The following is a 112,922-nucleotide window of genomic DNA, read 5'->3' on the forward strand; positions in this document are numbered from 1 at the left end:
TACCATTTTTGAATTGTTTGAATGATATGGTAGTCTTTATATCATAGCTGTCTTTATCTTTTTCTTTTTTGATGATATAATGAAACTCTTTCTCGCCCTTTTTATTATAAATATCTCCTATTTCCTCGCCATTTTCTTGTACTTTTTTGTAAAAACGAAGATGGTTAGTATCATCTAATTGTTTTATTTCATTTATTTCCCCCTCTTTGTAGAATACATAGCTTTCATTTTTTTCCAAATTGTCATAGAGGTAGCCCTCATAAGGCGTTTCATTTCTGAAGGAGACGATTCCCTTTTGTGATTTGTTCTTATTGAAGTATGTAATCTTGCTTATACTTCCATGGATATCGTTGTCCACCTTTTGTTTGACATTTCCATTTTTGTAAAAAAAGGTACTTTCACTTAGAATACCCAATTTGTAATCCTCTTTTCCCTGAAGCACTCCACTTTCATCCAAGTTATAAGCTACTCCTTGGTAAGGATGTCCTTCTTTGATAAGAAGTTCTCCCATTTTCTTTTTTTTAGGGTTAAGGAAAGTAATGATAGTATCTTTCTGGCGGACTGTTCTTTCAGAGAATACTTTTGCGGAACGATAGAATTCCTTTTTGGTAGTAATATTACCCTTGTTATCCCACTGAGTAATCATTCTCACCTGAGCGGGGTTGAAATAGTATTCTACTTCAGTACCTTCGGCGGGCGAGTCATCATCCTTAGTCAGGCGAGAGCCGATGAGCTTACCACGCTCGTCATAATAATGAGAGAGTATGTTGCCATTGTCCTGAGTGAAGCGCTCTATACGAATCTTGGAGAGATCCTTATCAAAGAGAACGATCTTTTTTATTTCCCCATTTTCTTGAAAATAAACAATGTTGAAGTTATCCTTTTCTTCGGGATAATAATAAGACTGAGAGATTTCATTGTCCTTAGCATCCTTACTATAGAGGGTTGTTATACGACCTTTTTCATCGAACATTTTATACTTGAGTTCCCCCTTTTTCTCTTCTCCTTGGATTTCTATTTTCCCGTTTTCGAGATAAAAAGTGAATTTGCCCACAAGCTCTTCGATTCCTCTAAAGTCTTTATTTTTAGAAAAAGCATCCATTTGGAGCTTGCCATTGAGGTAAAAATCCTTGATGTGATAAATTCCCTGTTTTTCAGAGATGGTACGATAGAGAGATGCCTTGTCCTGAGAGACAGGGTTTCCACTATTGTCGATGTAGATTTTTTCTTGAGCCCAACCGAAGCAGGAGAGCAAGAACAGAAGTAAGAATAATCTATTCATGAGGCTATGATTAAGAGTTTTACAAGGGACAAAAATACAAAAAACTTCATTAGCGACAAAGAAAAAGCACTAAAAGAAAAATAAATTTTTCTACCCTATTGCCTGATATAGTTTTATTCACTAACTTTGCTCCTGTTAGAAAAAGCAGACAAACCTATAACATGGAATCATATTCAATTTCATTTGAAGAATTTGCAAAGATCGTTTTTGATCATAAAAAAGTAGAAATCTCCGCAGAGACAGAGAAAACGGTAAGAGAGAGCTATGAATTTCTAAAAAACTTTTCCAAAGATAAGATTATCTATGGAGTAAATACAGGATTTGGGCCAATGGCTCAGTATAGAATAGAAGAGGAAGATCAGTTAGCCCTACAATACAACATTATACGCAGTCATTCCTCTGGTATGGGAGCCTATTTTTCTCCGGAAGTTGTAAAGTCGGCAATACTCTGTAGGCTCAATACTCTCTCTTTAGGTCGCTCAGGGGTGCATCCTTCCCTGATATACCTGATGAAAGAACTCATCAACAGAGATATTACGCCCTTAATTTTTCAGCATGGGAGTGTAGGTGCTAGTGGCGATTTGGTACAATTAGCCCACTTGGCTTTAGTGCTTATAGGAGAAGGAGAAGTCTTCTACAAGGGAGAGCGACGCCCTACCCAAGAAGTCTTCAAGGAAGAAGGACTTGAGCCCCTAAGGATACACCTTAGAGAAGGCATCGCTCTGATGAACGGAACTTCAGTGATGACAGGTATTGCCTTGGTGAATATCCATTATGCTACACTTTTGCTGAATTGGTCTGTCAAGCTCTCCTGTGCCATCAATGAGCTGGTAAGGAGCTATGATGACCATTTCTCAGAGGAGCTTAATGCCGCCAAGAGACATGAAGGACAACAACTTATAGCACGCAAGATGCGTGACTACCTCACAGACAGCCAGCTGACAAGAAAGCGTGCTGACCACTTATACAAAGGTGAACATAAAGAAACCGTTTTCAAAGATAAGGTACAGGAATACTACTCCCTACGCTGTGTTCCCCAGATACTGGGGCCTATCTATGAGACCCTATCCCAAGCCAAAGAAGTAGCCACTCGAGAGCTCAATTCGGCTAATGATAATCCTATTATAGATATGGAAAGCCAACAAGTGTTCCATGGAGGTAACTTTCACGGCGATTATATTTCCTTGGAAATGGACAAGCTCAAATTGGCCATTACCCGCCTTAGTATGCTCAGTGAGCGACAACTGAACTACCTACTGAATCCAAAAATCAATGAGATACTTCCTGCTTTTGTCAATGCAGGCAAGTTAGGCTTCAACTTTGGCATGCAAGGAATCCAGTTCACTGCGACCTCCACAACGGCAGAGAACCAGACTCTATCAAGCTCCATGTATGTACACAGTATTCCTAACAACAATGACAATCAAGATATAGTAAGTATGGGTACCAATGCTGCCACCCTTACTCATAAAGTCATAGAAAACGCCCTTGAGGTGCTGGCTATAGAAGCTATTACTATCGCACAAGCCATAGATATACTGGGCTATCAGGACAAACTCTCCAGCACTACCCAAAAGTGGTATCAAGAGATACGACAGATTATTCCTTTCTTCAAAGAAGATATCACCCCCTATCCCTATTTGGCAAAAGTAAAGGCATTTCTAAAGAACAATTAGTAAAAACTATGAAACACTTATTCTTGGCACTTCTGACAGGCATATTGTTAGCCCTTGCCTGGCCAACCTATGGTATATCCCTATTAGTCTTTGTAGCTTGGGTTCCCCTATTGTGGGTAGAATACCAATTACGTAGTACCGGGAAGGCAAGCAAAGGTAAAGTATTTCTCTGCTCCTACCTTAGTTTTTTGGTATGGAACACCCTAACTACATGGTGGATATGGAACTCCACTGTAGTGGGTTCCCTCTTTGCTTTTTTGGTCAATAGCCTGTTGATGAGCTTAGTTTTTCTGGCTTATCATATAGTAGCCAAGAGAAATAGCACCAAGATAAGCATTATATTTTTTATAACTATATGGATTGCCTTTGAGAAATTCCATCATCATTGGGATTTCTCTTGGCCTTGGCTTTCCTTGGGGAATGTTTTTTCAGAGAATATTAGTTGGATACAATGGTACGAATATACAGGAATCTTTGGAGGGAGTCTGTGGGTGTTGGTAGTCAATGTGTTGTTATTCCATACCTTGCGTTTCTTTTTGCAGGAGAAGGATAAAAAATTGTTTTACAAGCGAATAGCAGGCATAGGATTGTTGCTACTCTTGCCTATAATCATTTCTTTGGGTATATATTCGCACTATACAGAGCAGGGGAAGCCTATAGAAGTCGTTGTCCTACAGCCCAATATAGACCCCTATGAGGAGAAATACAGTCTTACCAATGAAGAGACTATAACCCTATTGCAGGAATTAGCAGAGAAAAAAATTACTCTACAGACTCACTTTGTACTCACTCCAGAGACTGTAATTTCGCAAGGTGTATACCATTTGGACGATATCTCCCGAGGAAAAGAAGTGGCCAGTATGCACCCTTTATTGGAGAAATATCCCCAACTGAATTGGGTTATGGGAGCGGCGATCTATCAAGTACTTACCGATGAGAATAAGGTAGGGGCACAGAGCAACTATAACCCACAGCAAAACTATTGGTTCAATGATTACAATAGCGCCTTTTTGCTCAATACCTATGGTATTATGGGCTTTCATCATAAGTCGAAATTGGTCGTAGGAGTAGAAAATATGCCCTTGCAATCTGTGCTAAGACCTATTCTGGGCAATATTATGATTGATTTAGGGGGCACAGTAGCCGTGAAAACGACCCAAAAGATTCCCAGTGTATTAAGTAGTGTATCCCAAGAGAAAGTAGCACCTGTGATCTGTTATGAATCCATCTATGGAGCCTATGTGAACGAATATATAAAGCAAGGTGCCCAATTCTTAGGAGTACTCACCAATGACGCTTGGTGGGGAGATACCCAAGGACACAAGCAACTGCTAAGCTATACACGCCTAAGAGCCATAGAGACACGTAAGAGCATAGCCCGTAGTGCCAATACGGGGATATCTGCCTTTATCAATCAGCGAGGTGAAATCATCCAATCCTTAGGATATGGGAAAAAAGGAGCACTAAGGGGAACTGTACTTGCCAATGAGAACATAACTACATATGTTCGCTATGGAGATTATATAGCTCGCCTTAGTGCTTTTATAGGAATAGGAATTTTCCTGATGTCTTTTCTGAAGAAAAGGAGTGAAGTATAGTTTATAGGTATCTTACCCTACCACTGCCTTTGGTCTGGACATCTACTTTCTTAGGATTTCCCTTGATAGTAATATCTCCCGATCCTCGGATAATGGCAGAAAGTAGTTCTGTTACATAAAGTTCCACATCGCCAGAACCACTGATGGATGCTGTAGCTTGCTTGGTTATGAGTTCATCAGCTTGGAAGTCGCCACTGCCAGCAATGGTTACATCAAGAGTCCCAGTAGTGCCTTTGATATCCATATCACCACTACCCTTGATAGAGACAGACAAAGAATCCGCTTGTAGAGAAAGATCTATATCACCACTTCCTACAACCTTGCAAGTCAGGTTTTTAACATGTAATTGTTCGCGAGAACTAATATCTCCCGATCCTGAAACAGATATTTTGCTCAAGGACTCATCCACAGGGATATAAAGTTCTAACTTTCTTGTAAACTGGAAAGAAAAATCAGGAGATAGTTTTATGGTAAGTACTCCATTAGTTACCTCAGTAATCACATACGGTTCTATGTTCTGAGAAGCCTTAAGAGTTATATTCCCTACTTGTCCCTTTGTTAGGATAATATCTGCACTACATTCTAAGTTGATTTGGCTATAAGAGGGGAGGTTTCTTTCTTTGGAGATGATTGAGTTATCTCCCTTGATTACGGGAAAAGAGCGACTACAACCTATCCATAATAATAGGCAAGTGCATAAGATAACTATTCTTTTCATAATTAGATTTTTGGGTTTGGTTATTATTTTCTTTTTAGTTTTTGGTTTTCCTCTTGTAAGGTCTTAATTTGCTCCAAAAGGCGGTGGATGATCTGCATACTTGGCACATTGATCTCCAAGTCATAATGCCAGTTGACAAAGCGTTCTAAGGAAGCTAATTGGTCATAGTGTACATAAGTAACCCTATCAATTACTTCGGTTTTAATCAATCCATTATCGACTAAAGCATTGAAAAAAGAAGATTTGATTTTGTAAGTTCTAATTACTTTAGTTTTTGAAATTCTAAGCGGTTGTTCCATTTTCTTGTAGTTTTTTCATTTGTTCAAGTAATTGTTTTTGCTTGTCAGAGAGATTCTTAGGGAGTTCTACTGTGTAAGTGATAAAGAGATCTCCGAAAGCTCCTTCCTTATAGACAGGGAATCCTTTTCCTTTGAGGCGTACGGTAGTGCCTGGCTGAGTTTCAGGTTTTACCTTAAGCTTTACCTTCCCCGAAAGAGTATTGACCTGAACTTCTCCGCCGAGGATAGCCGTATACATATCAATAGTCACTTTAGTTTTCAAGTCATTACCGACCCTTTCGAAGATAGGATCTGGGTGTATATGAATGGTGATATACAAGTCTCCATTAGGTCCTCCATTGACTCCTTCAGTACCATATCCTTTGAGTTTTATCTGTTGATTATTTTGGACACCAGCAGGGAGTGTGATACGGATATTCTTACCATTGACTGAAAAAGTTACAGGATGTGTAGTGGCGGCTTCTGCGAGAGAGAGGGAGATTACAGTCTGGAGATCTTGTCCCTTGAACTTTCCATAAGCGGATCCATAATTACTTCTGGCAAATCCAGCTTCCTTGCCAAAAATTTCCTTAAAGAAATCCGAGAAATCATTTTCATTGGTATAAGTAGCCCCTTCGAATCCTCCAAAAGGATTTCCTCCTTGTCGTTGTGCATTTTCGAAGGCCTCACTATGTTGCCAATCCTTACCATACTTATCGTACTTAGCTCGGTTTTTGGAGTTGCCCAATACCTCATAAGCCTCATTAATTTCCTTAAAGCGCTGCTCTGCCGATTTGTCATTAGGATTCATATCCGGATGATACTTTCGTGCCAGCTGGCGGTAAGCCTTCTTAATTTCTTTAGAGGAAGCGGACTTATCCACCCCCAAAACTTTATAATAATCAATATAAGCCATTGGTATATAGAATATTAGAATTTATTTTTATAATGAGACAAATGTACTGCAAAATATTGGAATAACCTAATAATATTCAAAGAATTATTTGTTTTCTCCCAGTTTGAAATGCATAGAGATAAAACCGATCTGAGTCTGAGGAGCTTTGTCATCGGGATTAAATCTATAAGTAAGAGCCGACTTGCGAGCAGCCTCTAATAGGCAAGGCGCCTTGTTGGTAGTACCCTTTTCACCAGCTTTGGCGCGAATTACTTTTCCAGATCTATCGACTTCTATCTGTACTACGACGAATCCCGATTCATTGCAATCTTGGAATATTTTTTCTCCACTTATGTATCGGCGGCCATTGAGTCCCCATCCCTTACCATTGCCACCAGAGCCATCCCCGCCATAGAAACTATTAGAATAAGGGTCTCCCTTAGGGTCACCTTTGTAGCCATCAAGATTATCATCCCCCTGATTGCCATTTCCTTTTCCCTGAGCAGAGGTTTTGTTAGAAGCGTTGAGCACATTGGCCAGGGCATTGGTAGTGGAGGCTTCAGGTTTCTGTTCTTTTTTCTTTTTTTCAGGTTGAGGTTCTTTTTTAGGCTTTTTAGTTTCCTTTTTAGGAATAGCTACAGTTTCCTCGTCAGTATCTTGAGTGAGCACATTTTCAGCAGGTTGAGGAGTTGTTTCGGTAGGCTGTGGGGGAGTAGGAGAAGGATCAGGAGGAGATACAGCTTGCGAGGGCTGAGCAGGAGAGATTTCTCCACGGCCTACTTTATCTGTTCCAAAAGTAATAGCGATGCCTCCCTCCTGCTCAGGAGGGATGGAGGTGAGGCTCATCCTAAATACCAATAACAATAAGATAATCAAAGTCATGATTATCGAAGTAAGAACAAAAGATTTTTGCTTATGAACTGTATCTAACACCATAATAATAATTATTTAGGACGTACTGCCAGTATCAGTTTATACTGATTTTGGTTGGCAATATCCATTACCAAGACAGCATTCTCAATAGGAACACTCTCTTCCACCCGAAGGATAATAGTAGGATTTTCGACCCCTGAGAGCGCACTTTTCAGTTCACTTTCCATATCAGAGGTGTCTACAGGCTTGTTATTGACAAAGTATTGCAAATCCTTATTGATACTCACCGCCACATTCTGAATGCCAGAAGTTTTTCCGTGGGCTTTAGGCAACAACATATCCAAGACTTTAGGATTGTTGGACGCCGTAAGCATGAAGAAAATTAAGAGCAAGAAAACGATGTCCGTCATGGAGGACATACTGAATTCTGGCGTTACTTTATTGCTTGATTTGATACTCATTTTCTAAACAGGTTCGTTCAACATATCCAAGAAGTCTACTGTGGTAGCCTCAAGTTTTTGAGTGACATTATTGATTCTCATAACCAAGTGGTTATAAGCTAAGTAAGCGACAATGCCGACGATAAGTCCTGCGACAGTAGTTGTCATGGCGGTATAGATACCTCCAGCTAAGATACTCATATCCGCCTGTCCGCCACTGGTAGCCATAGCATGGAAAGACATGACCATCCCCACAACCGTTCCCAAGAAACCAATCATAGGACCTACCCCAGCCAGGGTAGCCAATAGAGATACATTCTTCTCTAACTTATATACCTCCAAAGATCCAGCATTCTCAATAGCTTTATGGATATCGTCAATAGGCTTTCCTATACGAGAAATTCCCTTGGCTACCAAGCGAGCTACAGGATTATTATATTGATAACAGAGATTCTTAGCTGCTTCTATTCTGCCAGAAGAAATATTATCACGGATAATATTCATGAAATTGCTGTCAATCTTCTTGGCGGCACCAATGGCAAAACTTCTCTCGAAATAAATGTAAAGACTCATGGCTAACATCAGAAACAAGATACCTATAATAATGGTATTGGCCAGACCACCATTGAAAATAAGGTCCATTATAGACAAACTCTCCTCTTGCACCTCAGCAGAAGGTTGTCCAGCATCTGCTAATGTATTTGCTTGTAATAATAACATATCTTTTTTTATTAGTTTTCGGTAGCAAAATTACATCTTTTCCTATAAAGAAAAATATTTTTAAATATTTTTATCATTTTACCTTTCAAAATGCAATAGTATTAACAGATTTAAACAAAAAAACGAAGAGAATTATTTTTAACTTTTTTTTATCATTGTTTTTTTTTGTTGGTTCAAAAAACCTTCGTATCTTTGCACTTGAAATAAAGAGGTATTATATACTACAATTTTTCATAAGTGTTGAAATAATAAAGTGAGTTATTAAAGATATAGCTTACTTATAGAAGATAATCTTATAATTGTTTAGTTTTTTCACGAAAGTCCGAGCTACGAAAGTACTCGGATTTTTTGTTTGCAAATGAGACTGCAAAGATAAGTAAAAAAAGTAGAAGGGAAAAACAAATTTCCTTATGTAAGGGGTAAAAAAATTCCTATTTTTTCGGTAGATTTAAGGTTGTTTCTCGGATAATAAAGCAATTATATTTGTAATATATTGATAATCAAAATATTATAAAGGTATAAATTTTTTCAATATAATTTTGGATATACCAAAAAAAAGTGTAATTTTGCAACCTGAAAAAAATAATGGCGAGGTAGCTCAGTTGGTTAGAGCGTTGGATTCATAACCCAAAGGTCACGGGTTCAAATCCCGTCTTCGCTACAAAATGTAAATCTTTGAAAGAGAGTGGTTTGTATCCTACAAACCCTCTCTTTTCATGGATAAAATACTCAAAATTTTACAGACCGAATACGCTACCGAATACACTTTCGAATACGATATGAGTAACAAAGGTCAGTTCACAAAGCCTAAGATATACGACGCTGGAGGGGATCTCTCCAAGCGCTGGTATATTTATTATTCCTATCGGCACCCACATACAGGAAAGCTCGTTCGGCAAAATCCCATTTACCTAAAAATCAATAGATCTTTCAAAACCCTTTCCCAGAGGCGTACAGTAATCAGGAGACTCCGTGATATACTGGAGCGCAAGCTCAGAGAGGGATTCAATCCTTATGAGGACAAATACACCGAGAACAAGCTCCTCTCCATTCATGAGGCTTTCGATTTGTCACTGACACATGCTCAGGCTACTATGAAAGAAAGCTCTTTCAAGAACCACCAATATCGTATTCGTACATTTGAGAAATGGCTCGAACAAAATAACTTCAAAGGGCGAGCTGTTACCGCTATTACCAAAAAAACAGCTACCAATTTCCTTAACGATATTCTCCTTAAGACAAGTCCTAAGAACAGGAATAATACCCGTGCTGCTCTCTCTATCCTGTTCAAGTACTTAGAGGATAACCAGCATGTCCCTAACAATTTCATTTCATCTATTCCAGTACTTAAGACCGATCCACACCGCAATAAAACCTATACCAAGGTACAAGAGGATACCCTCTTCGAATACATTGGCCAACATGATCCACAGCTACTGCTCTTCATCAAGTTTATTAGCTATAACTTTCTGCGCCCTATCGAGGTCTGCCGCCTACAAGTCAAAGATATATCCTTAGAAGAGAAACGCTTGACCTTCGAGGCAAAGAATAAAGCCAGAAAAACCAAAATCATTCCCGAAATACTCCTCTCCGAACTCCTATACCTCAAGGGTGCCAACCCCAACCATTTCCTTTTTGCCCCCGAGGGCTTAGGCCCTTGGGAAACCTCCGAAACGAACAAAAGAGATTACTGGAGCAAAAGATTCAAAAAAGTCAAAGAACATTTTTCACTGGGCGAGGACTACGGGCTCTATTCCTTCCGACATACTTCCATTACCAAACTATACCGCAAGCTCCGCGAGCAGTACCCACCCCTTGAGACCAAGAGCCGCCTAATGCTCATCACAGGACATGCTACTTTTGCAGCCCTTGAGAAGTACCTCCGTGACATCGACGCCGAGCTCCCAGAGGACTACTCCCAACTGATCAGTGGTTAGTCGTCAGTGGTCAGTCATTAGTCACTCGTCATTAATCATTGCTGGCATTAATCATTAATTATTGTATTCCTCGTAAAATTCCTCGATCTCTTCCAAGTGCTTCTGAGTAATGAAAGACAGCGACAGTATCCGAGAGAATACGAACCTGACCAGCGTTTTTTCTTCTTCATCAAAGAAGGAACTATCCTCTAACAGATCCGGAAACTGAAACAGCCTTTCCTGTATATCCTCCGATTGTGAAATCTTGTTGGCTACTTCGAAGAGCCATCCAGAGAGCTTTATCCCCAGTTGCTCATTCAGTGGGCGTGGTAATTTGTTATCCATTCTCATAGCGCAGCCCTCCTTTCTTTTTGGTTTTGGGAAATGTAATAAGATCCATAAGCGTGTATCACAGCAATCGGAAACGAGAGGTCAGAAGTAGTACCCGCAGAAGTGGATACATGCCACTGCCCATCACGATAGGCAAGCAGGAAGTTACACGCGGTATCCTTGAGCAAAAAGTGAAAACATTCCCGTGCGATGACATCCACCACCGCAGGATCGTCCACAGGTTCATAATCATCAGGGCTTTTTATGCAGCCCGAACTTTGAAGAAAAAGCCGATCCGTGCGACCAGCTGCCCACGATATAGTCAATGCTACATGGTGAGAGGTTAGAGGTTTGAACATAGTATAAAAAATAAAAAAGCGTGAGTAGGTGCTGTTCAAACCTTGCCGGATATATCCGCAAATTTTGCTATATATTACTATATAGCTACACCCTCACGCTGTGAGTATTCGAAAATCTTTATGTGATATGCGGACACGAAAAAGCCGCAAAGTTTGAACGCTGCAAAGGTACAACTTTTTTTGAAACCTCCAAATGTTTTTTGAAAAAATTTTTTTACCCTTTACTAAACAATAAAAAAGCCCTGCAAGAAATTGCAGGGCTACTTATAAAGTAAAAAAATCTTATTCCTTACCAATCCTCTTGTGTAGGTAAGGCCTTATCCATATATCTTTTTAAGCGCTCAATCAATGGTTCTATATCATTTTTTATAAATTCTCTTAGTTCATTAGTTACTTTTGTTTTATACTTTTCTCCACCAGCCGCTGATCCTGTAAAAGTAGATAAATATTTTTCATTTGTGATAAGTCCTAAATTATATCCCTTTCCTGTATGAACAAAATTTGTAAATTCATATTTATACTTTCCATCTTTACACATTATTTTGATATCATACATAATCCACCCCTGTCTTCCTGTTCCTCCTACAAAAATTTTACTACTATATCTCATTACACCTCTTCCAAGCAAAATATGATTGTCAGGATCATCTAAAAGAATCACTTCTCGTGGATCTTTATAGGTTTCTGTAAACCAAATTTTTGCATTTGCTTGTAATTGCTTTGCTGACAAAGAAGATTTTACATTAATAACCTCCGTAAATTGATAAGGACTTGGGTCTCCTTCTTGTGCTCTACTAAACCATGTAATTAGTAAGAGAAGAAACAAAATTTTTTTCATCTTGATTTATTTAAAAACACACAGCAAAGATACAAAAAAAAATCAAAAGGACAACTTTGGAAAAAATATTTTTTTTAACACCTTCCCCTATTTATAATATAAAAAAATTGTATATTTTTGCACTTACATTTTGTACCTGCAAAATGAGATACAAAAATAGATTCTTTTTGTTATTAAATTTGTACAATTGAAAAGAGTAAAAAGTATACAAACTATTCTGAAAAGATATGATACACAAGGAAGTAGACCTATTGAAATCATGGGTGATGACAATAAACAATGGGTATGTAAATATGGAGATATTCAAAAACTTTTCAATGAATTATTAGCTTACGAATTTGCTAAGTTGTGGGATATTTGTATCCCTGAAAGCGCTTTAATTGAGATAGACTATGACAAACATGTACAAAAATTTAGTGATAAAAGGGGCTTAGAACGAAGATTTTTTGAAAAAGAATGTTTTGGATCCCAGCTTTTAATAGATGCTCTTGACGTCAATTCCTCTATGTTAGGTAATAAAGAAGTCGTTCGAAAAATAGAAAATAAAGATGATTTACTAAAAATTTCTCTTTTTGACATCTGGCTCTCTAATGAAGATAGAAATTGTGGAAATTACAATCTTTTGCTAAAAACCATTGAAGGAGGAAGAGGATATACCCTTTTCTATATTATTGATAACACCGAAATTTTCAATTCCTCTATTGCTTACACCCAAGGACTTGCCAATATAACAGAAGAGGATACCCTTTTAAATTCTGAATTAGCTGTACTTCTATTCAAAAAAGACACCCAAATCGTTAAAAAAGTGGATTCTCTGTTGAGTCTTTTCCCTTCTTTAGTCGAAAGTTGTAAGAAAGAACTAAGCAATATATATATCAACAAATTCCTCCGAAATGGAATATCAATATAAGCCAATATGAAACAAAGATAAATGAACTCTTTTCTAAAAATTGGCTCAATATTTGCGATAAGAATTTCAGAACATATATACAAACACTTATAATTCCTAAGCAATGAATACTTTACTCTGCCCTATATACCTTTCCTCTAATACTTTATCTAAAGATAGATTTAGTATAGGACTCATCATGGTAGGTCGTGAGGAAGCTTATTTTAATTATTCAGAGGAAAAATTAAACAAAGTAAAACACTTATTTACTAATGATTCTTTCCTTGTGGTAAAACAATATTTAAAATCTATTTATAAAAATTTCTATCCTGAACAAGAAAAAACGCTTTTCCCAGAAAATGAATTTTTTAAAACTTGGGCTAACAAGCAATATTTGTCATATCTAAATAAATATACAAATAACTTAGTTTGCTTCGGGGAAACTACCAATGTAGATATTACTCTTAATGAGGATATTTTTAAAAAATTCTTTGAAATGTATGTCTTTCGTTATCCCTCACAAATAGACAAAGCAAAGGATATAGATATTTTAAAAAAACCTCAGTCCATCGCTTTCTATGAGAGAAATTCCGAAAAAGTAAATATTGATATTGAGATAACTAACAATGACATTGATGAACTCCTTATAAGTACAAAGGTGAATTTCTTAGGGAAAAATGATGCCCCTTTTGCTGGAAATATGCTCAACTTACAGAAAAGTATTCAAACACTGGGGAACAATATCAATAGCTTTATTTCTCTTACTAAGATATTGGATAGTGCCCAAAACAAAAGAGGGAAATATTTCCTTGTAGGAGAGGAACCCTCTAAAGAGCTCAAAGAAAATCACAAGCTCTGGCAAGAATTACGAAACACTAAACTTATAGATTATACAGAGCTTAGCGATATTGATAGAATTTCTGATTATATCACAGAATATGGAATAAATCCTTACTTTGCCGCCTAAAAAAGCCCCCATTTTTGGGGGCTTTTAGTTTTCTGCTCTCTTAATTCTCTCTTTACTTTTCAATCCTAAGAGCCTACAAACAAAGGGCTTCAATCCTAAAACCTCTCTTAAATCTCTCTTACGCTCTCTTATCCAACACCTAACACGTCAAGAACGTATCCTCCCAGTCGGCTGCATTGACCTCTAAGGGCGCCTTGGTCTTAAAATGCACCTCCACATCTACCCCGTACAAGTGTGCTTGTGGCTCCTCGATAGGGAAAATACGCGTCAAGTCTTTTTCAAAGGCACCATATAGGAAATGATCCCGCTGGTGACTGTCCCACCTGATACGCGCCAAGAGCTGCAAGGCGATACGCTCCGCTTGGTCTATCTTCTCCTGCTGCCCCTCAAAATCATCGTGTGGCGCATCGGCATACACGATACTAAAGACGAGCTTACGACGCCCCAAGGTGTTCAGCTCGCCCCCGTCCAAGCCCAATTCATAATCATAGATTGCCAAGAATGGAGAAGCGATCCCAGCAAAGCTACTTTGCTTTTCGATAATCTCACGGGAGAAATACCCCACGTGCTCCTGTATCATCACATGCTTATCGGCCAAGTGATGAAAATAATCTTTCAACTTCTTATACATACGTTTTTTTTTTATTTTTTCGTTTTTTTTCCAAAAACCCCGATTTTTTTTTCCTACATTTCCTACAAAACCTACAAAAAACATAAGTTGCTGAAAATCAAGATAAATATTTTTCCAAAGGGGTTTTTTAGCGTTAATTTCCCTTAAATTCTTGTAGGAAAACCGCATTTCATTTTCCTACACTTTCCTACAGAATCCTCATTTTCCTACAAATCCTACGCCTTTTCCTACGCTTTTTTTGGGTTAAATAATTGATATTTAGTTTATTAACCCTTTGTAGGAAATGTAGGAAAAAAAAACAGCACTTTTTAGCGCAAAAGTGTATTTTTCAAAAAAAAATGCACTTTTCCATTTTCTCTTTTCTCTGCTGGCATTAATCATTAGAAATAGAGTCCCGACTTCTTGGCCACAGGCTCCCTAAGTACGAGTGGCTCTCCTTGGTAGCAGGGGAACAATGCAGGGTGTGCCTTTATATATTGTAATAGTAGGTCCCTATATCTTTGCGCCCGTTCCAGGAATCCCTCTTTAAGGGCTTTTAGCTGGGTGTCGCTTAGCAGCATGGACTTCTGCCAAGGCAGCTGCTCCCATTGCAGCACGATTCCCGAAGTGGTATAGGTAAGCCCCTGCATAAAGACAGCATCGGCCAAGGTGTAGTAACCTACGATCTTCCTAAGCAGCCCCAGCGCCGTCTCATCCCCGCGTATATCCGAGAGCACACAGGGCGACAGCTGCGGGGCTATGTATAGCTCCCATATATCCCGCATCAGGGGCAACAGCCGCAAGAAGATCTCGTACGAATCCCCTATGGAATACAGCTCCGACAGCTCCCGCGGACTGCCAAAGAGCGAACCCGCCACCTCACGGGCAAAGGGCAACTCCGCCCCAAGGGTACTCGTGGCCAAGAGCGCCACAGCACTATTCAGAGCATGATCCCCTATGCGTACCGCGTTCAGCCCATAGTCTCGCACATCCCACCAGGGCGAACGCTCCATCTTATTATCTTGGTATGCATTGGCGCCCGTACTGGACAGGTGCATTTTGACAAAGGGAATACTATAGGCAATGGCATAGTTGGCCACAGCCTTTTTCACCCCCTCGTATATCTCCGCTTTGCGAGGCATAACAAAGGAATCATCGGTGAGCTTCTCCCAGATCACCTTACCTATTAGCGGACGCACCCGCTCACTCATGGCCGTAGCTATATACGGCTTTAAAATCTGTATATCCAAATACTTCGATACATGGATATACGCCTTAATCTCTTCAATTCGTTCAAACATATCCTTTTTTTTCTTACAAAAATAAAAGTCCTTCCCCGCTTGGGAAAGGACTTGTTTTTGTATCAATGCCTTTGTTATAACAGTAATAGAGAAGCTGCCCTCCAACATAAGTAAGAAAATAGGAATATTACCATAATTGTAAAAAACCAGTTTTTACTCTTCCCACTGACTATATGGATAAACCCTCCTGTAATAAGTATAAAACAAATAAATAATGGGAAATAAGATAGTATTTTTTTCCACCAGATTACACCTTCTTTTGCTATAATCCATGGGAAAAGTATATAGACAATAATCATAAAAAGCGTAAACCTTGCTAAAAAAAGTTCTTTTCTTTGTTTTGCTCTTATTTCTTTCTCTTTTTCTACCTTTTCTATATTCTTTTCCTCCTCTTGTTTTGTTTCTACATTCTTTTGATCCCCTTTATTAGTTTCTATATTCTTTTCATCCTCTACCTTTTCTATATTATTTTCCTCATTTTTATACTTATATCTAATATTTAGATCTACAATATTCTGAGAAGGAATAACAAATATATCACTAAGGATCTTCTTAAAATCTTTTTGTGTATGGCTATATTGTTCCGCTTTTTCCAAGTACAAGTATTCCAAATCTCCTGAGGTAGCATTTATTTGGTAATCTTTTAGTACTCCTTGTATCATTTTCTGCTTTCCATCCTCCTGCTGAGTAATCAAAGTTACATCTACCCAAGGAAAAAGCACTTTCTTTTTGCTCTTAGGAACCTCTCCTTGAAAAATATAATGCCATTGATTGGAATAGCGAAAAGCCTCTATTCTTATATCTATCTCAAACCATCGCACAAATTTGTATAGAATAAGACCAAGAAGTCCTGCTACAAGAATTGAAAATAGGATATAGCCTAATATAAAGAAAAGTAAGCTCCTGGCTTCCTCTATATCCATATTTGCAAAAGAAAAATCTCTGATTTTTTCTATGATATCCTTTTCTAACAACTTTATTTGAAGTATAGAAAGTATATAACTAATAAGTAGTAGTGTTATCACCTGTGAAATAATTCCCCAAAAGATACTAGTTACTATACGTTCACTCCATTCACCTTTTACAAATTGTTTAGTAAATTTTGACCAATAGTAAAACCTCCTAAATATAAGACCAGGAAATAATACTATGACTATAAGAAGAATTGAGCTTAAGGCGACTTCAGGTAACATAAGATTTTATATAAATACGGTCATACTCCCATCTGAAAATTGCAATTTTTTCTCTATGAGTTCTGCTGAGTTTTTTTCCTTTCTCTCTTGATCTGCTTCTTTCAATGCCTTAAAAAAGATTTCACTTTTTTTAGGATCTGAGAGTATTTCTCTCCCTTCTGGACTGATTAGAGAATCTTCATCTGTAAAAAGTATATCTATCATTCTTTTAAAAGAAACCCACAATAGTTTAGTTCTTTCTCTTATTAACTTGAAGAGCTCTTTTATATTAAAGATCTCTTTCATATTAAAGATCTCTTTCATATGAGTAGTCATTTTGATTAACGCTGCAAAGATACAACTTTTTTCAAAATGTGTAACATTTGTCGCACGATTTTATCATGTCAAAAAGAAGTACAAAAACATGTGCAAAAAAACGAAACAAAATCACGTATATTTTACCCCCCCTAATTTACGATTACTTGTTGCCCATTAGGATTCTTGTCCAAGGTCGTAAGGTTGATATTGGGGAAATTGCCGTATAGGCTATCGTCCCAGCCGTTCCAGTCCCTTATCCGCTCGAATATCTCCAAGGTACGCAAACGCTTGATCGGCATACGAGTGGAGAGGATCGTATAGGCCTCCCGCTTGTCCGAGCCGCTTCCGCTGAGGTTCTTCCCCCCTGGGATACCCGCCCCGAGCAAACAAGGATCTACCCCCATTGGGAAAAGTATCTCCGAGTTCCCCGCGCTGGCATCGGGCAGGAAGTTGCCGTCCTTGATCTTGTCATCTATGGGTACCACTTCTATACCGCGTATCAGGTTCCCAGAGCTATCTCGAAAGAAAGGCGATAGGAAGGAGCGCCCCGCTGCCTTGTTCCCACTCATGTGCTCATCTATCGCCTTGATTGTCTTCTGCCGCTCTTGCTCTTTCTGCACATCGCTCATCTCCTGCCATTCGTTGCGGCCAAACTTATGAGAGAAAAAGTCATCCGCCACATAGATAACAAATTTCAAGTTCAATTGGTTTTCAAACATGTACTTTTTGAAGGTAGGCACCGAGAGCACCACATCCACCCAGCCATTGGCAAAGGAGCTATGCCATTTAACCTTCGGGTAATTCTTCTCCGTGGTAAGGGTACGCATCACTGGCACGATGAATTTATCCACCTTCTTTTCCTTGCAATACGCCTTAAGACTCTCCACCGAATGCATATCTGAGTAAAAGGGCACTTCCTCCGTTAGCTCCTCGTCCAAGGTACCACCCCACGAGGTATTGATATACACCTTATCCACATAGCCTTTTTCAGGAGGTACGCCCAACCTGCAATGAGCTGCCTGCTGCCGTTTTATGGATACGATCTTTTCCCTATTGGGCGAAAGCAAATACTCCACAAAGGCAATCCCGTAGGTCTCAAAGTCTTCCACGATCTCGGACATGGTAATATCCCAGCGGCAAGCCTTAAAGAACTGGTTCAACTCAGGGAAAGAGTTACGTGTGCGTTCCTTAGTTACGATTCCTTCTTCTGTCTCCACGTCTTGGTATAAGCGGAATCCCAACCCATAATGAGCCGAGATCAGCACCTCCAGCCCGCCTATGGCCGCCCCTGTCTTATTGAGCTTTTCGGTCAGTTGCTGCGGGTAAAGGTTATCATCCCCCCACACCGAGTACTTATCCGTATCGGATAAGTCTTTTTTAGCCTTGGGCGCAGTAAGGCCATGCTTATTATCAAAGAGCACAGCCGCCCCACTCTTAGAGAGTATATATAAATCGTTATCTATTTTTTCCATCTCTCTTTTGTTAAAGAATCTATTATTTCTTTTTCATGCTCTGATAGTTCCCATTCAATAACATCCACAGCTGCTTTGAACTCTGCTGCTTTGATCTCTGCTGCTTTGATCTCTGCTGCTTTGATCTCTGCTGCTTTGATCTCTGCTGCTACTGTATCAGAGGTCAAAAATCCTGAACCAAATATGCCCTTTTTATATTTCTTTTGACTTTCCAATCCTCTACAATAAACCAAGTCTTTTCCCTTTATCCTTATACCTACACCTTTTTCTACAAGCCAAGCAATTCGGGATACGGTAACCACATTTTCAGGATATCTGTATTTAGGGATCGATACACGCTTTTTCTTTTGTATAGTCTCTATTCTTTTTTTCAAATCTGGTGCTCCTATAATCTTATAATCGCCCATCATATTAGTAACAAAGGAAGTTTTTACCCTTGCCCTATTTTCATAGGTTATATCTGCCGATGCAACTATTGCTGTATATTTTTGGTTCGTGCCAAAAAGGGTTAGGTGTGGTGCAAATAGGAAATATTTTACTCCTTTTTCATTGTAAAATCTTATAATTTGTGATATTATTGAAAAAGGAGGATTATCTACTACTACTGTTTGTTCTGTATATGTTACTCTTTCATAGTCTCCCCCTGGATAAAAAGGCCTTATTACTTCCAAACCTTCTATATCACATGTTTCTCTTACATAGTTTAGGACTTCTTCATATACATTTGCAGGAGTATAGCAATCATCCGTCGTTTTTTTAGGCTTAAATTTCTCCACAAATGCTTCATAATCTTTACTCATAATACTATTTTTTACGCTTCGTTTAAAAGTTTGGGTTGCAGTTGCATAATCCTTTGTTTTCCTTTCTCAAAATATTCTTGGTCTATTTCGGTAGCGATCCCTTTCATTCCCATATTGTGCACCGCTTCCATACAGCTCATACTCCCTGCAAAGAAATCCGCCACCACTACCTCCTCTCGTGGCTTATCCTTAGGAATCACCAGCGCCAAAAGCCTTTCCAAAAGCCGCACAGGCTTCTGTGTCGGGTGAATTCGTTTAAACCTTTCATAATACACTTTGATAATAGAGCTTTCTCGCATTCCTTCTTTGATTGCTTTCAGGCACATTGTAGGTATAGAGAATATACCAATTGAATTTTTAGAGATTGTACATCCACTGGTCTTGTCATTTCTTTTCTTACTTACATTGATATGTCCCGTTCTCAAGTATTCTTTCATGAAATCCAACTCCTTTGTATTATTCAATGCTGACTTAATTCGGTTAATATCACCCACCAAAGTATCTATATTATGCTGTTTTACTTCTAAGTAAGGGACTTTTACATCTGCATTAATACTCCCTTTTTCTTTTGTGTATATAGCAATTGTCTCATGGAAGCGTTGTATTGGTAAAGTCGGCGCAGTAGGAAACCCTTTATGCCAAATCACCTCCTCTTTAAATACAAAGCCCAATCCATCTAATATCGTATTCCATCTATAAAAGGAAGTACCCCTACCAAACATCACAATAAAGCCTTTTTTGGTAAGTAACCGCTTGCATTCTGCAAAAAACCTTTGCTCGTCAAAAGGGCGTTCCAGCTTTTGGTTCTTCAAGTACAAGTACGGAGGGTCTATGCACACCACATCAATACTTTCATCGGGTAGGGTTGCCATAATCTCCAAGTTATTGGCATTATACAATTGCAAGTTGTGTATCTCCATATTTTTTGTATTAATAAACTACTTCTTTCCCATTAAAAGCCACTATAAACAGGATAATAATTTTCTTTATTGTGCCGTCTGCAAGTTTAATATTTCGAGTCTTGTTGTCCCAGTGGTTAGGGTTTTTCTCAAAGTCTTTTTTTGCCTTGGGCTGTTGCATTAGGGTCGCATTATGGTATATCAGGAGCTTTCCACCAAACCCATTTTGCTTGTTATAGGTGCGTACTGCCAAGGAAAAGGGTATCGGCTTTTTCTCTGTGTCCAATTTCCGCATTTCTGCCAAAGCGTCCTTTAAAAAAATCTTTTCTACCATGCTGCAAAGGTCAAAAAACTATCAGGATAAATAAAGGACACATTCCCCAGCGGGAAAAAACAGGGTGCTTTATCATTATTTTTGCATTCACTGCTTTGTTTTTCAAAATGTTAAAAGTCTAAAAATCAATTTCATTTTCATAGTGTGCAAAAAAAGCCCCCTGCCGCCTTAATTGTTTTTACAATTTGAATTTTAAAAATCGGAGTGAAATATGAATGAGCCATCTGCTTCCGCTTTTTTTTTAAAAAACAACCTCTTTTTTAATTAAGAAAAATTTAACTTATTGCAAGAGTAAAAAAATATTATTTTTCATTGCGCATTAAAAAATAATACGTATCTTTGCAATGTCAAAAAGAAAGAAGTATAACAAATAAAATTCAAACAAAATGAGAACTATTACAATCAAAGACATATATAATGATGTAAGCTACATTAACCCAAGTGTATCTACCATTAGTTCAATAGGTGATTATATAGAAGAGAACAGCAGACAGGTAGCTCAATCAGTAAGAGATAGAATAACTAAGAGCTTACCTCAAGGTACATTAGCTCATAAGATCATCACTGAGAACTTAAAAGACTTCTTCTCTGATAAACAACTATGGGTAATCGCTTACGAATTGCAAAAGAATGAAGAGTATGTAAAGAACCTTTCTAATGAGATAGAGAGAAGAGAGCAGGCAGCAGAGCGCAAGGCTCAAGCAAGTAAGGCTAAGTTATCAGCCAATAAAGAGGGTAGCCAAGAAGTGCTTGACTTTGTAAAGTCAAACAAGAAGCTGTTAAAAGACTATTATGCTTTTGTAAAATCAAACAAAAAGTACTCAAAAGAGTTTTATTCTAAGAAATTTACTTTTGAAAGCGCAAAAGAATTTATTAATAAATAGTATAACAATTAAAATTCAAGAATAATGAAATTAGATTTTTACAAAACAAAACGCTACACTTACATTGTAGCTGATAATGTTACTTTTCAAAAAAAAGAGCAAGGTTATCCACAAGTTAATGAAGTGGCTTTTGAAACTGTAGAGGCGCAAAACTTTACATCCCACCCGACATTCAGCATTGAGATAGATGGTGAAGTTACTACACAGAGCATAATTGAAGCCTATACTAAATATTGTGAGTTTTGCAAGAATGCTCACCAAGAGAAAAAAAAGCAGAACGAGCAAGCTAAACAAAGCCTTGAAGCCGATTTTCGTGCGCTCGAAAACGAAATTAAAGAGGGCAAAGTTTTTGATGTAACTATAGAAAATATTAGAAGAATATTATTGTATCTCAATTCCATGAATTGGGGGGTATGGCAACTCCCTAAGATGACATGTGGGTATAGTGCTCATCAGTACGATTGTGATGGGCATCAAGCATCTACAATAACACTTGACGAACCTATTGATTATTGTGGAGAAAAAGTCACTAAGTTCAAAGTCGGAGGGGGTAGATTACATTTGACAAAATATAAATTTGTTTAACCTCAAGCAAAAAAATTATGAATGTAGACGATATTTTTAATCAAAAATATGAGGTAGCTGATATGGTTATACCTAAGTTCTTATTAGCATGTAACCCTATCGTACCTAATATTGACCTTACCTATATATATTCCCCTCATTATATGAGCCTGATAATGGTAATTGAGGAGAACAGCGAGATTGTAAGGCTCAATGATACCTACAGAGCCATGCCCCAGCGGTTATATGTGTATGATATGTTGGAGCAATTCAGGTTAGTTGTTGTCCAGAACAATGTAATAAGTATAGGCGGGATATATGGCCCTGTTATATCAGTAGAACAATTCATTGAAGAAGCGTGGCAGTGGTATAAGAATTATCTTGACTGGGAACTAAAACAAATGCAAGGATTATGACTACACAAGAAAAAGTATTATATATCATCGAATTATTAGAGTTATCAGATAGGCAGGTTTCCTCTGTCATTGGCAAAGCCATATCTACCGTGACCCATAAGAGAGCTCAGATAGGGCGCAATAAGTTCACAGACGAAGATCTGCAAAAGCTCAAGGATTATTACATTGATACGCTTAATAAGATTAAAGCAATTTAAAATCAAAAGCACACCTAATTAGGTGTGCTTTTCTCTTTTAAACAGAACTTATAATATACGAATCGTGGCGATCGTTGTCTATCAGATAAGCATACTTCCACCATACAAGGTAGTCGAAGCAGTCCGATAGGTGGGTCGCATGTTCCTGAGGAATGGAGGTAGAGCGCTCCGAGCTTTTGTCTTTCTCGAAGGAATCTTCTTTCTGCTTGAGTCCTGCATTCTCCATGGATACGATTAGGTTGGGGCAGTTATCCTCATTGATACGGACAAATGGGAGTACTTTGTTGCTCTCCTCTAAGATTTCGTTAATCAGTCGGAACTTGAGGATATGGCTTGGATTGTTCGTGTTGGGTGTCTTGTTATACACCTGCCAGCCTGCTGTACGGAGCATGTCCTCCACATCCTGCGCCAAAGTCGTCTTGCTATTGGCTTCACTTTTAAAGCCTGAGCGATCGTGGTATAGATAGACCTTATTACAGGTAGCCTTGTGTGGCTCGTAATAGTCTATGATCTTCTTTATAAGGTCAGAGAGCTTCTGCGGGTTCTTGACAAAGAAATCCTTAATGATACTCAGCGTATGGGTGAGCGTGCTCTCTTGGGCAACTACAGCACAGTTGATACGCCCTCCGAAGTCCAATGATATTTCCAAGGGAATGCCCTTAATCAAATCCGTGTCATACGTACAGCTTGGGGTATAGCTCTGGGTAAAATCATCTAAAAGATTCGTAGCATACTTGTACTTGTAGTAGTGCTTATTGGCCAATAGTTGCGGATAGAATCCATCGGCCACCTTACGCGGGCGTATGTTCATGATCTCCGCATTGAAGAGCATATCCGATACCCGTTGCTCGTACATCTCCTGAATCCAATTGGGCTTGAGGTTCTCCTTATTTACCTTCGCATTGGCTTTAATGAAGCAATGTTCTTGAGGCTTCTCAATAGCTAATTTCTCCCGATTGGTGAACCACTCGCCCGTCTTGGTCAGCGCTACCGATGAGGTAAATATCGTAGCGTTGAGCAGCGAAGCGCGGTCAAACTCTACTTTCTTAGCTCGGTTTGTGGTCAGTACGTTGTTGAAGAGGCGATCGTGTTCCAAGAGTGCCGCCTCGTCTCCTATGACAATATAAGAGTTCAGCCCGCGCCCCGAGTTGGGGTCGTCTAAGGATACCAATACTAAGATAAACCCATTAGAGAAATGCACCACATTGCTCCATGAGTTGGGAGCTTGGAAAGGCATTGTATATCCTAAGCTCTTGCCACTTTTGCCCACTACATAATCCACCTCCTCGTATAGGCCGAACATCTCCAGCCCCTCTTTGGTAGAGGGGAAAGTACGGCTTTTGATCTGTACAAAAGTAGCCCCTACCAGTACCCCCGTCGCTCGAGGCATTTGGCGAACGGCTTCCTTGACAAACCACCCTAATATAGTTGATTTGCCTGTACCACGCCCCGCCTCGATACAAATATTCTTCACCCGTCCGTACCTATTGGCTTCCACGGCTGCCATCTGCATGGGGTTAAGGTAGATCTCTTTAACTGGTTTTATTAGCATTCTTCACTTTTCACTTTTCATTCTTCACTCTCTTCATAGTCTATCTCCTCAGCGGGGAGTTCGTTGAAGTCCACCACCCCTGTACCGATAGCCTCTCTAAGCATGCGCATACCCTTGCGGCTCATCTTGATATGGTACTCATGAGCGGAGATCTTCTCAAAGTTAATCTCTTTCTCCTCCTTATCGAAGTTGAACAGCGACTTATACGAATCCAGCGCCTTACGCTCCTGCTCCAGATCGCCCTTCTTGAGAGCCTTTAGGTAGAGCTGCCAGTAGCACTCCGCTAAGATCATGCGCTCAGCCTGTACATCCACTTTGTCCAATTCCCCAAAGATCTGCATAGCCCAGTTATAATCCCTATAGGCAGTGGCTTGGCTCACCTTCATCTCCCGCATGTGTATCTGTATGGCCTGATACTTGGAATACTTATTAGTCATCCTAAGGGCGTGAATATGCCTAAGTCGCGCCTTGATCTCCTGCTCGGCAGGGGTAAGCTCTATGCTCTCATCAATATGCGAAGCTGAGATACGAGGGTAAGTACCCTCTTTGTCGAATTTCACTAACTCCATCTTATCATCATTTAGTTATTGGATACTGGCTCTCTGGAACTCCACTACATAGCTGTGTAGGTTCCGTGTGTTATCATAGGATAGAGGCTTCTGAGAGATAGGAATCACCTTGACCCAATCCGTATCATTAGCCTTAATAAAGCACTGAGGGGACTTGATAAGCTCCCATAGCAGCTCCACCTCCTCGGGGAATATCCACCCTGTGTTGAGCTTGAAAGTCCTTTTTTCCTTGACCAAAGCCTTGAACTCTTCGTCCTTCTCGGCATGCTGTGAGATGGTATTCTCATAATTGATGTGCAGTTCTTTCTCACCAGAAAAAGAGAACCAATCAGGGCAATAATTTTGATTTTGAAAAAGTACCGTAATAGGCTCCCCATTAGGCTCAGGCTTAGGCTCCAACGAAAGAGTGCTCTTCTTGATAATCGTATTCTTTCCGAAAAAGCGGTTGGCATTTTTTCGATAGAAACAGAGATTAGCCACCCCGTAATCGTCCACCAATCCAGAAGAATCAACGCTATTAGAAGCAATTTTCCCAAGGTCATTCCTCTTAAAAGCCTTAGTAAGAGCACTTACCGAGATTAGCGAATCGGTATAGGTAGAGCGTAACCCTACATTAGTCAGGTAAGGGTAGGAGAGAGGTGTCCTACCAGGGAGGTATCGCAGGGAAGATAACTTGTGAGTCTTGAACTCCTCCCCCTTGAAGTTGGTTTCCACAATAGTAACATTTACCTCAGTAGCTTTCATCACCTCCACAGGGAGCGCTGTATTTTCGTTATTGATATATAGCCTTTTCAGATCAGGCAAGTTTTCGAAGAAATCCTGAATTTCTTCCCCAAGGTCAATCTTGGCCATGTTGTTAAAGAACACATACTCATACTCCTGAGTGGTGGTCACCCTTCGGCCATATCCTGAGAAATTCATCACCAGCTTAGCGCGGGCAAATTCCGAATTTTCATTCGTCTGTGCTATTGTAAGAATATCCTTATCCAAACAGAAGTATATATCCTTCTGTTCGAAATCCAGATTAGTCTTGATGGTGAGGTCTACCGTAACAATTTGCGTGGAGTCCCTGTTGCTCTTGACCGTAATATATTCCTCCTGAAGCCCGAGAGGGAAAGTCTCAGCACTCTTGGAGCGGAACTTAACCAAAACAAAGGGTTCTCCATTGTGCTTCACTTCCACGATCTCCAACCCAGCCGAAGGGGTGATCGTATAGGTAAGCCTATTGGCATTTTTAATAAGGAAAGAGTTCTCATACCTTTCTCTTTTTTCACGATACAAAGTCGCTTCATAATGTTTTTTGTCGAATGAAAAAGAAGTAAGGTCATTAATAACATTCAGCCTTATGGAGAATACCCGCTGAAAAAGCCAGTTATCCTCCTTGACGATCACCTGATCATGGCTAAAGTCGAAGCCCTGAACTATCCCTGTACGCTTGTAGTTCTCCGATAGAGAGAACTTAGCCCATGCCCACAGATCATCGTTATCTACTTCTACCTTGAAGAGTCCATCATTTTCAAAAGTATATAGCCTTTGCCAATGATCGGCGCCCTCACTATCATGCACTACCCCTCCGAACTTTTGGTGTAGAACCAAAAAACTATTGATATTACGTATAAAGTGTGCTACCTGAAATAGTTCTCCCGTCTCCGCCATCGGTTCGACAAAGAGTTCCCGAGTGGCATTGTTCAGGGTCATATTGACCACCGGTGGTGTATAGGTATCCTTAGAACCTCCCCCGCTGCCGCTTCCTCCTCCGATACCTTCTCGCTTTAGGGTAATGGGCACCTCCCTTTTCTCCAACTCTATGTTGTTTCCATTATTAACAGCATAAGCTGTAAAGGTAAGGGTGAGCTTTGTCTCTCCCTGTGGGAGCTGGGAGAAGTTCTTATACCGCAGCAAATATTCTAATCCACGTCCACGGATCCGCCTTATCCATGAATAAAGAATACGATCGGAGTAAGAGGGTTTTATATTTCTTAGGTCCTGATTCCCGGCATATATCTCCACAAATTCATTCGGAGTAATAGAGATGCTAAAGATATATTTATCTTTTTCCCACTCTTCCGCATATCTTTTCCACTCTTGGTATATTTCATCGTCACTTAGGGGCTCATAGATAGGTACATCTTTAAATTCCCAATGATCTCCGGGGCTATTTCCTCTCACCCATTTTTTTTGTGTTTTATTGGTTTTCTTGCTGGGTTGGTATTTTTCCTCTGCTTTTCTTTTCTTTAGGTATTCTTCCCAAGAGACAAATAACTCTGTTTTGCCTGAGTATCCCTTGAAGTCAGGGAGGAGGAAGAGTTCAGGAAATATAACAGACATTCTGTCATTATTAGGGATAGGCTCTCCTGATTTCCAAGTCTTGTAGATAGGGTTCTCAGAGAAGTCCCACTCTATGATCTCTTCTTCTTTTTCGAAATTAGCAACTGTAGGTTTTTCCTCGTTAAAGGGGTGCCATATATGATAACTTCTTGCGATATATTTACGTGCCATATTATTGTTTTTCTAATTGTTGTTTGATAAAGATAAGGAGTTCTTCTCCGCGCTGCTTAGGGAGTTCCTCAGCCAAGTAGGCGACAGCCTCACTGGCTTCTATTGCCTCATCAATAAAAGGTTTATCCTTCATTCCTTTAGAATATAAGTGAGCCCTAAAAAAGTAGGTAGTTTGCTTGGGCTTCTCACGGGTGCGGGTGCCTCCAGCCCTTACGCGGGAGGCTTCTATCCCGTAATGTTGGATAAATCCATGCCGTGGCATCTTGATAGCAATTCCCTTGAGGTACGCCTGCTTAGTGCCATCAGCCCGCTTGGAATAGCGCATGCGTGCTACTGCGGTAGCAGCCTGTAGGGACGCTTTCCCTCCTGAGAGATGACCACTAAAGCGGGTAGAGACTTCCCCTTGTAAACTGCCCTTGAGCAAGATAGCAGCTTTTTTCCCTATTTCTTTTTCTCGTTCCATTATACATTGATTAGATTGATTTCTACTTGGTAGCATTCGCGGCTAAGGGTGTTCTTGGTGATGGACTTGATAAAAAAACGCTGGCCATACACATACAGCGTATCCCTTAGAGCAAACTCCCGTATCTGATTCTTATTGGCTATAAAGCTCCATGAGAGCTCATAGGAGGATAAGCGCATTTTGTACCATTCTTCCCAGTACTTGGTCACCTTTGGGGGCAGGAGTTCCTCTCTGGTCTCGCCCTCATTCTTGTTGCCATACCGCAAGCCATTATACCAGATAAGTCCTAATACATTACCCCCATTCTTTCGTGGAATACAGGAATGCTCTCCCCTGTAAAGAACTTTCGGAAGGCAGTAGCCCTCAATATTTACCTGAGAGCTCCCCTGTTGTTCCCCTTGTGAGAGTTGCATGCCATTTTCGTCGATCAGTACCGCAGGATAGTTGAACTTAGCCTCGTCCATATCAGGAAACTTAATAAGGTAAGATTCCTTGGTAGTGAGTGTCTTCTTAGGATCCTTGATGGCAAAGGGACGAAAGTCCTTCATCTGTAGGCGATTCTCCGTGTGGATACGATTCATAAAGATCTTGTCCCCCTGAATCTCCAGATCGTAATTCTTCCAGTTCTTAATAGTCTTGACCAAGTCTCCGAAGGTAATATCAGGGACAGCCCGCTTGAGGTCTACCTCATTGTTGTTAATCACCTGTTCAATCACATTCCCCTGAGCGTCATGCTGGGCAATGATATTCAGGTATAGCTCAATGGGGCTATTCCAAGCCCCCTCGAACTCACAACGGAGCTGATGGGAGCCCCCTGTCTCTATGGCAATTACCTGAGTAAAGCTCAAGGTACTTTGGCGCTCACTGATAGCCCCCTCGCGGATCACCACACCATCCAGCTTCACCCGATAGATAAATGGCTCTCCATGGGTTAGTATATGAGCATTGTTACAGACCAAGCGCCACTTTCCGACCTTGTCCAAAGTAGTCTCGGATTGGTACTTCCCAAATACTACTCCGCTCACTTCGCGCTGCTGGGTAAGGCTATCCCTTTGCGGGGTCATATTGACCTCTTGCTGCTCTGAAGTCTTGTAATATTCCTTTCCCGAGTATATCACCTGCTGGAGGAAGTCCTCATCGGTGAGAATATCTCCGGCAAGTGTATATCCCGCATCGGCAAAACCTTTCTTGAGAACATAGAGTAGGTAAGGCATAGGGTGAATGATATTGCGGACTACCCTATTGCCAGAATCCTCACTATTATTGATAAAAGCCCCATTATGAGTGTGGTTCAAGAATCCTTCGAATGCTTCCCAGCCACTCTGGCTGTTATCCTTGTTATAAACTACACGAGGAAAATTATAATCTACCTCTGGGTATCTCTTTCTACAGACTACATTGGCATGCTCATAGATATTGTCTACAGCTACCTTGGCCAGCGGTAAGTCACATAGCTTCTTTTCAAAGTTCGGCAGCTGTTCGAACCCTGATTCTATCTGCGCTTGTACCAGCTCTCCTTCTATGGATAGAATTTCCAAAGTTCCCTTTCTGGCTCTTCCATCCATCACATGGTAGCCCTCATGCTTCTTCTTTAGCCGCAGGGCATTGATAGCCGTATAATTACCCATCTTGACCCTCAGATCTGCATTCATATAGAACTCAAAAGGGAGGGAGAATTGAGTAAAGAAAGTATCCTTGAACCGCGGATTTTCTTCCTGATAGGAGATAGATATTCGGCTCAAGTCCAGTTCGAATGTATCTGTTACAAAGAGATCTCTCATGTTTGCTTACTTCTGAGAATAGATTCGTTCAATATTTCTAAAAAATCGTACAAACGCGTCGCGCTGCACTCATGCCAATTGCCCAAGGGTTGGGTGCTGTCCATCGCCATGGCCGCTATTATCTTGGAGAAGGGGGTATAATCCCCCTGTCGCCTGAATATAGGAGTATCCTCCCTATAAGAGGATTTAGGAAATACAGCAGGATAGCGCTCTATGATGTACTCCCTGGTACATCGATAGGCAAAAACAATCGCAGCCCGCGTGCCAGAGGAAATACTATCGGTTACCTCCGCAATCTTAGGGAGTAGCAAGGGGTCAAACTCACTTGCGCCCCAGCAGTAGAGACTTGCCACCAGCTGGCGTGCATACAATTCCTCACGCTTCTTGCTGTATTGGTAAAAAAGCATGTCCGCCACGGAAAATTGTCGAATGGTACAATTACTCAATCGAGGCAGGGGAGTGGTGAGTCCATCCCAGATATCAGGAAAGGAGAACAAGTCCCTATCGGTGAGCAGGAACTTTCCCAAGGGGAGGAGCTGCTCGATAGAGATTTCCGAGAGCAGCCGCTGTACTCGCTTTTTGTTTTTCCTTGAAGGATCCCCCATCAGCAAGATTAGCACCATCTCCCGATATAGCTCCTGAAAGTCACGCCGATCGTCCTCCATACGTAGGCAGATTTCTTCTCGTTGCCAAGGGCTGAGCTCTGAGTAACTCCCTGCACAGTGAAACTCTATCCTATCCATCTTCTTACTATTCTATAGCCCAACCATAAGACCACCACCAACAATACGCCCTCTACCCACCATGCAAGTCCCCATCTTTGGTGAAGAGTTTCTCGCTCCATAGTATGAGAAGTATGTACCTCCTTTCTCTTTTGAGAGAAATGCCCTTCACTTCTTCGCTCTTCCCTACGGACTACCTGCCTTGCTTGCTGCGCTTGCTCCTGCTTTACCCTTAGGGTAGCTTTTCCCCCCTTGACCTTGAGTACCTCGATATGAGATACCTCCCCATCGAGCCTCTTTACTATGCGTCTTTCTCGCTGCACCTCTATGCTGTCCTTATCATTTTCAAGAGAGAGCTCGTAAGATTGCGAATGTTGGAGGTCAAAAGTAGCGACTTGCTGATGACTTTCTACCTGAGAGAGGCTGTCTTTTTCTTCCCTTCTTTCGATTTGCTGATCTTCTCTGTGATCGGTTCGGCTTGATTTCTTGCTCCTGCACCCTAATAGCACCATAAGAGCTAATAGTAAATACAATTTCTTTCTCATTGGTAATTTTCATTGGTCATTCTTCTCAATTGTTATTATCACCCCCTTGAGTCTTTCGGCATACGTAGGCTCGGTGGCATAACCTGCCTTTGCAACTTCCTCGGCAAACTTGTACGGGTCACTCCTTACCAGTAGTGCCTTGGCATATCGCTTGTTGTTCATGAATAGGTTGGCGTGATCAGTGAAACTCTCCTCTGGGCTGTCGTACTTGCGGAACCAGTCCTTAACAATGTACTTAAACCTGCCATCATGGCGCTTTTCTATGCTAATAATAACAGGGAACTTAGCATTATCATTGGCGAGGATCTCCGTGGTTTGAACCAGCTGACGTTTCTCAGTCGGCGTGCCTGCTTTGGCTTTCACACCAAACATATTATTATCAGGGATACTCTTAGCCCAACCAGTCTCCAAGGCTGATTGAGCCAATATAAAAAGGTGAGAAATCCCCGTCTTACGCTCTGTTTCGAGAGCAAAAGGCTTGTATTTTTTTACGAATTCTTTTGGTGTCATATAATCAAATATTATTTACTTCCATCGTATATTATGTCGAAAGAATATTCTCCTTTGCCTGGAAAATTCACTACAAAATGTGTTTCTTTCCTAAATGAACTTGTTTGAATGTTTTGCTTAAAAGACACTGGGTCTTTTATCCATAAAAATAAAACAGGTAATCCTGATTCATACACAGTTAGTTGATAGTCTCTATAAAATTCCCTATCATATTCTAAATGAATTAGATTAGTGTCTAAAAATGTTCTTGGAGGATGACCTTGTAATATATAATTATTAGTAGGGAGAATTAAAAAATATTCTCTAACCCTTCCATCTAATATTAATCCTATAAAATTGCTTCTATTAGCATAATATTTCCTTTGATTGTTAGTTAAATCTATACTTCCTATAGGATATTCACCCACTTCTACAATGAAATTTTTCCTATCTCCCTTTCCAAGCAATGTTACACTCCCAATAGAAGGCTGACTAATCCCCCCCCAATCAAAATATTGTATCGCATTCATCTGTTAATGTATTTAATTATAGGATAAGGCACGAAGCTCGCCACGATATCCCACCAATCAATGAATGTCTTCTTGATATACTTGTCGTAGAGCTCCTTACATAGCCCAATACTCCCTAATATTATAGCGGCTATAAGTAAGGATTTCACAACAGGTAAGAATATCAGAGCGCTAAGGGAAGTGGCAATAAATATTATATTCCCGTACTTACTATGTAGGAGCTTGTCGCTACCCTTGAGATTGTTCATTACTTTCATCATATATTTCGAATGTCTATGTAACATTTGTTGTTCCATATACTTACTACCGCTGTAGAGCCATCACCCCCGTTGAAGGCATTATCTCCCGTGTAGATGATTTGTTTTCCATCGCAAGTGAAGGTTACTTGTCCACCAGCGAAGACTTTTCGAAAAGACACACAATCTAAAGAGATTAAATCTTTAAGTTGAATAGTTAACGGATTCTCAACAAAAATTACAGAACCATTATGGTTATGGTTACACTCTATATAGTTACGGATAGATATATTATCAATGCTTCCATTCAATTCAAACCAATCTGTATAGCTGCCAGAAATGACCTGTTTTATGTATAATTTCCGATCATTAACATCCAAGTTTTTTGCAATGATAAATCCCCTGCCCTTAGAACTATGGGTAAGTCCTAACATCTCATAGTAAGAACTGCCTGGGGCATTAGCTATACCACTACCTGATCCAAAATGTATAGCCCCATCCTTATCAAGGAATTTGTGAGCATCTGTAATAGTCTTATAAGAAGGAGCTATCTCGTTTATATTTTTAACTCCACCACCAGCTAAAATTACCTTATCATCACTATCATGACCCCAAATCTTTATACCTTTGAATTCTCCATAAACCAAATCGTTGAAATCCATGTTTCCAAAGGCAATATTCCCATTATCTCTTACAACGATTTTTGTTTTATTTTTAATGTCAATATTTCCTTCATCACTCACATGGAATTTGTTTCCACCTTCTCCTACCTGTATTCCCTTATCTGTACGGATGCGATACGCGCCGAAATAAGTACCGTTGGGATGGCTGCCGTTCTCATTGATACGCAACCAGTCATCTATTTGCGTCTTAATAACTTCTTTTCCTCCTCTATTGTTCCAAGAGGTAGGGATAAAATCCAATGATGGCTTATCTGCTAAGTCATTGTAGGAAAAAGCATTCTCGAAAATAACATTATTTCCGGCCATGAGCTTAATCTTTCCATTCTGCACCACGATCCCATCAGGAATATTGCTGACAAAGTGGCTCACGGGGATACTGGTGAGGAGGTTATTGCGCTTGTCTCTCAACTCTAAGGTCTTCTCAGGCTTGTTGTATACCAACTTGGTACCTTCATCGTCAAGAAACATTAGGGAGATACGCCTTACTACATTACTTCCCCTCTTGAATCGTAACTCTGTGGTATTCTCGTCCAGCTCTATATCGTAATCTTCGAGGGTGTCCAGCTTCTGCTTATAGGCATTGGTAAAGTCATTCGTGGATAACCCCTTGCCCGCTTCCTTATCTACCTTGCCGTCAATGAGTGATTTCAGATCCGCCGCTGTACCTACATAGTTGCCGCTTTGGAGCGCTCCCAAGAGTAGTTCTCGCTCGCGCTGGGTCATGATCACCGGTCTGTTGGTATTGAAGGTTAAGCGCTGTAGTGCCTGCTGGGCTGCATCGGCATTGTCATATACAACTCCATTGATCTCTACTTCACTGACCAAGGCGTCCAAGATAGAGAAGTTCATATCCTCTGCGCTGTGTAGGATCAGGCGCTCTCCGTCCACACGTGCTACGAAGTTTTTAAGTGCTAAAATCCCGTTGTACTCAAAGAGGTATTCCTGCAATTCGCCTGTGTCAGGCCTTACTTTATACTTAGGTGTTGGCATGGTTATTCGTTTTTTATGGGTGTTTTATCATTTTCATTGAGATATTCCTTGATGGAAGAAGCTATTTCCTCTACATCCCCGCGGTTAAGGATGATCTTTCCCATCACTTGTCCAGCTTTGTCAAATTGTTCTTTATCATCAGCCTTTTCATAGATACTCTTTATCTCTATCAGGCAGAGTAAAAAGGCACCCCCAAGGGTCATAAAGGGAAAGAACCACAGCTGATTCCCGTAATATTGCTCAAAGTACCACACAGCACTCATCTGCATGCTGTCTACTACTGAAAGAGCAATCAATACATTGTAGTACTGAGCTGTTTTCTTCACAGTACGTCTATATTTGTAAGATTTACGTTCCTCGCCCAAGCTCTTAGCTTTCCGAATGCCACTCCATAGGTCGGCCATAATCATCACAAATACTAATATGTATATTCCAAAAAGAATACACAAGGTTACAAAGATTTTTTCCATTGAATCAATACCTTTTAATTTTCTACTAAGGCAAAAATAAAAAGCCCCTTCCATATAGGAAAGGACTTTTTTAAACCCTTAGTAATCACTATCTCTTGTTTCGCTCTCGCAGTGCTTCGTACTCCTTGATCGCTCTTCGGAGTTCCTTTCCTGCCTTAGCGTCGGCTACGATATAGGCTTCTATACCTTCCCCTTGGATCTTCTCCATGGTAGTGCTGAGCCTTGAGAGCACCTCGGTAAGTCCTGTAGGCACTCCTACGGCAGGGACGCTGTTCTCACTTGTAGGGGCTTCCTGCTTGGTATTCTTCACCTCGCCTCCTGCTTCATAGCCCTGGGGCGACTGCCCCAAACGCTTGGCTTCGAGCCATTCCACCACTTGCGCCACTTCGGGATCTTTCTTGAGCCACTGGGGTACCACATACTCCTCCCCGTGTACTATTCCGGCTACCTCCTGCCCGCTTTCGTCCTTAAATCCTAAGCCCTTGGTATATCCTCCCTTGGCATAGCTGGGAGGCTGCTGCGCCGCTACAATCCCCAATTGTACAGCCCCTAAAGCTCCTACAATTGCAGCAAATACGCTCCCTGCTATAGGTCCCGTATCCGAATAAGCGCGCATGATCCCTGTTGCTGTATTGGCAATAATAGTCATCATATTCATTGCCTTTTGGGCTTTGAACTGCTTTACACTAAGTTCTTTCTTCTTGGCATCGGCTTCTTCGTCCAAGCGCTGTAGCTCCCTTTGGTATTGTACCTGTGAGATATACCCTTGGTTGAGCTGGTTGAGTAGAGCTTTTTTCTTCTGTTCCTGATTCTTGGTAAAGGCAGCCATTTCCTTTTGGTTGAGCCCCTGTTGGAGTTGGGAGAACATGTTAAATGCATTATTCATCGCTCCTACAGCCATATCCACAGCCTTAAAGCGGTTGCTCATCACATCAAGGTTGGAAAAGGTATCCTCCCAGTCCTTGGCCGAGAATCCCAATACATCCACCTTCTCCAGCTCCTTGTCTGCGGCATTCTTCTCTTTAGTATCCTTGTTGTTCTTGATGTTGTCCAGCTTCTCTTTGATTTGGACTATCTTGTCCTCTATCTGGGTGATGTCCTCGACCAGTTTCTCCTTGGCTTCCCCTGTAAGGGTGGATAGGTAGCTCATAAGGATCTGTTTCTGCTCCTCAAAGTTTTTCAGGCTCAGTGCCAATAGCTCTTTCTCGGCTTGTGCTCTTAGGGCTTTTTTAGCGTCCTCGAGTGTCTTAATCTGTGAGAGTTCCCCCGCTGATAGGTTTTCTCTTAGTTGCTTTTTGGCTTCCTCCAAGCTCTGTATCTCTATGATTTCCTCGGATTTCTGGCGGCGAAGGGCTTCTATTTCTCGGTTTCGTTCCTTGACCCTGCGCTCAGCCTCCTTGGCGTGGTATTTCTCCCTGACTTGCAGTAGTTCCTGCTCCTTCTGCTGTTCGTAAGCGACCTCTATTTGTTTGTTGAGCTCCATCAGCTTACGCTTTTCGGCTATGGCTTTCTCCCGATTGGGATCGTTGCTCTTTTCCGCCGCAAGGGTGCTGATTTCCTGTTCCAGAGTGGCGTTCTCTTGTTGTAGCTTGAACTTCTTCTCATTGTATTTCTGCTCCGTGGTGGCTAACTGCTTATCAAGGCTTTCCTCCAGCCCTTGGGCTATCTCCTTCTGTAGCTCCTGCTCTGTTTGTAAGCGGGCACGCTTGGCCGCCTCATACTCTTGGGTATAGTCTTTTGCCTTGGCTGCCTTGCCCTTGCCCTCTTTGTCTCCGCTGCTTCCTACTACGGGCGTATCGGGGGTATCTGTGCTCGCTGTGGAGCCCTCTACTTTCTTAGCCTGCTCCTTCATCAATTGGTCTGTGGCAGTCTTGAGTTCTTGCTCGGCATTTTTGATACGTTTGCTGCGATTTTCCAAGGAACTAACGATATTGTTCTGGGCAGCCATAGTCATATTCCCCATACTTTTGACGCTATTCCATGCCTTCTGATACCACGAGATATTCTCCTCAAGGCTCGAATATTCCGCCTTGGCCAGTGCTTCGGCTTTCTGATCCACAATCGCTTTGAGGTACTTCTCTCTGGCCGCAGTCCTTAGGCTCTCCACATACCTATCCAATGCCTTTTTAGCCTCCTCTGTCTGTGCTGTCTCTACTGTAAGGTTGCCGTTGTATTCAGGAACCAATCGGTTTAGCTCCGCCACAGCCCTACGGCGCTCCTCGTATGGCTTCTGTACATCTTTGGCAACAGCCAATAGCTGCTGTAAGTGATTCACCTCCACCGCAGTTTGTACATTAGCTTCCTTTATCGCATCATTGTGTAACTTCTGTCCTGTAAGCGCCTGCTTCTGCTCTCTATTGAATAATACCATATATGTCACTACAGTCCCTATCGCTGCCGCAACCAATCCCCAAGGATTGGCTTTCGTAATAGCGTTAAAGGCCTGCATGGATTCTCCTGCCTTTTTAAAGTTCAAGGAAAGAGCTTGTATAACTGCCGAAAACAGCAGCGCCGCAGCTCTGCCCGCCTGCATTGACGCCGTCTTCACCTTCAGCGCTGCATTATACAGCAGCGACTGCTGCCACGCTTCTTTAGTGGCCACCGCGGCAATGCTCACCGCTGCCTTATAGCTCACCACAGCCGCAGTACATACCCCTAAGGTCTTCAGCAAAAAGGCAATGCGCTCCCTGAATACCTTCACTCCATCGCCTGCCTTGCTCGTGACCCCAGTAAGCCAGCCCAGTGCTTGGATAATATAGGAGAAAAAACCTTGTATCCAAGTGCTGGTAAAGGTTTCCTTCCATACCTTCTTGATCTTCTCCCAGATGGCTGCGGTGTTGTTATTGACCTTGTTGAACTCCTCTTGTATGGAGGTACCTTCCTCCATCGCCTCCCCTGCCAAGCTCATCATCTCCCGAAAGCGATCTGCATTGGCACCCGCTGCCCCTATGGCTTTCTGTACTTCCAGTGTGTTCAGCTTTAAACCCTTGAGTACCTCCGCTGTACCCTCCGCGCCTAATCCCTTCATGGCTTGGGCGAATCGCAAGAAGAACTCCTCGGGCTTGGTCTCAAAGAGCGTTCTGGCTTCCTCTGCCGACATCCGCATTTGCTTGGCAAACGCTTCCACATTGGTACCCGCTACGCTCATAAATCGCGAATACCCACTGGAGGCGATCTCCGCGTCGATTCCTGATTCTTCGAATGCCGCCCCTAAGCCCAAGGTCTGCGCGATTGTTGGCTTGAGTGCGTTGGGTAATTGTCCTATACGGGTAGCAAAATCGGATATATTCTCTTCGCTGGCCGTACCATTGGCGCCCAGCTCGTTCAGCGCCGAGCCTATCGCGTTCAGCGCTTCCCCGTAGTTCTGATTTTTGGTTTCTTCGAATAGGTTCTTGAGCTTTCCTACCTTGGTGGTTACCGCTTCCAATCCTCCTTGGAAGGAATCCCCCAGGGCAACGTAGATCTTATCTATCTCCTCGGTAAATTCCCTGAGCTGCTCCTTGTCCGTAATCCCCAAGCGCCCTCCGATCTGGGCTATATCCAGCAGCTCCTTTTTTCCTGTACGGGTGTCCAGCTCGTCGAAGTCATTCCACAGTTCGCGTACCTTCTCAGCAGCAAGCCCTGAGGTTTTCTCCACCCCCGTCATCGCATCGGAGATTTCCAACAGCTCCCCCACCGAATCCTTAGCCGTGCCTGCAAGCGTCCCCAGAAAACTTGTAAGCAGGTTCCCTGTAACTATCTGCTTTATTCCCAACCAAAAGCCCTCACTCTTGCGCCCCGCTGCCTCAAGGGCGGAGCCTGCTCGCTCGGCACTCCCTGTCACCTGATCAAGCGCCGCTGTAGCCTGTTGTATCTCTCCTTTTACACGCTCCAAATGTGCCTTAGCCTCCTTTAGCTCTGCTGCTTTATTGTTAAAGTCTTCCGTGCCAGGAGTAAGATTCTTTAGATCTTTTTCCAGATCCTTTACCACTTTGGAAATCCCCGTGAAACTGTCCGATACTTCCTTTCCATTGATCGTGATGACCAAATCCGTCGTTACTCTCTTTGCCATTTTTTATAGGTGTTAGTTATTAGTGGTCAGCTGTCAGCCTCTGTCCACTGACTACTGACCACTGCAAAAATAAAGAGCCCTTTCCATTCAGGAAAGGACTCTTTCACTTGTCACTGGTCACTATAAAAGTTTTCGCCATAAGTACCTCGCGATAAGGAAGCATACGCCAAAGTATGTAAATACAATAATCATACCCAGCGCTGCATCGGTATACTGACTAAATAGGTATAGCCCAAAGGCAAACATTCCTGCAAAAATAAGCCAAAATGCCCCTTTCCTTACTCGCTCTCGTTCCTGATCTCGCTGCTTGAGAGCGGCAAAGCCTGCCTCGTCCTGTATGGCTTGTATGCGATCGCCCGAACGCTTTCCGATCACATCCGTATAGGAGGAATACGCCACTGTGGCCACAAGGATCAGCGAGGCACCCCACCAAGGCACTACCCCCGCTATCCATAGCACCAAGCCTGCCACAAGGCCTATGAGCACTCCAAGCCCGCCGACAACCATCCAATACTCCTTTTCCTCGGCTATTAATTGCTTTTTACGCAATTCTATGTCTGTTACTTTTGTTTCCATTGCTTTTAATTTTTGTTATTCACTTGTTACTTCTCACTCTTCTTATACAGCTTCCACAAGAAGGCTTCTCCTTGTTCCTGCTCCACCAGTTCTATGGCAAAACCTATTTCTTTCATCAGCTCGTAGATATCGTGTTCGCTTACTGGGGTAGTGGGGATCACCCCCACTACCATAGCCAGCAGCTCAAGGGTACTCTTATAAGTACATACCCAGCTATCGGTGGTCGCTATAGGGCTGTAATACCTCCCTATCAGCTCCCGAATCTCTTCTGTGTAATCTTCCATATGCTTTCTTATTAACAGCCTAAATTGTTGTATTCCTCGCAGAATAACTCTATTTCCTCCTTGTGCCGCTGCACGATAAAGGTCAGCGAGAGCATGTGCAGAAACATATCTTTGATAAATGCTTCCTCTTCCTTGTCAAAAAAAGTTGAGTCCTCCAATAGCTTAGGGAACTGCAAGAGTTTTTCCTGAAAATCATCCTCGTGGTCTAACCTGCCATCTATCTCGGCGATCCAATAAGCGAGCTTTCTCCCGAGTACTTCATTCAGCGGGCGTGGTAGTGTGTTTCCTTTCATAGCACACCTCCTTCCTTTACTTTAGCATAAGTGATAGCCCCATAGAGCGAGAGTACAGCTGTGGCAAAGGTTTTTCCCTTGCCCTCCTGATGGAGCGCACAGATACGCCATTCATCGGTAATCTTTCCGGTATAGCTGTTCTTCTTGGAACCTACCTTGATCACACATTCTCAGCGAGCTTCCTGAAGAATTTCTTGAAAATACTCCTTGGCTACCTCCTCGTAGAGGTCTTCCAATAACCCCTTGGAGCGGGGCGCCTGTGGTTTTTGGGGATACAACGCCTCCATTACAGGCATAGTATCTACGGTTGTTTTTTCTTGTTGGAACATAAGATAAAAATAAAAAATCCGTGAGTGGGTGTTGTTCCAACAAGAGCTTACGCATTTGTTTGTATAGCATTACGGCTATACGACACCTTCACGGATATGGGTTTATAATGGTATTTTGCAACTTTAAACAAGTGTTGCTCTTGTTGGAACATTGCAAAGGTACAACTTTTTTTGAAACTACCAAATGTTTTCTACGAAAAAAAGAAATATTTTTTAAGTAGCTAAATGATAAGTGGTTACAAGTGTTTTCATAGGTGTATTGTCTTGGAAATTAATCATTATTGGCATTTATCAATGCTTCTATCTCCTTCACTTGTAGTTTCATTTGTTCCACTTCCTCGCGCTTTCTGGCGATCTTCTCATTGAGCACCCATAAGCTCCTCACAGTCATGCCCTCTTCACTCTTTGCTTGTTCCTCCCACTTGGCCAAGCTCTTTTCACGTGATACTATATTACTGCGCAATGTGTTGCGGCGCTGTACAAGCTCCATAGGGGTAAGGCGGCTGTAATCCTCTTGGACTGGCTCAAGGATCTTCTTATGATCACGCCAATATTGCAGTACCACATCGCAGTTGTCCATTGCCTCAAAGAGCTGCCATAGCTGCCGCTGTATCTCGCATGCTTTGCCTTCGTCCTCCATAGGTACGGCATTCAGTGTAAGTTTCAGCGAACAGGCACGGAGCCACGCCTCTTGCTTAGCCCTATACACCCCATGTAGCGCCACAGGATAATCGGCAATCCAATCCGTTTTTTTTGCTGGCTCCTCGCTTTTTTGCGGGGGCTCTCCACTTGTGGGGGTGGATTGTGATTCAGGCGCACAAGTGGGCTGAGCGGATCGCTCTTTGATAAGTCGCCTTACCTTTGCCTCTGCTTCTAAGGAATAGTAGCGAGGAACGCCTCGAAGATCTCCTCCAAGGCGTTCCAAGTCATTAACCAATTCCCTATATTGAGCTTTATAATCCATAATGTCAGTTATCAGTGGTCAGTGATCAGTGATCAGTAGTTAGTCATTAATCATTGAACATTAATCATTAGTCACTCCTCTTTTCATTTTCAGCGCCCGCTCCAAGTACGGCACATCCTTAGGGTAGTGCTCCCGCTTCTGGGCGATGAGCTTCTCAAGGGTCGCTGTGCCCAGCTCCGAGAAGAGCGCCACAGCCCCCTCTTTCAGCGCCAAGTACTTAAACCCCGTGATGTATAGTACCAAGGCATTGTACGGCACCCGCGAGAGGTCTATGATCTGTAACCCTGCTTGTACTTCCTTCTCCCCAGTGTAGTATACACGCCCTCCAGGGAGCAGCACCTCGAAGCACTCTTCCAGATTAGGCTTTAGGCGCTTTACCTCCCCCTGTTCTAAGGGGGAAGTAGTCGCCATGTTCTTATTTTCTTGATCCTTTGCCATTAATCATTGAGCATTAATCGTTAATCGTTAATCATTATGCCTCAGCAATGCTTCCTGCATACTTGTACAACTTGGAGTTGGTGGTGATCTTCAGTGTTACCCCTGAATCGTCTTCGGCTTTCTTGCCTGTAGTAGCATCAGCAGAATCCATAAAGGCAGGGTTAATCTTTGTTCCCACTACCCACAAAGTACCTACAGCATCAGGCACAATAAAGGTCATAGGCACATTCTTGTAACGGCCGATAAAGTCGAGCACCTTGTCCGAAAAGCGTGGAATCTTTGCCTCAAGGTCTGTCTTTGCCTTCTTGTTCCCCGCGTTGCCCACAAGGCTCATCTTTAGTTCGTTCTCGTTGATCTGTAGGTCTATCCCCTTCCATGTCTTCCCAGTGACAAGGGTTAGGTTTCCTTCCTCTATGGTGTTAGCCTTGCCCAGCTCCCCCGTATTAGGAGGGAGGACACACTTGTCGAGGAAGGCTGTAGGGGCATATAGCACACGCGTACTGATACCCCCGCTCACCTCGTCGTTAGGACAGCTATCCAAGCTCTCAAACGGAGCATTATCAAAACAATTTGTTGCCATTTCTTTTATCTTTTAAGTTTATTCGTTATTTGTTTTTACTCTTCACTCTTTACAATAAGAGCGCTTCCCCCGCCTATGAGCTGCACGAGTGCTTCCTCGTCTGCGGCCAACTCTTCCTGAGTGTAGCGCTCCCCACCGAATAGGATCTGCAAGGGCGCATCGTCTGCAAACTGGTACTTCTTTCCACGGAAAGAAAAGGCATGCCCCTCTCTCTTTTCCTCTGATACCTCAGGGGCGCCTGCACCCTCTTGAGAAGCTTCTCTCAAGGCAAGGGCTTTTTCCCTTTCGTCAAGGGACTGTTCACGTTGGTCAAGGGCTTTTTCTCGTGCCTCCAACTCCGTACCGATGTCATTCAGTTCTGATTCCTTGCGATCCACAGCTGCTTCGCGGGCGCTCAGCTCCGAAGAGCGATCCTCAAGGAGCGCCTCGCGCTCCTCAAGGGTCAGTTCTCTGTTATCATTATTATCTTTTGCCATATATTATCTATTTAATTATAAAAATAGGTTTGGATAGAACAGCTTGTTTTGTGAATCATTGTTCAAGCCTCTGTGCTTGCTGGCATCAGCAGTCTCTACGAATAGGTACTGGTTCACCGCAAAATCGTAGCCCAAGTGCCACTGAGAGAAGAGCTTCACTACATAGTCCTGCACCTGCACATCGTCCAATAGTGCGGGATTGTCTTTGCGATCGTACAAGCGGAAGAAGTTCCCATCGTACCACGCTATGATACGCCCTTTCTTCAGTCCTGGTACTCCCACTATGGTACGGCCAAACTTTGTTTTTCCACGCTGTGGATCCTTGAAGTCTATGTACTGGTTGGCAGGGGTCTCACGCGCCTCTACATAGTCGTTGAACTCTTCCAAGGAGAGGAAGATAGTGCTTACTTTCCCTTGGTCAGGCAACCCTTTTTCAAACTTCGTTACCCTATCCACTATGGTAGCGGAGGAATCCACGGGGATCAAGAAAACGGGGTTTTCTGTATCCGCCACAGCTCTGGTAACTACCTCGTTGATCCCATCCATGGTCTTGGTGTAGTCAGGAGTAGTGCTTCCCACCTGAGTAGAATCGTACTTCCCTACAACTGAAACCACATTCAAGTCGGAGATGATCTTATCCTGCGCCATACGCATGATGTACTTGCTGATAGGCATTTCATTGGGTTTCTTCTCCTCTTCGTATAGTTCTTCTACCCAGCTATCATACACCTCGTATGGGTTGATCTGAAAGTTCATCTTCTGTTGGAAGTTCTTAAGCAATTTCTTGCCAAAAGAAACCTTACCATACGGAGTCCAAGTATCCGAAAAGGCTTGCACCACGTTCGTCATTAGTACATAAGGGATATGATACTCCCCTTTGATCTTTGGCAAAGTCTTAGCAAATTGGTTCAGTAGGATTTTATCCGAAAGAATCGCCGCTTGTAGCTCAAAAGGATTTTTCTTTCCATAACGAACCAACTCATTTTTGATTTGTTCAATGTCAATATTTCTTGCCATATTCTTGCTTTTAAGTTGTTATTCTAAATTGTTCTTACAGCTGATTGTGTGCATCTTCCATTCGCACTACTTCGTCCCCGCTCTGCTGTTCACGCCCGTCATTACTTGGCTGGGTATGTACTGGGCGTTTCTCTCCGTACTCCTTGCAAGTCTTCCCAAGGGCAGCAATGTCAGCGATTGCGTCCCCGTTACTCTTAAGGTCATTCAGCGCCATCGCCTCGCCAAGGGCTTCACTCAGCGCCTTGCCTTCTGTGGCGACTTTTTCTTTTTCAGCCTTCAGCGTGGCAATCTCTTGCTCAAGGGCGACCACTTGCTCCGCAGTCGCAGCTTCTTTCTTCTCTGCAAGGGCTGCCTCCACCTTGGCCAGCTGCGAAGCGGTAAGGCTTACATAGGCCTCACCCCCAAAGAGCGGCTTTTTTTCCTCTAAGGCACTCCCCAAGAGCGCCGATAACAATACGTATTTCATATCTCGTTTATTAAAGTTTCCAAACTCATTATTTCATCTACAAGGCCGACCTCCAGTGCGCCCTTAGGGGTATATACAGCCCCCTTGAACACGCGCCCGTCGTCCTTGATGTCTGCTCGGTACCCCTGCACGGAGCTAATAAAGCCCTTAGCCAGCTCGCTGAGGCGCTCCTTAGCAAGGGTGTCATTTCCTGCTACCAAGTCCCGCCATAGCTTGTTCTTTTCGCTGCTCTCTGGGGCATACACTTCATAGATTTTGGCGCCCCACTTCTCGAATAGCTGCGAGTAGTCTTGCGTATGTAGCATAGTGCCAATGCTTCCTATGACATCAGCAAAGGGGCTACTCACCACCTTATCGCAGGCCGCCGCAATCCAATAGGCTGCACTACACATATACCCATTGGTATACGCTACGATAGGCTTTTCTATCCCTTTGATGATGTGTGCCAGCTCCGCCGTGCCTGAGACCATACCCCCGCCGCTGTTTATATCCAAGATGATAGCCGAGACGCTTGGGTGCGCGTCCAGCTGCCGAAGGTAGCGCCCATAGCTCTGAGTACCTATATAGTCATAGGACGTATGCTTAACGATCGCCCCGTATATATCCACCACTACGGGGAAAGTATCCCGTCCGCTGGCACTCCCACTACGCGCCTGCACCTCCAGCTTAGCCTCATAATCCGCCTCTAACTTCTCAGAAGCTGCAAAAGCATTATCCTTAAACCCTTTTACAAGCCCAGGAATAATGGAGAGCAAATATTCTTTTTCTATTGATAGGATCATTTTTTTAGTTCTTAGTTATTAGTGGTTAGTCACTAGTCACTTGTAACTCGTCACTAGTCACTGACCTCTGTCCTCCGCAAAGGTAATACACCCCTTCCTCCCCCCAAAGGACAGCTTTTATACCCCTCTTTCTACTGTCCACTAACCACTAACTACTGACTTCTGTCCACTAACAACTAACAACTAACCACTAATTAATCGGCGGCAAGAACATCAGCACTCTGAACTTCTCCGTAATCTTCCCAAGCGTTGGGAAAATGATGGTTTGCCCTGTCAGGCTAATGGTAAATAGATCCTTCCCCGTACCGTTATCCACGATGTCGTCATCTATGGTAAGGCTAAAGGGTTCCCTATGGTTTCCCACCACGAGCATCTCCTGAGCCGACACCAAGGCAACGACATACTTACGCTTTTTGTGCATGGATATCAGCTTCAGCCGTACCTCCTTGCTCAGCTCGTATATGGGAAAGGTAACCTTCATATCGAAGTAGTCATTGTGGTTTTGCTCCTTAAGGCTTATCTTACGGTTATAGCCGCTGGGGTGAGCCACTCGTAGTTTTACAAGGGCAGCATTCGGATCGGGGGTGAGCGCCCTCAGATTTTGGTTAAAGGTAAAGTTCGCCGCGTCAAAGAGCAGCACATGGCGGATCTCCCGCGTGAAATCCTCCCCTATATTACATAATTCGTAACTCATTTTTTTTAGATTATAGGCAAAGATAAGCGCCCTTTCCCATTCAGGAAAGGACGCTTTAAGCAGGTAACCGCTTACAATCCATTGTAAGCCTCATAGATATCCGCTAACTCCTCTTTATTTTCTTTCACAATAAAGGATAGATCCAGCATGTAATCAAAAATCTCTTCTAAAAACTCCTGATCATCTGAATCTAAGAGCTTAGCTTTTTTTATCTCTTTTGGGAATCTTGATAGCCTTTTTTGAAAATTCTTCTCTGCGGAGATCTTTTCAGCTACCTCAACGAGCCATTGAGAAAGCTCTTCCCCCAATTGCCTACTTAGTGGATGTGGATTGTTATTCATGATTTTTACCTCCTTCCTATTATTGTTTAGTTATGACATGGATAGAATCAGTAATCCTAATTCCTTAGCGATAGCATGCTCGATACGAGCCCCTCGGCTTTCCTTCCAGTCAGGGAGGAGGAATATACCTCCACACCCCATAAGGAGTTCTATATCTCTGAGCATGTGCTGTTCCCAAGGGCTATCAATGGGCAGCCCATTCTCAAGAGGAGAAACAGGAGTTTGTCCCATCGCAATCAAGTACTGACATGCCTCGTGGAACTTCTCCCGTGTCTGCTCAATATCCGTGTCTGTTATCTTTCCTGATATGTATATTTTCATAGCTTCACAAGTTTAATTCTATTACAACAAAGGTTTGGCTTTCTCCAATAATTCCTTCTGCTCTTCCAGAAAATTGTAGGCTATTTCATGTGATTTAAAAGCAAGCACTCTACTAGTATTGAGCCATAACTCCAAACAAAGTTTCTCTTTCTCTACCGAGATACAAAATTTATTCTTATCATCTTCCCAATCAGGCTGCCACCCCTCATTGTAGTAGTCTCTAAGAATAACTAATTGTCTAAGAGCTTCAAACACTTCTGGACTAACACTCTTAGGATAAAGTATATTTATACCTTCCAAATTAAAATAAGCATATTTGTCCCTATCATACTTCAATTTTTTTTCCGCTTTTTCAAAAGTCAGCGGAGGTGCTTTTTGTTCAAAGCCTTCTAACACTATTTCATATGGCTTAGTAGAAAGGGTTGGAATATGTTTTTTACTAAAACGACCATCTGGGGTATAGTTGTTTCGACCTGCTTCATTTTCAAAAGATACTTCTACAGGATAAGGATCATTTTCTTCATTACTTATCTCTACAATTACCCCTTTCTTATTAGGAAAATTTAATTGGTCATAAACTTCCATTCCTTCTTTAAATACTGTTTTCATCCTCTTCTTATTTGTTAAAAATTATTTCTCCTAAACTAAGTACAAAGTATCTTTTGCCTTCTTCTGCACCCCATTCACTCTTTCCTGTGCCTTGGGTGATCCTTTTCAGTTCAATAACAAACCATGGCGCATAGCTCCCATAGCCATTGCGAAAGATGATCCTATCATATTTCTTTCCGATAAGCCGCTTTTCCCAGTAAGGCTTGATCTCTCGGTATTCCTCCTTCTTCTCTCCTGAGAGAATAAGGTCAAACCAGTTTTTCTTGAGTGTAAGGTGTAAATTCATCTACTAAAAATTTTAATCGTTTAGCTATTAATTCTACTATATCCACGGTTACGGCGTTGCCGATTAGCTTGTATCGTTGTGTTTTTGAGATACGCCTTATTCTCTCGTTATAATTGCCATATTGTGTCCAGTTATCTGGAAAACCTTGCAAACGTTCACATTCGATTTCCGTGAGGCGGCGCACACCATTAAGTAAATTATTCTCTTGAAAGGCGTTGCTCGATATAGTAGGGCAGATTTTGAGGTCTGCTCCTTTATTTTTACCTCGTGGAAGTTGGCGTATTACTGGCATACCACTACCATCTTCCCTCGCTCTTGCTGGAATAGTGGGGGCAATATTTTTTTTCACTTCACGAAATCCCTTGCCGTCGTTGTGTGTTCGGTAAGTACCTACTTGTATATAAGTATCATCAGCATTCATATTGCCGTTGGCTTTGAGAGTGGTACTAATTTGGGCTTGTAATTGACTTGTCGTTTTTTCTGAATAAAGGAAATCATCTTCTCGGATAGGAAATACTCCTGGGATACTTCTTCCTGCAAGATGTCCGACAAGGTATATCCGCTCTCTATTTTGGGGTAAAAGCCAGCTCGTATTAAGCAATTGCCATTCAAGTCTATAACCCCCAATGTTGGCAAACGCTTGGATAATAGCCCAAAAGTCTGCACGAGCGTTTGAGGAGAAAGCTCCCTTAACGTTCTCCCAGATAAAAATACCTGGTCTGAGCTGAGCAATGAGGGCAATTGCGTGCGCGATAAGGCTACTTTTGGCTCCTTTAAGCCCCTCTCTTCTTCCAGCAAGTGAGAAATCTTGGCAAGGCGATCCGAAAGTGATAATGTCAATGTCTGTAAAGTCTCCTCCGTGAAGAGTGGTAATGTCTCCGATGTATTTTGCATGTGGAAAATTGTGTTTATAGTTTGCGATGGCGTGTTTGTCGATCTCACTAAAATAATGCTCTGTGAATTGGTAGCCTGCTCTCTGAAAGCCGAGCGCAAAGCCCCCAATCCCGCTGAAAAGGTCAATGATTTTCATCCTCTATAATTTTTAATCGTTGTCCCTCGTCCCCCCCTTCGGGGACTTCGAGGGTTAGGGGGTTCACTTGTAACTCTTTATAAGGTATCCATTCACCTTTTACTTTTCGGTCATATACATACAGAATCTTTGATAAGTCGTCTATTGTCTTCTCTGTCAGTTTACGACTTTTTTCTTCAAATTCCCCTTTATGCGCCCGATATAATATCTCTGTTATCACACCTATTTGTGTGTCATTGAGTTCTGATGTTAGCGCAACACTATATTTATCATCTTCTTTTTTTATCAGCTCAATAGAGAGCTTCCCTAATATTTTATCTTTCATCTTTCACAAATTTACCGTTAATCATTTTTCCTTTTAAAAAGTTCTCTGTATTTAGAGGTCGTTATCTCTGTGCAATCAGCAGGAATGGGAACATCTGTCCAATCTTCTTCGATAAAAAAGCAAAAGTATTCATCATTATTCCAATCAAGTCCTATACAGTTAATAAAATCTCCCCCCCAACCTATACAGGCATTGAGTTCTCCCTTGGTGATAACAGTGGCTTGTTTGAACTCGGCTTGTAGCGCTTTCCCCTCTTTGGTATTCAATCGAGGCTTATATTCGTTCTTGCCTTTATTAACTAACTTCCATAATTTGACATCTACAATTGCACATTTGTGGAATGTTACAGAGGAGATCCCTCCTGCAGCTTCCCAAGAAGAACGCCTCCATGAGGTAAAACCGTATTTATCGGCTAATGCCTTTTGATCTTTATGACAAATATCTAATTTGTCCATTATCTTTTGAAACTTTTTACCAGTTTCACTTTCTTTCTTTGTAATAAAATACATGGGCATTATTTTAAATTTTTAATATTACTTATTCACTTTTTGCCTACTGGTGAGAGCTTTTCACTCTTCACTTTTCACTCCTCATTCTTAATTAGTCTCTCCTCTATACTCCCCTTTTTTCTGTTAAAGTCTTTGCGGAGGGTCTCATACATCAGGTCGCTTTCCTCTATATCGTACATCTCCAAGCGCTTTAGGATGGTGTCTTTGTACGGGATCTGAAACTGATGATAGTTCACCACTGCTTGTGTGTACAGTTCTCTCCGGAAGTGTTGGTCTATATACTTGAGCACTAAGCCTATTTTCTCCTGAGAGAGAATGCACCCCTTCTTCTCATACTGAGAAGCATTCACCGCGATCCGATAAGCATGTAACTCTCCACTACGGGGGTGATACTTATACTCTGAGGCCATACTCTTGCGCTCCAAGATATGCAAGAGATACAAGCCTACATCATTATCACTCTTGAGTTGATACGGTTCTCCATACATCTTGCGCATGTATTTCAGTAAATACTTTGGTAGTAATAGTTTTATTTCCATATCTTTTTTATTTATCACTGGTTACTCTTCATCTGTTAGTGGTAGCTCTTCGCTCTTACCCTTTATCCTTACATTCTTAATGGGGCGTTCTTCCTCATCATACCCTGTTACCGAATCCTCGTAGCTGTATTCTATACGGGTAGCATGTTTCTCTACATAGTTCTGTATATCCTCCAATCGTGGAGGAAATATATCAAAGACACTTTTTACCAATTGCTCTAATCCTACAGGATTCCTTGGAGAATCCACATGACAGCCTATAAGGGAACCTTCGCGGTACAAGCCCACCACATAGGTGTAGCTTTTCTTCAAATATGCCCATATAGGCAATAGATCTCGCATACTGTCGAATACATGATACTTTATCATAGCTTTAGTTTTTAAAATATAGTCTCTTCACTCTCTGTGGGAGCCGCAGGGGCAAAAGGGGAAGCTGTACGAAGGGACTGCACCTCTATCTCTGCCAAGAGCTCCTCACGAATACGTAACTTGCCAATGTCTATCTTCATAGCACTGGTAGGGCTGTTGATGTTGGTGTTAATACGAATACTCTTCTCCTCACCCATATAGCTGCTGTCTTCCCTGAGCTGTCGGCGCATCTCACTTTTGCCAGGCGCCTGCTCTCGGTACTGGACAAACCATTGGCGCTGTACGATACTATATACAGTACTGAAGTTAAAGTATATACTCCCGCCCTCAGCCCGTAGGTTCGTATCCACTTGCAGGCGCTCCCCTTGTGTCAGGCGCATGCAAACCATAAAGCAATCCCAAAACCGCTGATATACCGAATCGCTCTCTATCTTACGCCTTTGGTTCTCTATCAGCGCATCAAAATGCCGCTCCATATCCTCCTGCCAAAAGGGAAAAATCCCCTCCCGTTCAAAGATCCCATACACGGCGTACAATACCGCAAGGTTATCTATCATGCGCACAGGCACCCCCTTGATCGCCTCCCGCTCACTTAGCAGCCGCTTTTTCTCTCGATACACCTCTAAGAAATGCTCTTGGAATACAGCCCGCTTATGCAGCAGCCAGTCCGAGATCCCCGACACCCCGCGCCTGCACATGTCTTTGAGCTTGTTATAGGAAGCCTTTGCCTCCTCGCTAAACTCCTGCACCTTCATCTCCTCCCAGATAAGGCGGGTAATAAGCGCCTCTGCATCGGGGCTATCATTCCCAGTAAGCAGCGTGGAGGAGATAATCGGCACTTCATCCACCGCAACCCTGCTCTCTATACTCCCACGCTTGTACCCGCGCCTATCCCACAAACCTTTGATGATCCCATCCACTTGCGGATTGCCCCGCTTGTACTCAGAGAGCTGCGAAATCCCATTGCTGAACTGGGCAAACTCTCGGATCTGTGCCTTTATCGTCGAGGCCGACCCCTCCAACTGTATCGCCGTCTGTGGTTGCCCAACAAAGGATTGTATCGCCTCACATATATTATCCTTACCCGTTGAAGCAGGGCCAAAGTAAAAGAGAATCGGAAAAAAACCCGTACAACTCACCACGATGTCCTGAAACAGCGAACCAATACCAAAGAGGATCCCCGTAATGGCATGCCCCCTATGTACCTTATACAGCTGCTTGAGGTATTGCGGCAAACTCACCTCCGTGGGAATACTCCTAAACTTCTTCTGCGCCCCATACTTGTACATATTCTTCTCAAAGTTCTTGTTAGCCGAAGGAATGTAGTAGCTGTCATGCTGATACTTAAAAAGCCCCTCCGAGTTGATCGCCTCTTCCCGCAATCCTGGGATAACGATTTTGTTATTCCACACCCAAAAGCCCTCCGCCTGCCATCCTAATACGTCTATTTTGCGCCCCGTACCCATACGGTCAAAGAGGTACCGTAACAAGCGCTCATGCTGCGCTGCCGAGCCCGAAAAGGAGAAGTTACCATACGAGGTCACCACATTCTTGAACGAGTTAAGGGTGTTTATCTTTTCCGATAGCACGTCAAATATCTTTTCCACCCCATGCACATTGCAGATCCGTATCAGCTTCATCGGAAACTGCTCGTCCTGCATGTGCTGTATGATCTCTATGGAGAAGTTGGAAATATCATAGAAAGCATTCCCCTTATCCGTACTGCAATAGATACGATTGGCATGCTGAAACACCCCATACTCCAATATCTCATTTTTATACACGCTCGGATCCTCCACCTCTTTCGGAAACTGATATCTTTCCAAAAGGTCTATCTCATCCAAAAAGTCCGAAATGCTAAAACGAGGTGTCTCAAGGTATGTCTTCTCCTCCTTGGGCTTCTCTATGGCTACCTTAATCCCAAAGCGTGCTTTTACCTGCTCCATATAGGCATCACGGGTCACCACATCGGGGATTTTTCCGATAAGCTCCATGGCAAGGTCACTAAGCCGCTTCTTATCCTCAGGCATAAGGATCACCTTCTTTCCCTTGGTGTCAGCCCGACCAAGGGCTTCCTCATACGCCCCTTGCAAATAGTGCAGCACCGCATCACACCTCGCCGCCTCTATCAGCGCCACAGCGCCCTCCCGCTGACCTATGCTGTCGGGATCCTCCTTACCCTCGGAGGCAAACACCACCCGCTCGACAAACAAGCCCGCTTCTAAGGCCAGCCCCATGTCTCTGTAGGCAGCTGTTGCCCCTGCATTGTCACTATCGCGGAATATGATGAGCTTCTTACAGAGCTTCTTGATCTGATCAAGGTGCTGTGCGCTCAGGGCTGTCCCAAGGGTAGCCACACAGTTACGCAACCCTATCTGATGCATCCGCATCACATCCGTATATCCCTCTACCAAATACACCTCCCCGCGCTGTGCCATGCTATTACGAGCCAAGTGGAAGCCGTACAAAAGCTCCGACTTGTGGAACACCTCACTCTCTGGGCTGTTCAAGTACTTAGGCGCGCCCTCTTTCGCTTCCGAGGGCATCACACGCCCACCAAATCCCACACAATGCCCATGCTTGTCCGATATAGGGAAGATGATACGCCCCTTAAAGAAATCGTAATACCCCCCGTTTTGATACGCTTTGAGCACCCCAAGGGCTACCCCCTCACTCACTTGCCCGCGTTCCTTCAAGACTTCATACATCCCCGCCAAGGCGTACCCAATCTCAAAGTCCGACAAAATCTCCTGCGAAAACCCCCGTTCCTGCATATACTGTTGAGCGAGGGACAACTTTGGCAAATTTTTTTTATAATTTTCTTTGACAAAGGCAATAATTTCCCCAAGGCTTTTTTTCTCTTGGCGTTTGGCCTTCTGTGCTTCGGTTTCTTTTTCGTATTCTATGGGAATATTGAGCACCTCACAAGCCAGTTTCACCGCTTCGGGGAAGTCCATACCCTTATAGGCTTGGATAAACTCTATAACAGACTTTCCGCCGCGGCCGCTGGCAAAGTCCTTCCATATCCCCTTCACGTTGGACACCACAAAGCTCGGCGTACGTTCATTGGTAAACGGAGACAGCCCCTTAGCGGTGCCATTGGATAGAATCTTATAGGAAGGTTCGTGATATATACGGCCTATGGCTTCACACAAGTCACATTCGTATATCTTATCTATGATTTCATTTTTAATATAGGGCATTGCTTAAATTTTAGAGAATAAGAATAGGGTAATAAATAGGTTTTGATTAGTCACTCTTCACTTTTCACTCTTCACTTACTTAGGGAAACATCCTCTCTTCCATTTCCTTACGGATCAGCTCCATATCAGCAGGGTAGCTGATACAGATCACGCCCTGCTTGCCTAAAAAGTCCATCCGCCAATCCGCCACGGGGATAATCTCCCGCAGCTGGCCAATCTTCTTAAAATCGGCAAAGGCCACAATATACTGCACTTCCCCCTCGTATATACGGAGGATCACCCCTTGCACGCCAAAAAGCGCCTCTATTTCCTGCTTGATAATAGTATATGCTTTCATCATTTTTCTATCGCTTGTAATTCTGTTATGATATCCTCTATTGCCCAAGTAAAGTGTTTTTTTTCACATTCCGTAAAAGAGATATCCTTAAAAAAGGCATCACTATACCACACCTCTAAGTCCGAATAAAAGCTCATAGGATTATCCATTAGCTTTTCCACCACCATAGCCCTAATATTATTACCTTCTCTAAGGATGATATACCACCAGCGCTGTCTTAAGACATCTCCATTGGTTCTAAGCTCCAATGTGGAGTAATATTTTCCTTGTTCTAAATCTTTTGCTTTCATTTTTTTCTTATTTTATAATTGTACTTATAATAGCAATCAGTAGTACCTCTTTTTTTAAGAGCACTTCTAATTTTTCGATAATCTCAGTTTCATCCCATACTTTTGGTTTCCGTTTCTTACGAACATTTTTAAGAGGAAAATTTTCATTAGCTAATAGGCTAATAAATCTTTTTTTTTCTTCTGTGCTAAGTTCTCTGAACACGATCAACACAGTCTCAGCTGTCATTTTCTTCGTCTTTTGCGTAAATATCTTCCTCTGAAAGGCCATATTCCTTATATACTTTTATACAAGCGGACAAAAGCAATAATTCTGATTTGCGTTTTGCACGATTGATAATAGCATATTGTCTTTTTTTTAAAGCCTTAGCTATGTCTAATGAAAAATCATTATCTGCAATAATTTTTTCAATAAGTTTCTTGGATGGTTTCATTTTTTTTATTATTTTTGAGAATCATTAATAGGCTACAATTCGGCTACAAAGTTAATGATAATTTTCATTATAAACAAAGTTAAACATGATAATTTTCATTTGCTATGGAAAAGTTTTTCAACAACATCAGTCAGTTAATTGAAAATGAGGGAATTAACGTAACCTCTTTAGAAAGTGAAATAGGAGCAAGTCAAGGAGTACTCTCTCGTGCTATTCGTAAACATTCCTCTATCTCTGTGGAATGGGTGATAAAACTACTAAAAAAATACCCTAAATATAACGCCAATTGGCTACTTACAGGAAAGGGGAACATGCTCAAGGATGGAGCAGACGCTCCTTACTTAGAGCCTGTAAATTGGATAAAAGACGATCTTTCCCGCTATGAAGGTTCTCACGATCGGGCTGCTTTAGAGCGAGTAGGTCTCCGATTGGATGAAATATGTAAGGTAAGAAACATTAGCTATGATACTCTTGCTTCTATCTTAGGAATTAAGAGAGCAACCCTTCTTATCTACATAGCAGGGAATAAGGAAGTCCCTGCCAGCTTGTTAGAAACCCTTATGCTTAAAATGCCAGAAATAAACCCCATGTGGTTACTTTTAGGATATGGAGATATTTTTAATAAAAAAATTATTCAATAACAAATTGTAAATCAGATATATACATAAAAAATAAGAATACGATAACCGAATACAAATCACTCTTTTTCAACTTTGTAAGTGATTGATTTTCAATGTGAAAGAAAAACGAAATTAATTCATTTTCAGTTCATAACCCAAAGGTCACGGGTTCAAATCCCGTCTTCGCTACAAAATGTAAATCTTTGAAAGAGAGTGGTTTGTATTAAAAATCACTCTTTTTTTATGACTAAAATTCTCTATATTTTACGAACCGAATACGTTATCGAATACGCTACCGAATACACTATAAGTAACAGAGGTCAGTACTCAACACCTAAAAAAGAATTAGAATAAGAGTATAATAATTGGGGGCTAAATATAGAGTAAGAGGTTGAGGAATCGGCAAAGTGTAATTTTTTTACTTTTTTCCTTGTGGAATAGATTTAAGTTTGTATCTTTGCCCCGAAGAAATCAAGTCCCATAGTTTTTAGCTATAGGGCTGATTTTTTACTATTTACGTCATTCCAGACAGAGAGGGATTAGTCTTTTGCTTAATTGAACTTTGCTGGAGTGTCATTTTTTTATTAATTTGTCAAACTAAAAAAGAAATAAATTATGAAAGTAGCTTATTATACAGAAGAAGGATTAAAAGCACTTAAGGCAGAGCTAGATCAGCTACGAGATGTAGAGCGCCCAAGAGCCTCACAAGCTATAGCAGAAGCTAGAGATAAGGGAGACCTTTCTGAAAATGCTGAGTATGATGCTGCTAAGGAAGCTCAAGGGCTTCTGGAGATGAAGATAGCCAAGTTGGAAGAGCTTGTCGCCAGTGCCCGTGTGATAGATGAATCACAGTTGGATACTTCAAAAGTATTGATTCTCTCGACAGTAAAACTCAAGAACAAAGCCAATAATGCCGTAATGACCTATACTTTGGTTGCTGAAAGTGAGGCCGATCTAAAGACAGGGAAGATTTCGGTAAGTTCTCCTATAGGACGTGGGCTTTTAGGTAAGTCTGTAGGTGATATAGCTGAGATAAAAGTACCTAATGGTACCCTTCAGATGGAAATTATAGAGATAACCCGCTAATAAAGAATAACCATGGCATCTATTTTTACTAAAATTATCAACGGGGAGATACCCTGTTATAAGATAGCAGAAGACGAACATTGTTTTGCCTTTTTGGATATCAACCCCAATGCAATAGGACATACTCTGTGCATTCCCAAGAAAGAAGTAGATAAGCTTTTTGACTTGGATGAGACACTATATCATCACCTATTAGAGTTTGCCCGCAAGATAGCAATAGCTCAAGAGAAAGCTATTCCTTGTGAACGAGTAGGGATGGCAGTAGTAGGACTGGAAGTGCATCATGCACACATACACCTGATTCCTATCTCGAGGATGAAAGAAATGACCTTTGAGGAAAAGGTAACCCTTACAAATGAAGAATTTCAAGAGGTAGCAGATAAGATAAAATCTTACCTATAATACAATAGGATTCAAGTATATTACAAGAGAACTTTGTCAAGGGTTTTATGCTTTGACAAAGTTTTTTCTATAAAAAATAAAACAATAAGGCTTATTTTTGATAAAAAATTCTTATATTTGCAATCTGAAAAACAGTGTGTTTTTCTCATACAAAAAATCTATTTTAGAGAGACATTATCAAAAGATTTATAACAACATATGGGGTTAATCACAGCGAAAGAGTTAGCGAAAGCTATCAAGATAGATAAGTTAGGATTTGTAGGGACTTCTGTGGGATGGGGGCTTTTACACCTACTACGCTTGGCACCATTGAATAGAATATATGATAGGAACAAGCATTTGCAAGGGGTAGAGTTTCTTTCAGCATTGCTTAAGGAGTTCAAGGTACATTATGAAGTTCCAGAGGAAGACCTCAGAAAGATCCCCAAGGAAGGACCTTTTATTACTATCTCTAACCACCCTTTAGGAGGATTGGATGGAATCATACTCCTAAAGATGCTCATAGAGCAGCGGCCAGACTATAAAATAATAGCCAATTTTTTGCTTTCCAAGATAGAACCTTTGGCTCCTTATATATTCCAAGTGAATCCGTTCGAGGATCATAAGGAGGCTTCCTCTAGCCTGCAAGGTTTTAAGCAAGCCATGGCGCACTTAGCAGAGGGAAAACCCTTAGGAATGTTCCCCGCAGGAGAGGTTTCTACGCAGATTAGTGGGAATATTTATGTGGATAAGACTTGGGACAAATCGGCTATTAAGCTTATCAAAAAGGCGAATGTGCCTATTATCCCTATCTATTTCCATGCTAAGAATAGTCCCTTGTTCTACCAATTGGCTAAGCAGAGTGATATATTGCGTACAGCTAAGCTCCCTTCAGAGCTACTTACCCAGAAGAATAAGAGTATAAAAATCCGTATAGGGCGTCCTATATTGCCTAAGACACAGGATGAAATAGAGGACTTGTATGAGTTCTCCAATTTCCTTCGCAAGAAGACCTATCTGCTCTCGAATACTTATGAGCAGAAGAAGCATTTTAGACCCTTTGCCTCGATGATAAAGGTCAATACTAATAAGGATCCTGAGGAAGTAGCCCCTCCTATAGCTGAGGAACTATTGGAAAAGGAAATAGAAGCTCTACGCCAGCAGAAGGGTACACGCTTATTGCAACACAAAGAATATGAGATATTTTTAGCCAAGGCTGAGTATATTCCTAATATTCTTCATGAAATAGGTAGATTAAGAGAAATTACCTTCCGTGAAGTAGGGGAGGGTACCAACCTCTCTATTGATTTGGACGAATATGATACTTACTATCGCCATCTTTTCCTTTGGGAGAGTGACACCAAGCGAATAGTAGGCGCCTATCGTATGGGCTTAGGGAGTGATTTCTTCGATATGTATGGGGTGAATGGTTTTTATACTCATAGCTTGTTCCGATTTGATTCTGAGCTACATACCATGCTTCGGCAGACTATAGAGATGGGGCGTGCTTTTGTAGTGAGTGAGTATCAACAAAAGCCGATGCCACTATTCCTACTCTGGAAAGGGATTGCCCTGACAACACTACATTTCCCAGAACATAAGTACCTATTGGGAGGTGTGAGTATCTCCAACCAATTCTCGGACTTTTCCAAATCGCTGATGATAGAGTTCATGAAATCCAATTTCTATGACCCTTATATAGCTCAGTATGTAAAGCCTAAGAAGGAATATAAAGTAAAGCTCAAGGATGCTGATAAGGATTTTATCTTTGATGAGACCCAGTCTGACCTTAACAAATTCGACAAAATTATAGACGAATTGGAACCAGGCGACCTACGCTTGCCAGTACTCATTAAGAAGTATATAAAGCAGAATGCCAAAGTGATCGCTTTCAATGTGGATCCACTCTTTAACAATGCAGTAGATGGGCTTATGTATATTCGCATAGATGATCTTCCAGAAAGTACCATCAAGCCAGCTATAGAGGAGTTCCAGTCCCAGTTGGAGAAAGGAGAATCCTGAGAAGAGTTTTAAGAGTAAGCTAAGATAATAAAAAAATGCGCAATAAAAGGCGTCTCTACAGGAAAGCCATCTTTAGATGGTGATTAAGCGTAGAGACGCCATTTTATTGCGCTTGATTAGAGTGCTTTCGTTTTTATTTTAGAAAGTAAAGGTGATTCCAACCATGCTATTGAGCTCAGCAGCAGGAAAATATAAAGGTTTACCAGAAGCATATCTTCCATGAGCTACATACTTCTTGTTAAGTAAATTGTTGGCTGTTACAGAAAAAAGCACAGACTTAAACAACTTTTGGGGAAGAAGTTCATAAGAGAGGTGAAGAGAATGTACTAAAAAATCTTCAAGCAGGGCATTCTCTTGGTTTTCATTGGTCAAGTATCTTTCTCCTATATATTTGGAAATCAGACTAATCTGGAAGTTGTCAATAGGAGTGAAAGAGATTGTATTGCCCACAACCCAATCAGGCGAGAAAGAAATGTCAGTATTCCCTAAGTTAATCTTCTGAGTAGGTGTATTGGGATCCTGAATGGTATAGTCAATATTTTTATTTTTACTAAAAGACATATTAGGAGTCCACTCCCAGCGAGGGGCAAGTGCTACAGTAGCATCAATTTCTACCCCAGTACGATAGCTTTTCCCACTATTTTTGCGTAAGGAATAGCCCGTATTGCTGATATCACCAGTGAGCACCAACTGATCCTTATAGAGCATGTAGTATACATTGGCATTGAGTTTTACTTTCTCAGAGATATAGCGCCATCCCAGCTCGAAGTCATTGACCTTTTCCTGGCGAGGAAGTTCAGCTCCCTTCTTGATATTCTTAGCATATTCCTTGTAATCACTTCGGTTAGGCTCTTTGGTAGCATGAGCAAAAGAGAAATAGAGAGTACTGGCAGGGGAGAGAAAATAGCTAATCCCTGCTTTAGGATTGAGCATAGGAATAGACTCATTGACTTGAGTTTTCTTAAGAGTTGATCTGAAATTGACTCTTCTGTATTGAATATCCCCGAATAGGCTTAGCTTGGGAGCTATCTGCCAAGTGAGCTTGGTGAAGGCAGATACTTCCTGCTTGTTCCCATATACCCAATCGGAGATGTCTCTGTAAGGGTTAGTAGCGTTCTCAGTCCAAACGGTTTCGTTATAGTGATTTCCTTCGTATACATTGGCGGCTCCCCCTAAGACAAGCTCAATAGCCTGTTTGCGGTAGTTAGCAGAGAATACAGTACCATAGAAATCATTGTCCAGCTGATAGCGAATCACGAAGTTTCCCTTACTGTCCCCCCAATTGTCCATCTGTTCCCAGTATCCTTTTCCTTTGGTATAGTGGAGAGAAAGATTGGTATTCCAATGCTCATCCCACTTTTGAGTCCAATGAAGTTGGGCGTGATCTTGTTGGTAGTTATCAGTCTCGTTATCATAGAAAAATGTTTGTCCACCAACAGTATATTTTCCTGCGGGATTGTACCTTCTATCCTTTTGTAATTGTTCGGCAGATATCCCCTTGTAAGTAAGGTAAGTCTTTTCTGTACCTCCGAAGACCAATCCCTTAATCAATGTGTTGTTATTGCTATAAGCTCCCTGAAGGAAATAAGACTTAAGGTCAGAAGAAGCCCGATCGATATACCCATCAGAATTGATTTTGGAGAAGCGTCCGGCCAGTTCGAAATGCTCCTTGAGTTTTCCTGTAGAGAACTTAATGGCATGCTTATGGGTCATATAAGATCCGAGGTAATTGGCAATTTGCGCATAAGGTTTTTCCGATGAGGCATCAGAAAGGATATTTAGGCTAGCCCCGAAGGCACCTGCCCCATTGGTAGAAGTACCTACTCCTCGCTGTAGTTGGATATTTTCGGCAGAGGAGGCGAAATCAGAGAGATTGTAGAAGAAAACCCCTTGAGATTCAGCATCATTGTAAGGAATCCCATTGATAGTCACATTGGTTCGATAAGTGTCATTTCCACGAATAAAGAGTGCAGTGGCACCATAGCCTGCCCCATCTTCAGAATAAGAAACCACATTAGGCAGGTTGCCCAGCAAGATCGGTAGCTGTTGCCCACTATTTTTTTGTTGGATTTCTTTTTTAGACACATTGGAGAAACTTATAGGAGTGTTTTCTCGGGCGCGGATACCTTGTACCACGACCTCATCCAATGAGATAGGTTTCTCTGAGAGAGAATCCTTGATAGCGGGCATCTCTTGAGCAAAAGAGGGAAGCGAAAGAACTAATGCCCCACAAAACAATGTTTTTTTCATTGTAAAAAAAGCGTTTTTTACAAATAAAGGGGCATTATTTGTCATTAGATAATAAAAAAAGGCCTATCTTTGCTACCCAAGTGCAAAAATAAGCCAAGTGATATAGTAATTAGATAGACTTCATTTTTTTCCTTTGACTGCATTACCAGCCTAAGTTCTATGGGTATAATCTCAGCTTTTTACAGCACCCCTTGAGATGAGCACAAAATTACGAATTATTTTTGAATACGAATTATATTTTAAGAATTTATTTAGAATTGTAAATAAAAATTTCGGGTAAGTTCTTGATATTCTTGTGTATATTGATGACGTTCTTTTTCGATAATAAGCTTTTCAGCAGTAGGCAAAGGGCTTTCCTGAGCACGTAATAAAAGTAGGCTTCGCTTTATAGGAGAGAGGGAATTCCCCTGAACATGAAGGATTTGAGTAGGGAAGAGGCCGTTTTCCATTGCTATTTGTAAAAAAGACTCCTCTTCTCTGTAGGGAATAATCACAGAGAAAAAGCCCTGAGGGGCTAATAACAAAGGGATACAAGAGAGTAAATCGGAGAAAGGAAGATACTCATTGGAACGAGCCATAGCTCGTACCCTGTCGGGTGAGAGCGTGTTTTCGGAGAAAAAAGGAGGATTGCTGATGATAAGATCATAAGCAGTAGCACTTTTCGAGGCGAAATCACGGATATCCATTTCGAAAACTTCAACAGCTTGATGCCAAGGGGAGAGAGATACGTTCAGCCTACATTCCTTGGCCGATAGAGAGTGAAGCTCTACCGCATGGATATGGGAGAGAGGGAAGCGCTGAGCCATCATCAGGGAAAGCACTCCCGTTCCGGCTCCTATATCTAATATATAAGTAGGATTGGTAGCAGGCGTCCATGCTCCCAGTAATACACTATCGGTGCCTACCTTCATAGGACTATACTCCTGAGAGATAGAAAATTGTTTGAAGCGAAATGGACTGCTCATAACTATTGGTAAGCCTTTTTGATACGATCCAGCTGACGCTTGTTGTCTCTTTCCTTGATCGTCTCACGCTTGTCATGAAGTTTTTTACCCCTTACCAGAGCAATTTCCATTTTAGCGAATCCTTTTTCACTGAGAAATACCCTTAGAGGCACGATAGTAAGCCCCGAGTTTTTGACCTCTTTGTGTAACTTTTTGAGTTCCTGTTTTTTCAGTAGTAGCTTTCTTTCACTTTTAGGCTTGTGATTGTAGTAAGTACCCCAAGCATATTCCTCAATAGTCATATTGATCACGAAGAGTTCTCCCTTCTCATTGAACTCGCAGAAACTTTCAGCGATGGAGGCCTTTCCCAAGCGGATAGATTTGATCTCGGTACCCCTAAGGACGATACCCGCAATATATTTATCTAAGAGTTCGTATTCGAAACGTGCACGTTTGTTCTGTATATTGACGTTATTTTGCATAGTTAAAGTAAATAATAGAATAGAAAACAACCTTTAAAAATTCAGGCGCAAATATACGTTATTTTTATCTAAAAATACTTTTATATGAATTAAAAGTTGTACTTTTGCACCATATTCACAGAGATATTAATTTATGGCACGTGTACTTACTGGTATCCAAAGCACAGGAACTCCTCACTTAGGGAATTTGTTAGGCGCCATATTGCCCGCCTTAGAAATGGCAAAGGATACCCAAAATGACTCTTTCCTTTTTATAGCAGATTTGCACTCCCTTACCCAGATCAAAGATGGCGCATTACTTAGGAGAAACACCTATGAAGTGGCAGCTACTTGGTTGGCTTTTGGATTGGATTATGAGCGAGTTACCTTTTACCGCCAGAGTGATGTAGCGCAAACTGCGGAATTGGCATGGTATTTGGAATGCTTTTTTCCCTATCAGCGACTTACCTTAGCACATTCTTTCAAGGATAAGGCCGATCGTTTGGAGGATGTCAATACAGGTCTTTTTACCTATCCCATGCTCATGGCCGCCGATATATTACTCTATGATGCAGAGATAGTTCCTGTGGGTAAGGATCAATTACAACATTTGGAGTTTGCTCGCGATGTAGCTGGTCGCTTTAACTACCAGATGGGAGAGACCTTTGTACTCCCTAAGGAAAGTATTCGAGAAGATATTATGATTATTCCAGGAACTGATGGGGAAAAGATGAGCAAATCTCGAAGGAACTATATCAATATCTTTTTGTCAGATAAAGAATTGAAAAAACAAATCATGTCTATACAAACGGATAGTACCCCCTTGGAAGCGCCTAAAGATCCAAACAATTGTAATGTTTTTGCCCTGTATAAGCTATTAGCCACAGAAGCACAGACCGCCCAGATGGCAGCCAATTACAGAGGAGGAAATTATGGTTTTGGACATGCTAAAACTGCTTTATATGAGCTTATTTTAGAAAAATTCGCTCAGCCCAGAGAGAAGTTTGCCTACTATATGGATCACCTTTCTCAAGTGGATGAAATACTCAGAGAAGGTGCTGAAAAAGCCTCACAAGTGGCAAAGCAAACCCTACAACGTGTAAGAGAAAAATTAGGATATTTGTAAAAAAACATAAAGAATGAGAAAAATACTATTATTTTTGTGTGTACTTACAGGATTTAGCCTATGGGCACAACCTAAACAACACAATAGCTATACAGTAAAAGAGGGAGATACTCTTGAGAGTATAGCCAAGGTATTCCGTGTATCCCCCAGTGATATAAAGTCCCTAAACCCCACTTTGGAAAAAGGCTTACAGAAAGGAATGCTGCTTATCATACCTGGAGATGAAATAAGCTACTTTAATAAAAAGCAACCTACTGGTTTTGAGAAGTATACAGTAAAAGACAAAGAAACACTTTATGGACTGGCGCAGAGGTTCCATATTACACAAGATGACCTACGTCGCTACAATATGGTATTGTACAAGAAAGAGTTGCGCAAAGGACAGGAAATTACGATTCCTCTTTACCGAGATGCCCCTAAAGAAATATCCAAAGGCAAGGAAGGACTTACCAAATATATCGTAAAGCCAGGAGAAGGCTTATGGCGTATAGCTCAGAACTATGGAGTAACTCAAGAAACCCTAGAACGACTCAACCCCAACCTGCCCAATCCGCTAAAAGAAGGGATGGAAATATGGGTACCTGCAGGGAAATCAGGTGTTCCAGAAGTGACTACAGACAAGGCTTTGGTACTTTATCAAGTAGAGAAAGGGGAAGGGTTTATGAGCTTAGAACGCAAGTTTGGCCTTTCACAGAAAGAGCTGGAAAAGCTCAATCCGGAGCTCAAAGACGGAATCAAGTTAGAAGCCCAGATCTGGATACCTAAGAACAATTTCTTAGACTATGTAGCTACATTAGGAGGAGCCTCCCAAACAGATGTAGCCACAGGCAATGCCACTGATGCAAATCCTAAGATAAAATCCGGCATGAATCCCTCCAATATCAAGACAGTTTCCTTCGTATTGCCATTTAGAGTCAATGGAATACAGGCGGGGAATATAGCTGATATTAAGATCAAATTGCAGAAAGAAAAAATAACAGCCATAGCCTCAGATTTCTATTCAGGAGCTCTAATGGCCTTGGATTCTCTGCAGAAAATGGGATTCTCCCTTACGGTGAATGTGTATGATAGCAATGGGAATGCTCAAGGAGTGAAAGCCATATCCTCCAGTGAAGGTCTGAAGAGCTCACAAGTGATTATAGGTCCCTTTTCTCCTTCAGCCTTCAATGCTCTATCGGAGACAATCACCTCCGACAATATTGCTATATTGGCACCTCTTTCCAACAGAAATATAGAACTCCGTCCCAATGTATTCCAGACAGTCCCTACAATAGAGGTACAACAGAATAGCATGATAAGCTTTATCAATCAGAAATATCCAGATGCCAATATTGTATTACTATCCGATGCCAAGAGTAAGGATATGAATGAAAAACTATTATCCTCTTTTTCTCAGGCTAAAAATGTAGATAATATACAAGGTATACAAAGTGCATTGAACAAAGAGGCGACAAATATAGTTTTTGTATCATCAGATGATGTGGTATTCCTCTCTGATGCGATACGTATACTATACAACATAGCTGGAATCAATGGGAAGAATAAGAACTATAATATTATTATGGCTACTTTGGATAAGGGAGATGCTTATGACCACAATAGTATATCCAATAGCCAGCTATCAGCACTGAAATTCACCTATCCAGCAGCCAATAGATATGCAGGTGAGAGCAATCCTTTTATAAAGAAATACCTCAAGACCTATAAAATATCGCCTAGCAAATATGCCTTTAGAGGATTTGATCTCACGATGGATGCAGTATTGCGAACTAGTTTGGTAGGGAATTTTATCAAAGAAGCCAATATAGGAGAAACCTCCTATCAGGAGAACAAATTCCAATATGTAAAGAATGCAGCAAAGGGAGGAGGATATGAGAATAGAGCAGTTTACATACTGCGTTATGAGGATTTGCAAATAAGTGAAATTTATTAGAAAACAGCTAAAGAAATTATAAAATACTGAAAGAGGGGTAAAAAGTTAAAGAAAAGTTTTGTTGAAATGAAAAAAAGTTATACCTTTGCCCCTACATTAATGAAATTTAATTAAGGATTAAAAATCACATTTATGAGAAAGCAAATTTTAGCTTTGACAGCACTTGTAGCCTTGGGAGCAAACGCTCAAGAATACAACAAATGGTCGATAGATGTAAATGGAGGGGTTAACAAACCTGTTCGCGAATTTACATCAGGATATGCGACAAAAACCCCAAACTTCTTTACAGTTAACGGAGGTGTTCGTTATATGTTCAATAACAAGTTTGGTTTGCGATTAGGAGGAGGATACGATAAGTTCGTAGAAGGTGATAATTCTCCTAAATTCAATTCCAACCTATGGAATGTAAACTTGCAAGCAGTGGCCAATGTAGGTCGTGTGCTTTCTTTCGAAGATTGGACTCGTGATCTTGGTCTATTGGTACACACAGGTGTAGGAATTGGCCAATTGAAAAGTGATAATTTTGACAAAGCAGACAACTTAGGGTTCGTTACCTTTGGTGTTACTCCACAAGTTCGTCTTAGCAATCGTGTAGCTTTATTGTTTGATGGGTCTGTATACTGGTATGCTAGACAAAACAAAACTTTCGATGGTCTTAGCAATACTACTCACGATGGTTTCAAAGGGTTAAACTTTACCGGAACTATTGGTCTTCAAGTAGCTTTGGGTCGTCACATGATCCACGCAGACTGGTATAGTGAAGGAAAAGAGCTTGAAAGAAAACTACAAGCTGCTGAAGATCGTATAGCAAAAGCAGAAAGCGATGTAGCAAACTTGGCTAAAAAATTGGATGAAAAAGAAGATAGAATGGTGGATACTAACGGAAACCGTATTCCAGACGAATTGGAAAACTATCTTAATGAAAAATATGGTTCCAATGCTGAAAACAAATATGCTACAGGAGATGCTGCTCGTGAGCTTATCGAAAAAGGATACATCAATGTATACTTCGATTTCAACTCTTCAAAACCTCAAAAATCATCTTTGTGGGCAGTGGACTTTGTTGCTAACTACTTGAAACAAAACTCTGGTGCAAGTGTGAACGCAGTAGGTTATGCTGATGAAAAAGGAAGCGAAAACTACAACCAAAAACTATCTGCTAAACGTGCTGAAGTTATCAAACAATTGTTAGTAGACAGAGGTATCAATGCTTCACAGCTTTCTTTCGAAGGAAAAGGAGAAGATAAGACAGTTAATGCTAATTCTTCTAACGCTCGTCAGTTAGCACGTCGTGTAACATTCGAATTGAAATAATTGAAAATATTAGTATTTTGAAAACCACCCTCGCATGAGGGTGGTTTTTTTATAAAAAAACTTTTCATATTTGAAGAAAAGTAGTATATTTGCGCTCTCTATAGGAGATATATTATTTAGGTAAATAATAATCTAATTGCTTGATAATCAATGAAGAAACTTATTGAGCCTCCCTCAATTTCTTTTTCCATAAGAAAGACTCTGCAGCTGCTTAGGTGTAGAGCTTCTGTTCTTTTTCCTATTTTAATAACAAAGGAGCCACTACAGAGAATAGATAAGAGGACTTTTTCCCTAAGAATTTGAATTTTATTTTCTATTTATTCAGTACCCATTAATTTTCAACAATTAAAATAAATACGTAAATAAAATGAAAAATAAATATATAGATCTGATAGATCAAACCTACTATTTCCCCCAAGATGAATTTACTTTGGAGGGGGACGAACTTCGCTTTCATGATATAGACCTAATGGAACTTGTGCGTGAATATGGGGCACCACTGAAGTTCATGTATCTACCTAAAATATCAGAGAATATCCAAAGAGCTAAAAAATGGTTTGAAAAAGCCATTAAGAAGCATAAGTATAAGGGTGCTTATAACTATTGTTATTGTACCAAGAGTTCTCATTTTAAGCATGTGATGGTTGAGGCTCTCAAGAATGATATTCATATGGAGACCTCATCGGCGTTTGATATTAATATCATCAATAACCTCATCAGTGAAGGGCTTATCAGCAAGGAAAATTATATCCTATGCAATGGCTTCAAGCGTGATGCTTATATAGATGGTATCGCTGATCTTATCAATCGAGGATATGATAAGTGTATGCCTATCATAGACAACTATGAAGAGATCAATCTTTTTGATGAAAAAATAAAGGAAAATTACAATATAGGAATCCGTATAGCCTCCGAAGAGGATCCTCGTTCGGAGTTCTATACCAGTAGGTTAGGGATAGGCTATAAGAATATTGTACCTTTTTATAACAAAGAGATAAAAGATAATAAGAAGGTAACCCTCAAGATGTTACACTTCTTTATCAATACAGGGATTAAGGACAATGCTTACTACTGGAATGAGCTACTCAAGTGTTTGAAAGTGTATATACAGCTTAAGAAAGTAGCCCCAGAGTTGGATAGCTTGAATATAGGAGGAGGATTTCCGATAAAGACCTCTTTGGCTTTCGAATATGACTATGCCTATATGGTAGATGAGATCATTCGACAGATAAAGATAGCTTGTGACCAGGAGAAAGTGCCTGTACCAAATATCTTTACTGAGTTTGGTAGCTTTACAGTAGGAGAGGCAGGAGGAGCCATTTATGAAATCATGTACCAGAAACAACAGAATGACCGTGAGAAATGGAATATGATCAATTCCTCCTTTATTACCACCCTTCCCGATACTTGGGCAATTAACAAGCGCTTTGTGTTGCTCCCTATCAACCGATGGAATGATGAATATGAGCGTGTGCTCTTAGGAGGACTCACTTGTGATGGCGATGATTACTATAATAGTGAGCAGAATATGAACGCTATTTACCTACCTAAGTATAACAAAAACAAGCCTTTGTATATAGGATTTTTCAATACAGGAGCTTACCAAGACTCTATAGGAGGGGTAGGAGGATTGCAACACTGCTTGATCCCTCAGCCTAAAATAGTTCTTATAGATAGGAATAAGGATGGAGCGCTCACTACGCGCCTATTTATGGAACAACAAAAAGCGGAAGAAATGCTCAAAATACTTGGGTATTAGTGAAAAATAAGAAAAGGTAATTATATGAAAAAAGTGAGTTAGACAAAGTCTAACTCACTCTTTGTATCTGAGAAGTGCTAATTCTATTTAGAAAAAGCCTCTTTGAGTTGGTCAAGTGCTTTTTTGATTACTGAGCGTGGAGAAGCTAAGTTGATACGCATAAAGCCCGTACCTTCTTTGCCGAAGACACTACCATCGACCAAGGCTAAGTGAGCCTGATTGGTACAGAAAGCAACCAATTCTTTTTGGGAAAGGCCTAATGCTCTGAAATCCAAGAATACCAAGTAGGAAGCCTGAGGAACAAGGTATTTTACCTTAGGCAAGTGTTCATCAATATACTGGATTAGAAAATCAATATTCCCTTGCACATAAGTCAGTAGTAGGCTGAGCCATTCTTCTCCTTCTCGGTAGGCAGCGACCGTTGTCTGGAAAGCAAAAATATTTCCATCGGTGAGCATATAGCCTACGGTTTTGTCCAAGAATTTTTGCCTAATCTCTGGATTGGGGATAATGGCATAAGCACTGGCAAGCCCTGCCATGTTAAAGGTCTTGCTGGCAGAAGAAAAAGTAACACAGTTGTCTGCTACTTCCTGGGAGAGGCTTGCTAAGGAAACATGCTGATAGGAAGGAAGTGTCAAGTCAGCATGAATCTCATCAGAGATCATCAGTACCTTGTACTTGAGACAGATAGCAGCCAAGCGTTCCAATTCGGCTTTTGTCCACACACGCCCCCCAGGGTTATGAGGATTGCAGAGGATAAAGAGCTTGCAAGTTTTAGCTTTTTCTTCAAAGTCTTCAAAATCGATATGATACTGTCCCTCTTGGAGTAGTAGAGGATTGGTGACTACTTTTCGTCCTGTATTGCGGATAGCTGCGGCAAAAGGGTAATATACAGGCGGTTGTATAAGTACATTGTCGCCTACATGAGTGAAAGCCTCAATAGCCATGACCAAGGCAGGCACCACTCCTGGGATAAAACAAATCATCTCCTTATCAATGGAGAGTTGATGGCGTTTTTTTTGCCAATCAATTATAGATTGATACCAAGCTAAGGGTTTTTCAGTATAGCCAAAGATTTCGCATTCTATACGTTTTTTTACCGCTTCTACGATGAAGGGAGGTGTTTTGAAATCCATGTCGGCTACCCACATAGGGATCAAGTCTTCGCGTCCCCAGCGAGGGAGAAGAGCTTCCAATTTTAGAGAATCGGTACCTCTTCGGTCGATAATTTCGTCAAAATTATATATCATAGTTAAATAATTTAGTTACAATGATAAAAGAAAAACAGGAGACTATGAAATGACAATCTCCTTTACCACTTCCTTTTTCAGGAAATCATTGATGAGTTGGACTAATTCACTTCTGCGGAGGTTTAAGTCCTCTCTCAGGGAGGCATTGTTTAGCGAAATGAACAATTTATCTCCTTGCAGACGTACATTTTCGGTATATTTCACCACTCCCATACCTGCAATCTCCACCCAAGCCTCCTTCACACGTACCTTGTCAAGGCCATAGTTAAGGTTGTATTGGCTAAAGAGAGCAGGGATAATCTCCTTCAGGGAGCTTTCATTGTAAAAGTTGGCCATATCTTCATAAAAAACAGTACAAAGGTAGTGATATTTTTTTGAAAAAACATAAGAAAAAGAAGAAAATATATTAAACCATAACTAAGAGATTTTTTAGCAAAAAACCATATAAAAAGGGAGTGTAGAAAAAATTGCGAAAATAATTTGGTTACTACTAAAAAAAATCTTATTTTTGCCGAGTTTTTTAACAACTATTACACCCATGATAAAAATTACACTGCCTGACGGTTCTGTCAAGGAATACAAGAAGGGAATCACCCCTGCTGAAGTAGCCCAAAGTATTAGTGAAGGCTTGGCTCGTAATGTGATATCAGCCAGCTACAATGGTAAGACTATAGAGACGGTTACGCCCCTTGAGACGGACGGAAGTTTAGTGTTATATACTTGGGATAGTCCTGAAGGAAAGAAAGCCTTTTGGCACTCTTCAGCGCACATATTAGCGCAAGCCTTGGAGGAACTATACCCTAATATCAAGCTTACTATAGGGCCAGCTATTGCCAATGGTTTTTATTATGATGTGGATTTCAATGGAAATACAATTACAGACAAGGATTTCCCAGCGATAGAAGCCAAGATGCTTGAGATAGCTCGTGGTAAGTATGAGTTCAAGATGCGCCCAGTGAGCAAGGCAGAAGCTCTTTCTTACTATAAGGGAAAGAATGAGTATAAGACAGAACTGATAGAAGCCTTAGAAGATGGCAGTATCACCTTCTGTGATCATAGCACTTTTACTGACCTCTGTAGAGGAGGGCACTTGCCTAACACAGGCTTTGTAAAAGCTGTAAAGATACTTAGTGTAGCAGGTGCTTATTGGCGAGGTAATGAGAACAATCCACAACTTACACGAGTGTATGGTATCTCATTCCCTAAGCAGAAAGATCTCACAGAGTATCTTACACTCTTGGAAGAGGCCAAGAAGCGAGATCACCGCAAGCTCGGTAAGGAGTTAGAGCTCTTTACTTTCTCCAACAAGGTAGGACAAGGGTTGCCCTTGTGGTTGCCTAAAGGAGCTGCCCTGAGAGAACGCTTAGAAGCTTTCTTGCGCAAAGCACAGAAACAAGCGGGATACGAACAAGTGGTAACCCCACACATAGGACATAAGAACCTATATGTAACCTCAGGACACTGGGAAAAATACGGAAAAGATAGTTTCCAACCTATTGCTACCCCTAACGAAGGAGAGGAATATTTGCTCAAGCCAATGAACTGTCCTCACCATTGTGAGATATACAACTCTCACCCATGGAGCTACAAGGATCTGCCTAAGCGCTTTGCGGAGTTCGGTACTGTATACCGCTACGAACAGAGTGGGGAACTACATGGACTTACTCGTGTGCGCTGCTTTACTCAGGACGATGCCCACATCTTCTGTACGCCAGAGCAGCTCGATGCTGAGTTCAAGCATGTGATAGACTTGGTACTCTATGTGTTTGGTTCCTTAGGATTTGATAACTTTACCGCACAGGTATCCTTGCGAGACCCAGAGAACCTATCCAAATATATAGGAACCGATGAGAATTGGGCAAAGGCAGAGAATGCTATTATTAATGCCGCTAAAGAAAAGAATCTAACCTATGTGATAGAAACTGGAGAAGCTGCCTTCTATGGTCCTAAGCTTGACTTCATGGTCAAAGATGCATTAGGCAGAAGCTGGCAACTGGGAACTATCCAAGTAGACTATAACCTACCAGAGCGTTTTGACCTATGGTACAAAGGAGCTGATAATGAACTGCATAGACCAGTGATGATCCACAGAGCACCTTTTGGTAGTATGGAGCGCTTTGTCGCCATCCTACTGGAACATACCGCAGGAAACTTGCCACTTTGGTTGGTGCCAGAACAGGTGAATATTCTCTGTATCAGTGAGAAATATGAAGGCTATGCCCACAAAGTAGCCAATTTATTACAAGAAGCAGATTTGCGCCCTCATGTGGACAATCGCAACGAGACTATTGGGAAGAAGATTCGTGAAGCAGAAACACAGAAATTCCCTTACATGGTCATCGTAGGAGAAGAAGAGGAAAAGAATGGTACTCTTTCGGTACGTCGTCATGGAGGCGAAGACTTAGGTAGTATGAAGATAGCTGATTTTATCACCTTGATACAAGAAGAAATAAACAAAAATGTACGACCTTTCTCAATAGAAGTTTAACCTAAAAATTGAAAAGCCATTAATAACAAAGTACCCAATAGTAAGAGCGCTGGTGAAGAAAAGACTTCACATCGGATCAACAGAGACATACGTGTCCCCGAAGTGCGTTTGGTAGGTGACAATGTGGAAACAGGTGTCTATCCTACAAAGGAAGCCTTACGGCTTGCAGAAGAAATGGAATTGGACTTGGTAGAGATCTCTCCCAATGCCCAGCCTCCTGTGTGTAAAATCGTAGACTATAAGAAATTTCTCTACGAGCAGAAGAAACGTGCAAAGGAACTAAAAGCCAAAGCAACTAAGGTGGAAATCAAGGAGATTCGCTTTGGTCCTCAGACCGATGATCACGATTATGAGTTCAAGAAAAAACATGGGGAGAAATTCCTCAAAGAAGGTGCTAAGGTAAAGGCTTATGTATTCTTCAAAGGCCGTTCAATCGTCTACAAAGATCAGGGACAAGAGCTCCTCTTGCGCTTAGCGGTGGACTTGGAAGAGTATGGAAAGGTAGAACAGATGCCTAAGCTCGAAGGAAAGCGTATGACGATGTTCATCGCTCCTATCAAGAAGAAATAACAAAATAACAGATATTTTCCTCATTAATTTTTAAGTAACAAAATGCCAAAGATTAAAACTAAGTCCAGTGCTAAAAAACGTTTCAAACTAACGGGCTCTGGTAAAATCAAAAGAAAGCACGCTTTCAAAAGTCACATCTTGACTAAAAAAGCTAAAAAACGTAAGTTAGCTCTTACACACGCTACCTTAGTACATACTAATGACGAGGCTAGTGTAAAGAAACAATTAGGCTTAAAATAATTGTTTCCAGGTTAAAAATAATTGTCTCACCTTGGAGTATGGCTCAAAAAGAACGTAAAGTCGCCTACTACAAAAAAAAAAATTAGAAATTTATGCCAAGATCAGTAAACGCAGTTGCGCGTAGAGCGCGTAGAAAAAAAATAATGAAGCAAGCCAAAGGGTACTTTGGCCGCAGAAAGAACGTTTGGACAGTTGCCAAGAACGCGGTTGAAAAAGCGTTGGTATATGCTTACAGAGACCGTCGTAATAAGAAAAGAACTTTCCGCGCTTTGTGGATTGTTCGTATCAATGCAGGGGTTCGTCCTTATGGATTGTCTTATTCAAAGTTCATGGGAGCTCTTAAGGCTAATAAGATAGAACTTAACCGTAAAGTTCTCGCTGACTTAGCCTTGAATCACCCAGAGGCTTTCAAAGCAATTGTAGAAAAAGTAAAATAAACGTTTCATCAAAGAAAATATCTGTTTGTAAAAAAGGCTATCCCTTTATGAGATAGCCTTTTGATATTTTATAAATCAATCTCTACTTGGTTGCGCAGTAAGTCCTCAAGGGTTTCTGCCTTGCGTATGAGCTTGGCTTGCCCATCTATCCAGAGGACTTCGGCAGCGCGAGGACGTGAGTTGTAGTTGCTTGCCATAGTGTAGCAGTAGGCACCTGCATTCCTAAAACAGAGGATATCCCCTTCGGAGATTTCCGCAATTTGTCGGTTAGAGGCAAAAGTATCTGTCTCACAGATGTAGCCCACCACCGAGTAAAAGCGTTTCTTTCCCTCTGGGTTAGAGATGTTTTCTATAAAGTGAGTAGCTCCATAGAACATAGGGCGGATCAGGTGATTGAAACCCGAATCAATTCCGGCAAAAACGGTAGAGGTAGTTTGCTTGACTACATTGACCTTTACCAAGAAAAAGCCCGCTTCACTGACCAAGAATTTTCCAGGTTCAAAAGCCAAGGTCAGGTCTCTCCCATAGAGCTTGCAGAACTCCAAGAAGCGCTGGCTGAGCTTCTCACCCAGTTCTTCTATATCTGTCTGAATATCACCTTCCTTATAGGGTACTTTAAAGCCACTACCAAAGTCAATAAACTTCAGTTCTCTAAAGTGCTTGGCGGCATCAAAGAGGATTTCAGCAGCGTAGAGGAAGACATCTATATCCAAGATATCGCTACCTGTGTGCATGTGAATCCCATTGATGTGCATTTTGGTATTCTCTACAATACGCAGAATATGAGGTATTTGGTGAATACTTATACCAAACTTACTATCTATATGCCCAACCGAAATCTTAGAGTTGCCCCCAGCCATAACATGTGGATTGATGCGGATACATACAGGTACCTGTGGGTGCTTACTGCCGAATTGCTCCAAGATGGAAAGGTTGTCTATGTTGAGTTGTACCCCCAGAGAAGCAGCCTCCTCGATCTCCTCCATAGAGACCCCATTGGGAGTGAAGATAATCTGTTCGGGAGCAAAACCTGCATGAAGGCCTAACTTGACTTCTTGTATAGAAACTGTATCTAAGCCTGCTCCCAGCTTTCGCATAAGCTTGAGAATAGAGCCATTGGACAGCGCTTTCATTGCATAGTTGATTCTAAGGCTGGGCACAGCGGCAAAAGCCTTGATAAGTCGCTCATACTGAGATCTGATTTTGTAAGCATCATACACATACACAGGACATCCATAAGTATGCGCTATAGAAAGTAAATCTTTGATTTCCATAAGAATAAGGGTTAATGGGTTTGTCGGGACAAAGATACAATTTTAAAAAGAAAAGTAAAAGGTAATAGGTAAAAGATTAAAAAAAATTATTCATTAATCATTCATCATTGCTTATTATTTCGTATATTTGCGCAAAGTTAGTCATAATATGAAAACCCCTACTAAGTATATATTGTTGTCTTTGCTTGTAGAGTATGTGCTTTTTTGTCTCTTTATGCATTTTGTAATAAACCAAAAATCAAATACTTACGTTACCTCAATGGGTGCCATACGCACCTATGCCGCTATTACAGCGCTCTATATACCTACTTTGGTTTTGGCTTATTTTGTAGGGCAAAAGGTGAAATTTCATCTCTATAGCAGGCTAAAGAACTTTATCTTAGGGGTTTTGCTCATTTTTATTTTTTATATCACCACTTTTTGGTTTACAATGATGAGTTTTACTTATTTTCTCTGCCCTGAAGATGATAGACGTTATTGTATGGAGATAACACAATTTGTAGTGTTTGGATATACAATATATGGAATAGGGAAATGGTTGTTTGTCTTTGTGGCGTTGCTCTTAGGAGGGCTTTTAATGATGATAAATAATGGCAAGCGAATGACTAATGGTAATCGTATATAAATATGGATGAAATTAAATATCCTATAGGTGCTTTTGAGCTACCTAAGGAAATTACTCAGAAGCATATAACCACTTATATAGAAGAACTCAGGCGATTTCCTTATTTGTTAGAGGAAGCAGTAAAGCAATGTCCGCCGAATATACTCAACCTTACCTATAGAGAAGGGGGCTGGACAATAGCTCAGATAGTGCATCACTTAGCCGATGTGGATATGAATAGCTTTATTCGCTGTAAGCTCGCTCTGACAGAGGAAAACCCTATGGTAAAACCCTACGAAGAAACCTTGTGGGCAGAGATTCCTGAGGCAAAAGACTTTTATATATCTCCCTCCTTACGTATCATAGAAGGAGTACACTGGCGCTGGTGGAAGTTCTTGAGAGCCCTCACCCCAGAGGATTTTGAAAAGACTTACCGGCACCCACAGAGTGGACAAACGATATCTATAAAACAAGAAATAGCCAAGAGTGTATGGCATGGCAAGCACCACTTAGTTCATATTGAGTTGGCTAAAAAGCTCCAAATAATTAATAATAAATTGTAAATTAAGAATATATGAAAAGAAGATTTGTATATCAAGATGCCAAATCGGATAAGTTTTGGGATATTGAGTTTGAAGGTACTACCCAAACTGTCGTTTATGGAAAAACAGGTACCGCAGGGCGTGAAGCTGTAAAGGAATTTGCTACAGCTGAGGAATGTACCAAGGAAAGCGAAAAGCTCATCGCACAAAAACTCAAGAAAGGCTATACCGAACTTGCCGAAGGCGAAGCAGCTCCTGAGAAAAGAGAATACTCTGAAGAGGAAAAGGCTGACTATTTCTTTTGGGAAGCTATAGAAAAGAGCTACAAATACAATAAAAAAGATTGGAAAGCCTATGATCTGGAAGAACATTTAGAAAAAATCGCCACCTACTTATCTAAATATAGCGAAGAGAAATTGATTCTATTTCAAAAAACTTTAGAGCAGAAACTTATATCTCTTTATACAGCCTCTATAGCGGAACTTTATATCATTTTAGGAAATGAATATGAAAAAGAGGGAGATAATTATAGTTTTGATGGCTATGTTTCTGATGATGGTTTTATCTATTTCCGTTGTTGGCTACTGCTCAAAGGAAAAGAATTTTATGACGATATCACCAAAGATATAGAAACTTTTGTATCAGGTAAATATCACTTTAATATAGGGGAAACTTGGGCAGAAGGTCTGCTCTATGTAGCCGATGATGCCAATCAAGAAGCTCGTCCGGATAGTGATGAGGGAATCATAGAAGATACTGTATATCAGAAATGGCCAGAGCTGAACTATGATTTTGGTGAATTTGCTATGGACAGGGAACCCAAGAGTGGAGGAGAGCTCCAGAAAATGTATCCTAAATTGGTAGCTGAAATCATGCCCATCCGTTAGTAAATAAATTCTTTAATAACGTAACGATATTCTTCAAAAAGTAGTACCTTTGCTGCCAGATATGGAAAAACAAGAAAGATACGACCGCGCCTATATGCGTATGGCTCAGGAGTGGGCAAAACTCTCCTATAGCCAGCGAAAGCAAGTAGGGGCTATCATCGTCAAAGACCGTATGATCATTTCTGACGGGTATAATGGTACGCCTACAGGTTTCGATAATTGTTGTGAGGACGCTCAGGGGGATACCCTATGGTATGTGCTCCATGCTGAAGCAAATGCCATTCTCAAGGTGGCGGCCTCCACCCAGTCTTGTGCTGGAGCGACGCTCTATATCACCATGTCGCCCTGTAGGGAATGTAGCAAACTCATACACCAAGCTGGCATTGTCCGTGTAGTGTACAAGGATTCCTATAGAGATACCAGCGGGATAGAGTTCTTAGAAAAAGCTGGTGTAGAGATTCTACATTTGCCAGAGACCTCTTCAGAGGGAGATAGTCTGTAACCTTTTTCTTTTGTCATGGCCTTAGTATTAGAATGGGACTTTGAGTCTTACCAAGAGGAAGAGCTTCTGGTTGCCCTACATGCGAGATTTGCTCCTTGCAAGATGGCCTATTGGCTCAATACCTCCCTTCATATCGGCCTTAAGCGTGAAAGGAAAGACTTGTATGACAAGGAATTTGATACCTTTTTTCCGTTTTTCTCCTATGAAGGAGAGAAAAAGTGGTACCTGATAACCAACAAAGTACGCAAAGAAGTCTCTGTAGGGATGTTTTTGCAAGTAGAAGAAAATCAATTGCTTATAAAAGAATTGCCTAAAGTAGATTATTTCCTGAGAATCACCCCCTTGGAGGAGCCTCTTAGTGCGACAACACTGCTAAAGGAGCTTCGTTGGATAGACTTTTTCTACGAGATAGCCCTTTTTCCTGAGGGGAAAATCCCAGCCAAAGAGCAGCGGAAACTCAATGAAATCAAATCAAAATTAATTTTTTAAATATATAGTATGATAGGACGAAAAAAAACTAAAATAGTAGCTACCTTAGGGCCTGCTACTGATAGCCCAGAAATTCTCAGACAGATGATTTTAGCAGGGGCTAATGTATTCCGTATCAACTTCTCTCATGCCAACTATGACGAGGTAAAGCAACGTATAGCCCAAGTACGTGCTATAGAAGAAGAACTCAAGACCCATGTAGCTCTACTGGGAGACCTGCAAGGGCCTAAGCTCCGTGTAGGAGTGATGGAGGACGATGTGGTAGTAGAGAATGGAGATCAGATATCCTTCATTACAGGCGAGCCTTTTGTAGGGAATAAAGAGCGTGCTTATATGAACTATGCCCAGTTCCCCCGCGATGTAAAAGTTGGGGAACGTGTACTTTTGGACGATGGTAAGCTTATCTTTGAGGTGGTTTCCACCAATGAGAAAGATACAGTAGTAGCCAAAGTACTCCAAGGAGGTGTGCTCAAATCCAAAAAAGGAGTGAACCTACCCAATACTAACATTTCCTTACCGGCTCTTACTGAGAAAGATATCAAAGATGCTATCTTTGCCATAGAACAAGAGGTGGATTGGATAGCACTTTCCTTTGTACGACATGCCAAGGATATAGAAGACCTCAAGACACTGATCAAGCAGCACACTACTGAGAATATTCCCATTATTGCCAAGATAGAAAAACCAGAGGCTTTAGTCAATATAGATGAGATTATCGCCAACTGCCAGGGACTGATGGTAGCTCGTGGTGACTTGGCTGTAGAGACTCCTGCTCAGGAAGTACCCCTTCGCCAAAAAGAATTGGTACGTAAAGCCAAGGAAGCACGTATTCCAGTAATCATTGCTACCCAGATGATGGAAACCATGATAGAGAGTCTGACCCCTACCCGTGCTGAGGTAAACGATGTGGCTAACTCCATCATAGACGGTGCCGATGCAGTGATGCTTTCCGCCGAGACTTCCACAGGGAAATATCCAGTACAGGTTATCGAAAGAATGTCTAGCATTATCAATAGTGTAGAGGATTCTGAGTTTATTAATGTACCTCGTATCCCACCAGTACGTGAGGGCAATGAACGTTTTGTTACTCAATCTGTATGTTTGAGTGCTGCCAAGCTTGTCGATGATATGGATGCTAAGGTTATTTCCACCCTTACAGGTAGTGGATATACGGCATTTCAGATATCTGCCTTGCGCCCCAGTGCTCATATCTTGGTCTTCTCCTCCAACCGACGCCTGCTCACCAAGCTCAGCCTATTATGGGGGGTAACGACCTACTACTATGATCGTTATGTATCCACCGATGAGACTATAGAGGACATCAACCGTATCGCTACTCGAGAGGGACACGTGCAAGTAGGTGATATTGTCATCAGCCTTAGCGCTATGCCTATCAGCTACCAAGGCCGTGTGAACACTGTACGTGCTACACAGATATTAGCCTAATTTAGAGAAAAGTGAATAGTGAAAAAAACACTATTCACTTTTTGTTTTTTTAAAGTTTTTCCTTTACAAAACTGCTGACAGTAAGGCGATGTACACCGAGAATACGCCCAATGGCGGAGTAGGACACCCGCTTGTCCAATAGCTCTTTGATGCGTTTTTCTTGCCCTGTGAGTTTTGTCTTAGCCGACTTACTTCCTTTAGGGCGACCCAATACCACTCCCTCAGCTTTTTTACGAGCTAAAGCCTCCTTAGTACGCTGACTAATAAGGTTGCGCTCAATCTCGGCAGATAGTCCAAAGGCAAAGGCTAGCACCTTGCTATTGATGTCGCTCCCTAAGCGATAGTTATCCTTGATCGTCCAGACCTGAATATCGCGGTTCATACACTCATTAAGTACCCCCATAATCATCAAAAGGTTACGTCCCAAACGCGACAGTTCTGAACAAATAAGGACATCACCTTTCTTCATTCTTTTAAGGAGTTTACCGAGTTTTCTATTCTCTACTCTTGTCATACCTGAAATAGTTTCTTCTACCCAAACATCAATAGTTAGGCTGTTTTTCTCACAGAAATTACTAATTTCAAAACGTTGGTTTTCTATAGTTTGCTTATCGGAACTTACCCGAATATATCCATAAATCATTGTATAAGTAAATTTGATTAAACTCATAAATATAATCAAAAATAATAAAACAATGACGGGCGTTTGTTTTTGACAAATCTATCAGAAGTAACTGGGAAACGAATTGACCCCAAAGGTTATGATATTAAGACAAAATTACTAAAAAGTAGCATTGATAATATTGATTTGAAAAAGTTCATTTTACTGCCTTTGAAATCATTCATTATTCAAAGTATAGCAGGTAATTGGGGAATTGATGAAAAAGAGGAGATTGAGGATAATGAAGAGTATCAAAAGTGTTTAGTAATTAGAGCTACTGAATTTGATAATCAATACAATTTGAATTTAGATAATTCAAGAGTAAAATACCGCTTAATAAAGAAAAGTATTTTATCCAAAATAGATTTAAAAGAAAATGATTTATTAATAGAAAAATCAGGAGGAAGTCCAGACCAACCAGTTGGTAGAATAGCCATTATAACACAAAATATAATTAAAGATAATATTTTGTGTTATAGCAATTTTATTCATAAAATAAGAGTTGATAATAAAAAAATCAATCCTAAATATTTGTTTTGCTTTTTAAAGATGATGCATAATATTAGACTCACGGAAGCGATGCAAAGCCAAACTAATGGGATTAAAAACCTTATTATGAGTACTTATCTTAACCAAAATATTGTTATTCCTATTTCTGAAAATGGAATAATAGACATTCAGAAGCAAACAGAAATTGCTAATAGAATTACAGCTATTAGAGAGGAAGCTAAAAAACTACAATTAGAAGCAATTAATACATTAGAAACAGCAAAAAGAAATATTGAACAAATGATATTAGGCAATTAGTTCCCTAATATCATTTGCTCTACTTCTTGCTTAGCTTGTTCCAAAATTTCTTTTCCTTCTTGCTTTAATGTGTTAGCTTTATTTCGTATTTGTGAGATATGGGTAGCTATTTCATTTTGTTTTTGTAAGGGAGGAATAGGAATAGGTAATGATTTTAGATTATCATTATTTAAATAAAGTATTGTAGCTAAAGAAGAGGCTCTTTTAGCTAAGGAAAGAAATATATTTGTATTAAACCAATATGAAATAAAAAAAGGATTAATTTCTTCACTAAATCTTAGACTTGACACATTTTGATTTATAGAAATGGGTATATCATAAATATTTACAGAAGATATGCCTATAGTTCCTGCAATACACATAATTACTTCTTCCTTATAAGAGAAAGTCAAAAAATCCTTATATTTGGTTCTAATATATTTTGTATTTTCAATATTGATCTCATATTTTTTCAGATTTGTATTTCTTAAAAAAGGTATTCCCTTTTCGGTTGTAAAAGCATTTAACTTTTGATTAGGTGTTGTACCTGTTTTTATTGCTTTTAAATACTTTTTAATTCTTTCAAAAGGATATATTGAATTATTTAAAGATTGAAATAAACAATAAAAGTACTTAGAATTATAATCAGGGTCAATTCGTTTCCCAGTTACTTCTGATAGATTTGTCAAAAACAAACGCCCCTTTTTTACTAACGGATTATCATTGTCTAAGTTATAGCTATTGTTTTTATCAGTGTTTTGTGGTAAAAGCTCTTCTTCTTTGGGTAGTGTAATACCTAACTCTCCTAAAAGATAATCATCAATACTATCCAATAACCTTTGAGCTTCAGCTTCTTTTTGTTGCTTTTGTATTATTTTATTATAGAAGTAAGAAACTATCTTTTTTTGAGTTATAATATCTAGTAATGGAATAGAAATAGATCCTACTTCCTCTAAATTAATATTGGCTCGAGCTACAGGTCTCTTTATTCTATCTAATATTTTTTGACCTAAATCTGTTAGAAAAAAAACATGAATAAAATGAGGATTAATATTTTCTTTAAATCTTACACCACAAATCGCTTGGTTTATATTGGCTTCAAAATCATAATTATAAACACCTACTTTTCCTATTGTAGCCCCTACAATTGCAATAAGTAAATCATTTCTTAAGATTTTGGAGCCTTTCATAAGTTTATTATGTATTTCGGGTTTTATAAAATTTAAATTGTTAAAATCTATAATATTATCTTCTGAAAAATCTCCACTTCTCACAAAAGGGATTCCATTATCTTTATCTGTATATGCGTCTCCTCCGCTTAAAGGAGTTATTCCTGAAAATATTTTAACACTTTCATTTCTAATTGATGAAGTTGGTATTAATGATAGTTTTTCTTTTATAATATTATACTCCTTTTTATGAAAGTGAGGGTCAATTCTCCCCTCCAATTCCGAACGATTAACAATAAAAACCTTATTAGGATCTATGTTTTCTGATAGTTTAAACATATAAAATATTATTTTAAAGGTATACCGTAGTTTTTATTCAATATCTCTAAGATATTCCTTCTTGCTATTTCAGATAAGCTTTTAGATCTATATTTATCATTATAGATATGATATGTGTCATTAGCATAATCTGATTTAGGAGAATCTGAAGATTCTTCCCTGAATAGAAGAGTAGGTTTTTTCATAGCTCTCGCCCAACCAGTCTCATATAGTACATTTGCATTATTATTAGAGATATCAGCAATGAAAATATGACAATTTTGAATTTTATTTATAATATCTTGTATCTGGTCTTGAGTTTCTCCTCTATTTTGCATTATAGGATAAAGAGAAATCTTTACTCCGTAATCTCTACTTATTTCATTGATTACGTTTCCATATATTGTATTATATTCTGCAACAATGTTTGGATCCCCTTGAAAATAAGGCATTGCAACAAAAACTTTTATTTCTTGCTCTACTATTTTGTCAAATATTTTGATAATACTCTCTGCTTTGATTTCTTTAATATCAAAAATATGGTTTTTGATTACCCAGTTTTTAAAAAATTCAAATTTACTTGTATTATCTGTAACTTTGTAATATAGAAATGCTGTGAGGAGTCCAAAGCTTGAATTATCCTTTAATTTTTCATTTTCTAAATACAGAACATCAATACATTTTAATGCATCAAGAACATCATCAACTATATGGTCTATTTCATTGCTGTTTTCTAATAATACATTAAAAAAATCTATGCAGTAAGTTCTGTACTGATTTGAAATAATATGTTTGATGCCACTAAAATAATCAGCCTTCATTTTATCCATCAACTCTCTTGTTTTAATTCCAGCTTTTCCTAAAATTATCTCTAACTCGGTATCTGGAAAATTATTTTTGTCATCAATGATTACTTTTAAATTTTCTTCTGATGTTAATGGAATTGTTTTAGTGTTTATGTTGTGAAAAAATATTTTAGTTGCCTTGTCAAAAGTTTTTGTGTCTTGAGTTTCGATTAACCTATCTCCATCATAAAATTCTTCTCCTAAAATAATACAAAAAGGCGCAACCATTCTCTCAACCTTATCAGCAGTAGATGTTTCTGCTGCTAATAACCTATGGTTGCCATCAATTCTATGAAAAGGTTTAGAATTAATATATTCATCAGCAATAATAAGCTCAATAATTTTTACTCCTTCATCAGTTGGTGAATTAAAAATTTTCTTTATTCTTATTTCAACATTATCTTTATTTGATTTATATTTATTTCCTGATTGAATAGCTATTAAAGGACTATTATTTGATTTTTTAACAGAATCGTGTCTAATTTTATAGCTTAAAATAATCTCAGGGAAAAACAAATATGTCTCTGTTTCTAAAAAAGTAATAATATCATCTCTTCCCTCAATAGGTTTTCTTTGATAGTTATAATCCGCACAAGAAATTTGGGCTAATTCTTTAATAGGAGCAAAACCTCTGATACATAATTGTCCACTAAGTGAATTATCTAATATACCTCGTATTATCATAGCTTATTTATTTTCAATGAATTTTATAAATCGTTCTAATTCCTTCCCTATAACCTCCAATTCATTCACAGCAATCTTTTTGCCTGTAGCATCATAACCTATCTCTTCAGCTATTGCCATAAAAATAGGGTAGTCCTTTAGCTTTTTCTGTTTCTCTGTTAAGAAAGCATCTTGTAATTCTTCTTTAAGGTTGTTTACTTTTTCTGAAAACTCCTCTTGTATTTCTTTCTTCTCCTCAGCCATAAGAGGGGCTAATCCTTTTTTGTCAAGAGAAGGGTATTTTTCTTTATATTGTTTTTCAAGGGCACTTATAGCTTGTTTTTTTTCTTTTTCTAATTGTGTTACTTGCTCTTTGTACTGATATGAGAACAGTAAGTTATGTTTTGAATTTTGCTTTAAGTTCCTAATTTGCTGAGTTTCATCTTCAGTGTATTTTTTTAAAAATAATACCGAACTTTTTACACCTGCCCCATTAGCTGAGAAAGCCGTTTGAGGCATAGAAATTACAGCAACTATTCTAAAAATCTCTTCTATATGATCACGTACATATTGCAGAGAGCTATTGGTTAAGATGCCATCGGGAATAACGATAGCCAAATAGCCTCCTGCTTTTAAAAAATTATAACATTGCTCAATGAATAAGACTTCAGTACTTTGGTTTTCGCGTACAGTTTCAGGAGCTGATTTTACAGCTAACCAGTCTTCTTCTTTTTTACCTAATTTGTATTCTTTTAAATAGGCTTTTTCTGTCTGGCGAACAATACTTCCAAAAGGGGGATTGGTAATGATAAAATCGAAATGATTGTATTTAAAACCTTTGTTTTCCGTGTTTCTTTGAATTTCTTCAGGGCTTAAAAGCCCATCAGAAGTAATCACATTGGTATGTCCATCATCATGAATAATCATATTCATTTTGGCGGCTCTTGAAATTTGCTCATTAATTTCTATACCATACAAATTCTTTTCAGCGAAATTGTGCCAATACCTAAAATGCCTTTCCCTTTCGTCAGCATCTTCCTTGTAATCAGGTATATCTCTATTAGCAAGCTCTCTTACTTTATTCAAAGCATATAAAAGAAATCCTCCACTACCACACGAGGTATCTAAAACAAAAGATTCATTTGTAATAGGTAATACATCAACAATAAATTTTACAATTTCACGAGGAGTAAAATATTGACCAAAATTACCCCTAAAGAAAGAATTCATAAAGGTCTCAAAAGCCCTCCCTTTAGCATCTAAATCTGTCTTTCCAATATTAATACCTTGTAAATATCCTACTACTGTCCTGATTTTTTCAGGTGCAAGCCTGATATTATCACGAAAAACTTCAGGGTCTTTCTTTCTACCTTCATTATAAAGGTCATTAATTCTATTTAAAAGACGTTTATTTTCCTCATCAGCTATAGCTTTTGGTTTTTGTTCTTTACTTAAACTGTCATAATTCTTTATTTCTGAGGGATCTACTTTTATAATTTGAAAATCATAAGGGTCTCCCTTTTTTCTGATCTTCCGTTCATCCCATATTTTGCAGAAAATAAGTTTATCCAATTCGTCAAAAGCTTCTGAAGGATTAAGGTGTCCTCCTCCCCAAAGCGCATCATGTGCTTTTTTAAATCTACTTGTTAAATCTTCCTGTTCAATAGTTTTTAAGTCTTCAAACTTTTGTTCTCCTTCTTTTTGAGATATTTGAGCTGCCTTATACACATATCTGTAATTAGCTAATTTTTTTACTCCATACGAAGGAATATCAGTTTCTTCAATTCTTGACTCTCTTGTTTTATCTACTTGAAAATAACTATTTTTATTTGAACAAGTTACCCAAACATATTTTACACTGTTTGCCATTGCATAGGCATAGCTATAGGCTTGATTTACAGCTTCATTAAATGCTGGATCTGTAATATCTGCTTTCTTACACTCTACTAAAATATGAGGTTCTGTGCATTCATCATCATTATACACTACTATATCAGCTTCCTTTGTACTAGAACCCATTGGCACAGAAACAAATATTCCTATTCGTTCAGGCTTGTAATTATACTGAATAACCAACAAAACAAAAGCCTCAGCTTGCACCTTTTCCTCTGGATTGGTGAAGTTTCTACTTTTATTCTGATGAATATATGTTATTGTTTTCTCATCTTCTGAAATAGAGATGAGGTTTCTTTTTATACCTTCTTGTATGATTCGATTCATAGAATGTTGATTTTTATTTATACTAAAAAACCGATTATTATCTCAGTTCATAGACTAATTAGTTTTCCTATTAATCCGCTGCAAAGATACTACATTTCCCCTTAAAAGTCAAGGAAAAACCTACTTAGGAGTAAGATTTACGCAATAAAAAAAGGTTGCCATTTTGGTAACCTTTTTTACTGAAATAGAGGATTAAAATTTGTAAGAGATAGAAATATTGACATTGCGGGGGGCTCCAGGGAAGGAACGTAGCTTGTCGTAGCCGCCTACCCAGTGGGTTTTGTTTAGGATGTTGTTGAGGTTCAGTTGGAACTGTATTTGGTTAATCTTGTAGTAGAGTACTGCATTCACCAGACCATAACCTGGGTATACGGTGGTATTGGCACGGCGACCTACTTGTCCATAGCGTTCGGTAACAAAGTTGTACCCAGCCCCAAAGCCTAAGTGCTTGAGAGGCCCTTCGGTGATGATATACTTTGTCCAGATATTCCCAGAGTGGCGAGGGGTTGAGGGGCGTTGCATATCGAAGTCCTTTTCGCTATTGGAAGCGGTCTTGGTGATACGGGCATCTATATAAGCATAGCTGGCTAAAATGTTCCAGTTGGGGGTGATTTCTCCTGCGAGGTCAAACTCGAATCCGTTGGACTCCTCTTCTCCGATCTGCATTCTTAGGTCAGGCTTACCAGGTACAGCAGGGGAAGCAGGGTAGAGGGAATTCTGCTGGATAATCTTAAAGGCAGAAGCAGTAGCACTCAGGCGCTTTTGGAACCAATCCGTCTTGACCCCTACCTCATAGAGCTCACTATAGACAGGGTCAAAGGGGCCTCCATAGCGGTCAGGGTCTGCCTGTATCGAAGCGGACTGAGGTTCAAAGCCTTTGAGCCAAGTAGAGTAAAAATTAATGTTGTCAGTAGCGGTCACTACCAAGCCTATACGGGGAATAAGAGCTTGTTGTTCTATCTTTTCCTCATTGTTTTCCTTATAGTTGGTATAGTCCACGAAGAACTCCTTACGAAGACCTAAGAGGACTTTTACCATGCTGATTTCCAATTGTTCTTGTAGATAAATCCCATGAGAGGTCTGTAGGGTGGGTTTGGTATTACCAGCGGTAAAGATGTATTTGTTGGTCTCTTTCATTACATTGCCAGCAGTAGGGTTGTTTAGGTCAAATACAGCCACATTGGTCAAAGGTTTGCCATTGGCATCCACTACATAGGTATTGATTTTAGCAGGGTCAAAGGTAGTGGTGGTTTTTCCATTTTTAAGCAAATAGCCTCCTGCGGTAAGCTGTGATGCTCCGGGGAGTAGTTCTACCTGAAAGTAGTCATAGCCAACCAAGAGGGTGTGTTTCAGGGCACCTGTGGTAAAGGTGTAGTTCAGGTAGTTATTAAAGCTATTGTTGCGGAAGGTACGCTCTCTGAGCAGTGCTTGCATAAGGATTTTGCTTTGATCTCCTGTGTTGATTTTATTTCCTTGTTGCATATAGTAGCTATTGGCTTGGTTATGCTCTCTGAGGTCTTCGCTATAGGAGGAATTCAGGTAGGTACTATTGAAGGAAAGATCTTCAGTGATCTTGTGAGTAAGCCCGAGGGTGATGTTCATTTGGGTTTCCCTGAGGAAGTCATTGGTGGCACTGAGAGATCGGGTAATAGGTACCGAGTAGAGGTCAGCATCACCGAAGATGGTCTGCCCACGGTCTACCTTACCATCCAAGCGTTGATAGCTTATATCCACATTGAATCGGGTCTTTTCGTTGGGGATAAAGGAAAAGGAAGGAGCAATGGTCAGGGTGTTGCGTCCTTGTAGATCACGATATCCATCAGTGGTTTCATAGCCAAGATTCAGGCGGTAGAGCAGGCTCTTGCTTTCGTTCAAGGGGGCCAGTGAAGTCGCCATAAGTCTTGAGCGTACCCCAGCTACCAGTATTTACTGAAATGGTATGTTGGCGCTCCAAGAGCGGTTTTTTAGTAACTCGGTTGATGATTCCCCCAGGCGCGGCATTGCCAAAAAGCGCTGCGGCGGGACCTTTGATGACTTCTACACGTTCCACATTGGCCAAGGACGAGGAAGACCAAAGGCTTGTTTGGGCACGCATTCCATTGAGGAGGTTACCCGAATTGCAGTTTCCTGTAGTTCGGAACCCACGGATACTAAAATCATTATAAGTGGTATATTGGCTTACTCCACTGATGTTCTTTACCACATCATTCACAGTGGAGGCACCTTGGTCGAGGATTACCTCCTTGGTTACATAATTGATTGTCTGAGGAATATCACGAATAGCGGTAGCTGTTTTGGTGCCTGAGAAGGAAGAGGTATTCTTGTAGGAGCTCTCTCTTCGTCCGATGATTTCCACCTCTTGCAGTTTTTGGGTTTCTTCCTGTAGGGCAATATCCAAGTGTGTGTGGCTGCCTGAGGGATTGGGAGTGACCTCGAAGGCCTTTTTGACAGTCTCATACTCGATGGAGCTAAAGATAAAAGTCTGTGAGCCAAGAGGCACACGATGAATCTCATAGAAGCCTTTTTTATTGGAAGACGCCCCTTTGGTAGTTCCTTCCAATATAACACTAACCCCTAAAAGAGGGCTCCCTTGTGTATCGGTAACACGTCCGCGTACCGTAATTGTCTCTTGGGCACATAGCGAAGGGATACAGCACAATAGCAATCCCCATAACAATAAATATTTGTACATAAATAATAATTTATTTAAACTAATTTTAAATAGTATTTTTCAGCGTGCAAAAATAATATATTCTCATGAATTGTAAGTTATAGGAAAGTTAATTAATCACTAATCATTAATAATTGATAATTAAATTCGTAATTTTGCATGTTTGTAAAGTGCTATTCGATGATAAAAATAAAAACAAAAGAACAGATAGAGATTATGTATGAGAGTGCACAAGTGGTCTCTCGTACCTTAGGGATGTTAGCCCGTGAGATAAAACCAGGGGTAACTACTTTGTATTTAGACAAGTTGGCTGAAGAATATATACGTTCGCAAGATGCCAAGCCTGGATTTTTGGGCTTATATGGTTTTCCCAATACTCTTTGTGTAAGTCCTAATGCACAGGTAGTGCATGGAATTCCTAACAACAAGCCTTTGCAGGAAGGAGATATCATCTCGGTGGACTGTGGAGCGCTGAAGAATGGCTATTATGGAGATCATGCCTATACCTTTGCAGTAGGAGAGGTGAGTCCAGAGGTAGCACAACTGCTGAAAGTAACCAAGGAATCACTTTATATAGGCATTCGTGAGTTTAGGCTCGGCAATAGGGTAGAGGATGTGGGCTATGCCATACAGACTTACTGTGAAAAACATGGCTATGGAGTAGTACGCGAGCTGGTAGGCCATGGGGTAGGTACCAAGATGCATGAAGACCCAGAGATGCCTAACTATGGAAGGCGAGGGCGCGGAAAGAAGTTTGTAGAAGGAATGGTAGTAGCCATAGAGCCTATGATCAATATGGGAACTAAGAACATCAACCAGCTGCGTGATGGATGGACGATTCTCACCCGTGATGGTAAGCCCTCAGCACACTTTGAGCACGATGTTGCCCTTGTAGATGGTAAGCCTAAATTGCTCTCTACCTTTAAGTATATTTATGAAGCCTTGGGGATAGAAAGCCACGAGGAGGACGAATTTTTGTATAAGTAATGCGCCTGATTAAGACCCTTCTCAATACAATCCCACGTCCGTGGCTGATCCGTGCCAGCTATTGGGTGAGGCCTCTTTTGGCATTTTACTATAAAGGGAGTCGCTATACGGATCCTATAGATGGACGTAGCTTCCGTCGTTTTCTGCCCTATGGTTATGGGAAGGTGCGTGAGGGGGTGCTCTCGCCCTCTACCTTATCACTGGAGCGCCACCGGTTGCTATGGCTGTATCTCAAGCGGAAAACCTCTTTCTTTTCAGCTCCGCTCAAGGTATTGCACATAGCCCCAGAACAGGCTTTTTATAAGCGCTTTAAGCGACAAGCCAACTTGGAGTATATCACTTCAGACCTTTACTCCCCTTTGGCTGATGTCAAAGCCGATATTTGCGCCTTGCCTTTTGAAGATGAATCCTTTGATGTGATACTTTGCAACCATGTCTTAGAACATATACCAGATGATACCCAAGCGATGCGAGAGCTCTACCGTGTACTCAAGAAGGGAGGTTGGGGAATCTTCCAAGTGCCCCAAGAGATAGAGCGAGCCGAGACCTTTGCCGATGATTCTATTACCGATGACAAGGAGCGGGCGCGTATTTTTGGTCAATATGACCATGTGCGGATCTATGGTATGGATTATTTTGACAAGTTGCGCAGTATAGGCTTTTCGGTGTTGCCCTTGCCATGCACGGAGGTAGCCTCTGCTGAAGAAATAGAAAAATACCGATTGGTAAAAAATGAAATACTCCCTATTTGCTCTAAGTAATAGGGAGTATTTTTTTAGGATTATTGTGTGTTATGCAAAGAAAACAATCAGTAACTGAGCGACCATGATACGCATGAAGGTTGTCAGAGGGTATACGCTGGCATAGGTCAGAGCCGGTACATCGGAGGCGGTGGAATCATTCGCAAAAGCCAAAGCAGGAGGGTCTGTGGAGGCGCCTGCCAAAAGTCCACAAGTCTCTAAATAATTGAGTTTTCCTCTCCAGCGAGAAATCCAAGCGGTGACCACAAGGGGTACTAAGGTAATGATCGCTCCTAACCCCATCCATAATAGTCCGTCCCCTTCGGTAATGGTTTTGATAAAGTTCTGTCCAGCACCCAAGCCAACACTGGCCAAGAAGAGGACAATCCCAATCTCACGTATCATTAGGTTTGCACTCTGGGATACATAGTGTGTTACCGAAAGGCGTCCGCCATAGCGGCTGATAAGGATAGCGACGATAAGAGGACCACCTGCTAAACCTAATTTGACAGGTACAGGAATACCTGGAATATTGAAAGGAATACTTCCTAAGAGTACCCCTAAGGTGATTCCTAAGAAGAGTTCAGCTATATGAGGGGTGCTTAGGCGCTTCTTTGAGTTACCAAATTCCTTGGTAGCAGTCTTTATGCGTTCTTCATCCCCTACGATGGTAATCGTATCCCCAAACTGTAATTTGGTATCAGGGGAGGCTACAAACTCAATACCAGCTCTGTATACACGCGTAACAGTGACTCCAAAACGCTCATATATGTTCATTTCAGAGAGTTTTTTGGTATAAGCCTCTTTTTGAGTAACATTGATACGGCGGGAAATAAATTTCTTTTCTTTGGCAGCTTCAGTGAAATATTCTTCAGTCTTGACGACAGCCCCAATGAGGTTATTGAGTTTTTCAGTATATTGCTTATCTACTACAAAGAGAATAATATCTCCTTTTTCTAGAATTATATGGTCATTAGCTAGGATTACTTCTCCGTTTTTTGAAATTCTTGAACAGATAAAGTTGAAATCCAATGTCTGGCGAATAGCATTTAGTTTTTTTCCGAAAAGTGCGGGATTTTCCAGTTGGAAAGCTATTCGCACTATGGTAGAATGTTCTCCTCTGTGCTTGAAACTATGTAGGCGTTTTTCAGCTTCTATATTGATTCTAAGAAAAGCTTTCATACCGAGCATGACAAGGATAATTCCCAATACCCCAAAAGGATAAGCCACAGCATAGCCAGTGGAGAGTACTGAGTCAGAAGCCGTAGGGGAGAGGTCACTTAGAGTAGCCTGAGCAGCTCCCAGTCCTGGGGTATTGGTTACCGCTCCGGACATAATCCCTACCATAGTAGGCATATCTATCCCTGTGAGGTAGTGGAGGGCAATGACAGTAAGCATACATAGCCCTACAGCCAGTACAGCCAAGGCATTGAACTTAATTCCTTCTCGCTGGAAAGAAGCAAAGAAACCAGGTCCTACTTGTAACCCAATGGTGTAAACAAACAGAATAAGGCCAAATTCCTTTACAAAATGCTGTACTTCACCATTCACAGTGAAGCCAAAATGAGAGGCTGCAATCCCAGCAAAGAGTACACAAGCAATACCGAAGGATACTCCTCCTATGCGTACCTTCCCAAGAGCTACCCCTACAGCAATGACTATACTGTAAATTATGACAGTATAGGCAACACTTTCGTGGTTGGTCATCAGATTAAAAAACCAGTCCATAAGATAGTTATTAGTTTTTGAGTTTTTAATTTAGAGTTTTGAGTTAACAATTGACAATTATTGTTAGTCTCCTTTCTCCTTAGAGAGGAATCCTTTGTCTAAGCTATTAACATCCAGTGCATTGGCGATAAGCTCTTCATTCTCATTACGTCTTCGGAAGATGTCGATGGCGGTATAGACAGCTTGTCGGAAGGAGCTTTCATCAGCTATGCCCCTGTCAGCAATAGCGTAAGCTGTGCCGTGATCAGGAGAGGTACGTATTTTGGAAAGTCCAGCGGTGAAGTTGACCCCCTTGCCAAAGGACATCATCTTGAAGGGGATCAGTCCTTGGTCATGATAAGGAGCTATAACCGCATCAAAGTGCTTGTAGTCAGATACAAAGAAGCTATCAGCACTATAAGTGCCAAATACTAAAATTCCCTCTTTGTAGAGCTTTTGTACCACAGGGTGAATGATTTTCTCCTCTTCATTGCCGATGACCCCTTGGTCGCCACAGTGAGGGTTGATACCCAATACTGCTATTTTGGGGCGAATAACTCCAAAATCCATACGTAAAGAGGCTTCCATCAAGCGGATTTTCTTCTCTACCAATTCCTGACTGAGGTTTTTTACGACATCCTTTAGAGGGAGATGATCGGTAAGTAAGCCTACACGAAGCTCATCGGAGACCATGAACATCAGGCTATCTCCTTCCAATTCCTGAGCCAAGTAGTCTGTATGGCCAGGGAAGTGAAAACTTTCGGATTGTATATTTTTCTTATTGATAGGAGCTGTAACCAGTACATCGACAACCCCTTCCTTCAGGGCAGCTACTGCTGCAGAAAGAGAGTCCAAGGCGCACTGACCACTCTCGGGAGTAGGAACCCCCAACTGAATGGGTGGTAGCTCCCGCCAGATATTCATGACATTGATTTTGTGATCGATAATGGAATTGAGGTGAACTATACCATTGTAAGTGAAATCAATCCCAAATTGTTTTTTTCCAAAGGCAATCACCTTGTTGGAAGCAAAGAGTACAGGTGTACAGAAGTCCAACATACGCTCATCGGCAAATGTCTTCATTACCACTTCCAAACCTACCCCATTGAGATCCCCTATGGAAACTCCTATACGAATATTTGTTTTTTCGCTCATTTTTTTGTTAATTTGCATCGTCTTTCAGCGCGTGCGTTTGAAGGTGCAAAAATACATAAAATTATTGAAAATGTTTACAGGAATTGTTGAAAAAATTGGTCGTGTGGCAAAAATTTCTCTTCAAGATAAAAATCGCCACTTTTTTATAGAGAGTGAGCTTGCTCCAGAGCTCAAGATAGACCAAAGTGTAGCTCATAACGGCGTGTGCCTGACAGTAGTAGGAATAGAAGGAAAAGTGTATGAGGTAGTAGCCATTGATGAAACCCTACAGAAAACTTCTTTAGGTACTTGGCAGGTAGGTGACAGGGTCAATCTCGAACGTGCTATGAAGCTCGGTGACCGCTTGGACGGACATATTGTACAAGGACATGTAGATCAGACAGGGCTTTGCCACTCCATAGAGGACGCTCAGGGGAGCCGAGTCTTTACCTTTCATTATGACCCGTCAGTAGGCAATATGACCATAGAGAAAGGTTCTATTACCGTCAATGGAGTGAGTCTGACGGTAGTAAATTCACAAAAAGGTGTTTTCTCAGTGGCAGTGATACCTTATACCTATGAGCATACTTCTTTCCATACTCTCAAGGTGGGGGACAAGGTCAATCTGGAATTTGATGTCATAGGCAAGTATGTCTTGGCCAAGGTTGGGGCTTTGGAACTTAAGATCTAACGATTATGAAAAGAATATCTATTAGTTTGTTTTTTCTGCTTTTCTCAGGGACTATGGTGGCACAAAATGGTTTTTTTATGGGCTTGGGAGTAGGAGCGGCGCTCCCTTTGGGAGACAATCAGCAGGCAGGGGTTATGCTAAACCCTATATCGTTGAGCCTACAGCTAGCAGATGAAGGGAGCTTTTTGGGACTTACCGCAGGCTTTTTAATGGCTACAAAAAGACAATATCCAGTCCACTATCAGCGAGACACAGGAGAGAAAAAATATGTCTATGACTATGCGAAAGGAACGTTTTCCTCCACTCCTATCTATGAACATTTTACCTCCGAGAAGAATAGCCTCTCAGGCGTATTTGTGCTTTTGGAATACTCTTATCCTTTCTTTGAAAATGACTACTATCACCTTGGCGCTTTGGCTTCTGTGGGAGGCTGTGGGGTAAGTTTCAATCCCAAGGATGAGGGACTAAAGGATAGAAAAGACTTGGATAAGAACGAGAAAACACGTATGGTCTTCGCCTTAGGTGTACAGAATACCTTTGAGCTGGAACGGCATATCGTACAACTGAGTCTCCAGTATTTTTTGCAGAACCCGACCCTCTCAGGAGTAACCCCCTCTCTTAAGGGTAATTATTTCCTGATGAGAGTAACCTTTTCAGGAGGATGGTGGTAGTAATTAAGGTAAAAAGTAAAAACGACTAATCACTAACAACTAATCCCTAAAACCTAAAAGAAATGACAAATAAAATTCCTCAAGAATGGAACGTTTACCGAAGCTGGCTTGACGATGATCCAGCGGTGTTCCGATTGAACTTAGCCCTTAATGAAGTAGCTCCTTTGGAAGGTTTTTCCTATTGCGTAAGGATTACAATAGAGCTAAAAAATCCTGACAAAAATGGCTTCTCTTCCGATGAAGAGCGTCCTACGATTTATGCCATAGAGGACCAAATACTACGCCCCTTGCAGTCAGATAAGGATATACTAGTGGCTGTGCTTACCGTGCAGGGAGAGGTTACTTGGTATTTCTATTCACAAGCACCTGAGGCACTGCAAGAACGCTTAAGCGCTACTTGGGATAGTGAGATAGGCTACACTTATCAGGTGGAGTCTTCCGAGGATAAGCCCTGGAATTTCTTTCTAAAAGGCTTGTACCCCAATATCTACGAAAAACAAATGATCTACAATCGGGAGATTCTTTCCGCATGCCAGCAACATGATGACCAAGTGGAGGTGCCACGCCCTATAGAGCATTGGCTTTATTTTGATACTGAGCAGGATATGCTTAACGCTATAGAAAAAGCAGCGACTTTAGCCTTTACCGTGTATAGTAGTGAAAAAGTAGTACCAGAAGAGGGCGAGGAGTCGCAAGAAGATTTAGGCTATTGTCTGATCCTCTCCAAGGAAAATACACCTGTGGATATAGATGGTGACACTTGGGATTTGATAGATATAGCCTTGGATACACACGGTGGTTATGACGGCTGGGAAACTATTTTGGTAACAGAAAAAACAAATTGAACATGAAAAAAATAATTTATACTATAGTTGCCTTATGCTTGGCAAGTTGCAACTTTTTTTCTAAATCATCTTCCTCTGATTCGGACGAGCTAATAGAACCGCCGATTGTAGCAGGGGATTATTCGCAAGAAGATGATGGTTATCCGAATGTGGATATAGAGCCTGATTATAGCCCCAATATTCCCGATGGGGTGAGTGATATTACCTTCAAAAGAGAGAAAGGGGAGGCTATCCTTATGGGGGATACTATTGCTACCTATGATAAAAAAGGGAAATTCTTGGAGTATCGCATGGATCTGGATCGGAAGTTTGTTACAATCAAGGCTATTTCGGAGCTAATGTATAATGATACTCAAGAATATTGTAATGAGTATCATTTTGTAAAGGCTGAATTGCCCAATGGAGAACCCCTTATTTTGGATGGAAGGCGTGCCTATAAGCTCTTAGAGAAGCCTTTTGAAAAAGTATTTGGCGCTTCACAGGCAATTCGGATTTATCGAACAGAATATTATGGACAACCTATCTTTACAGATGAGCTTACAGGCTGTGGCTCTCCTTTTGACCCTGTAGTATTGGTCTCCATAGATGGCTTCAAGGGCTTGGTTACTTTGGAGAAAAATGATATCGCTCATCAGGTATTTAATTATGATCATTCTTCAAGGGAAAAAGTAGATTTTTTAGAATTTTGTAATGACGAAGGTTGCGGAGAGAAAGTACTTAATGCAGCACTAACTTCTGATGGAATCGTGCTTAAAATGCATAGAAATTTCCAAGAAGGCTATACTAATTACAAGATACTTTTGACCAAAGAAGAACAAGGGTATAAGGCTACTTACTTGGACTACCCAGAGCCCTCCTATGAGGAATAAAATATAAGTATATCCTAATCAATGCATCAAGATACTAAACAAAAAAAGCTCCAGCAGCATAAGAACCTTGCCTTAGGACTTTTACTACTAATGTTAGCCCTCTATATAACAGCTGTTATCTGTCAGCGTAAAGCACCTCAGTGGAGTTGGGTCGGCTATCTAAAGGCTTTTTCGGAGGCAGCTATGGTAGGAGCACTCGCAGACTGGTTTGCCGTGGTAGCACTCTTTCGCCGACCTATGGGGCTGAATATCCCACATACCAACCTTATAGAGGAGAGAAAGAACGATATAGGGGAGAACTTAGGAGCCTTTGTAGTAGAAAACTTTCTTTCCTCAGGCCAAGTACGCCCTTATATCATCAAAATAAAACCTTCCTCTTTTCTCTTGGAATGGCTCTCTAAGGAGCGTACCCTCACTCAGCTAACAACTTTTCTCGAAAGTTATCCCCTGCATACCAAAGTAAGTGCCCTCTTGGAGCAGTTTCTTGAGGAACATAAGCATGAGGGGATGCTCACCGAGGGGCTTAAGAAGGTGGCTATCTATCTTGATACCCATCGAAAGACTCTGGAGCGAGAGATAGATGATCAGTTTCCCCTCCTTGTTCCTGCCTTTATCCGAGAGGCTATCGCCCAGAAGGTTGCCGAGGGGCTCTATCAGTATATACTGAAGATGGCACAAGATACCACTCATCCTATCCGAGCAGAAATTACTCAGGAACTTTACCGTTTTGTCCAACAGCTTGATACTCCCCAATGGCAGGGACAACTCACCAGATTGCTGCACAAAGGAATCTCTCACCTCACCGAGGAGCTACGAGCCAATACCACCTTACAATCTCAGATAGATACTTGGGTGCAGAAGGCAGCCTATCAGTTTGTACTAAGAAACAAACAAGAAGTAGGACATCTCATTTCAGCTACGGTAGCACAATGGGAGGGCAAAGAGTTGAGTGAAAAATTGGAATTGGAGGTAGGCAAAGACCTCCAGTTCATCCGTGTTAATGGTACTTTAGTAGGCGGGGCAGTAGGGCTTATTATTTACTTTATTACACAACTTTTCTAAAAGCTAAATTTTGACTATCTTTGCACCCTGAAAATAAGGTACTATATGAATTTTGAATTACAGACTACAGATACCACCACCAAGGCACGTGCAGGACGTATTACCACAGATCATGGTGTGATAGAAACTCCTATCTTTATGCCAGTAGGGACAGTGGCTTCTGTCAAGGGAGTACAACAGCGTGAACTTACCGAGGATATCAATGCAGATATTATTTTAGGAAATACCTACCATCTCTACTTGCGTCCTACTACTTCTATACTGGAGCAGGCAGGAGGTTTGCATAAGTTTATGCATTGGGATAGAAATATCCTTACCGATAGTGGAGGGTATCAAGTATATTCTTTTTCCAGTACTCGAAAGATAAAAGAAGAAGGAGTGCGTTTCAAAAGCCATATCGATGGTTCCTATCATTTCTTTTCTCCAGAAAAATCCATGGAGATCCAGCGCAGTATAGGAGCTGATATTATTATGGCCTTTGACGAGTGTACCCCTTACCCTTGCGAATATGGGTATGCCAAGCGCTCTATGCATATGACCCATCGCTGGTTAGACCGTTGTATTGCCTATTTGGGAGAGAATGCTCCTAAGTACGGATATAATCAATCTTTGTTTCCTATCGTTCAGGGTTCTGTATATCCAGATTTGCGCAAAATCTCCGCTGAGTATATAGCTTCTAAGGGGGCTGATGGCAATGCTATCGGGGGGCTTTCGGTAGGAGAGCCTGCTGAGAAGATGTATGAGATTACCGAGATTGTCTGTGATATACTCCCCAAGGACAAGCCTCGCTACCTCATGGGAGTAGGAACCCCTATTAATATATTGGAGAATATTGCCTTGGGAGTGGATATGATGGACTGTGTAATGCCTACTCGCAATGCGCGTAACGGGATGCTCTTCACCGCTCATGGAACTATTAATATCAAGAATAAAAAATGGGAAAATGACTTTTCCCCCATCGATGAGAATGGCTATACCTTTGTAGATACTTACTATACCAAAGCTTACTTGCGCCATCTCTTCGCTGCTGAGGAATCTTTGGGCAAGCAGATAGCCTCCATTCACAACTTGGGCTTCTACCTCTGGCTGGTGCGTGAGGCGAGACGACATATCATGGAAGGAGATTTCTCCCAGTGGAAAGACCAAATGGTCAGACAAATGAACAACCGCTTATAAAATAGCGAAATTTGATAAGGAATGAAAATAATTGACCGATACATACTCAAGCGCTATTTCTTAACCTATTCGGCGCTCTTTCTGATGTTTATCCCCATTGGTATTTTGGTGGATTATGCGGAGAAGAACCAGAAGATGACGGACAACCATGCCCCCACCGAGGCGATTATCAAGTATTACGCCAACTTTGTGGTGCATTTTGCCAATATCCTTTTTCCTATTTTTCTCTTTCTTTCGGTGATATGGTTCACCTCCAAGCTAGCCGAAAAAACGGAGATTGTAGCCATGCTCAGTTCGGGAATTTCCTACAACCGATTCCTCAGACCTTACTTCTATGGAGCGACAATACTCTCGGTCTTTGTACTGGTGATGGGGATGTTCGTGGTACCTTATTCCAGTGGAGTGTACAATGAGTTCTATGGCACTTATCTTTCTAAGGATCTTTATAGCAAAGGGAGTCGATTATACAATCAGGTGAATAAGAATGAGTATATCTATGTCAGTAGTTTCGATGCCAATACAAACCAAGGGGCGAACTTTGTCTTGGAGCGTTTCGATGGGCTGAGGATGACCGATAAGATTACTGCCAATTCCATAGAGTGGGTGCAGAATGATAGTGTAAAGACCTATCGCCTCTATAACTATACTCATCGCAAGGTAGGAGACTGGAATGATATCTATGAGAAGGTGTATCAGAAGGATACTCTCTTGAACTTCAAGACCACAGACTTACTCCCGATAGAGTATGCCGCCGAGACTAAAAATTTCTTTGAACTGAACAAGTTTATTGCTGAGGAGCGTCAAAAGGGGTCTCCTAATATCCGCATTTATGAGCTGGTATATTATCGTCGCTGGGCAGCTATCTTTAACGTATTTATATTAACCATTATAGGAGTAGCGGTTTCATCGGTCAAGAAAAGAGGAGGTATGGGAGTCAATTTAGCCTTTGGAGTACTTATCGGATTTTCCTATGTCTTTTTCGAACGTATCTTTGGAATCATGGCCGAAAAGTCAGGGATTACCCCCCTTATGGCGGTGATTATACCCAATGCTATGTTCGCCCTATTGGCAGTGTATATGATACGAAAATCAAGGAGGTAACCTATGAAAAACTATGTGCTATTTCTTGTAAGTATCTTATGTACTTCGTGTTTGGTTTCGCGAATGGCAAGACCTATCATCACAGGTCGGGTGCTGGATTACCAAGGAAATCCTATAGAAAAGTGTCAAGTAGGAGAGGTCTTTACCGATAAGAAAGGATATTTTAGACTTCCGGAGAAAAGGTATCACGAATTTACCTTTATCGGATTTGAAGCACCGCCAGTCTATATAAGTGAAGAGGTTAAAAAGGAAGGTTACGAGCCTGATGTGATTGTTATGATGAGTCGTTATGGAGGTGGAAATCGCAGGGGAACCCTTTGGCCTGCAAACGATATTTATCTAAAGCGTATAGGAGAAAAAATAACCTTAAAAGAAGTATTAGACAATACAGAGAGAGAAGTCATCTATACAAAAGAGGGGCAGCTTATGGGCTTTCTTTGTACAGATACAGGAGATATTCCGGCTACACTCAGGCTAAATGATAGGTGGAAAATGTTTGATAGTATAAAAAAAGCAGTATATTATCAGCAGCGAAGGGCATACTATGTGGCAACTAAGATGCTTTTTGATAAAGGAGAATTGTGTTTTTCAGAATATTTGGATGATGAAATGATTCGAGACACTACTTATTACGGGAGGTATGAATTTCTTTCCGATAGTATTGTGCAGATAGAAATGAATCATCCTAAGATAAAAAGAAAATATCGCGCGGAGGATTTTGATAGATATTTTTTCAGTCTCCAACCGATAGAATAAAGAATATAACGTATAAATATATAAAAAATGAATTTATTACAAGGAAAGACCGCGATTGTTACCGGAGGTAGCCGTGGTATAGGGGCTGGGATCGTAAAAGCCTTTATAGAACAAGGAGCCAATGTAGCTTTTACTTTCTATGGAACAGCACCTGAAGAAGCAGAAGCAGAGATACAAGAACTAAAAGACAAAGGAGTTAAAATAAAGTCTTATCAGAGCAATGCTGCTGATTTTGAGGCTTGTGAAGCCTTAGTGAACCAAGTGTTGGAGGATTTTGGAGGAATTGATATATTGGTCAATAATGCCGGAATTACCAAAGACAACCTACTGATGCGTATGAGTGAGGCTGATTTTGATAAAGTTATAGCCGTGAACCTCAAGTCTATTTTTAATATGACCAAGGCGGTACAGAAGGTATTCCTCAAGCAGCGCAGTGGTAATATTATCAATATGAGCAGTGTAGTAGGCGTACAAGGAAATGCTGGTCAGGCCAACTATGCCGCTTCTAAGGCAGGGATCTTAGGCTTTACCAAATCAATAGCTTTGGAATTGGGTTCTCGCAATATTCGTTGTAATGCCATAGCCCCTGGTTTTATAGAAACGGAAATGACAGCTAAGCTTGCTCCAGAGGTAGTACAAGGCTGGCGTGATTCTATCCCTCTTAAGAGAGGCGGAACTGCCGAGGATATAGCCAATGCTTGTGTGTTTTTAGCCTCAGATATGAGTTCCTATATCACAGGACAAGTACTGAGAATAGATGGAGGAATGATTACAGCATAAGGGAAAATAAGATTACTGGTATGAGTTACAAGCTCATACCAGTTTGCGGTTTTTTAACAGCCGTGTTAATAACTTTGTTTTGTCAATCGCAAAAATAGCCGTACTTTTACCCTCTGAAAAAAGAACAAGATATTATGGGCAAAATCATAGCTATAGCCAACCAAAAAGGAGGGGTGGGTAAGACTACTTCCTCTATCAATTTAGCGGCTGCCTTGGGTGTTTTGGAAAAGAAAGTACTCCTAATAGATGCCGATCCACAGGCCAATGCTACCTCTGGATTAGGGATAGAGGTAGAAGGAGTAGAGCGAGGAACCTACGATGTATTGGAGCATTCTGCTACAGCAGAAAGTGCCATACTTCCTACCTCTTCGCCCAATTTAGATCTGATAGCCGCACATATTGACTTGGTAGCTATCGAGATAGAACTGGTCGATAAGTCCCGCCGTGAGTATAAGCTCAAGGAGGCTCTCGCACCTATCAAAGACAGATATGATTATATTATTATAGACTGTGCTCCTTCCTTAGGACTGCTAACCCTCAATGCACTTACCGCTGCGGATTCGGTGATTATCCCTATCCAATGTGAGTATTTTGCCTTGGAGGGCTTAGGAAAGCTTCTCAATACAATCAAGAGTGTACAGAAGCTCCATAATCCAGCATTGGATATAGAAGGTCTCTTGCTCACGATGTATGATTCGCGCTTGCGCCTATCGAACCAAGTGGTCGAAGAGGTACAAAAGCACTTTAGTGAAATGGTCTTTGAGACTGTTATCCAGAGGAACATACGCTTGAGTGAGGCTCCCAGCTTCGGGGAAACAATTATTAGCTACGATGCAGCAAGCAAAGGAGCTGCGAACTATATCAGCTTAGCTGAAGAAATTATTAAAAAGAATACCAAGGCATAGCATGGCAAAATCCAATAAAACACAACGATTGGGAAGAGGATTAGGAGCATTGCTCCCTTCCGAAGATATACAATCAGCTACCGATGCACATGCAGAGAAGCTCATTGGCAATATCTTAGAGCTTCCCCTAGATCAGATTACAGAAAACCCCTACCAGCCCCGAACAGTCTTCAGTGAGGAAGCCCTTGAGGAATTGGCTTCTTCTATCAGGGAATTGGGGGTTATTCAGCCTATTACCGTACGAAAGATAGCCACAGATAAGTATGAGCTTATCTCCGGAGAAAGACGCTGGCGAGCCTCCAAAATAGCCGGACTTACTGCCATCCCTGCCTTTATCCGTATAGCCAATGATGAGGAATCTCTCATGATGGCATTGGTGGAGAATATACAGCGACAGGACTTAGACCCTATAGAGGTGGCTCTGAGCTATAACCGTATGATAGAGGAGCTTAGCCTTACTCAAGAGCAGATGAGCGAAAGGGTAGGGAAGAAGCGCTCTACGATCACCAACTACTTGCGCTTGCTCAAGCTTGACCCCATTATACAGACAGGGATACGTGATGGCTTTATCTCCATGGGGCATGGACGTGCCTTGATCAATATAGAAGATAAAGAAGAGCAACTGGAACTATACAACCGTATCATAGCCCAAGACCTTTCAGTACGCGATACTGAACAGGCAGTACAACAGCTTAAAAATCCTCAAAAGGTAGCTGTCATTACTCCAAAACAATCCAAAGAGACTACAGCCTCCCTTCCTCCCTTGGTGGCAGCGAAGGTCGATGGGTTGCGCCAACGCTTTGGCAAGCACTTATCGGTGAAAATGGATAAAACAGGTAAAGGAAAAATAGAAATTCCTTTTCAAACAGAAGAAGAATTTGAACGCATACAAAAAATATTACACGGTGAGGCTTAGTTTTTGGATAGTAATAGCATTTCTTTTGACAGCAAAGTCTTGGTCACAGTCCGACACTCTTTCTGTAAAGATGAAGGATACCATAGTGGCCGCCAAGGCTATTGTTCCTAAGACATGGAATACAGATCCCCTCTCCCCAGCCAAAGCTGCTTTCTACTCAGCTATATTGCCAGGCTTAGGTCAGGCTTATAACAAAAGCTATTGGAAGATTCCTATTGTGTATTTGGCTATAGGGATTCCTACCTATTTGTATTTCAAGAATGATAATGAGTTGCAGCGATATCGTACAGCTTACAAACAGCGCTTGGATGGGCGTACCGACGATGAGTTCTATCAAGGACGTACCGACGGAAATCCACGCCTGAGTACCGATGCTCTACGTCGTGCTCAAGACCTATATCAGAGAAACAAAGAGATGGCCATGCTCTTTGCTATAGGCTTTTATGCACTGAATATCATAGAAGCTAATGTAGATGCCCACCTCAAGCAATTCAATGTAGATGAAAATCTGGCCATAGAGCCCTTTATGCAGCAGGATATTTACCGTGTTTCCTATGTAGGACTTTCTTTTACTTATAATTTCTAAGAACACTATATAACACAAACTTTAAATAAAAATCGAAGAAATGAAAAAGGTAGTATTTGCTTTTGTTCTTTTATTTTCTTTTTCCCTACAAGCACAAGTAAGAAAGGTGCAATTACAGATGAAACCTGCCTTTATAGCTCCCAAGGAATTGGATTTTCCTAAAGAGGATTTGGACTATGCTTTTGAAAAAATCCGCCTTCAGAGACAAAGATGGTATAGCTTCAATTCTTTTGGCCTTAATATGAGTGAGGCAGCATACTCCAACTGGAATGCCGGTGGGGTCAATTCTGTATCTTTCCTTGCCGATGTGAAGCTCCGTCGCCGCTATGTTGTAGAAAAATACTTTTGGGATAATGAACTCACTGCCAACTATGGAGTGAATATCCAAACAGGAGAGCAACTGAGAAAGACCGATGACCAGATATCTCTTTCTTCGTCCTATGGTTATCGTACTGGATTCAGAGATTGGTACTATTCGGGCAAAATCACTTTCAATACCCAGTTCAGCGATGGGTATGACTATCCTAAAAAGCCCGATGCGGATCCTATCTCTCGTTTTATGGCGCCAGGATACTTGTACTTAGGGGTCGGTTTCGAATATGCTCCAGAGAAGACAAAGCTAACACTCTTTATCTCTCCTCTTACTATGAAGGCTACCTTTGTAATGGATCAGAAATTGGCCGATAAGGGTTCTTTCGGTTTGGATCCTGCCGAGTATGATCCTGCCGGTAACTTGCTAAAACATGCCAAACAGCAGGTGGTGGAAGTAGGTTTCCTATTCTCAGGAAAGCATACGGTCGATCTATACGAAAATGTACAGATGACCAACCAATTCTCTTTCTATACACAATATGATAAAAGTTTTGGCAACATAGATGTAGACTGGCAACTTGCTGTAGATATGAAGATCAATAACTATCTACAAGCACGTGTGGGTACTCACTTGAAGTATGATGATGATATCAAGTTCAAAGAAGAGATACTCCCCAATGGTACAAAACACCTCTATGGAGCACGTGTTCAGTTCAAACAGATATTGGGGGTAGGACTCAAGTATACCTTCTAAAGCATAAACAGATCACTGGCAATACCATCGGAGAGAAACAATCCTTTCTCAGAGGTGATGATATGCCCATTGTGATATACCAATAAGCCTTTCTCTATATAGGGAAGGGCTTCTTTTTTTAAATAATTTAGAAAGAACTCCCCAAAGTCCCTTTCGATAGCCTCTGTAGAGATGCCCTTTTGTATCCTAAGCCCCGTCATGATACGCTCATTATAACGATCTTTCAGAGAAAGTGTTTCCCTTTCCTGAGGCAATATCCCTTGAGAAATTTGTTCTATATACTTGATATTGTGAGAGATATTCCACATGCGCTCTTCTCCTGTATAGCTATGAGCAGAAGGGCCTATGCCTATATAGGGTTTTTGTTCCCAATAGGCGGTATTATTGCGACTGAAATAGCCTTCTTTGCCAAAATTGGAGAGTTCATAATGGATAAACCCCTTGGCTTCTAAGAGGTCTTTTAGTAAGTAAAAATGCTCTTTGGCTTGCCCATCATTGGTAGGGGGGATTTTTCCTTTTTTGATAAACTGATAGAGGGCTGTTCGGGGCTCTACGGTAAGGGCATAAGCCGAGAGGTGAGGAATCCCAAAGGAAAGTGCTTGGAGGATATTCTCCTTCCAGCGAGCAAGTGTCATACCAGGAATCCCATAGATAAGGTCAAGTGTTATATTGTCAAAATATTGTACAGCCTGAGCAATAAAATCCTTAGCTTGCTCAGCCGTATGTGCTCTATTCATCAAAAGAAGATCCTCCTCAAAGAAAGATTGTACTCCGATACTTAACCGATTGATACCTAATTCTTTTAATAACTCTAAGGAGAGTTCACTCTTAGGGGTAGAGAAATCGTCCGGATTGACTTCCATAGTAATTTCTGCCCCCAAAGCTATGCGGTAATGCTTGTGAATGGTAGAAAAAATCTCCTGAAGTTCTACAGAGGTAAGTACTGAGGGGGTTCCTCCACCAAAATAGATGGTCTGCAAGGGCGTAGAGGCTTCAACTCTCCTTAGCTCCAATTCCTTACACAATGCCTTGACCATCTGAGGTTTTCGCTTGAGGGTTGTGGAGAAGTGAAAATCGCAATAATGGCAAGCCTGTCGGCAAAAAGGGATATGTATATAGAGACTATACATTCGGCTTAAGAAATTCTGTTCTCATTGTGCTTTACAAAAGCCTCCCAAGAGGAGTAGCTCTTATTCTTCTCAGTCTTTCCCCCATTGAAAAAATGGCAGACAGCTACGGCCAAACCATCGGTGGCATCCAAGTGTTCAGGAAGTTCTCTAAAGTGAAGTAGTTGTTGTAACATTTTGGCTACCTGTTCTTTAGAAGCATTTCCATTGCCAGTGATAGCCATTTTTACCTTCTTAGGTTCATATTCAGTAATAGGTACTTGGCGCGCCAGGCCTGCTGCCATAGCTACCCCTTGGGCACGCCCCAGTTTGAGCATGGATTGTACATTTTTCCCGAAGAAGGGGGCTTCTATCGCGAGCTCGTCAGGCTTATAGGTGTCGATAAGTTCGGTAGTACGCTCGAAGATGAGCTTTAGCTTTAGGTAGTGATCATCATATTTGCTTAGGATGAGTTCGTTCATTTGGACAAACTTCATTTGATTCTTCATTACCTGAATAATGCCAAAGCCCATCACTGTAGTACCTGGGTCTACCCCTAAGATAATTTTTTCCATCACAAGGGTAGTTTTAACAATGAACCTGCAATACCTCTACCTCTCCCTTGAGCGTAATAGCAGTACAAGCGGCAGGTACAAGTACGGTACTTCCTTTTTCCAAAATCAGCTCAGTATCTCCATAGTGCAGGCTTCCTTTTCCTTCTACTCCCATATATATATGGAAAGAATCTCCAGAGAGTTCCAAGGGAGTCTCTTGAGTGATTTTTAGGTAATCTGTAGTAAAATAAGGAGAGGACACGGCAGGATTGATAGTGTTTTCCTTTTTGGAGTAGGACTTGCGGAAATCATCTTTTTGCTCAAAATCAATAGCCTCCAAAGCAAGTTCTGTATGGAGTTCTCGATAGTTGCCATTTTTGTCCTTGCGATCAAAGTCATATACACGATAAGTGATATCACTGGTTTGCTGTATCTCAGCCAGCAGTACCCCCGCTCCTATGGCATGGATTTTTCCTGCTGGAATAAAGAACATATCTCCATGACCTACCTTCTCATAGTGAAGCAGTTGGCTAAGAGTCTTATTCGCCAAGTGGGTTTGGTACTCTTCACGACTTACATTTTTATTAAAGCCAATGATAATGGAAGCCTCAGGGTCAGCCTCCATGATATACCACATCTCCGTCTTTCCAAAGGAGTTATGGCGGGCTTTTGCCAAAGCATCATCGGGGTGTACCTGTATGGAAAGATCTTGAGCTGCATCGATGAACTTGATGAGCAGCGGGAAGTCTGTTCCAAATCGCTTATATACCGCACGACCTAAGAGAGCCTCAGGTGCTTGCTCTATGAGTGTCTGTAAGGAAGTACCCTTTAGAGCACCATTGTCGATGACAGAAATATCGCCTTTCACCGTAGAGACCTCCCAACTCTCCCCTATAAGAGGCTGATGGATAGGCTTATGAAGTTCCTTCTCGAGTTTCTCTCCACCCCAAATACGTTCCTTAAAGATAGGGGTGAAAGTAAATGGATATAAGTTCATTTGTATCAATATTTGAAAGTACAAAAGTACAATTTTTTTTAGAATTACAAGCAGCCTTAGGAGTGTTCTATATATTGGCTATTTTTGTTATTTATTTGTTAATTATGAGAGGTTGTGTTGTAAATTAAAGGATAAATTTTATTTTTGTCCTTTTATTTTGAGCTTAGTAAAAAATAACAGGAAAATGTTTAAAATAAAATGGAATAAAGACAATTTCTTACCTATCTTTTTCCTCATTTGTAATGTTAGCTTTGGTCAGCTTTCCACAGAAATGAATTGAGAAAAGCTCTATAGAGGGGAAGTCGATAGTGTCGTTGTGGTAAGTAGTCTTGGATACACTCGGAAAACAGCTCCCGATATACCAGGGTTGCCTGAGGAACAAATTTTTGAAAAACGACAGAAAGTATCTCTTAAAGAAGGAAAGCAATTGCTCAGGGCACTACAGAAAAAATGTTCTTTTAATAAAGAATATCCTCTGTTAGATGATGTTAGTGATACTTTCTATTTCTATAAAAATGGGATGGAAGAAATGGTCTTAATATTTACCTTTTCCACCAAAGGGACAAGTATATATAGGAGAGATGAACTTATTTTTGCAGGGAAAGCAACCCCTTTTCTGCAAAGAAAAATAGGAAAAGCCCTTGGGTACAACCCTAAAAAGATAGAAAGATTAAATAAATAATTCAAGTTTCGCAAGTTCTATAACTTATTGATATTCAATACCTCCCCCTAACCCCCTCCAGAGGGGGAATTAGTAAGTTGTAAATTCTCAATGAGTTATAAAAACTTAGTTTCTTAAGATTGACAAACAAATTTTGTTTTTTTAACAACCTTGAGCTCCCCCTTTGGAGGGGGTAGGGGGAATGTTTTTATAAATAATTGATTATCAATTCAATAAAAAGATTGTTAGGTATAAAAAGCAACTTGCGAAACTTAAATAAATAACCTGAGTTTTACAAACTATTTTTTTAAACTCACTATAGAACAATTGTATAAAATGAAAAGAAAATTACTTATTTTGTTTATAGCTCTTTTAGCTATAGCTTGTAATGGACAACAATCCTCAAAAGAAAATGTAAAACCTCTTACCGAGCAGGAAGCACTTGAGGCTTTCAAAAAACAAAAACATCGTTTTGAGATCAAAGGATATAAAATATATTACAACGACCAACTGATGAAGTTGGACTCTGTTACTCACTTCATAAAACGAATGGGAGAACCTTCCTATAATAAAAGAGGGGATATTGTTTGGAATACCGCTCCTGTATGGGGTATGCGTTACTCTACTATGGAAAAGTTCTTTATCTATTTTCGACCTTATGCAGAAGGGAGAGAGGAACTATCAGATCTTTACCCTTTTTATTATGCAGTAAAGAGAATGCCTGAGATAGATGGATATATGCTGGTAGAGGGGCATCCTATTCATAAAGATACTACTCCTAAGGAGCTTTCAGAAATACTGAAACCTATCTATGGAGAGCACTTTGTAAACCTGATGGGGACTCCTACAATCGTTTTTGAGCTTAAGGAAGACGAAATCAAGGAAATTATTCCCCATTGGGGGGCTGATAAGTCCTATAAGAATATTTTTATAAGTTTTGATTATTTGATTGATGAACAAACTAAAAAAGTTATTGGATTAAAAAGTGTAGATTATTCTTATTTTTTGTTATAGGTTTTCATAAGACAATTGTATAAAATGAAAAAAGGAATATGGATACTTTTATTTTTGTATGTCTGTCTCCCTATAAGGGCACAGAATTCTAAAGAGTTGATAGAGATATTACTTGATTTCTGCCAGCAGGTAACCCAAGAAGAGCCTTCAGAGGAAAAGATATATGCTATTTTTCAAAGTATATCCCCTGAAAAAAGGTATCTTCTTCTTGAGGAAAAGAAAAGCAGCTTTGCAGGATTCACCCAAGAAAAAGTAGCTTATATAGATTTGGATGAGGAAAAATATGATAATAATGCCAAGCTAATATCTTATAAAAGAGCAGCAGCGCGCACATACACCTTAGACCTATCCCTCCATAGTCCCTATAGTATCAAAGCAGGAAAAGTGAGTTATGAAAGGGCTACATATCCTATTTCTTTTCCTCTGCTGACAGAGAAGTTGGGGCGTGTTTTCTATGATACTATTTTCCAAGCCAAGGATACCAAAGTGAGTAACTATATTTATCAGAATCCCCAGACACACAAGAAAGTAGTATTTTCTATACTATCCTATAATCCACCTGAGGCGCCCTATAATATCATATATCGCATTGAGATAGAGGATATTCGTTTCTTTGATGAAGCTTCCTTGAGCAAAGGTAAGTTTTATATGAAAGAAAAGAACTAAAATCACTTGAGGGTGGAATTGGCAACAAAAACTTCCACATTGTAGGTGGAATTGGCGGGCGAGTAAAAAATAAAAAAATAAATTTGCAGATTTGATAAATTGTTGTACCTTTGCACGCTGTTAGAAATCCCAAAAAATGAGAGGGCTAACACAATAGGAATGTTTAATTAAAATAATTTAAGTGTGGACACATTAAGTTACAAAACACGCTCAGTGAACAAGCAATCCGCTGAAAAACAATGGGTTGTAGTGGATGCTGAGGGGCAGAAATTAGGGCGTCTTGCCTCTAAAGTAGCAAAGCTTCTTAGAGGGAAGTATAAGCCAAGTTATACACCGCACGCAGACTGTGGTGATAACGTGATTATTATCAACGCTGAGAAAATAGAACTTAGCGGACTAAAGACAGAAACTAAGGAGTATCTTCGCTATACAGGATACCCTGGTGGACAACGTATTCAATCTTTCAAACAGGTGCTCTCTAAGTTCCCTGAACGAATCATTGAAAAAGCTGTAAAAGGAATGTTGCCAAAGAACAAATTGGGTGCGGCTCTATTCCGTAATCTTAAAGTATATGCAGGTAGTGAGCACAATCACGATGCGCAAAAGCCTGTTTCTATTAACCTAAATGACCTTAAATAATGGAAGTAATTCACAAAATTGGACGAAGAAAGACCGCTGTGGCTCGTATCTACATGAAAGAAGGAAGCGGAAAAATCACCATTAACAAAAGAGATTTGGCTAATTATTTTACCACTCCTACCCTTCAGTACAAGGTAAAACAACCATTTGCTCTATTAGGATTGGAAGATGCTTACGATCTTAATATCAATGTGTACGGAGGAGGAATCACTGGACAAGCAGAAGCTATCCGCCTTGCGATCTCCCGCGCTTTGTGCGAAGTGGATATCGAAAACAGAGCGGTGCTTAAGCCAGAAGGATTGCTCACTCGTGACCCTCGTATGGTAGAGCGTAAAAAATTCGGTCAGAAGAAAGCTCGTAAAAGATTCCAATTCTCAAAACGTTAATATTATATTCAACATTTATTTATTGCCGTATTTCCTTGTCGCATAAGGAAGTTAGTTTAGCATCCAAATACAATGGGCATAAGATATTCAACCACCATTTATTGCTAAATCATACGGAACGTAAACTATTAAAAAAAATGGCAAATTCAATAGAAGTAAAAGACCTATTAGAAGCTGGAGTGCACTTCGGGCACCTTACCAGAAAGTGGAACCCTAATATGGCACCATATATCTATATGGAAAGAAATGGTATCCACGTGATTAACCTCTACAAAACAGCTGCTAAGATAGAGGAAGCTAATGAAGCTCTTAAGAAAATTGCTGCCTCTGGCAAAAAGATTCTCTTTGTAGCTACTAAAAAACAAGCTAAGGATATCGTAGCTGAAAAAGCTACTTCCGTAGGAATGCCCTACATCACCGAAAGATGGCCAGGTGGTATGCTTACCAACTTTGTTACCATCCGTAAGGCAGTTAAGAAGATGTCCTCTATCGACAAAATGAAAAAAGATGGTACTTATGATACCCTCTCTAAAAAAGAAAAATTACATATCACTCGTCTTAGAGAAAAGCTCGAAAAGAACTTAGGCTCTATCGCGGATATGACACGCCTTCCAGCAGCTCTTTTCGTAGTAGATACTTTAAGAGAACACATCGCTGTCAAAGAAGCCCAAAAATTAAACATTCCTATTTTTGCTATGGTGGATACTAACTCCGACCCTCGTGAGGTGGATTATGTAATCCCTGCCAATGACGATGCTTCTCGCTCTATCGAAAAAATCCTCTCCTATGTAGTGGAAGCTATCAAAGAAGGACTTGAAGATAAAAAAGTAGAAAAAGCAGACGAAAAACCTGCTGAAAACTAAATTGTTAAATTCATAAAGTGATTATTTAAAACGCCTATTTTAAATAATCACTTTTTAAAAAAATATAGAAAAATGTCAAAAATTACTGCCGCAGACGTAAACAAACTCAGACAAGCTACTGGTGCTGGTATGATGGACTGCAAGAATGCCTTAGTAGAAGCAGAAGGAGATTTCAATAAAGCTATTGAAGTACTTCGCAAAAAAGGACAAAAAGTAGCTGAAAAACGCGCAGATAGAGAGTCTGCTGAAGGTGCTGCTATTGCAAAAGTTAATGCAAACCATACCAAAGGTGCTATTATCTCTCTTAACTGTGAAACAGACTTCGTAGCTAAGAATGAATCTTTCGTAGCCTTGGCTAACCAATTAGCTGAATTGGCTCTTAACTATAATGACAAAGAATCTTTCCTCGCTGCTCCTTTCCAAGGAATTACTGTAGCAGACAAGCTTACAGAACAAACAGGGGTGATCGGAGAAAAAATAGAAATAGGTCAGTTTGAGACATTGGAAGGAAACTATGTAGATTTCTATATCCATGCAGGTAACAAAATTGCTGCTTTAGTTTCTCTTTCTGCTGCGATTGACAAAGCTCACGAAGTGGCTCGCAATGTATGTATGCAGGTAGCTTCTATGGGAGCTATTGTACTTTCAAGCAAGGATTTCGATCCTGCTTATGTAGCTAGCGAAACAGAAGCACGTATCGCAGCTATTATTAAAGACAACGAAGAGCTTCGCCGTCTTGGAAAGACAGAAAAGCATGTGCCTAAATATATCTCTGCCCTTCAGCTTACTCCTGAAGTACTTAAAGAAGCAGAAGAAGCTGCTAAGGCTGAACTTAAGGCCGAAGGAAAACCAGAACAAATATGGGATAGAATCCTTCCAGGAAAAGTACAACGCTTTATCGATGACAATACTACTCTTGACCTTGAAAAAGCATTGCTTGACCAATACTATATCAAGGATGAAAGCAAAAAGGTAGCAGACTACGTAAAAGCATACAATGTAGAAATTACAGGATTTAAAAGAGTTTCCCTCGTATAATTTTCCTATAATACTAGTTAAAAGGTGTTTCCTTAAGTGATTAAGGAAACCCTTTTTTAGTTTTTAGATAATAAGTAAGTAGGCAAGTGTAAAATAGGTAATAGATAGTAGAGGCTGATCTCTAGCGCTTATTCTTTTACTCCCTAAAACTTTATAATTATGAATTCTAAGATTATCATATTCTCAGCTCCTTCAGGGAGTGGGAAATCTACGATTATTCGGCATCTTCTGCAAGAGGCAGACCTGAACTTAGCGTTTTCCATCTCTACAACTTCACGTGCTCCCCGAGGAACGGAAAAGGATGGGGTAGAATATTATTTTATTACCGTAGAGGATTTCAAGAGAAAAATAGCCGAGAATGCCTTTGTGGAATGGCAGGAAGTGTATGCTGGAAACTATTATGGTACTTATCAGAGTGAGATAGATAGGCTCTCCAGCCAGGGAAAGAATATTATCTTTGATCTGGATGTTTTCGGAGGGATCAACCTTAAAAAACATTTTGGAGCACAAGCACTTTCTATCTTTATACAGCCTCCTACCCTTCAGGAATTACGAAGAAGGTTAGAGCATCGCAATACCGAGACCGTGGAGAAGATAGAAATGCGTATTGCTAAAGCACAATATGAGATGGAACAAGCAATCCATTTCGATAAGGTTATTATCAATGATGATCTCTCGCAGAGTGTAGCAGAAGCCCTCCAAATGGTTCGCAATTTCCTCAATCAATAATATAAATTCACCTATCACTCTTCTCATTATGAAACGAAAAATAGGACTTTACTTTGGTTCCTTTAATCCTGTACATATAGGACACCTTATTTTGGCCAATCACTTAGTAGAACACAGTGATCTGGATGAGATATGGTTTGTTGTGACTCCGCAGAATCCTTTTAAAGAAAAGAAAACACTCTTGGATAATGCCAATCGGTTAGAAATGGTTTCTCTTTGCTTAAAAGAGTACGAAAAATTGCGTCCTTGTGATATAGAATTTTATCTGCCACAACCTAATTATACCATTGATACACTCATCTATATGGAAGAGAAGTATCCTCAGTATACTTTTGCATTGATTATGGGAGAGGATAATCTGAAATCCTTTACTAAGTGGAAGAATTATGAAACTATTCTAAAAAGTTATTTTATTTATGTATATCCACGTATTAGCGAAGGAGAAGTTTCTGAATTATTGAAGGGAAATGAACATATCATATATGTGAAGACACCTATTATAGA

The 112,922-nt window shown here is 40.7% G+C and carries 125 protein-coding genes, 1 tRNA gene and 1 pseudogene (2 of these 127 cut by a window edge); 53 read left to right on the forward strand and 74 right to left on the reverse strand.

The window, feature by feature from the left end; all coding sequences use genetic code 11:
• Positions 1-1,282 carry the 5' portion of a hypothetical protein gene (locus CGC50_RS12170; protein ID WP_095911010.1) on the reverse strand. Its footprint begins 305 nt before the window's first position, so only the first 1,282 of its 1,587 coding nucleotides appear in the window; the start codon lies at positions 1,280-1,282; its stop codon lies beyond the left edge, outside the window.
• A 161-nt stretch (positions 1,283-1,443) separates the two neighbouring features.
• Between CGC50_RS12170 and CGC50_RS12175 the strand changes: the two genes are divergently transcribed.
• Both CGC50_RS12175 and lnt read left to right on the forward strand, forming a co-directional pair.
• Positions 1,444-2,958 carry an HAL/PAL/TAL family ammonia-lyase gene (locus tag CGC50_RS12175; RefSeq protein WP_095911011.1) on the forward strand — a complete coding sequence of 505 codons (1,515 nt, stop codon included), beginning with the start codon at positions 1,444-1,446 and terminating at the stop codon, positions 2,956-2,958.
• An 8-nt stretch (positions 2,959-2,966) separates the two neighbouring features.
• Positions 2,967-4,556, forward strand: coding sequence for an apolipoprotein N-acyltransferase (lnt, locus tag CGC50_RS12180; RefSeq protein ID WP_095911012.1), 1,590 nt, complete (start codon positions 2,967-2,969; stop codon positions 4,554-4,556).
• Between the two features lies 1 nt (position 4,557).
• On the opposite strand, the gene CGC50_RS12185 is transcribed toward lnt, so the two are convergent.
• The 6 genes from CGC50_RS12185 to CGC50_RS12210 form a co-directional block, all read right to left on the reverse strand.
• Positions 4,558-5,274, reverse strand: a complete 717-nt coding sequence (locus tag CGC50_RS12185; RefSeq protein WP_095911013.1) for a head GIN domain-containing protein — start codon at positions 5,272-5,274, stop codon at positions 4,558-4,560.
• Between the two features lie 23 nt (positions 5,275-5,297).
• Positions 5,298-5,573, reverse strand: coding sequence for a chaperone modulator CbpM (locus CGC50_RS12190; protein ID WP_095911014.1), 276 nt, complete (start codon positions 5,571-5,573; stop codon positions 5,298-5,300).
• Complete coding sequence (locus CGC50_RS12195) at positions 5,557-6,468, reverse strand: DnaJ C-terminal domain-containing protein (protein ID WP_095911015.1); 912 nt, start codon at positions 6,466-6,468, stop codon at positions 5,557-5,559. The genes CGC50_RS12190 and CGC50_RS12195 overlap by 17 nt, the downstream gene beginning before the upstream one ends.
• An 84-nt stretch (positions 6,469-6,552) precedes the next feature.
• Positions 6,553-7,383: an energy transducer TonB gene (locus tag CGC50_RS12200; protein ID WP_095911016.1), complete on the reverse strand. Its 831-nt coding sequence runs from the start codon at positions 7,381-7,383 to the stop codon at positions 6,553-6,555.
• Between the two features lie 8 nt (positions 7,384-7,391).
• On the reverse strand, positions 7,392-7,781 hold the full coding sequence (locus CGC50_RS12205; protein WP_095911017.1) for an ExbD/TolR family protein: 390 nt from the start codon (positions 7,779-7,781) through the stop codon (positions 7,392-7,394).
• A 3-nt stretch (positions 7,782-7,784) separates the two neighbouring features.
• Entirely contained in the window at positions 7,785-8,480 is a 696-nt protein-coding gene (locus CGC50_RS12210; RefSeq protein WP_095911018.1) for a MotA/TolQ/ExbB proton channel family protein, read from the reverse strand.
• 587 nt (positions 8,481-9,067) lie between these two features.
• Between CGC50_RS12210 and CGC50_RS12215 the strand changes: the two genes are divergently transcribed.
• A tRNA-Met gene (locus CGC50_RS12215) sits at positions 9,068-9,141 on the forward strand.
• A 55-nt stretch (positions 9,142-9,196) separates the two neighbouring features.
• On the forward strand, positions 9,197-10,417 hold the full coding sequence (locus tag CGC50_RS12220; RefSeq protein WP_095911019.1) for a tyrosine-type recombinase/integrase: 1,221 nt from the start codon (positions 9,197-9,199) through the stop codon (positions 10,415-10,417).
• Between the two features lie 54 nt (positions 10,418-10,471).
• Here CGC50_RS12220 and CGC50_RS12225 read toward each other — a convergent pair whose 3' ends face one another.
• The 3 genes from CGC50_RS12225 to CGC50_RS12235 all read right to left on the reverse strand — a co-directional run bounded on the left by CGC50_RS12225 (position 10,472) and on the right by CGC50_RS12235 (position 11,923).
• On the reverse strand, positions 10,472-10,741 hold the full coding sequence (locus CGC50_RS12225) for a hypothetical protein (RefSeq protein WP_157909469.1): 270 nt from the start codon (positions 10,739-10,741) through the stop codon (positions 10,472-10,474).
• A gap of 2 nt (positions 10,742-10,743) precedes the next feature.
• Entirely contained in the window at positions 10,744-11,085 is a 342-nt protein-coding gene (locus CGC50_RS12230; protein ID WP_095911021.1) for a hypothetical protein, read from the reverse strand.
• Between the two features lie 289 nt (positions 11,086-11,374).
• The gene (locus tag CGC50_RS12235; RefSeq protein ID WP_095911022.1) at positions 11,375-11,923 is read right to left on the reverse strand and encodes a DUF4468 domain-containing protein; all 549 of its coding nucleotides are present in this window, start codon (positions 11,921-11,923) and stop codon (positions 11,375-11,377) included.
• Positions 11,924-12,110: 187 nt separating this feature from the next.
• Here CGC50_RS12235 and CGC50_RS12240 point away from each other — a divergent pair, with 187 nt between their 5' ends.
• The gene (locus CGC50_RS12240) at positions 12,111-12,833 is read left to right on the forward strand and encodes a HipA family kinase (protein ID WP_232781139.1); all 723 of its coding nucleotides are present in this window, start codon (positions 12,111-12,113) and stop codon (positions 12,831-12,833) included.
• Positions 12,834-12,936: 103 nt separating this feature from the next.
• Complete coding sequence (locus CGC50_RS12245) at positions 12,937-13,779, forward strand: hypothetical protein (RefSeq protein ID WP_095911023.1); 843 nt, start codon at positions 12,937-12,939, stop codon at positions 13,777-13,779.
• Between the two features lie 139 nt (positions 13,780-13,918).
• Here the strand turns inward: CGC50_RS12245 and CGC50_RS12250 are convergent, their stop codons facing one another.
• The 8 genes from CGC50_RS12250 to CGC50_RS12285 form a co-directional block, all read right to left on the reverse strand.
• Positions 13,919-14,410 (reverse strand): hypothetical protein, encoded by a 492-nt coding sequence (locus CGC50_RS12250; protein ID WP_157909470.1) that lies wholly within the window; start codon positions 14,408-14,410, stop codon positions 13,919-13,921.
• A gap of 380 nt (positions 14,411-14,790) precedes the next feature.
• Positions 14,791-15,690 (reverse strand): DUF6712 family protein, encoded by a 900-nt coding sequence (locus CGC50_RS12255; RefSeq protein ID WP_157909471.1) that lies wholly within the window; start codon positions 15,688-15,690, stop codon positions 14,791-14,793.
• Between the two features lie 74 nt (positions 15,691-15,764).
• Positions 15,765-16,883 (reverse strand): DUF6338 family protein, encoded by a 1,119-nt coding sequence (locus CGC50_RS12260; RefSeq protein WP_095911026.1) that lies wholly within the window; start codon positions 16,881-16,883, stop codon positions 15,765-15,767.
• A gap of 6 nt (positions 16,884-16,889) precedes the next feature.
• Entirely contained in the window at positions 16,890-17,186 is a 297-nt protein-coding gene (locus tag CGC50_RS12265; RefSeq protein WP_095911027.1) for a hypothetical protein, read from the reverse strand.
• A 143-nt stretch (positions 17,187-17,329) separates the two neighbouring features.
• Positions 17,330-18,652 carry a hypothetical protein gene (locus CGC50_RS12270; protein ID WP_095911028.1) on the reverse strand — a complete coding sequence of 441 codons (1,323 nt, stop codon included), beginning with the start codon at positions 18,650-18,652 and terminating at the stop codon, positions 17,330-17,332.
• Positions 18,640-19,452, reverse strand: a complete 813-nt coding sequence (locus CGC50_RS12275; protein WP_095911029.1) for a chromosome partitioning protein ParB — start codon at positions 19,450-19,452, stop codon at positions 18,640-18,642. The genes CGC50_RS12270 and CGC50_RS12275 overlap by 13 nt, the downstream gene beginning before the upstream one ends.
• A gap of 11 nt (positions 19,453-19,463) precedes the next feature.
• Positions 19,464-20,372, reverse strand: coding sequence for a DNA-methyltransferase (locus CGC50_RS12280; RefSeq protein ID WP_232781140.1), 909 nt, complete (start codon positions 20,370-20,372; stop codon positions 19,464-19,466).
• 10 nt (positions 20,373-20,382) lie between these two features.
• A complete protein-coding gene (locus CGC50_RS12285) occupies positions 20,383-20,685 on the reverse strand; it encodes a hypothetical protein (RefSeq protein WP_232781142.1) in 303 nt (100 codons plus the stop codon).
• A 386-nt stretch (positions 20,686-21,071) separates the two neighbouring features.
• Here CGC50_RS12285 and CGC50_RS12290 point away from each other — a divergent pair, with 386 nt between their 5' ends.
• Genes CGC50_RS12290 through CGC50_RS12305 form a run of 4 tightly spaced genes read left to right on the forward strand, consistent with a single transcriptional unit; the run spans position 21,072 to position 22,746 of the window.
• Positions 21,072-21,569 carry a hypothetical protein gene (locus CGC50_RS12290; RefSeq protein ID WP_095911030.1) on the forward strand — a complete coding sequence of 166 codons (498 nt, stop codon included), beginning with the start codon at positions 21,072-21,074 and terminating at the stop codon, positions 21,567-21,569.
• Positions 21,570-21,593: 24 nt separating this feature from the next.
• Complete coding sequence (locus CGC50_RS12295) at positions 21,594-22,154, forward strand: hypothetical protein (protein WP_095911031.1); 561 nt, start codon at positions 21,594-21,596, stop codon at positions 22,152-22,154.
• Positions 22,155-22,171: 17 nt separating this feature from the next.
• Positions 22,172-22,549, forward strand: coding sequence for a hypothetical protein (locus tag CGC50_RS12300; RefSeq protein WP_095911032.1), 378 nt, complete (start codon positions 22,172-22,174; stop codon positions 22,547-22,549).
• Positions 22,546-22,746, forward strand: a complete 201-nt coding sequence (locus CGC50_RS12305; RefSeq protein ID WP_095911033.1) for a hypothetical protein — start codon at positions 22,546-22,548, stop codon at positions 22,744-22,746. Before CGC50_RS12300 ends, CGC50_RS12305 begins: the two co-directional genes overlap by 4 nt.
• Before the next feature lie 37 nt (positions 22,747-22,783).
• Here the strand turns inward: CGC50_RS12305 and CGC50_RS12310 are convergent, their stop codons facing one another.
• The 40 genes from CGC50_RS12310 to CGC50_RS12495 form a co-directional block, all read right to left on the reverse strand.
• A complete protein-coding gene (locus CGC50_RS12310; protein ID WP_232781143.1) occupies positions 22,784-24,253 on the reverse strand; it encodes a hypothetical protein in 1,470 nt (489 codons plus the stop codon).
• 62 nt (positions 24,254-24,315) lie between these two features.
• Positions 24,316-24,867 carry a hypothetical protein gene (locus CGC50_RS12315; RefSeq protein ID WP_095911034.1) on the reverse strand — a complete coding sequence of 184 codons (552 nt, stop codon included), beginning with the start codon at positions 24,865-24,867 and terminating at the stop codon, positions 24,316-24,318.
• A gap of 15 nt (positions 24,868-24,882) precedes the next feature.
• Positions 24,883-27,366, reverse strand: coding sequence for a hypothetical protein (locus CGC50_RS12320; RefSeq protein ID WP_095911035.1), 2,484 nt, complete (start codon positions 27,364-27,366; stop codon positions 24,883-24,885).
• 1 nt (position 27,367) lies between these two features.
• On the reverse strand, positions 27,368-27,829 hold the full coding sequence (locus tag CGC50_RS12325) for a hypothetical protein (protein ID WP_095911036.1): 462 nt from the start codon (positions 27,827-27,829) through the stop codon (positions 27,368-27,370).
• Positions 27,829-29,610: a hypothetical protein gene (locus CGC50_RS12330; protein ID WP_095911037.1), complete on the reverse strand. Its 1,782-nt coding sequence runs from the start codon at positions 29,608-29,610 to the stop codon at positions 27,829-27,831. The genes CGC50_RS12325 and CGC50_RS12330 overlap by 1 nt, the downstream gene beginning before the upstream one ends.
• Entirely contained in the window at positions 29,607-30,353 is a 747-nt protein-coding gene (locus CGC50_RS12335) for a hypothetical protein (protein ID WP_095911038.1), read from the reverse strand. Before CGC50_RS12335 ends, CGC50_RS12330 begins: the two co-directional genes overlap by 4 nt.
• The gene (locus tag CGC50_RS12340) at positions 30,341-30,877 is read right to left on the reverse strand and encodes a hypothetical protein (RefSeq protein WP_157909473.1); all 537 of its coding nucleotides are present in this window, start codon (positions 30,875-30,877) and stop codon (positions 30,341-30,343) included. Before CGC50_RS12340 ends, CGC50_RS12335 begins: the two co-directional genes overlap by 13 nt.
• A gap of 9 nt (positions 30,878-30,886) precedes the next feature.
• Positions 30,887-31,387, reverse strand: a complete 501-nt coding sequence (locus CGC50_RS12345) for a glycoside hydrolase family 73 protein (protein WP_095911040.1) — start codon at positions 31,385-31,387, stop codon at positions 30,887-30,889.
• 11 nt (positions 31,388-31,398) lie between these two features.
• Entirely contained in the window at positions 31,399-31,896 is a 498-nt protein-coding gene (locus tag CGC50_RS12350; protein ID WP_095911041.1) for a hypothetical protein, read from the reverse strand.
• Positions 31,893-32,156, reverse strand: coding sequence for a hypothetical protein (locus tag CGC50_RS12355; protein ID WP_095911042.1), 264 nt, complete (start codon positions 32,154-32,156; stop codon positions 31,893-31,895). The genes CGC50_RS12350 and CGC50_RS12355 overlap by 4 nt, the downstream gene beginning before the upstream one ends.
• Positions 32,153-33,805, reverse strand: a complete 1,653-nt coding sequence (locus CGC50_RS12360) for a hypothetical protein (RefSeq protein WP_095911043.1) — start codon at positions 33,803-33,805, stop codon at positions 32,153-32,155. The genes CGC50_RS12355 and CGC50_RS12360 overlap by 4 nt, the downstream gene beginning before the upstream one ends.
• A 2-nt stretch (positions 33,806-33,807) precedes the next feature.
• Positions 33,808-34,275: a hypothetical protein gene (locus CGC50_RS12365; RefSeq protein ID WP_095911044.1), complete on the reverse strand. Its 468-nt coding sequence runs from the start codon at positions 34,273-34,275 to the stop codon at positions 33,808-33,810.
• A gap of 88 nt (positions 34,276-34,363) precedes the next feature.
• Positions 34,364-38,326, reverse strand: a complete 3,963-nt coding sequence (locus CGC50_RS12370) for a phage tail tape measure protein (RefSeq protein WP_095911045.1) — start codon at positions 38,324-38,326, stop codon at positions 34,364-34,366.
• 120 nt (positions 38,327-38,446) lie between these two features.
• Complete coding sequence (locus CGC50_RS12375) at positions 38,447-38,902, reverse strand: hypothetical protein (protein ID WP_095911046.1); 456 nt, start codon at positions 38,900-38,902, stop codon at positions 38,447-38,449.
• Positions 38,903-38,928: 26 nt separating this feature from the next.
• The gene (locus CGC50_RS12380) at positions 38,929-39,186 is read right to left on the reverse strand and encodes a hypothetical protein (protein WP_095911047.1); all 258 of its coding nucleotides are present in this window, start codon (positions 39,184-39,186) and stop codon (positions 38,929-38,931) included.
• Between the two features lie 11 nt (positions 39,187-39,197).
• Positions 39,198-39,479, reverse strand: a complete 282-nt coding sequence (locus tag CGC50_RS12385) for a hypothetical protein (RefSeq protein WP_095911048.1) — start codon at positions 39,477-39,479, stop codon at positions 39,198-39,200.
• Positions 39,476-39,643: a hypothetical protein gene (locus CGC50_RS13830; RefSeq protein ID WP_157909474.1), complete on the reverse strand. Its 168-nt coding sequence runs from the start codon at positions 39,641-39,643 to the stop codon at positions 39,476-39,478. Before CGC50_RS13830 ends, CGC50_RS12385 begins: the two co-directional genes overlap by 4 nt.
• 6 nt (positions 39,644-39,649) lie before the next feature.
• On the reverse strand, positions 39,650-39,808 hold the full coding sequence (locus CGC50_RS13835) for a hypothetical protein (RefSeq protein ID WP_157909475.1): 159 nt from the start codon (positions 39,806-39,808) through the stop codon (positions 39,650-39,652).
• A gap of 271 nt (positions 39,809-40,079) precedes the next feature.
• Positions 40,080-40,772, reverse strand: coding sequence for a hypothetical protein (locus CGC50_RS12390; RefSeq protein ID WP_095911049.1), 693 nt, complete (start codon positions 40,770-40,772; stop codon positions 40,080-40,082).
• 60 nt (positions 40,773-40,832) lie between these two features.
• A complete protein-coding gene (locus CGC50_RS12395; protein ID WP_095911050.1) occupies positions 40,833-41,210 on the reverse strand; it encodes a hypothetical protein in 378 nt (125 codons plus the stop codon).
• Between the two features lie 34 nt (positions 41,211-41,244).
• Positions 41,245-41,790 (reverse strand): hypothetical protein, encoded by a 546-nt coding sequence (locus CGC50_RS12400; protein WP_157909476.1) that lies wholly within the window; start codon positions 41,788-41,790, stop codon positions 41,245-41,247.
• 35 nt (positions 41,791-41,825) lie between these two features.
• Complete coding sequence (locus CGC50_RS12405; RefSeq protein ID WP_095911052.1) at positions 41,826-42,266, reverse strand: hypothetical protein; 441 nt, start codon at positions 42,264-42,266, stop codon at positions 41,826-41,828.
• A 15-nt stretch (positions 42,267-42,281) separates the two neighbouring features.
• The gene (locus tag CGC50_RS12410; protein ID WP_095911053.1) at positions 42,282-43,283 is read right to left on the reverse strand and encodes a hypothetical protein; all 1,002 of its coding nucleotides are present in this window, start codon (positions 43,281-43,283) and stop codon (positions 42,282-42,284) included.
• Positions 43,284-43,317: 34 nt separating this feature from the next.
• Positions 43,318-43,749, reverse strand: coding sequence for a hypothetical protein (locus tag CGC50_RS12415; protein ID WP_095911054.1), 432 nt, complete (start codon positions 43,747-43,749; stop codon positions 43,318-43,320).
• Entirely contained in the window at positions 43,746-44,531 is a 786-nt protein-coding gene (locus tag CGC50_RS12420) for a S49 family peptidase (RefSeq protein ID WP_095911055.1), read from the reverse strand. Before CGC50_RS12420 ends, CGC50_RS12415 begins: the two co-directional genes overlap by 4 nt.
• A 190-nt stretch (positions 44,532-44,721) precedes the next feature.
• Entirely contained in the window at positions 44,722-45,225 is a 504-nt protein-coding gene (locus CGC50_RS12425) for a hypothetical protein (RefSeq protein WP_095911056.1), read from the reverse strand.
• A 71-nt stretch (positions 45,226-45,296) separates the two neighbouring features.
• Positions 45,297-45,566 (reverse strand): hypothetical protein, encoded by a 270-nt coding sequence (locus CGC50_RS12430; protein WP_157909477.1) that lies wholly within the window; start codon positions 45,564-45,566, stop codon positions 45,297-45,299.
• 30 nt (positions 45,567-45,596) lie between these two features.
• A complete protein-coding gene (locus tag CGC50_RS12435) occupies positions 45,597-45,887 on the reverse strand; it encodes a DUF4406 domain-containing protein (RefSeq protein ID WP_095911058.1) in 291 nt (96 codons plus the stop codon).
• Between the two features lie 21 nt (positions 45,888-45,908).
• Positions 45,909-46,496, reverse strand: a complete 588-nt coding sequence (locus CGC50_RS12440) for a hypothetical protein (RefSeq protein ID WP_095911059.1) — start codon at positions 46,494-46,496, stop codon at positions 45,909-45,911.
• 7 nt (positions 46,497-46,503) lie between these two features.
• A complete protein-coding gene (locus tag CGC50_RS12445; RefSeq protein ID WP_095911060.1) occupies positions 46,504-46,782 on the reverse strand; it encodes an ASCH domain-containing protein in 279 nt (92 codons plus the stop codon).
• Complete coding sequence (locus CGC50_RS12450) at positions 46,745-47,812, reverse strand: DNA cytosine methyltransferase (RefSeq protein WP_095911061.1); 1,068 nt, start codon at positions 47,810-47,812, stop codon at positions 46,745-46,747. Before CGC50_RS12450 ends, CGC50_RS12445 begins: the two co-directional genes overlap by 38 nt.
• Positions 47,799-48,137, reverse strand: coding sequence for a hypothetical protein (locus tag CGC50_RS12455; protein WP_095911062.1), 339 nt, complete (start codon positions 48,135-48,137; stop codon positions 47,799-47,801). The genes CGC50_RS12450 and CGC50_RS12455 overlap by 14 nt, the downstream gene beginning before the upstream one ends.
• Positions 48,138-48,154: 17 nt before the next feature.
• On the reverse strand, positions 48,155-48,646 hold the full coding sequence (locus CGC50_RS12460) for a hypothetical protein (protein WP_095911063.1): 492 nt from the start codon (positions 48,644-48,646) through the stop codon (positions 48,155-48,157).
• 74 nt (positions 48,647-48,720) lie between these two features.
• Positions 48,721-49,185: a hypothetical protein gene (locus CGC50_RS12465; protein WP_157909478.1), complete on the reverse strand. Its 465-nt coding sequence runs from the start codon at positions 49,183-49,185 to the stop codon at positions 48,721-48,723.
• A 21-nt stretch (positions 49,186-49,206) separates the two neighbouring features.
• A complete protein-coding gene (locus CGC50_RS12470; RefSeq protein WP_095911065.1) occupies positions 49,207-49,554 on the reverse strand; it encodes a hypothetical protein in 348 nt (115 codons plus the stop codon).
• An 11-nt stretch (positions 49,555-49,565) separates the two neighbouring features.
• A complete protein-coding gene (dnaG, locus tag CGC50_RS12475; RefSeq protein WP_095911066.1) occupies positions 49,566-52,757 on the reverse strand; it encodes a DNA primase in 3,192 nt (1,063 codons plus the stop codon).
• Between the two features lie 79 nt (positions 52,758-52,836).
• Entirely contained in the window at positions 52,837-53,094 is a 258-nt protein-coding gene (locus tag CGC50_RS12480) for a hypothetical protein (protein ID WP_095911067.1), read from the reverse strand.
• On the reverse strand, positions 53,094-53,384 hold the full coding sequence (locus CGC50_RS12485) for a hypothetical protein (RefSeq protein WP_095911068.1): 291 nt from the start codon (positions 53,382-53,384) through the stop codon (positions 53,094-53,096). The genes CGC50_RS12480 and CGC50_RS12485 overlap by 1 nt, the downstream gene beginning before the upstream one ends.
• Positions 53,385-53,391: 7 nt before the next feature.
• Complete coding sequence (locus tag CGC50_RS12490) at positions 53,392-53,610, reverse strand: hypothetical protein (RefSeq protein ID WP_095911069.1); 219 nt, start codon at positions 53,608-53,610, stop codon at positions 53,392-53,394.
• Positions 53,600-53,815, reverse strand: coding sequence for a hypothetical protein (locus CGC50_RS12495; protein WP_095911070.1), 216 nt, complete (start codon positions 53,813-53,815; stop codon positions 53,600-53,602). Before CGC50_RS12495 ends, CGC50_RS12490 begins: the two co-directional genes overlap by 11 nt.
• 104 nt (positions 53,816-53,919) lie before the next feature.
• Between CGC50_RS12495 and CGC50_RS12500 the strand changes: the two genes are divergently transcribed.
• The 4 genes from CGC50_RS12500 to CGC50_RS12515 all read left to right on the forward strand — a co-directional run bounded on the left by CGC50_RS12500 (position 53,920) and on the right by CGC50_RS12515 (position 57,924).
• On the forward strand, positions 53,920-54,456 hold the full coding sequence (locus CGC50_RS12500; protein WP_095911071.1) for a helix-turn-helix domain-containing protein: 537 nt from the start codon (positions 53,920-53,922) through the stop codon (positions 54,454-54,456).
• 591 nt (positions 54,457-55,047) lie between these two features.
• A complete protein-coding gene (greA, locus tag CGC50_RS12505; protein ID WP_198541671.1) occupies positions 55,048-55,521 on the forward strand; it encodes a transcription elongation factor GreA in 474 nt (157 codons plus the stop codon).
• A gap of 12 nt (positions 55,522-55,533) precedes the next feature.
• Positions 55,534-55,923: an HIT family protein gene (locus CGC50_RS12510; protein WP_095911073.1), complete on the forward strand. Its 390-nt coding sequence runs from the start codon at positions 55,534-55,536 to the stop codon at positions 55,921-55,923.
• Between the two features lie 198 nt (positions 55,924-56,121).
• Positions 56,122-57,924, forward strand: coding sequence for a GNAT family N-acyltransferase (locus CGC50_RS12515; protein ID WP_095911074.1), 1,803 nt, complete (start codon positions 56,122-56,124; stop codon positions 57,922-57,924).
• A 138-nt stretch (positions 57,925-58,062) separates the two neighbouring features.
• Here the strand turns inward: CGC50_RS12515 and CGC50_RS12520 are convergent, their stop codons facing one another.
• From CGC50_RS12520 to smpB, 3 genes are all read right to left on the reverse strand, one after another.
• A complete protein-coding gene (locus tag CGC50_RS12520; RefSeq protein ID WP_095911075.1) occupies positions 58,063-60,174 on the reverse strand; it encodes a TonB-dependent receptor in 2,112 nt (703 codons plus the stop codon).
• A gap of 251 nt (positions 60,175-60,425) precedes the next feature.
• On the reverse strand, positions 60,426-61,139 hold the full coding sequence (locus CGC50_RS12525) for a tRNA1(Val) (adenine(37)-N6)-methyltransferase (protein WP_095911076.1): 714 nt from the start codon (positions 61,137-61,139) through the stop codon (positions 60,426-60,428).
• Between the two features lie 2 nt (positions 61,140-61,141).
• A complete protein-coding gene (smpB, locus tag CGC50_RS12530) occupies positions 61,142-61,600 on the reverse strand; it encodes an SsrA-binding protein SmpB (protein ID WP_002667833.1) in 459 nt (152 codons plus the stop codon).
• A 133-nt stretch (positions 61,601-61,733) separates the two neighbouring features.
• On the opposite strand from smpB, the gene trpS reads away from it, so the two are divergent.
• From trpS to CGC50_RS12550, 4 genes are all read left to right on the forward strand, one after another.
• The gene (gene trpS, locus CGC50_RS12535) at positions 61,734-62,705 is read left to right on the forward strand and encodes a tryptophan--tRNA ligase (RefSeq protein WP_002667886.1); all 972 of its coding nucleotides are present in this window, start codon (positions 61,734-61,736) and stop codon (positions 62,703-62,705) included.
• A gap of 13 nt (positions 62,706-62,718) precedes the next feature.
• Positions 62,719-64,638, forward strand: coding sequence for a PBP1 and LysM peptidoglycan-binding domain-containing protein (locus CGC50_RS12540; protein WP_095911077.1), 1,920 nt, complete (start codon positions 62,719-62,721; stop codon positions 64,636-64,638).
• A 132-nt stretch (positions 64,639-64,770) separates the two neighbouring features.
• Positions 64,771-65,952 (forward strand): OmpA family protein, encoded by a 1,182-nt coding sequence (locus CGC50_RS12545; protein WP_095911078.1) that lies wholly within the window; start codon positions 64,771-64,773, stop codon positions 65,950-65,952.
• Positions 65,953-66,319: 367 nt separating this feature from the next.
• Entirely contained in the window at positions 66,320-67,711 is a 1,392-nt protein-coding gene (locus CGC50_RS12550) for a type III PLP-dependent enzyme domain-containing protein (RefSeq protein ID WP_095911079.1), read from the forward strand.
• A gap of 83 nt (positions 67,712-67,794) precedes the next feature.
• Here the strand turns inward: CGC50_RS12550 and CGC50_RS12555 are convergent, their stop codons facing one another.
• Positions 67,795-68,961: a MalY/PatB family protein gene (locus tag CGC50_RS12555; protein WP_095911080.1), complete on the reverse strand. Its 1,167-nt coding sequence runs from the start codon at positions 68,959-68,961 to the stop codon at positions 67,795-67,797.
• Positions 68,962-69,003: 42 nt separating this feature from the next.
• Positions 69,004-69,297, reverse strand: a complete 294-nt coding sequence (locus CGC50_RS12560) for a DUF721 domain-containing protein (RefSeq protein WP_002667715.1) — start codon at positions 69,295-69,297, stop codon at positions 69,004-69,006.
• A gap of 202 nt (positions 69,298-69,499) precedes the next feature.
• Here CGC50_RS12560 and thrS point away from each other — a divergent pair, with 202 nt between their 5' ends.
• From thrS to rplT, 4 genes are all read left to right on the forward strand, one after another.
• Positions 69,500-71,449 (forward strand): threonine--tRNA ligase, encoded by a 1,950-nt coding sequence (thrS, locus tag CGC50_RS12565; RefSeq protein ID WP_095911081.1) that lies wholly within the window; start codon positions 69,500-69,502, stop codon positions 71,447-71,449.
• Between the two features lie 18 nt (positions 71,450-71,467).
• Positions 71,468-72,019 carry a translation initiation factor IF-3 gene (gene infC, locus CGC50_RS12570; RefSeq protein WP_081451923.1) on the forward strand — a complete coding sequence of 184 codons (552 nt, stop codon included), beginning with the start codon at positions 71,468-71,470 and terminating at the stop codon, positions 72,017-72,019.
• A 42-nt stretch (positions 72,020-72,061) separates the two neighbouring features.
• The gene (gene rpmI / locus CGC50_RS12575) at positions 72,062-72,259 is read left to right on the forward strand and encodes a 50S ribosomal protein L35 (RefSeq protein ID WP_009641953.1); all 198 of its coding nucleotides are present in this window, start codon (positions 72,062-72,064) and stop codon (positions 72,257-72,259) included.
• Positions 72,260-72,351: 92 nt separating this feature from the next.
• Positions 72,352-72,696, forward strand: a complete 345-nt coding sequence (gene rplT, locus CGC50_RS12580) for a 50S ribosomal protein L20 (RefSeq protein ID WP_002667677.1) — start codon at positions 72,352-72,354, stop codon at positions 72,694-72,696.
• Between the two features lie 68 nt (positions 72,697-72,764).
• On the opposite strand, the gene lysA is transcribed toward rplT, so the two are convergent.
• On the reverse strand, positions 72,765-73,970 hold the full coding sequence (gene lysA, locus CGC50_RS12585) for a diaminopimelate decarboxylase (protein WP_095911082.1): 1,206 nt from the start codon (positions 73,968-73,970) through the stop codon (positions 72,765-72,767).
• Positions 73,971-74,118: 148 nt separating this feature from the next.
• Here lysA and CGC50_RS12590 point away from each other — a divergent pair, with 148 nt between their 5' ends.
• The 6 genes from CGC50_RS12590 (at position 74,119) to pyk (ending at position 78,440) form a co-directional block, all read left to right on the forward strand.
• Complete coding sequence (locus tag CGC50_RS12590; protein ID WP_095911083.1) at positions 74,119-74,595, forward strand: hypothetical protein; 477 nt, start codon at positions 74,119-74,121, stop codon at positions 74,593-74,595.
• 2 nt (positions 74,596-74,597) lie between these two features.
• On the forward strand, positions 74,598-75,137 hold the full coding sequence (locus CGC50_RS12595) for a YfiT family bacillithiol transferase (RefSeq protein ID WP_095911084.1): 540 nt from the start codon (positions 74,598-74,600) through the stop codon (positions 75,135-75,137).
• 11 nt (positions 75,138-75,148) lie between these two features.
• Positions 75,149-76,003, forward strand: coding sequence for a DUF4240 domain-containing protein (locus CGC50_RS12600; protein WP_095911085.1), 855 nt, complete (start codon positions 75,149-75,151; stop codon positions 76,001-76,003).
• Positions 76,004-76,064: 61 nt separating this feature from the next.
• The gene (locus tag CGC50_RS12605; protein ID WP_040359798.1) at positions 76,065-76,505 is read left to right on the forward strand and encodes a deoxycytidylate deaminase; all 441 of its coding nucleotides are present in this window, start codon (positions 76,065-76,067) and stop codon (positions 76,503-76,505) included.
• 15 nt (positions 76,506-76,520) lie between these two features.
• Positions 76,521-76,994 (forward strand): IPExxxVDY family protein, encoded by a 474-nt coding sequence (locus CGC50_RS12610; protein ID WP_002667730.1) that lies wholly within the window; start codon positions 76,521-76,523, stop codon positions 76,992-76,994.
• Between the two features lie 9 nt (positions 76,995-77,003).
• A complete protein-coding gene (gene pyk, locus CGC50_RS12615) occupies positions 77,004-78,440 on the forward strand; it encodes a pyruvate kinase (RefSeq protein WP_095911086.1) in 1,437 nt (478 codons plus the stop codon).
• A 49-nt stretch (positions 78,441-78,489) separates the two neighbouring features.
• Here pyk and CGC50_RS12620 read toward each other — a convergent pair whose 3' ends face one another.
• Positions 78,490-79,083: a master DNA invertase Mpi family serine-type recombinase gene (locus CGC50_RS12620; RefSeq protein WP_095911087.1), complete on the reverse strand. Its 594-nt coding sequence runs from the start codon at positions 79,081-79,083 to the stop codon at positions 78,490-78,492.
• Positions 79,084-79,146: 63 nt separating this feature from the next.
• Here CGC50_RS12620 and CGC50_RS12625 point away from each other — a divergent pair, with 63 nt between their 5' ends.
• Positions 79,147-79,908: a restriction endonuclease subunit S domain-containing protein gene (locus CGC50_RS12625; protein WP_111986538.1), complete on the forward strand. Its 762-nt coding sequence runs from the start codon at positions 79,147-79,149 to the stop codon at positions 79,906-79,908.
• Here the strand turns inward: CGC50_RS12625 and CGC50_RS12630 are convergent.
• The 4 genes and pseudogenes from CGC50_RS12630 to CGC50_RS12645 form a co-directional block, all read right to left on the reverse strand.
• The gene (locus CGC50_RS12630; protein WP_095911089.1) at positions 79,905-81,395 is read right to left on the reverse strand and encodes a restriction endonuclease subunit S; all 1,491 of its coding nucleotides are present in this window, start codon (positions 81,393-81,395) and stop codon (positions 79,905-79,907) included. The two genes, CGC50_RS12625 and CGC50_RS12630, sit on opposite strands and share 4 nt — an antisense overlap.
• Positions 81,396-81,403: 8 nt before the next feature.
• On the reverse strand, positions 81,404-82,903 hold the full coding sequence (locus CGC50_RS12635; protein ID WP_095911090.1) for a TIR domain-containing protein: 1,500 nt from the start codon (positions 82,901-82,903) through the stop codon (positions 81,404-81,406).
• A 3-nt stretch (positions 82,904-82,906) separates the two neighbouring features.
• Positions 82,907-85,102 (reverse strand): N-6 DNA methylase, encoded by a 2,196-nt coding sequence (locus CGC50_RS12640; protein ID WP_095911091.1) that lies wholly within the window; start codon positions 85,100-85,102, stop codon positions 82,907-82,909.
• A gap of 192 nt (positions 85,103-85,294) precedes the next feature.
• Positions 85,295-87,794 (reverse strand): annotated as a pseudogene (locus CGC50_RS12645) (TonB-dependent receptor domain-containing protein).
• Positions 87,795-87,953: 159 nt separating this feature from the next.
• Between CGC50_RS12645 and map the strand changes: the two are divergent.
• Entirely contained in the window at positions 87,954-88,760 is an 807-nt protein-coding gene (gene map, locus CGC50_RS12650; RefSeq protein ID WP_002667697.1) for a type I methionyl aminopeptidase, read from the forward strand.
• A complete protein-coding gene (locus CGC50_RS12655; protein ID WP_095911092.1) occupies positions 88,760-89,521 on the forward strand; it encodes a class I SAM-dependent methyltransferase in 762 nt (253 codons plus the stop codon). The genes map and CGC50_RS12655 overlap by 1 nt, the downstream gene beginning before the upstream one ends.
• A 30-nt stretch (positions 89,522-89,551) precedes the next feature.
• Here the strand turns inward: CGC50_RS12655 and CGC50_RS12660 are convergent, their stop codons facing one another.
• Positions 89,552-91,228, reverse strand: a complete 1,677-nt coding sequence (locus CGC50_RS12660) for a putative transporter (RefSeq protein ID WP_095911093.1) — start codon at positions 91,226-91,228, stop codon at positions 89,552-89,554.
• Between the two features lie 63 nt (positions 91,229-91,291).
• Positions 91,292-92,362 (reverse strand): 4-hydroxythreonine-4-phosphate dehydrogenase PdxA, encoded by a 1,071-nt coding sequence (pdxA, locus tag CGC50_RS12665; RefSeq protein ID WP_198541613.1) that lies wholly within the window; start codon positions 92,360-92,362, stop codon positions 91,292-91,294.
• 70 nt (positions 92,363-92,432) lie between these two features.
• On the opposite strand from pdxA, the gene CGC50_RS12670 reads away from it, so the two are divergent.
• The 13 genes from CGC50_RS12670 (at position 92,433) to CGC50_RS12730 (ending at position 103,765) form a co-directional block, all read left to right on the forward strand.
• Positions 92,433-93,032 carry a riboflavin synthase gene (locus CGC50_RS12670; RefSeq protein WP_095911095.1) on the forward strand — a complete coding sequence of 200 codons (600 nt, stop codon included), beginning with the start codon at positions 92,433-92,435 and terminating at the stop codon, positions 93,030-93,032.
• A 5-nt stretch (positions 93,033-93,037) separates the two neighbouring features.
• Positions 93,038-93,703 (forward strand): hypothetical protein, encoded by a 666-nt coding sequence (locus CGC50_RS12675; RefSeq protein ID WP_095911096.1) that lies wholly within the window; start codon positions 93,038-93,040, stop codon positions 93,701-93,703.
• 62 nt (positions 93,704-93,765) lie between these two features.
• Entirely contained in the window at positions 93,766-94,548 is a 783-nt protein-coding gene (locus CGC50_RS12680; protein WP_095911097.1) for a DUF695 domain-containing protein, read from the forward strand.
• A gap of 2 nt (positions 94,549-94,550) precedes the next feature.
• Positions 94,551-95,417, forward strand: coding sequence for a hypothetical protein (locus CGC50_RS12685; RefSeq protein ID WP_095911098.1), 867 nt, complete (start codon positions 94,551-94,553; stop codon positions 95,415-95,417).
• 21 nt (positions 95,418-95,438) lie between these two features.
• A complete protein-coding gene (locus tag CGC50_RS12690) occupies positions 95,439-96,479 on the forward strand; it encodes a DUF445 domain-containing protein (RefSeq protein WP_095911099.1) in 1,041 nt (346 codons plus the stop codon).
• Positions 96,480-96,524: 45 nt separating this feature from the next.
• Positions 96,525-97,655: a tRNA guanosine(34) transglycosylase Tgt gene (gene tgt / locus CGC50_RS12695; protein ID WP_002667787.1), complete on the forward strand. Its 1,131-nt coding sequence runs from the start codon at positions 96,525-96,527 to the stop codon at positions 97,653-97,655.
• A gap of 21 nt (positions 97,656-97,676) precedes the next feature.
• Entirely contained in the window at positions 97,677-98,756 is a 1,080-nt protein-coding gene (locus tag CGC50_RS12700; protein WP_095911100.1) for an LptF/LptG family permease, read from the forward strand.
• A gap of 63 nt (positions 98,757-98,819) precedes the next feature.
• A complete protein-coding gene (locus CGC50_RS12705; protein ID WP_095911101.1) occupies positions 98,820-99,512 on the forward strand; it encodes a carboxypeptidase-like regulatory domain-containing protein in 693 nt (230 codons plus the stop codon).
• A gap of 27 nt (positions 99,513-99,539) precedes the next feature.
• Positions 99,540-100,292, forward strand: a complete 753-nt coding sequence (gene fabG / locus CGC50_RS12710) for a 3-oxoacyl-[acyl-carrier-protein] reductase (RefSeq protein WP_095911102.1) — start codon at positions 99,540-99,542, stop codon at positions 100,290-100,292.
• A 134-nt stretch (positions 100,293-100,426) separates the two neighbouring features.
• On the forward strand, positions 100,427-101,197 hold the full coding sequence (locus CGC50_RS12715) for a ParA family protein (protein ID WP_095911103.1): 771 nt from the start codon (positions 100,427-100,429) through the stop codon (positions 101,195-101,197).
• 1 nt (position 101,198) lies between these two features.
• A complete protein-coding gene (locus tag CGC50_RS12720) occupies positions 101,199-102,113 on the forward strand; it encodes a ParB/RepB/Spo0J family partition protein (protein WP_002667734.1) in 915 nt (304 codons plus the stop codon).
• Complete coding sequence (locus CGC50_RS12725) at positions 102,103-102,699, forward strand: DUF5683 domain-containing protein (RefSeq protein WP_095911104.1); 597 nt, start codon at positions 102,103-102,105, stop codon at positions 102,697-102,699. Before CGC50_RS12720 ends, CGC50_RS12725 begins: the two co-directional genes overlap by 11 nt.
• Before the next feature lie 40 nt (positions 102,700-102,739).
• Positions 102,740-103,765, forward strand: a complete 1,026-nt coding sequence (locus tag CGC50_RS12730) for a DUF3078 domain-containing protein (protein WP_095911105.1) — start codon at positions 102,740-102,742, stop codon at positions 103,763-103,765.
• Here the strand turns inward: CGC50_RS12730 and hemW are convergent.
• From hemW to CGC50_RS12745, 3 genes are read right to left on the reverse strand one after another with little or no spacing between them, the layout of a single operon-like run.
• The gene (gene hemW, locus CGC50_RS12735; RefSeq protein ID WP_095911106.1) at positions 103,762-104,895 is read right to left on the reverse strand and encodes a radical SAM family heme chaperone HemW; all 1,134 of its coding nucleotides are present in this window, start codon (positions 104,893-104,895) and stop codon (positions 103,762-103,764) included. The genes CGC50_RS12730 and hemW overlap by 4 nt on opposite strands.
• Before the next feature lie 5 nt (positions 104,896-104,900).
• Complete coding sequence (gene ruvC, locus CGC50_RS12740; protein WP_002667760.1) at positions 104,901-105,446, reverse strand: crossover junction endodeoxyribonuclease RuvC; 546 nt, start codon at positions 105,444-105,446, stop codon at positions 104,901-104,903.
• A gap of 13 nt (positions 105,447-105,459) precedes the next feature.
• Positions 105,460-106,422: a type I phosphomannose isomerase catalytic subunit gene (locus tag CGC50_RS12745; RefSeq protein WP_095911107.1), complete on the reverse strand. Its 963-nt coding sequence runs from the start codon at positions 106,420-106,422 to the stop codon at positions 105,460-105,462.
• 316 nt (positions 106,423-106,738) lie between these two features.
• Here CGC50_RS12745 and CGC50_RS12750 point away from each other — a divergent pair, with 316 nt between their 5' ends.
• The 9 genes from CGC50_RS12750 to nadD form a co-directional block, all read left to right on the forward strand.
• Positions 106,739-107,104: a hypothetical protein gene (locus CGC50_RS12750; protein WP_232781145.1), complete on the forward strand. Its 366-nt coding sequence runs from the start codon at positions 106,739-106,741 to the stop codon at positions 107,102-107,104.
• A 315-nt stretch (positions 107,105-107,419) separates the two neighbouring features.
• Positions 107,420-108,097, forward strand: a complete 678-nt coding sequence (locus tag CGC50_RS12755) for a hypothetical protein (RefSeq protein WP_095911108.1) — start codon at positions 107,420-107,422, stop codon at positions 108,095-108,097.
• 24 nt (positions 108,098-108,121) lie between these two features.
• Positions 108,122-108,763 (forward strand): hypothetical protein, encoded by a 642-nt coding sequence (locus tag CGC50_RS12760; RefSeq protein ID WP_095911109.1) that lies wholly within the window; start codon positions 108,122-108,124, stop codon positions 108,761-108,763.
• 183 nt (positions 108,764-108,946) lie between these two features.
• Complete coding sequence (gene rplM / locus CGC50_RS12765) at positions 108,947-109,402, forward strand: 50S ribosomal protein L13 (protein WP_002667811.1); 456 nt, start codon at positions 108,947-108,949, stop codon at positions 109,400-109,402.
• The gene (gene rpsI / locus CGC50_RS12770; protein ID WP_095911110.1) at positions 109,402-109,788 is read left to right on the forward strand and encodes a 30S ribosomal protein S9; all 387 of its coding nucleotides are present in this window, start codon (positions 109,402-109,404) and stop codon (positions 109,786-109,788) included. The genes rplM and rpsI overlap by 1 nt, the downstream gene beginning before the upstream one ends.
• Before the next feature lie 137 nt (positions 109,789-109,925).
• Positions 109,926-110,651 (forward strand): 30S ribosomal protein S2, encoded by a 726-nt coding sequence (gene rpsB, locus CGC50_RS12775; protein WP_002667894.1) that lies wholly within the window; start codon positions 109,926-109,928, stop codon positions 110,649-110,651.
• A gap of 72 nt (positions 110,652-110,723) precedes the next feature.
• Complete coding sequence (gene tsf, locus CGC50_RS12780) at positions 110,724-111,689, forward strand: translation elongation factor Ts (RefSeq protein ID WP_095911111.1); 966 nt, start codon at positions 110,724-110,726, stop codon at positions 111,687-111,689.
• Between the two features lie 159 nt (positions 111,690-111,848).
• The gene (gmk, locus tag CGC50_RS12785) at positions 111,849-112,418 is read left to right on the forward strand and encodes a guanylate kinase (protein ID WP_095911112.1); all 570 of its coding nucleotides are present in this window, start codon (positions 111,849-111,851) and stop codon (positions 112,416-112,418) included.
• Positions 112,419-112,446: 28 nt separating this feature from the next.
• A protein-coding gene (gene nadD, locus CGC50_RS12790) for a nicotinate (nicotinamide) nucleotide adenylyltransferase (RefSeq protein WP_095911113.1) crosses the window boundary here: on the forward strand, positions 112,447-112,922 show its 5' portion. Its footprint extends 109 nt past the window's final position; the window shows 476 of its 585 coding nt (coding positions 1-476); it begins with the start codon at positions 112,447-112,449; its stop codon lies off the right edge, out of view.

Origin of the sequence: Capnocytophaga gingivalis (assembly GCF_002302415.1) — a bacterium.
Classification (GTDB): Bacteria; Bacteroidota; Bacteroidia; order Flavobacteriales; family Flavobacteriaceae; genus Capnocytophaga; species Capnocytophaga gingivalis.

What these genes read in the sequence shown, in the direction of transcription:
- CGC50_RS12175 (WP_095911011.1), top strand. Translation starts at nt 1,444, where the DNA reads ATGGAATCATATTCAATTTCATTTGAAGAATTTGCAAAGATCGTTTTT.
- lnt (WP_095911012.1), top strand. Translation starts at nt 2,967, where the DNA reads ATGAAACACTTATTCTTGGCACTTCTGACAGGCATATTGTTAGCCCTT.
- CGC50_RS12185 (WP_095911013.1), bottom strand. Translation starts at nt 5,274, where the DNA reads ATGAAAAGAATAGTTATCTTATGCACTTGCCTATTATTATGGATAGGT.
- CGC50_RS12190 (WP_095911014.1), bottom strand. Translation starts at nt 5,573, where the DNA reads ATGGAACAACCGCTTAGAATTTCAAAAACTAAAGTAATTAGAACTTAC.
- CGC50_RS12195 (WP_095911015.1), bottom strand. Translation starts at nt 6,468, where the DNA reads ATGGCTTATATTGATTATTATAAAGTTTTGGGGGTGGATAAGTCCGCT.
- CGC50_RS12200 (WP_095911016.1), bottom strand. Translation starts at nt 7,383, where the DNA reads ATGGTGTTAGATACAGTTCATAAGCAAAAATCTTTTGTTCTTACTTCG.
- CGC50_RS12205 (WP_095911017.1), bottom strand. Translation starts at nt 7,781, where the DNA reads ATGAGTATCAAATCAAGCAATAAAGTAACGCCAGAATTCAGTATGTCC.
- CGC50_RS12210 (WP_095911018.1), bottom strand. Translation starts at nt 8,480, where the DNA reads ATGTTATTATTACAAGCAAATACATTAGCAGATGCTGGACAACCTTCT.
- CGC50_RS12220 (WP_095911019.1), top strand. Translation starts at nt 9,197, where the DNA reads ATGGATAAAATACTCAAAATTTTACAGACCGAATACGCTACCGAATAC.
- CGC50_RS12225 (WP_157909469.1), bottom strand. Translation starts at nt 10,741, where the DNA reads ATGGATAACAAATTACCACGCCCACTGAATGAGCAACTGGGGATAAAG.
- CGC50_RS12230 (WP_095911021.1), bottom strand. Translation starts at nt 11,085, where the DNA reads ATGTTCAAACCTCTAACCTCTCACCATGTAGCATTGACTATATCGTGG.
- CGC50_RS12235 (WP_095911022.1), bottom strand. Translation starts at nt 11,923, where the DNA reads ATGAAAAAAATTTTGTTTCTTCTCTTACTAATTACATGGTTTAGTAGA.
- CGC50_RS12245 (WP_095911023.1), top strand. Translation starts at nt 12,937, where the DNA reads ATGAATACTTTACTCTGCCCTATATACCTTTCCTCTAATACTTTATCT.
- CGC50_RS12250 (WP_157909470.1), bottom strand. Translation starts at nt 14,410, where the DNA reads ATGTATAAGAAGTTGAAAGATTATTTTCATCACTTGGCCGATAAGCAT.
- CGC50_RS12255 (WP_157909471.1), bottom strand. Translation starts at nt 15,690, where the DNA reads ATGTTTGAACGAATTGAAGAGATTAAGGCGTATATCCATGTATCGAAG.
- CGC50_RS12260 (WP_095911026.1), bottom strand. Translation starts at nt 16,883, where the DNA reads ATGTTACCTGAAGTCGCCTTAAGCTCAATTCTTCTTATAGTCATAGTA.
- CGC50_RS12265 (WP_095911027.1), bottom strand. Translation starts at nt 17,186, where the DNA reads ATGAAAGAGATCTTTAATATGAAAGAGATCTTTAATATAAAAGAGCTC.
- CGC50_RS12270 (WP_095911028.1), bottom strand. Translation starts at nt 18,652, where the DNA reads ATGGAAAAAATAGATAACGATTTATATATACTCTCTAAGAGTGGGGCG.
- CGC50_RS12275 (WP_095911029.1), bottom strand. Translation starts at nt 19,452, where the DNA reads ATGAGTAAAGATTATGAAGCATTTGTGGAGAAATTTAAGCCTAAAAAA.
- CGC50_RS12280 (WP_232781140.1), bottom strand. Translation starts at nt 20,372, where the DNA reads ATGGAGATACACAACTTGCAATTGTATAATGCCAATAACTTGGAGATT.
- CGC50_RS12285 (WP_232781142.1), bottom strand. Translation starts at nt 20,685, where the DNA reads ATGGTAGAAAAGATTTTTTTAAAGGACGCTTTGGCAGAAATGCGGAAA.
- CGC50_RS12290 (WP_095911030.1), top strand. Translation starts at nt 21,072, where the DNA reads ATGAGAACTATTACAATCAAAGACATATATAATGATGTAAGCTACATT.
- CGC50_RS12295 (WP_095911031.1), top strand. Translation starts at nt 21,594, where the DNA reads ATGAAATTAGATTTTTACAAAACAAAACGCTACACTTACATTGTAGCT.
- CGC50_RS12300 (WP_095911032.1), top strand. Translation starts at nt 22,172, where the DNA reads ATGAATGTAGACGATATTTTTAATCAAAAATATGAGGTAGCTGATATG.
- CGC50_RS12305 (WP_095911033.1), top strand. Translation starts at nt 22,546, where the DNA reads ATGACTACACAAGAAAAAGTATTATATATCATCGAATTATTAGAGTTA.
- CGC50_RS12310 (WP_232781143.1), bottom strand. Translation starts at nt 24,253, where the DNA reads ATGGCAGCCGTGGAAGCCAATAGGTACGGACGGGTGAAGAATATTTGT.
- CGC50_RS12315 (WP_095911034.1), bottom strand. Translation starts at nt 24,867, where the DNA reads ATGGAGTTAGTGAAATTCGACAAAGAGGGTACTTACCCTCGTATCTCA.
- CGC50_RS12320 (WP_095911035.1), bottom strand. Translation starts at nt 27,366, where the DNA reads ATGGCACGTAAATATATCGCAAGAAGTTATCATATATGGCACCCCTTT.
- CGC50_RS12325 (WP_095911036.1), bottom strand. Translation starts at nt 27,829, where the DNA reads ATGGAACGAGAAAAAGAAATAGGGAAAAAAGCTGCTATCTTGCTCAAG.
- CGC50_RS12330 (WP_095911037.1), bottom strand. Translation starts at nt 29,610, where the DNA reads ATGAGAGATCTCTTTGTAACAGATACATTCGAACTGGACTTGAGCCGA.
- CGC50_RS12335 (WP_095911038.1), bottom strand. Translation starts at nt 30,353, where the DNA reads ATGGATAGGATAGAGTTTCACTGTGCAGGGAGTTACTCAGAGCTCAGC.
- CGC50_RS12340 (WP_157909473.1), bottom strand. Translation starts at nt 30,877, where the DNA reads ATGAGAAAGAAATTGTATTTACTATTAGCTCTTATGGTGCTATTAGGG.
- CGC50_RS12345 (WP_095911040.1), bottom strand. Translation starts at nt 31,387, where the DNA reads ATGACACCAAAAGAATTCGTAAAAAAATACAAGCCTTTTGCTCTCGAA.
- CGC50_RS12350 (WP_095911041.1), bottom strand. Translation starts at nt 31,896, where the DNA reads ATGAATGCGATACAATATTTTGATTGGGGGGGGATTAGTCAGCCTTCT.
- CGC50_RS12355 (WP_095911042.1), bottom strand. Translation starts at nt 32,156, where the DNA reads ATGATGAAAGTAATGAACAATCTCAAGGGTAGCGACAAGCTCCTACAT.
- CGC50_RS12360 (WP_095911043.1), bottom strand. Translation starts at nt 33,805, where the DNA reads ATGCCAACACCTAAGTATAAAGTAAGGCCTGACACAGGCGAATTGCAG.
- CGC50_RS12365 (WP_095911044.1), bottom strand. Translation starts at nt 34,275, where the DNA reads ATGGAAAAAATCTTTGTAACCTTGTGTATTCTTTTTGGAATATACATA.
- CGC50_RS12370 (WP_095911045.1), bottom strand. Translation starts at nt 38,326, where the DNA reads ATGGCAAAGAGAGTAACGACGGATTTGGTCATCACGATCAATGGAAAG.
- CGC50_RS12375 (WP_095911046.1), bottom strand. Translation starts at nt 38,902, where the DNA reads ATGGAAACAAAAGTAACAGACATAGAATTGCGTAAAAAGCAATTAATA.
- CGC50_RS12380 (WP_095911047.1), bottom strand. Translation starts at nt 39,186, where the DNA reads ATGGAAGATTACACAGAAGAGATTCGGGAGCTGATAGGGAGGTATTAC.
- CGC50_RS12385 (WP_095911048.1), bottom strand. Translation starts at nt 39,479, where the DNA reads ATGAAAGGAAACACACTACCACGCCCGCTGAATGAAGTACTCGGGAGA.
- CGC50_RS13835 (WP_157909475.1), bottom strand. Translation starts at nt 39,808, where the DNA reads ATGTTCCAACAAGAAAAAACAACCGTAGATACTATGCCTGTAATGGAG.
- CGC50_RS12390 (WP_095911049.1), bottom strand. Translation starts at nt 40,772, where the DNA reads ATGGATTATAAAGCTCAATATAGGGAATTGGTTAATGACTTGGAACGC.
- CGC50_RS12395 (WP_095911050.1), bottom strand. Translation starts at nt 41,210, where the DNA reads ATGGCAAAGGATCAAGAAAATAAGAACATGGCGACTACTTCCCCCTTA.
- CGC50_RS12400 (WP_157909476.1), bottom strand. Translation starts at nt 41,790, where the DNA reads ATGGCAACAAATTGTTTTGATAATGCTCCGTTTGAGAGCTTGGATAGC.
- CGC50_RS12405 (WP_095911052.1), bottom strand. Translation starts at nt 42,266, where the DNA reads ATGGCAAAAGATAATAATGATAACAGAGAACTGACCCTTGAGGAGCGC.
- CGC50_RS12410 (WP_095911053.1), bottom strand. Translation starts at nt 43,283, where the DNA reads ATGGCAAGAAATATTGACATTGAACAAATCAAAAATGAGTTGGTTCGT.
- CGC50_RS12415 (WP_095911054.1), bottom strand. Translation starts at nt 43,749, where the DNA reads ATGAAATACGTATTGTTATCGGCGCTCTTGGGGAGTGCCTTAGAGGAA.
- CGC50_RS12420 (WP_095911055.1), bottom strand. Translation starts at nt 44,531, where the DNA reads ATGATCCTATCAATAGAAAAAGAATATTTGCTCTCCATTATTCCTGGG.
- CGC50_RS12425 (WP_095911056.1), bottom strand. Translation starts at nt 45,225, where the DNA reads ATGAGTTACGAATTATGTAATATAGGGGAGGATTTCACGCGGGAGATC.
- CGC50_RS12430 (WP_157909477.1), bottom strand. Translation starts at nt 45,566, where the DNA reads ATGAATAACAATCCACATCCACTAAGTAGGCAATTGGGGGAAGAGCTT.
- CGC50_RS12435 (WP_095911058.1), bottom strand. Translation starts at nt 45,887, where the DNA reads ATGAAAATATACATATCAGGAAAGATAACAGACACGGATATTGAGCAG.
- CGC50_RS12440 (WP_095911059.1), bottom strand. Translation starts at nt 46,496, where the DNA reads ATGAAAACAGTATTTAAAGAAGGAATGGAAGTTTATGACCAATTAAAT.
- CGC50_RS12445 (WP_095911060.1), bottom strand. Translation starts at nt 46,782, where the DNA reads ATGAATTTACACCTTACACTCAAGAAAAACTGGTTTGACCTTATTCTC.
- CGC50_RS12450 (WP_095911061.1), bottom strand. Translation starts at nt 47,812, where the DNA reads ATGAAAATCATTGACCTTTTCAGCGGGATTGGGGGCTTTGCGCTCGGC.
- CGC50_RS12455 (WP_095911062.1), bottom strand. Translation starts at nt 48,137, where the DNA reads ATGAAAGATAAAATATTAGGGAAGCTCTCTATTGAGCTGATAAAAAAA.
- CGC50_RS12460 (WP_095911063.1), bottom strand. Translation starts at nt 48,646, where the DNA reads ATGTATTTTATTACAAAGAAAGAAAGTGAAACTGGTAAAAAGTTTCAA.
- CGC50_RS12465 (WP_157909478.1), bottom strand. Translation starts at nt 49,185, where the DNA reads ATGGAAATAAAACTATTACTACCAAAGTATTTACTGAAATACATGCGC.
- CGC50_RS12470 (WP_095911065.1), bottom strand. Translation starts at nt 49,554, where the DNA reads ATGATAAAGTATCATGTATTCGACAGTATGCGAGATCTATTGCCTATA.
- dnaG (WP_095911066.1), bottom strand. Translation starts at nt 52,757, where the DNA reads ATGCCCTATATTAAAAATGAAATCATAGATAAGATATACGAATGTGAC.
- CGC50_RS12480 (WP_095911067.1), bottom strand. Translation starts at nt 53,094, where the DNA reads ATGAAAGCATATACTATTATCAAGCAGGAAATAGAGGCGCTTTTTGGC.
- CGC50_RS12485 (WP_095911068.1), bottom strand. Translation starts at nt 53,384, where the DNA reads ATGAAAGCAAAAGATTTAGAACAAGGAAAATATTACTCCACATTGGAG.
- CGC50_RS12490 (WP_095911069.1), bottom strand. Translation starts at nt 53,610, where the DNA reads ATGACAGCTGAGACTGTGTTGATCGTGTTCAGAGAACTTAGCACAGAA.
- CGC50_RS12495 (WP_095911070.1), bottom strand. Translation starts at nt 53,815, where the DNA reads ATGAAACCATCCAAGAAACTTATTGAAAAAATTATTGCAGATAATGAT.
- CGC50_RS12500 (WP_095911071.1), top strand. Translation starts at nt 53,920, where the DNA reads ATGGAAAAGTTTTTCAACAACATCAGTCAGTTAATTGAAAATGAGGGA.
- CGC50_RS12510 (WP_095911073.1), top strand. Translation starts at nt 55,534, where the DNA reads ATGGCATCTATTTTTACTAAAATTATCAACGGGGAGATACCCTGTTAT.
- CGC50_RS12515 (WP_095911074.1), top strand. Translation starts at nt 56,122, where the DNA reads ATGGGGTTAATCACAGCGAAAGAGTTAGCGAAAGCTATCAAGATAGAT.
- CGC50_RS12520 (WP_095911075.1), bottom strand. Translation starts at nt 60,174, where the DNA reads ATGAAAAAAACATTGTTTTGTGGGGCATTAGTTCTTTCGCTTCCCTCT.
- CGC50_RS12525 (WP_095911076.1), bottom strand. Translation starts at nt 61,139, where the DNA reads ATGAGCAGTCCATTTCGCTTCAAACAATTTTCTATCTCTCAGGAGTAT.
- smpB (WP_002667833.1), bottom strand. Translation starts at nt 61,600, where the DNA reads ATGCAAAATAACGTCAATATACAGAACAAACGTGCACGTTTCGAATAC.
- trpS (WP_002667886.1), top strand. Translation starts at nt 61,734, where the DNA reads ATGGCACGTGTACTTACTGGTATCCAAAGCACAGGAACTCCTCACTTA.
- CGC50_RS12540 (WP_095911077.1), top strand. Translation starts at nt 62,719, where the DNA reads ATGAGAAAAATACTATTATTTTTGTGTGTACTTACAGGATTTAGCCTA.
- CGC50_RS12545 (WP_095911078.1), top strand. Translation starts at nt 64,771, where the DNA reads ATGAGAAAGCAAATTTTAGCTTTGACAGCACTTGTAGCCTTGGGAGCA.
- CGC50_RS12550 (WP_095911079.1), top strand. Translation starts at nt 66,320, where the DNA reads ATGAAAAATAAATATATAGATCTGATAGATCAAACCTACTATTTCCCC.
- CGC50_RS12555 (WP_095911080.1), bottom strand. Translation starts at nt 68,961, where the DNA reads ATGATATATAATTTTGACGAAATTATCGACCGAAGAGGTACCGATTCT.
- CGC50_RS12560 (WP_002667715.1), bottom strand. Translation starts at nt 69,297, where the DNA reads ATGGCCAACTTTTACAATGAAAGCTCCCTGAAGGAGATTATCCCTGCT.
- thrS (WP_095911081.1), top strand. Translation starts at nt 69,500, where the DNA reads ATGATAAAAATTACACTGCCTGACGGTTCTGTCAAGGAATACAAGAAG.
- rpmI (WP_009641953.1), top strand. Translation starts at nt 72,062, where the DNA reads ATGCCAAAGATTAAAACTAAGTCCAGTGCTAAAAAACGTTTCAAACTA.
- rplT (WP_002667677.1), top strand. Translation starts at nt 72,352, where the DNA reads ATGCCAAGATCAGTAAACGCAGTTGCGCGTAGAGCGCGTAGAAAAAAA.
- lysA (WP_095911082.1), bottom strand. Translation starts at nt 73,970, where the DNA reads ATGGAAATCAAAGATTTACTTTCTATAGCGCATACTTATGGATGTCCT.
- CGC50_RS12590 (WP_095911083.1), top strand. Translation starts at nt 74,119, where the DNA reads ATGAAAACCCCTACTAAGTATATATTGTTGTCTTTGCTTGTAGAGTAT.
- CGC50_RS12595 (WP_095911084.1), top strand. Translation starts at nt 74,598, where the DNA reads ATGGATGAAATTAAATATCCTATAGGTGCTTTTGAGCTACCTAAGGAA.
- CGC50_RS12600 (WP_095911085.1), top strand. Translation starts at nt 75,149, where the DNA reads ATGAAAAGAAGATTTGTATATCAAGATGCCAAATCGGATAAGTTTTGG.
- CGC50_RS12605 (WP_040359798.1), top strand. Translation starts at nt 76,065, where the DNA reads ATGGAAAAACAAGAAAGATACGACCGCGCCTATATGCGTATGGCTCAG.
- CGC50_RS12610 (WP_002667730.1), top strand. Translation starts at nt 76,521, where the DNA reads ATGGCCTTAGTATTAGAATGGGACTTTGAGTCTTACCAAGAGGAAGAG.
- pyk (WP_095911086.1), top strand. Translation starts at nt 77,004, where the DNA reads ATGATAGGACGAAAAAAAACTAAAATAGTAGCTACCTTAGGGCCTGCT.
- CGC50_RS12620 (WP_095911087.1), bottom strand. Translation starts at nt 79,083, where the DNA reads ATGATTTATGGATATATTCGGGTAAGTTCCGATAAGCAAACTATAGAA.
- CGC50_RS12630 (WP_095911089.1), bottom strand. Translation starts at nt 81,395, where the DNA reads ATGTTTAAACTATCAGAAAACATAGATCCTAATAAGGTTTTTATTGTT.
- CGC50_RS12635 (WP_095911090.1), bottom strand. Translation starts at nt 82,903, where the DNA reads ATGATAATACGAGGTATATTAGATAATTCACTTAGTGGACAATTATGT.
- CGC50_RS12640 (WP_095911091.1), bottom strand. Translation starts at nt 85,102, where the DNA reads ATGAATCGAATCATACAAGAAGGTATAAAAAGAAACCTCATCTCTATT.
- map (WP_002667697.1), top strand. Translation starts at nt 87,954, where the DNA reads ATGATAAAAATAAAAACAAAAGAACAGATAGAGATTATGTATGAGAGT.
- CGC50_RS12655 (WP_095911092.1), top strand. Translation starts at nt 88,760, where the DNA reads ATGCGCCTGATTAAGACCCTTCTCAATACAATCCCACGTCCGTGGCTG.
- CGC50_RS12660 (WP_095911093.1), bottom strand. Translation starts at nt 91,228, where the DNA reads ATGGACTGGTTTTTTAATCTGATGACCAACCACGAAAGTGTTGCCTAT.
- pdxA (WP_198541613.1), bottom strand. Translation starts at nt 92,362, where the DNA reads ATGAGCGAAAAAACAAATATTCGTATAGGAGTTTCCATAGGGGATCTC.
- CGC50_RS12670 (WP_095911095.1), top strand. Translation starts at nt 92,433, where the DNA reads ATGTTTACAGGAATTGTTGAAAAAATTGGTCGTGTGGCAAAAATTTCT.
- CGC50_RS12675 (WP_095911096.1), top strand. Translation starts at nt 93,038, where the DNA reads ATGAAAAGAATATCTATTAGTTTGTTTTTTCTGCTTTTCTCAGGGACT.
- CGC50_RS12680 (WP_095911097.1), top strand. Translation starts at nt 93,766, where the DNA reads ATGACAAATAAAATTCCTCAAGAATGGAACGTTTACCGAAGCTGGCTT.
- CGC50_RS12685 (WP_095911098.1), top strand. Translation starts at nt 94,551, where the DNA reads ATGAAAAAAATAATTTATACTATAGTTGCCTTATGCTTGGCAAGTTGC.
- CGC50_RS12690 (WP_095911099.1), top strand. Translation starts at nt 95,439, where the DNA reads ATGCATCAAGATACTAAACAAAAAAAGCTCCAGCAGCATAAGAACCTT.
- tgt (WP_002667787.1), top strand. Translation starts at nt 96,525, where the DNA reads ATGAATTTTGAATTACAGACTACAGATACCACCACCAAGGCACGTGCA.
- CGC50_RS12700 (WP_095911100.1), top strand. Translation starts at nt 97,677, where the DNA reads ATGAAAATAATTGACCGATACATACTCAAGCGCTATTTCTTAACCTAT.
- CGC50_RS12705 (WP_095911101.1), top strand. Translation starts at nt 98,820, where the DNA reads ATGGCAAGACCTATCATCACAGGTCGGGTGCTGGATTACCAAGGAAAT.
- fabG (WP_095911102.1), top strand. Translation starts at nt 99,540, where the DNA reads ATGAATTTATTACAAGGAAAGACCGCGATTGTTACCGGAGGTAGCCGT.
- CGC50_RS12715 (WP_095911103.1), top strand. Translation starts at nt 100,427, where the DNA reads ATGGGCAAAATCATAGCTATAGCCAACCAAAAAGGAGGGGTGGGTAAG.
- CGC50_RS12720 (WP_002667734.1), top strand. Translation starts at nt 101,199, where the DNA reads ATGGCAAAATCCAATAAAACACAACGATTGGGAAGAGGATTAGGAGCA.
- CGC50_RS12730 (WP_095911105.1), top strand. Translation starts at nt 102,740, where the DNA reads ATGAAAAAGGTAGTATTTGCTTTTGTTCTTTTATTTTCTTTTTCCCTA.
- hemW (WP_095911106.1), bottom strand. Translation starts at nt 104,895, where the DNA reads ATGTATAGTCTCTATATACATATCCCTTTTTGCCGACAGGCTTGCCAT.
- ruvC (WP_002667760.1), bottom strand. Translation starts at nt 105,446, where the DNA reads ATGGAAAAAATTATCTTAGGGGTAGACCCAGGTACTACAGTGATGGGC.
- CGC50_RS12745 (WP_095911107.1), bottom strand. Translation starts at nt 106,422, where the DNA reads ATGAACTTATATCCATTTACTTTCACCCCTATCTTTAAGGAACGTATT.
- CGC50_RS12755 (WP_095911108.1), top strand. Translation starts at nt 107,420, where the DNA reads ATGAAAAGAAAATTACTTATTTTGTTTATAGCTCTTTTAGCTATAGCT.
- CGC50_RS12760 (WP_095911109.1), top strand. Translation starts at nt 108,122, where the DNA reads ATGAAAAAAGGAATATGGATACTTTTATTTTTGTATGTCTGTCTCCCT.
- rpsI (WP_095911110.1), top strand. Translation starts at nt 109,402, where the DNA reads ATGGAAGTAATTCACAAAATTGGACGAAGAAAGACCGCTGTGGCTCGT.
- rpsB (WP_002667894.1), top strand. Translation starts at nt 109,926, where the DNA reads ATGGCAAATTCAATAGAAGTAAAAGACCTATTAGAAGCTGGAGTGCAC.
- tsf (WP_095911111.1), top strand. Translation starts at nt 110,724, where the DNA reads ATGTCAAAAATTACTGCCGCAGACGTAAACAAACTCAGACAAGCTACT.
- gmk (WP_095911112.1), top strand. Translation starts at nt 111,849, where the DNA reads ATGAATTCTAAGATTATCATATTCTCAGCTCCTTCAGGGAGTGGGAAA.